Source organism: Thalassospira lucentensis MCCC 1A00383 = DSM 14000 (assembly GCF_000421265.1).
Taxonomy (GTDB): Bacteria; Pseudomonadota; Alphaproteobacteria; order Rhodospirillales; family Thalassospiraceae; genus Thalassospira; species Thalassospira lucentensis.
In genome coordinates, this window is record NZ_ATWN01000005.1 from 1 (window position 1) to 115,343 (window position 115,343).

Consider the following 115,343-nt stretch of genomic DNA (forward strand, 5'->3'; position numbering starts at 1 on the left):
ATCGCATCAGGGGACTTGCTGAACTTCTTCTTCCACACATACAGGGAATGTGTGCTGACACCGAGACGAGCAGAAACTTCCGCTACTGAGTAGCCTCGTTCTGTAATCTGACGAACGGCATTAATCTTGAACTCATCGGTAAAATGACTCTTGGGCATCGTAAACTCCTTGCCTCACTTTATAAGTGATGAGGTGTCTACAATTTCAGGGGCTATTCATCACGACGAGCCGAGCCTGTAGCACAAACGGTAATCTTTTCTTTTTTCAGCGTACCATCGGATCAGTCTAGCCCCATTTGCTTCGATTCCGAGAAACCAGCGAGTGAAATCGAGTTCGAGTTGCTGAACAAACTAACATTTATTGAGTGTTTACGCTGATTTTTACAAAACAGATTGAATTTCTGTAATGCTTCGATATCGCTACATTAAGTGGTAAATCGTAGGATAATGCATCGTTATCGATGCATTACGAAGAGAGACAAATTTAGTTGTTAGTTCTCAATCACCGTGATTTGTCGTTATTGGACGATATGGAAATTACAGAGGAGGGGATCGCACCAATATCAGATAATTTCTGCTGAATAGCCTGGTGTTTCTCGTAAAACTTTAGCCAAGCCTTCATTCCACCCACTTCTCCGACGGCATGGATCATAGCCCTATGAGATGACAGCAAAATGTCCACGGTTTGTTCTAGCTCCTGAATTCTTTTTTCTTTTTGCTCAAGTTTGGCAAGCATTTTTGGCTTAGACTGCTTATCGGCTTGTTCCTGGATTTTACGCAAATGAGACTGTCGTTTAATCCATTCGGCCAGTTGTGCGCTTCTCCATTCATCTCGTGTAATTGAGGTAGCTGCAGAGAAGCCACTTACTGACCGCGAGACAGAACGCGCAGTTATCGTTTCATTTGTCTGAAACATCCTATCGAGGACACGAAGAAACTCGCGGTCCCTCTGCGCTGCGGTGCGCGTCCTTCGTTCGGGAAATTTTACGTTTCTCATTATTAGACTTGGCTTCTACTTTTAATAGGCTCCGACAAGTCATCGCCTTCTTCGAACACTTTTTCACCATCCCTAGTCGCAAGGATTTTATCAATACCATCAATCATTTGTTTGGCATGTTTCAATTGATTTTGGGCACCAATACCTTCTGGCCTTTGAGATATCTCATCAATTGCAGTTTGCATGTTTTGCTTGGTCCGTTCCAAGTTCTCTCGGTGTTTAGTGTTATCTGTCGCCACCAAATGGCTGCAGCCATTGAAGCATTGTAGGTGTTTAGGGCAGGGGTCTACGGTGAAACTGTTAACGCAATAACCATAAGGCGTTGCATGAAAGCCGTCCGCTTCAGCACTAAGAAAATCAAAAGCGGCTACGTCTCCGAGCTCTTTTTGGATTTTTCTGAATGTCCCCACAATTGGTCCCGAGACCTTTCCCGACTGAATCATAGCCAATACCGTTTTGGATCTTTCCGGAAGCTCTTGTGCTTCTGGTGGGAGATCAATCGCAGAAAGCTCTTCAGCTAACGTTCGATGGTCATATTCGTAGCTTTGGGCAACACTTTTGCGATTGAATCGCTTTGTAATGATTGCGTCGGAAATTCCAAGCCGGAAGAGTTCAGTGTTTTGGAGGTGGCGAAGCGAATGACTTTTCAAGCCAAGCTGACGATCTTCTTCAGTTTCACCATAACGGGCAAAGATGCCTTTTTTGCCCGGTGCCAGATGAATACTGAGGTCTTCCGACGTAACTCTGCCGACCGAAAAATAGAGGTTCAAATCGCAAATACCGTCATTTCGAGCTTCTGCCAGTGCTCGCTTTGGGTTCAGAAACAGAAACTCGTGCGCCTGAATTGAACGCCCATCAGCCAACCTGATAGGATCCGTATCCGATACCTTGGTTGGCGTAGTCTTCCTTACTAGGGCCTCGATCTCCTTGACCTCTGCCAAATCGCCAGGCCGTAACTTCGGCCATCCTTCTTTTGCTTTCCTAATCCAGTAAAGATAGACAGCGTTTATAAATGCGTCTCCCGAATAAACTTGATTGCAGGCGATTTCTCTCAAGACACTCGAATTGAAGTTCTCTCTGTATTCCTGAACTAGATGTTCTGGAATAGCCGATACGCGAATTTGCGGATTACCTGTCAACCTCGTGTAGAGCTGGTAAGCTGGCAATACCGAGTTAGTATCTAAATCGGGAAATACTCTGCCTGTTGATACCTGGAGCTTTAATCGTTCCCGAAGAGGTTTTGTGACACGCACAACTTCATCGAGCGTCTCTTCCAATATCTTCTCAAACATTGTTGGGATATGTTGAACCGCCTCATGCAACAGCACGCTGTGCTGTTCTCTACCAGTTTACTTTTCGGCAAAATGTCTCAACATCAATGTTCGTGAAATGCCCCCACATTCCCCGGCTGACCGGCTGTCGAAATCGACGTGGTCTATGGTTCTCTTCCAGTCTGCAGGAATAGAGGACACTTCCCCAATACGCAAACCGCACAACAAAAGAACCTTTAATTGAGAAAATCTAATAAAATCGGAGAAAGTTTTTGGTTTCTCCGTAAAGACAATTCTCACTAACTCCCATAATGCACGGCTTTCCGGCAACTTGCGGCCGTTTCTTCTTTCTGACAGTGTCTTTCGAACTTCCGGTCTAGGCTGGTTCGCTCTCAGCTCTTTTCGACTGCTAAAGAGATGATAGAAGGGACCACGATCACAAAGCTGTTGCGCATCAAATATCAATCTGATGTTGCTGATGATTAGTTCTCTCAGTTTTCCAGATTTTTGAACTCGGTCAGCTGTATCGCAGGCAGTCGTGTTTCTCTGAACGCATAACTGCTGTATCGCTGCAGCTTTGATCAGGTCTTGCCAACTTTGGCTCAAAGGGACCTTTCCAGATACATATCCTTCAGTCTGATTAAATACCTTAACCGTATTATCGTCGTACCCTAGATCTCGCAACCAATGCACAGGAGGCGGAGTAGCACCTGCAATTGCAGTAAGGTTCCATGCCTCATGTTTGGGTACCATCCCAGTTTCGCCGCCAGCCAACCCCCACTTGATACCTTTTTGCTCTGCATGATGTTTCCCAAGTGCGACAAATGTTGAGAAAAATTTATTCATGTTCAGAACCTACTTCTTCGCTGGGAATGTCGACAATTATTTGCTTTATCGCTTCCAATGTTGTTTTGAGCTGAACAAAAGCAGGTGACTGATTGTCACCTTGAGATGCGTCAAAAAAGAATCTGACCACTTGCCGAAGATTATCAAATACTGTCGAATGCACAGAGCGCTCGCTAACTGGTAGAAACTTGGGGCAAGTGTAACAAGAGAGAGCAGGGTGCTTTGCACACATTGACTGGCCTATGCCGCAAGCACCAATGCCAGAAATAGGAATCCCGTGGGGAACTCCTCCCACTTGTTGATCAGCAGGCATCCTGAGCAGCTTCTGCTTATCGATGGTCTTGGTTTTAGCAACTTCAGAAATCGCACTGTAAATGGGAGATACAGCAAGAGCTTGGTTAAGTTTCTCAGCTTGAGTTGGCGAGGCTTCAAAATAACAGAGTGAAGTCTTGGTATGAGAGTGGCCAAGAAACTCGGCCACCTCTTCCGCATTAGCTCCGCTGTCTACCAATCGTTGCGCTGCTGTGTGCCTGAGAGGTATTGCGGTACGCCTAACACCAGTGATCGCCTCTGTTGTGTCCCCAATTAGTGTAGTAATCTTCGAGCGTTCCACTGGAAAAAACTTAGTATCTTTGGCTCTTTCCGAATGTTTCCAGACTTTAGAATGCTGCCGCCGAGTTAGGTACTCTACCAAAATAGGCGACCATTCCCTTTTCACTCTTCTCTTAAATCCAAATCTAGCTTCGGGAGTGCGTTTCTTCGCTCGATGGGCTTGAAAATGAGCCGTTTTTATTCCGTCGACACCCTCAAAAATTGTAAATTCAGCTAAGTTTAGCCGGCAAATCTGTACTGGTCGAAGACCATGTTGATAGCTGATACACAGCAAACTCGCTTTTAGTAGTTCTGCATCATCTAGATTATTACTTTTGCGAGCCATTTCATCGAGATAACAAACAATCGCGGTCTCTTCGGTCAGAGTTAAAATTACTTCTCCGCTTTGAACACCGCGGGAACCTTTCGCGTAACGAACAGGGAGAAAGCGAATAAAATCCTGTTTATCTGTGCAAAAATGACCGATAGATAGCTCGCAGAAGAAGTTCAAGAGTAGCTTTATGGTATGTACATTAATTTCTGCAGGACTATCACACCACGAACCATCCCAATGGAGTTTCCATTCCTCAATCGGCATATCTATTGCCTTGAGAAACCAAGTCTCAGATTGACTCTGTTTGATTGTTAAGAGCGCTCCAAAACATCTTGCTGCATATCCTGTGGCATTGCGACCAAGTAACCAGAACATGAAATGTTTCAACAAGTACCGTACGTCCAAATCTTCGAATTTGGAGAAATTTATGTTCACTCTGGTGGTATCAAAATTTAGCTGCCAGACGTCACTTTGATATGGGCTTTCGATTGTTCGCCAGTCTTCGTCGTATTCGTCGACATAGCGAATATGCGACGGAAGTTTGGGGAGTTTTCGAATGTGTTCGCGAACCGAAGTATCCCAATCAAATCCAAAGCTCATTTGGCTAGTCATGAACATGCTTCCGATAATCAGTACGATGTGACCGAAGATAACTGACGGAGCATTGTCACGCGCTCGTCAAACTGTGAGTTCCAAACCGAATTCAACCGATCTTCAAAAAACGCTCTCGCGTAATGGCGAGGCATGTCTGAATTTTTTGACCACCCAAAAAATACTCTTAGGTTTTGCAGGGCAACTTCCATCTCCAACCCATAATCGACAAACTGGCGAAGTCGAAAAACCGCGCACGTATGTCGGCAATCGTGCGGCGTCACTTTTTCTACGCCTTGGCGGGAATACAAATCGCGTTTAGCCGTTTTCGCCAAAGCAGACGAAAACCGGTCAAAAATCACATTTATACTTGGAACTGATAGAGGTTGCTTCCGGTTCGATGCGAACATGAAGCTATGGGGTTGGCGCCCTCTATAATTGTCCAAGTAGAATTGGATGAGCTGGGAGAGCGAACGAGATAGCGGTATTTGGCGATGTGAGAGGTCAGTTTTAATTCCGGGGGTTAAGAATCTTGGATCCTCAATCTCGTATTCATTTTCAGTAACATTAATCCAGTATCTGTGACTGGCAATTGTCTGGTCCCATTCCTGCTTAATCGCATCAACAGGGAGCACGAGTGCTTCTGAGCGACGAATACCCTGATGTAGATACAAAAGGAACAGAGAATAATTGCGCCAACGATGAGATTCAGATCGAAATGGATTTCGCTTAGATAGCGGGTCCGCAATTTCATACAGATCCTCGATGACACTAGCGGGTAGGGCGCGCACAGGTCGCCTGCGAGGGCGTCGTTTTACATTCAGGCTCGCATAAAGGCGTTCAATTCGTTTAATTTTCCGATTGAGGTAGTTAAAGGAAATGTCAGAGTTCTGATTTTGAACTTGATTTCGAATTAAAATCTCGCGGACAAATTCGAAAGCTGTTTTCCAGTTCCGATTATAGTTGGATTTGTTTCCACGACCGGCTTCATTACGAAGCGATATGAAATATGCTTCGAGACAGCTCTCAATTTCCGAGTACTTGCTTTCGAAAAGCAAGCTATCTAGGCAGTCTTCATCCATTAAATCCGCGACAAAGCGATAAAGTCGATCGATCGCTGAAAGCTTGCCTGAGAGGGTGCTTTTCCGCAGTGCGTTTCCATGCAATGCCTCCCACACGGTTGGCCAGTAACGCGGGAGACCGCGCGTATCCGTGACGACGATAGAATTGAAATCGGCAGGTAAGTTTGGAGAACGAATGTGTTGAACTGTCATAACGATTTGTAAATACGACAGAAAGTTTATCGCAACCAATAAAAACGCCATTTAGACGCGCTCAACGCAACACACCTGAAATTAGACTGACGTTCCATAATATATATTATGACAAATAATAATCAGCTGTAGCTTCAGCGCGCCCCAAACCCTACACTAAATGTCATATATCAACTCACACCACCTATCGATTGATACTATTATGTTTTCTCCTGCCTGAAGCGATCAAACGCAACAGCAATGACAATAAATGCCCCAACGAATGTTCCTTGCCAGAATGTACTGATGCCTAACAGAATGAGGCTGTTTCGGATCACTTCAATTAATAGTGCGCCGATCACAGCACCGAATGCTGTGCCGCCGCCGCCAGCCAAATTAGCCCCACCAATCACAGCCGCAGCAATCACGGTCAACTCCATAGCTTGCCCCAGATTGGTCGTGACACCACCAAGCCAGCCCACTTCAAGAACACCTGCAATACCGGCCATCAGGCCAGAAAACATATAGACGCTGACTTTTATCCGCGCGACTGGGATACCGGTCAGAACAGCCGCATTCTCATTGCCCCCAATTGCGAACAAATGCTGCCCCCAGCGCAGCTGACGGAACGCGAAAGCCGTTATAACCGCTAGGATGATCAAAATGATCAGCGGATGTGGCAAACCAAATGTCGCGCCGCCGCCAAGCCACAGCAAAAAGTCATGGTCAGGACCAAATTCATAAATCATCTTGTTGTCCGACAACACCATGGCCAGACTACGCGCGATAGACAGCATACCGAGCGTGACGACAAACGGTGGCATCTTGGCATATGCGATCAGAACGCCATTTATTGCGCCAACAAGCATTGAAACCGAAAGTGCTGCGAGACACCCTACCCAGAACGGCATTCCTGCAGACATTATGACGCTTACAGTCATCGCAGAAATCACCAAGGTCGAGCCAACCGATAAATCAATGCCGCCCGAGGCAATGACCGCTGTCATGCCGAGCGCAATAATCCCGACAAACGCAAAGTTGCGTGTGACATTGAAAAGATTACGTTCCGTGGCAAAGCTGTCTGTGAGAATAGTTAATGCAAGACAGGCAAACACGGCAGCCATAAACACCCAGAAAATCTGCTGGCTTGTAATGCGCGCGATCAATCCGTGATGCTGTGAACGGTTAATGGCATCAGCAAGAGTAGGATCTGACATGCTCATTGTTCCTTTTTCATTTCCACTCATGCTGTTTCAATTGCCCCGGTAATCAGGCCTGTGATTTCTTCTGGCGACGAGTCTGACGCTTTTTTGTCGGCCACAAGTTCCCCACGCCGCAACACAACAACTTTATGAGCAACTTCAAATACATCGGGCATGCGATGGCTTATTAAAACCACTGCGATCCCATGATCACTCAATTGCCGGATCAGATTAAGAACCTCTGCGACCTGACGAACGGAAATCGCCGCTGTCGGCTCGTCCATCAGAACGATCTTTGCGTCACTCAAGAGTGTTCTGGCAATTGCAACCGCCTGACGCTGCCCACCAGACATTCTGTGCACCAAATCACGTGGTCGGGTTTCTGATTTCAAACGCGCAAACAACTCAGCAGACCGTTTACGCATGAATGCATAGTCGACGATTTTTATCGGCCCGATTTTACGGGTCGGTTCGCGCCCCAAAAATACGTTCGAAGCGGCCGTCATATTGTTACAGATTGCAAGATCCTGATAGACGACCTCGACACCAGCTTTTTGAGCATCCAATGGCTTGTGAAATACCGTTCTTTGATCAGAGATAAAAATATCACCAGAACTTGGTGCGAAATTGCCCGCAATGACTTTGACTAATGTGGATTTCCCAGCACCATTATCGCCCATAAGACCGACAACTTCCCCGGGCTCAATCGCCAAAGAAACGTCTCTAAGTGCCTGAATAGCCCCATAGCTTTTGGATATGTTTTTTAATTCCAGAACGTTCATTAACCCCCCTTCTCTGCCGCCGCACCGATTTATCAGGCAATGCACAGAGTACTTCTTATTGTGATTTATGATTTTTGCAGCAAACCCAAAGCGCGTTCAGTATTCTTCCTGTTGCGATAGGCCGCAAATTGCTGATCTGCCAAAACGCCAAGCAGGATAACAGCGCCCATCACTGCGAAGTTCAGTGAAGACGGAATTCCCAACAGGTTGACAAGATTTTGCAGCTCCTGCAGCAGCACGGCGCCAAGAACAATGCCAATCACAGATCCTTCGCCGCCACGAAGCGAACATCCGCCCAATACAGCCGCGGCAATCGCGTACAATTCATAAAAGTTGCCATGAGATGACGGCTGAACAGACTTGGTGAACATTGCGAAATAGATCGCCGCGATAGACGCCAACACCGCACATATTACGTAAGCCGCGATGGTCACAAACCGGGTATTGATCCCTGAGAAACGTGCCGCTTCTTCATTCTTGCCGACTGCGCAAAGATGCCTGCCAAAGACGGTATGGTGCAAAACAACCCACATGATTGCAGCAACGATCAGCATTGCAACAAACGAATGCGGCACACCAAAGCTGCGCCCGATTGTTAGCCATTCCAGTTGCGGGTAGTTCGACCCGAATGGGAAACCAGCAGTAGATTCCGCCGTATATCCCCGTGCTATCCCGCGATAAATCAGCAACCCGCATAGCGTCACGACAAATGGCTGCAGTTTAAACCGGGTTATTAAAACGCCGTGTGCTAAACCAATTGCCACCCCCAAGACAATCATCAGTGCGACGGCCAAGGGCCATGGAACGCCAAATTTACCGACCATATCGACAAACAAGACGCCAAGCAGGGCAATGACCGATCCAACCGAAAGATCAATGCCGCCCGTCATGATAACAAAACCCTGCCCAATGGCGAACAACCCAAACAACCCAATCAGGTTTGCAGTGTTGCCAAGGTTAATTGGCGAGAGAAAAAGTGGGTTTCGCATGTAAACGATGATACCCACAACGATAATCAGAACCGCCAAACCGATGTCTTTTTTTTGCATTTTTCAGGCCTCTTCCAGCACCCTGCCGACGGCAAGATTAAGGACGTTACTTTCGGAAAATTTCAGGCGTGGCAATTCCCCAGTGATCACTCCGTCTTTCATTACGACAATCCTGTCAGACACACCGATCACCTCTTCCATATCACTAGATATCATCATCACTCCTACTCCACGATCAGCCAGAGATCGCATCAAACTGTAAATCTCGGCTTTCGCACCCACATCGATCCCGCGGGTCGGTTCATCAAAAATGATGACCTTCGGATCCATAGAAAGCCACTTTGCCAGAACGACTTTTTGTTGATTTCCGCCTGACATTTCATTGGCAGCGCGGCAAACATCATGTGTCTTGATCGCCAAAGAACTCCGCTGAACCTCGGCGACCTCTATCTGACGTTTTTGCGAAACCAGCCCGTGCGACGTGAAGGCAGGAAGATTGGCCATTGTAATATTCTCGACCGTTGGAAAATCCAGAATCAGGCCGGCACGTTTACGATCTTCCGGAACAAGATAAAGCCCGGCGGTAATCGCATCGGCCGGCGATTTCGTGTTTAGGTGCTCACCATCTATCAACACCTCGCCGCCAAGCTTTTGACCAACACCAAAGATGGCCTCGGCCAGCTCCGTGCGTCCGGCGCCAATCAGTCCGGCGACACCAAGGATTTCTCCTGCCATCAGGTCGAAGCTTGCAGGACGATCAGGTTTGCTTTTGATGCAAAAGTTTCTGACGGATAAAATTGGTTTGGACGACATTTGTGTGGGCGGTGTGTAAAGCGCCTTAAGATCACGTCCAATCATCATGTGGATCATGGCGTCATGGGTAACGTCTTCACGCTCTAGCGTTCCGACATTATGGCCATCGCGCAAAACAACTGCACGGTCGACACATTCCTCAACCTCACTCAGCCGATGGGAAATATAGACAACTGCAATCCCTTCCGCCTTTAGATCCGCGATCACCTTTAACAGCATGTTGGTTTCAGACAGGGTAAGACTTGACGTCGGTTCGTCCATAATGACCAACCGCGCATTCATCGATAAAGCTTTGGCAATCTCAAGCAACTGGCATTCCGCCAGCGACAACGTCGAAACCGGTGTGTCTGAATGAAACTGTGCGCCCACACGATCAAGGAGCGGTTGCGCCAATTCATTCATGCGTTTTCTATCAGTAAGACGCAGTGGCCCACGAACCTTTTCACGCCCCAAAAAGATGTTTGCCGCAACATCCATGTTATCGAAAACATTCAGTTCCTGATGAACGAAAGCGATACCTGCTTGCTGTGATTGTTGAACATCGAACCTGCAATGCTCTTGACCATCTAGTATGATCCGTCCCGAAGTTGGCGCAATCAAACCGCCTAGAATTTTCATGAGGGTTGATTTGCCCGCCCCGTTTTCCCCAAGCAGGCCAACCACTTCACCAGCTTTGATCTGCAAAGACACGTCGTTCAATGCGACGACGCCTGGGTACACCTTAGTGACACCCTCCAGTCTCAGATCAAGCCTCTGCACTGCACTCATTACATTCGGCTCCCCAATGTCTTCGATATCAACAGAAGGTGCGAGTGGGCATGGCGGCAGTCTCATATCCGCACACACCCACTCGCTAGGCAGGGGGAAGAAATTACCCGCCTATTCTTTCCTTAACGATTGCTTCGAATGCATCGACATTGGATTTATCGATCACTTTGGTGGGCACAATAATAAGACCATCATCTGGAACCTGTGACGTATCACCTTCCAGATAATCAGCCATCAGGTGCATGCCCTGATACCCCCACTGATAGGGATCCTGAACAACCGTGCCTGCAAAGCTGCCCTCACGCACAGCCCCAAGGGTTACAGGATCTTCGTCAAACGCAATAACTGTGACCTGCCCCAATTTTCCGGCAGCCTGCAATGCTTCATAAATTTTAGGCGGGTTGTAGGAATAGAACCCGACCATGCAGTTGATGTCCGGGCTGGCCGCAAGTACATCATCGACGTTTGAACGCGCGCGGGCAAAGTCAACATCATCGCCGCGAACGTCAACAAGCTCAATACCTGCCCCCTCAACAGCCTGACGGAATCCTGCAATACGTTCGATGGCGTTATCCGCACCAAGGAATCCGACGAATCCCATACATTTCCCGCCGTCTGGCATAGATTGCACCGCGATTTCACCAGCTTGAACACCAGCAGCGACATTTGATGAACCCAAATAGGAAATACGATCACTTTGCGGTGCATCACTATCTGTGGTGAACAGCGGAACCTGGGCCGCAATGCGGTTAAACGCATCGATCGAGTTCTTTGGGTCTGCCGATGAAATCATGATCGCATCGGTCCCGCCTGCCACCAAATCATCCATCAATGCGTTTTGAAGCGCAGCGGTCCCCTGTGCAGGATAGCGAAACTGCAACTCATACTCTGGCAGTTCAGCCTGTGCAGCTTCAACACCCGCTTCGGCAAGTTTCCAAAAGTCAGATGCAGCATTAACCACAAAAGCCAGTTGTTGTTTTTCTTGTGCGAATGCTCCACCTGCCAAAACCATCGACAAACTGAACGCCGCAACTGTTGATGCAATTTTCATTGTTAGTCCTCCCGATAAATTGCCAGCACATCTGTGTTTATAAATTATCTTCGTGCTGATTAATTAATAATATAATTAATAATATTGGATCAAGCTCTTTTCGTCAAAAAACCGTAAGTTGATATCTCAACTCAGACATTGACCCATTTTTGTTTGGTTTCGCTTGCGAAAATCGCGTCAAGGACGCGCATGGAGGCAATGGAATCCTCAATCCCGTATGACAATGGTGTTTGCGTCAGAATTGCTTGGGCAAATTGTTCAGCCTGCTCGGTGTATTGATCACATGGTGGTATGACCTCACACCCTGCCATGCTGCCGTCGAAACTGTCACCGTGATCAACGATTACGACTGTTTCCTCGCCTGCTGGCGCATTATAGGGAATCATGACCTCAGCACGGGCCTTTGTTCCGAACACATTTAACGTCTGGTACGGACATAATTGCGTCGACACAACGAAGGACAATTGCCGACCTCCCCCAAAGTCCGCAACGACACTCGCAGTGCGATCGGTCTTAAACTGCGGGTCGCGCTCGATCAGCGCGGTTACCCGCAAGGGTTCCGTTTCGAACAGGAAACGGCCAGCGGTAATTGGGTAACAGCCAATATCCATCATCGCACCACCCCCGTTTTCCGGGCGATTACGAATGTTATTCTTATCATCATTAAAGTAACTGAAGACCGCCTGAATGGCGCGCACCTGCCCCAACTCACCGCTTCGGACCATTTCACGAAGACGAAGCCATTGCGGATGGTAGCGAACCATAAAGGCCTCGGTGACCATTACATCTTTTGGGCAACTGCGAAGCCGTTCGGCATCTTGGGCGTTTAGTCCGATAGGTTTTTCACAGAGCACATGCTTGCCGGCTTTCGCTGCGGCTATTGTCCAGTCTACATGCATATCGTTTGGTAGCGGGTTATAGATCGCGTCAATTTCCGGGTCCGCAATCAACGCCTCATACGAGGCATATGTTTTTTGAATCCCAAGATCCCTAGCCGCCTGCGCTGCACGCTCAGCGTTCCGCGATGCAATCCCCAAAACATTCGAAGAAGCCGAATTCTGGATTGCGGGTATCACTTTCTCCAGCCCAATATTGGCTGTCGAAAGAATGCCCCAGTTGATTTTTCTTGTTGCCACGCCTGCTGCCTGCCTTGCCATAAGTTGATAAAAATTGGGCCGGATCTGAAAAACAGACCCGGCCCAGCTCATGATTTCTCGATGTTAGTTGTCCGCGCAGAAACCCGGATCAGACTGATTGCAAACATCAAGCCCGGTGAACAGTGGATCATCGACTGATTTTCCGTTGATCAACTCGATCATGACGTCTGGCGCGCGGTAGCCCATTTCAAACGGACGCTGTCCGACCTGAGCATGGCTACGCCCATCACGGAAAGCCTGCGTCTGCGGAGGAAGCGTATCGCCCGCAATCAAAATCATGTCTTTGGATTTCAGGCGATCCATCACCTGGTCGGTTACTTGCGCATAGGCTTGTGGTGCAAACTGGGCCCAGCCGCCAATCAGAATAAAGGCGTCTAAATCTGGATTTGCGGTAAAGGTATCTGCCATCTGCTGATTGGCCAGATCGACCTGGTCATTTGTAAACACAGGGCAACCCTCGATTTCCGTCCAGCCATTGGTGCTTTCAAGGCGCTCAATGCCTTTGGTGCCGGCAATCGTGTCCCGGAAGCCGGCGGCACGCGCATTAATATTGTCTGCGGCAACATTCCCCAGTTGAAGACACACAGACCCACCAGACGGTTTTAATGTCATGGCTTCTTCGGCCATTTTGACACCCATTAGGTAGTTGTCCGTCCCCAGATAGGTCGCACGCAAATCGCGATCTTTTTCAAGGAAATCAGCATCGATCGTCATCACCGGCACATCCGGATTGATCTGACGGATGCGGTTTGCCATTGCCGGCGCATTTGAAGGTGAGATTGCAATCGCGGCAACACCACGGGTCAGCAGATCGTCGACGATCTGAACTTCACCTGCCTCGTCAGCACTTGATGCAGGCCCGGTGTACAGGCACTCATATTCCGAGTCTTTGTTCTCGGACATCCACTTCTGACACCCCAGATTAATCTGCTCGAAAAAAGGGTTATCCAAGCCTTTAACTACAATGGCCAATGTCTTTTTATCATTGGCATTTGCGGTTCCAACACCTGCCGCGACAATCAGCGCAGATGTGAGAATTAGTAACATCTTATTTTTCACGTTTCGCTCTCCCTAGTTGGTCTGGCCCGGAGTTGATTACCCCGGATACCAGATTGTCCGAGGATCGTTCGGCTTCCTTTCATAAGACCAGGCGCGCTCGATCATCCCCTCGAAATCTACTTGCGGCCGCCAACCAAGCGCCTGACGCGCCTTTGTGTTGTCCAGCCAGTTGCTATGAAACGACGTCGGAATTTCAACAATCTCCATCCCCCGCGTCCGCAAGAGATACCCCGCCACCGATGCGTAATCGACCGGATCGTCCATCGCGATATTAAAAAGCTCCTGCTTTGCACGCGGGTTATCCAATGCTGCCAGCAAGGCGGCGACCAGATCATCAACATGGACAAAGTTGCGTTTAAGCGACGCCCCGGTGCTGTCGCGCATTAACGGAACAAATCCCCCGAGGCCAAGGCGCGCTGCCTTGTCGGCACTCATCAAATCACTCCAGATTGGCCCGCCAAATTGGTCTGGGCCGAATGAGAGCGCGTGCTTGAAATCATCTTTTTCCATGATCCAGGGCGCACGTAAAACAGTGCCGTTCAGACCATACTGGATCTGATATTGCTCGATCATGACTTCCTCAAGCACCTTGGTCAGTGCATAGCACCCTCTGTATGCTTTCCGCGGCGAGTTTTCAGTAATAGGTGCTGGATAGTCCTTGAAAATATGCCCGACACTGCAATCCCCTCCGATCAGGATGAACTGCCTTAGTGTCGGTGACTGGCGGGCTTCCTCAAGCAACAGAAACATTCCCTTGATCGCCACATCAATCACCAGATCGGGGCTTTCTTTCACTGCAGCCATGTGAAGCACGTGGGTCACACCGTCCATTGCCGATGCAACAGCTTGCGGATCTGCAAGCGATCCGGTCACGACCTCCACCCGTTCACCCGCCTCAATTCGACGGTTGTGACACAGTGCCACGACCTCCGCGGATGAAAATTGTGGTTTTTCAAGGAATGATGGCAAGAACGTTTTGCCAACCTTTCCGGTTGTGCCCGTAATCAGAATTTTCATTAATTTTTCTCCCTATTGAATTAATAATATTTATTAATAATAATGAGTCAAGTAACCTTGCGATAAATGACCCGAATAAATTCATGATTCGGACCAATTAATAATTATTACCTTTCTCCCGCCTGGCGGGTTGTCTTGATACGACCGAAAAGGTATTACCATTGGCGCTTTGGTGACCTACCCCGCGCCAAATCGATTAAATTGTCAAATGAACGGCAGAATTTGTCCGTCCGTTTCGGGACGCCTGATGCAACCGCTCAAGAATAGTGCTTGGCCAAAAGACCAGAGGCAGAACAAGTCAATGTCGGAAAAGAAACTCTACGGTGGCAAAAACCGTCCTACGATGATGGATGTGGCGACAATGGCCGGCGTGTCACAGGCGACGGTATCGCTTGTGCTAAACGGTAGCCCGGCCAAATTAACTGAAGCCACCCGACAGCGCGTGATCGATTCTGCCAACGACGTTGGTTACCAGCTTGTTCGTCGAGAAAGCCAAATGGCGCCAAGCAGCAAAGTCCGCTCTACGATTATCTTCATTGTAGATGAAATTAGCACAGACCCCTGGATGGCCCTCGCCTTTGAAGGCGCACACAATAAGGCACTGGAATACGGGATTAATGTCTGTCTGGCCGTTAGCCATGGCAATGCCAACATCGAAGCCAGTATCGTTAATCAGATGGCAGATTCAAATGTCATTGGTTTTCTCTACGGTACGATACTGACCCGACTGGTAGAGTTGCCGGCAGCACTGTCAAAAAAGCCAACCGTTCTCGTTAATTGCTATGATAGCACACGCACACTACCGTCGGTTTTACCAGGCGACCTTGTCGGTGGACGTGCCGCGACAGAACGACTGATCAGTGCAGGATGCAAACGCGTTGCTATCATTAACGGCCAAAAAGGTGTCGACGCATCGCGAGACCGGCTTAAAGGATACAAACAGGCACTTGCGAGCAACGATATGCCATTCCACCCGGAACTCGTTCGTCCGGGCAATTGGGAGCCTTCAACAGGCTATTCAATGACACACGAACTTATGGCATTGGATAATCCGCCGGATGCGATTTTCTGCGCCAATGATTTGATGGCACTTGGGTGTTTTGATGCCTTGCGCGAACTGGGCCTTAGCGTTCCGGAAGATGTCGCTGTGATCGGCTTCGATGACCGGGAAATTGCGCAGCACACCCACCCGTCTCTTACCACGCTGATTTTACCACACTACGAAATGGGCGAAATTGGTGCGGAACTCCTGATTGATAGCGTTGGCGGCTTACTCGCAAACCCCAACCAAATCAAAGTCGAGTGCCTATTGGTAGAGCGCGATTCTGTCGTAAAGTCCTCAGAAACCGCATAAAGCAGGTAAAGTCAGATTCGGAACTCCACAAATTAGGTGTCTGTAATCTGATATGCCTCAAACATACTACGGGTATCTGGCCGAAAAGACAAAGCGACACGAGCTGTGTTTGATCGCAAGATTCCGATCCATACGCTAATGAGCGGTTTTGAAATTGGCGACTGTCAATCCTGAATTTGCGGAACTGTATTGTACCGCGGTCGCCACGCGCGCCATTCTATAATTCTCTGCGACCATTCGGTCAGCTTTTTAGGCAGATGTATCGCTTGCTGCGTCCGCCCGCTCGAACTGAACAGTAAAGACACATCCGTTGTGATCATCAGGTTTCGTCAGCTTCACAGTCGTATGGTGACGCAGCGCGATTTCACGGACGATCGATAATCCAAGCCCACACCCGTCCTCTCCGTTCTCGGCTATACGATAAAACCGTTTGAAAACATCCTTATGGTATTTCGATGGAATTCCCGGACCGTTGTCTTCGACCGTCAAGATTACACTGTTGCGCACCACGTCATCTTCCAGTCGGACTGTGACTGCACTTCCTTCCGGGCAATATGTCAGCGCATTGTGCACAAGGTTCTTTAAAAGCTCCTCAATCAAAGTGGCATTGCCCATGATCATCGTGGGTTCTGTGATGCCTTCATATCCAAGATCAATGCCGCTCTCGATGGCCGTCATGACTTTTGATGCTGTCACTGTTCTGGTGATGTCACACAGATCAATTTTCTCAAACGGTCGACCGGCAAGACCTTCCGGTGCGGCACGGGCCGATGCAAGCAACTGATTGGCCAAATGCGACGTTTGCTGAGTGGACGTTGCAATCGTTTCCATGATCTGGTGCAGTTTTTCTGGATCATCTTCACGAAGGCCCAACTCAGACTGCGTGCGCAATGCGGCAAGTGGCGTGCGCAACTGATGTGCGGCATCCGCTGTAAAGCGCTGCATGGTTGCCAAACTGTTTCCAAGGCGTTGAAAAAGATGATTAATCGCGCCGACGAGATGCCGCACTTCATTGGGAACATCATGCTCAATCGGCCTCAAATCGGTTGGCGATCGACGGTTAAGTGCCTCTTCAAGGCGTGTGAGCGGTTTGAGCCCCTGCCCGATACCAAACCAGACAATAACAGCCGCAATCACAATCAGTGCAATCTGACGCGCAGCCGCACTGGCAAGGATGTCTTCGCTCAGACTTGTTCTGGTGCCCATGGTTTCAGCAACAAGTACCTGAAAACGTGTTGCCTTTCGAACGCTGGCGACATAGCGCGACAACGCGCCAATGCGAACATTTTCGCCGTTATACACCGCATCATAAAACACCGGATTTTCGCGCAGTGGCAATAACGCGTCTGGTACCGGCGGCAAATCTTCGTACCCGGTGATAAATTCACCCTGTATGGTGCCAACTTGATAAAAAACGCGGTCTTCGGCCGAACTTGTCAGCATCTCAAGTGCGACATACGGTACATCAACTTCTATCTTGCCCCCGATCAGGACAACACGGTCGGCAATTGCCAATGCAGAACTTAAAAGTGCACGGTCAAATGCTTGATTTGTCGAGTGAACAGCGTTGCTTCGCACTTCAAGAAGCATTAAAGAACTGATCACCAAAAGCGGGATCAGAAGCCAGATAATCAGCCGTCGCCTGAGTGATCCGTTACGCCATTTCATGTCTTTTTCAACAAATAACCAAGTCCGCGTACCGTTTGAATTTTGACCTCAGCCGCTTCAACGCGTTTGCGTAAACGACTGATATAAAGCTCTACCGCGTTCGCACTGATATCGTCCTCAAACCCGGCCAACTGATCGGCAATCTGTTCCTTGCTCAGAACATGCCCCAGCCGCAACAGCAGAATTTCAAGGATATTAAGCTCGCGGCGTGGAATTTCAATGTCATCGCCGTTGATCATGACACGCCGTGCCACCGTATCAAATACCAACTGACCACATCTGATCTGGGTGTTGTGCGTGCCGGCATTCCGCCGCATCAGTGCCCGTACGCGGGCCTCAAGCTCGACCAGTTCAAACGGCTTTGCAAGATAATCATCCGCGCCAAGATCGAGCCCCTTGACCCGATCTTCGATATCTCCACGCGCGGTCAGGATCAAAACCGCACTTTCGGCACCGCGATGACGCAATCGGCGCAGAATTTCAAGCCCGTCAAGCTTTGGCAAATTAAGATCAAGCACGACCAACCCGTATTCCTGAGTGCGCAGGATATCATCGGCTTCTTCACCATCTGCGATCACATCAACAGCATAGCCAGATTGCCGAAGCGATCTGGCTATGCCGTCCGCCAGTGCGGCATGATCTTCGACGACGAGGACTCTCATTGTTTGTCGTACTCTTCCCTGATAAACCGATAATCGGGTTCCGCAGATTTGGTGCATTATACCAAGTCGGTAGTTCTGGCCGATGAAATCGATAATCGACGCCCGATTAGGATAGTACACTATGACCTTGGGACGTTCCTGTATTCGTTTATGTGTCATTGCCGTCGCGATGCAAGCATCTTCTGCGTTTGCCGAGGTGTTTCAGTTCCCTGCCCTGCACGCAAACCAGCCCGCCGACCCAGAACAAGCCCTTCTGACCAATTATAATCAGGTGGCCGTTGTATACGGCTCTGCCGACATTGGCGCTTTTAGCCCCGCCATCGAAGCATTTCAGCAGAACAACCCGCAGGTTGGCATTGAATATCATCAGCTTCAGACACTTGAAATGTATGACATGACGATCAAGGAACGCATCAGTGGTGCCGCCAATGCCGATCTGATCATTAGTTCCTCCATGGATTTGCAGATGAAGCTGGCAAATGACGGGTACGCAATCGCCCACCAAAGTGCGCAAACGGATGCCCTGCCCAATTGGGCGCGTTGGCGCAACGAAGCATTCGCCGTGACGCAGGAACCCGCCGTAATTGCCTATAATCGGGAATTTTTCCGCGAAAATGAACTGGAACCACCACGCACACGCGAAGCATTCCTTGAACTGCTGCGTGCCAATGATGATTTACTCAGCGAAAAAGTAACAACCTACGATATCGAGCGCAGCGGCGTTGGCTTTCTCTTTCTTGCCCGTGATGAACGATTTTTCCCCGGTATATGGGACTTCATCCGGCAACTGGGTCAATCCAAGGTAAAGCTGTATTCAAACACCTCACCCATGCTGGAAAAAATCGCCGACGGTCAGGTTGTCCTTGGCTATAACCTTCTAGGATCCTATGCGGAAACCTTTAGCCACAGAACACCCAACCTTGGCGTCATCCTTCCCGATGATTTCATTGTCGTTTATTCGCGTATTGCCATCATCCCGCGCGGGGCGCGCAACCCGAACCTTGGCGCACGTTTCCTTGATTACATGCTCTCAATCGAAGGACAAACCGTTCTGCAGGACGCAGGTAATTTTAACCCGGTGCGCGCCGATGTTCCGCAAAGTCCATTTTCCTCATTGATCTTTGACCGCTACGGAGAACGTGTACGCTCCTTTCCGGTTGGTCCCGGCTTGCTGGTCTATCTTGATCAGGCAAAACGTCAGCGGTTTATTCGTCGATGGCAGGATGCACTTTTAAACCGGCGTTAAAACACATCCCCCCATACGTTTGAAAACGATTAACCTTCCTGCTTTTCCATCGGTACGGGACGCTGTTCGTGCCCGGTATAATTCCAGATCATACGACGCGGGATTGGGCCTTTGTTGCGGCCACCTTGCTGGGTTTGCTCCCATGCATGGGCAAGAATGCCCACCGACCGTGACAGGCAAAACAATCCGCGTGCCAGGGGCGCATCAAATCCCAACTCGGCATAAATAACCGCCGTCGCACCATCTATGTTCATCGGGATTTTTTTGCCTTTACGCACCTCAAGCTTCTTTTCGATTTCACGGGCAATCATGCCAAAATGCCCCTCAACAATACCGTCTTTGGCCGCATCCTCCACCAGCCCCAACAAACGCGGCGCACGCGGGTCGGTCGGATGGAAACGATGCCCAAATCCGGGGATATGTTTACCATGTTCGGAAATCTGGTGATCAAGCCCGTCCGAAACCGCCTGCGCGACGGATACGCCATCATCAATACGTCGTGCAATATCGCGATATAAGGCAACCGCTTGCTCGCCCGCACCACCATGAACGTCGCCCAGCACATTTACGGCACTTGCCATTGCATTGTTAAGTCCAACGCCACAGGTTGCCGCCATGCGGGCAATAGCAATGCTTGGAGCTTGTGGGCCGTGATCAACAGCAGCCACCAATGCTGCCTCAAGCAGTTTTGCCTGCTTGGGATTGGGCAAATCACCCCGGGTCATCAACCAGATCATTGCCGGAAAGCTGACATTTCCGATCAAATCTTCGATGGCATACCCTGAATAGCGAATTTCGCCGGGCTTCATATCGATGATCGAGCTTTGCCACCAGTCCGATACTTCGTGTTCAACATCACCTGCTGTTTTCTCGCTCATAATACGCCCTCCGCTATCAGCGTTTTGATTTCGTCAACCGACAATCCAAGCCCGGCCAAAATGGTTTCATTGTCCTGTCCCAAAACGGGCGGCGGCGCATCGACACTTGGGGCTTCGCCATTAAGCTTCATGCCCGTACGCAGGACGCGAATGTCACGTTCAACACCCGGCACGCTCGCGAAATCGGCGATCATTCCGCGGTCGGCGATTTGTGGTAATGAAAGTGCCTGTGGCACGGTTAGAACCGCCCCGGCTGGCACCCCAACCGCATTAAATGCCAGCACCCAGTCATCGGTACGACCTGTTTGAAGTACCCTCTCAAACAACCCGGCCAATTCTTTGCGATTTGAAAGACGATCAGAGCGGGTCAGAAAGCGTGGGTCGGCTTTAAGCGCGTCTAGTTCAAGCACATCACACACGGCTTCAAACTGTTCCTGCTTATTCGCCGCAATGTTGATTTGACCATCTGCAGTACGAAACGCTCCGGACGGTGATGACGTAAAGTTATCATTGCCGTTTGCGGTCGGTTGCTGCCCGGCAATAAGGAAGTTCGAAACCACCCAACCCATGGTCGCAACGACCGATTCCAGCATCGAAATATCGATAAAGCTACCCTTGCCCTCATTATTGCCAAGCGCCCTGCCCGCAAGTGCTGAACTGATCGCACAAGCTGCCGTGAGACCACCAATGGTATCGGCAACCGGATACCCGACCCGATAGGTTTCCTTATCTTCTTCACCCGTTATGGTCATGATACCAGAAAGGCCCTGCACGATTTGATCGTAAGCTGGCAGCTTTTTCATCGGACCACTTTGCCCGAACCCGGATATCGCACAATAGATCAAAGCGGGGTTCACCTTGGACAACACGTCATAATCAAGCTCAAGCCGATCCATCACGCCGGGTCGAAAATTCTCAACTAAAACGTCGGCCTGCTTGACCAGTTTTTTAAGGATATCCTTGCCGCGTGGGTCTTTCAGATTAAGTGTGATCGATTTCTTCCCGGCATTCTGGGCGAGGAACGAAACCCCCATCAGTTTTTCATTCAAACCGGCATCCGCACCCAGTTGCCGGGCCAAATCACCGCGCCCAGGAGCTTCGACCTTAATCACTGTTGCGCCAAGATGTGCCAGTTGATGACAACAAAACGGTCCGGCAAGCACATTGGTCAGGTCCAAAACCGTGACACCATGAAGCGGTTTGGTATTTTGCATGCTGTTTCCCAATATTCTGTCTAGTAGAATTATGTTCTATTATATAGAATTTACTGTCCTCGCAAAACGGTTCAATCAGTCAGCGATCAGGCTGCCGCCTCTTGGAATTTGGAAAGACCATGTCAGAACAGAATGTTAGCGCCGTTGAACGCGCACTTATGATCCTTGATGTTTTTACCGATCAGGATGCGGATCTGTCGCTTAAGGACCTCGCTGAACGCACCGGAATGTACAAAAGCACTATCTCAAGACTGGCCGGAACATTAGAGTCGAATGGTTTTCTAATGATTTCGGGGCGTGGGCGATATCGATTGGGCCCGGCCTTATGGCGATTGGGGTCCATTTATCGGCGATCATTTAGGATGGATGACGTTGTCCGCCCACATCTAAGCGCACTTGTTGATCAAAGCGGTGAAACAGCCTCTTTCTATGTCCCGGAAGGGTCAAACCGCCTGTGCCTGTTTCGCGAAAATTCACCCCGCAGCCTGCGCCATCATCTTGAAGAAGGTGCCATCCTGCCCTGTGAACGTGGGGCTGCCGGACATGTTGTTCGTGCGTGGGGCAACGGCGTTGATGATCGGGCGCTAGAAGTCCTTGAACACGGTTTTGCGCAAAGCCAGGGTGAACGCGACCCAGATATTTCGGCCATCGCTGTTCCGGTTCTTGACCGACACAAACAAATGTTGGGTGTTTTGTCATTGTCGGGTCCGGGCAGCCGGTTTACAGCAGAAAAACGTCAGAGCGTATTGTCTTTATTGAAATCCCATGCCCTTGAATGTGGCCGCTCTCTTTCGGCGTAAGGCCCACTTTCCCGCCATATTCGGCACCGTCTATGCCACAGCTTCATAAAACATATGCCTTTTTTTCACCTGATTGTTGGCAATGACAGGTTGGTGACAGGTTTGACTGTTAACGTCCTGCCACTGCCGATCAGGGGGTAAAACCGCCCAAGGATCAAAAACAAGAATATCGGCAAGGGAGGACTTACTTTCAATTCGACAGTCAGGTTGCGTTTGCACACCTGAAAGGTCGTGATCGTTCTCCGTTGCTGAAGTTCTGTCCTTAATGATCGGCGCGCCACCGTTTTGGTGGCTTGGGAAAATGCTTTAGTGTCTGGAGGAGACCCTGATGAACAAGCTGACGATGTTCTCGCGTCGCGGATTTATGGTTGCAGCAACTGCTGTGGCTGTTTCGACGGCTGCTTTTGCTGTTACGACTGCCAAAGCTGCAGAAATGGATGAAGTTCACTTCATCATTCCGGGCGGCGCAGGCGGCGGCTGGGACGGCACCGCACGTGGTACAGGCGAAGCCCTGACAAAATCCGGTCTGGTTGGCACCGCATCTTATGAAAACATGTCTGGCGGCGGCGGCGGTAAAGCCATTGCTTACATGATCGAAGCTGCTGACCGCCTTGATAACACCTTGATGGTCAACTCCACTCCGATCATCGTGCGTTCGCTGACCGGGGTCTTCCCACAATCGTTCCGCGACCTGACCCCGATTGCTGCTGTTGTTGCTGAATATGCGGCCTTTGCCGTACCGGCAGACAGCAAGTTCGAATCTTTCACCGACGTTGTTGCATCTGTCAAATCTGACCCGTCATCGGTCAAATTTGGTGGTGGCTCGGTCCGTGGTGGCATGGATCACATTGTTGCAGCCTACGCTGTGCAGCAGGGCGGCGGTGATGCCAAACAGGTAAAATACATTCCGTATGATGCGGGTGGCAAAGCAATTGCTGGTCTTCTGTCGGGCGAAACCGACGTTCTGTCGACCGGTCTTGGTGAACTTCTTGAACTCGCCAAAGCAGGCCAGATTCGTATTCTTGCGGTAACTTCGAACGAACGTATCGAAGCAGCTCCGGAAGTTCCGGCTCTCGGCGAACTCGGCATTGATGCAGAATTCGTAAACTGGCGCGGTTACTTCGGCTCACCTTCCCTGTCGGCTGACAAAGCAGATGCGTATGCAGCACTTCTCAAAGACGTGCAGGCAACCCCGGAATGGGACACCGTGCGCAAACGTAACGGCTGGGAAAAAATCTATAAAGGTCGTGCAGAGTTTTCCACCTTTATGGAAAACCAGGAAAAGGTCGTTGGCGACCTGATGCGCGATCTTGGCTTCCTGAAATAAGCCATTAGAAAACCGACAAAAAGACTTCCGAAGGAAACCACGCCATGTCCATCAATCGTGACAAATTCGGCGCACTGCTTTTTCTATGCCTTGCGCTGATCTACGGGTTTTATGTCGATGATATCCCGTTGCTGTTTGGCGACGAAGATGCGCCGTTTAATGCTCAGACCCTTCCTAATGCGCTTGCGTGGATATTAGGTGTGGTTTCCTTCATCCAACTGGTCATACCGGCCAATCAAGAGGCCGGTAACCTTTCTGCCGCCTTCCGCGGTTTGAAATGGGGCCGTGTTGTTCAGCTTGCTGTGCTGATGGTCTTTTATGGCTTTACCATTCGCTATCTCGGCTTCCTGATCTCGACCACGATCTTTTTGGTCGGGGGCTTTGCCGTTCTTGGTGAACGCCGGATCAAGGTTTTGCTGGGTGCATCCATCCCTGTTGTTTTCATTTTCTGGTACCTGCTGACCCAACTGATGGGCATCTATCTGGCACCGGGTGACATCTTCGAAATGCTGGGTTAGGGCGAAAGAAATGCTTGAAGGAATTTTCTCCGGTCTTTCGACCGCAGTCATGCCGATCAACCTTCTGATGGTTGCTGTCGGCTGTTTCGCCGGGACCTTTATCGGCATGTTGCCGGGGCTCGGTCCGATCACCGCAATTGCGCTGATGATCCCGATCACCTACGGCTTTGATCCCTCAACCGGCCTGATCCTGATGGCCGGTGTCTATTACGGTGCCATCTTTGGCGGTTCTACATCGTCAATCCTGATTAATGCGCCGGGCGTAGCAGGCACCGTTGCGACGGCCTTTGACGGTTACCCGATGGCCCAAAAAGGTCAGGCTGGCAAGGCACTGGCAATTGCCGCCTACTCGTCATTTTCCGGTGGCACGATTGCCGCGATCTTTTTGTTGGTTGCAGCCCCTGTCCTTGCTTCTGTTTCGCTATCGTTCCAGTCGGGTGATTATTTCGCCCTGATGGTATTGGGCCTGACGGCAGTATCGGCCTTTGCCGGTAAAGGTCAGGTTCTCAAGGCGATTACCATGACGCTGTTTGGCATCATGCTGTCGACCATCGGCACTGATCCTGCCGCTGGTGTTGCGCGCTTTACCTTTGGCAACATGGACCTTATTGACGGCATCAGCTTCCTGTTGCTTGCCATGTCGACCTTTGCACTCTCCGAAGCCCTTCTGTCGATCCTACGTCCGACCAAGGATACACGCACCGACGAAGAACGGGCGTTGAAAAACCTTGGCTCGATGAAGCTGTCCAAAGAAGAAGTCAAAACCATGATCCCGGTAATCGGTCGATCCTCGGTGCTTGGCTTCTTTACCGGCGTTCTGCCAGGTGCCGGTGCGACCATTGCATCCTTCCTTGCCTATGGTATGGAGCGCAACATTGCATCTGCCAAGGAAAAGCTTCAGTTCGGCAAGGGGTCCATTCGTGGCCTTGCCGCCCCTGAAACCGCCAACAATGCCGCTTGTTCTGGCTCTTTCGTCCCACTTTTGACCCTTGGTATTCCGGGGTCTGGTACGACGGCCGTCATGATGGGCGCTCTGATTTCTTATGGTGTCCAACCAGGCCCGCGTCTGTTTGTTGAGCAGCCGGAAGTTTTCTGGTCGGTTATTATTTCGATGTATATCGGCAACATTGTTCTTCTGGTGTTGAACCTGCCGCTGATCCCTTATATCTCGCGCCTTTTGGCTCTGCCGCAGCAATTGTTGGTCCCGTTCGTGCTGTTCTTCTCGCTGATCGGTGTTTATCTGGTGACCTTTAACGCCTTTGATATTCACATGATGGTCATTGCCGCAGCAATCGCCATTGGGCTGCGCCTTTTGAATTATCCGATGGCGCCGATGCTGCTGGGCTTCATTCTGGGCAGCATGATGGAAGAAAACCTGCGCCGTGCATTGATGATCAGTGATGGCTCGCTGGCCTTCCTTTGGGAACGTCCGATCACGCTTGTGATCCTCCTGCTCAGTGCCCTGTTCCTGTCAGCACCTTTGGTCGGCAACCTGCGCCAATGGGTAAAAAACCGCAAAGCGGTGCCAAACGACGGTGAATTCTAAGACCTGAAAAGCTTCCGACGCGAAGGAATTGGATGAATGCGCTTTCTTGATAATTTGGCGATTGGGCCAAAAACACTTTTGGTCCCGGTCTTTCTGATGGTTGTGATCGTTGCGATGGGGATTGCAACGGTCGCCACACTTGAAAGCGAGAAAAACACTCTCACCAGCCTTCGCGTCGAAGCCTATGAGCGGCGGTCTGACGCACTCACACTCAGCAACGCACTGAACGAGGTGCATGGATCGCTGTTTCGTATCCTAACATGGGATTCCAACGGCATTAATGCTGCAACTGTTCCTGAGTTGCGCGAACAGGTCAGCCATATTTCAGAAGACCTTGCCCCGCTCGCACAACGGCTTGCGGTTGTTGGTGGCGACGAGTTCACCAGCAACTATGAGAAATACATCGAACAGGTTGACCAGTTCCTGGTTGAAAGCGAAATGAACATCTACGGCGCACTCGAAGTCATTGCGCAGGCCGATGAAACATTCCGCGCCCTTCAGGTTCCGCTTACTCAAATTCTGGTGCAGACCCACGAACTGGCCCAAACATCCTTTGCCAATGCATCGTCACAGGCAGAAGCCTTGCAACGGGTATTCGTGATTGTTGCCATCCTTGTTGTGTTTATTGCCGGGGTGGTTTCTGTGTTCGTCTCCCGGCGCATTTCACGCCCCATGACCGATCTTTCACATCTGATCGAACAAATCGCCAATGGCGATCTGGACATTGATGTTCGTGGCGTTCAACGCCGTGATGAAATCGGCACGGTTGCGCGGTCTGTAACTGTTTTGCGCGATCAATCCAAAGAAGCCGAAAGCCTGCGCAAAGAACGCGAACGCGTCCGAACGATCGAAGGCGAACGCCAGCAGGATCTGATCCGCGCTACCGATCATTTCCAGCGCACCGTTCAAGATGCCCTTTCCGGGTTTGACCGTGAATTTGGCTCACTGAACGGATCGGCAAGTGAAATGGAGCAGATCGCAACGTCGGCAAGCGCACGTTCTGCTGATGCCAATCAGCATTCCGAACAAGTTCTCCATCATATCGAAGCCGTATCGCAAACCACGGCAAGCCTGTCCGAAGCCATTGCCGAGATCGGCCATCAGGCACAGAATTCGGCCGAAGTCGCTGGCAAGGCCCGCTCGGAAAGTGAACAGTCCCGCGCCCTGTTTGAACAGCTGACCAACGCGACACAACGCATTGGCGATATTGTCGGTCTGATCGAAGACATCGCAAGCCAGACCAACCTACTGGCCCTGAATGCCACCATCGAAGCGGCACGTGCTGGGGACGCTGGCAAGGGCTTCGCCGTCGTTGCCGGTGAGGTTAAAAACCTTGCATCGCAAACAGCACGCGCGACCGAAGATATTTCCAATCAGGTCGATGAGATCCGTGGCCTGACAGACAATGTCGTCGGCGCACTGCAAAGTGTTGCAAATGTGATTGGTGAGGTTGATCAATCGGCCGCGGCGATTGCCGCAGCTGTGGAAGAACAACAGGCATCGACGGCTGGTATTTCCGATAGCATTCATGATGCCAATGGCGGGATGCGCACTGTGGCTGAGGCCGTTGGTGCTCTTGATACCGAAACCGCCCGCGTTCACAACGGTTCGGAAAATGTCACGCGCGCAACCAACACACTTAATACCGAAGCATCGCGACTGCGCGATGCGATTGATGGGTTCCTCGAACAGATCAACAAGAACAAGGCCAGCGCATAATGAGCAGATCACCCGAAGATCCAGCCACGTCCAGTTGGATCAACCGTATTTCGGGTGTAATGACACCGCGCTTTTTCAAAAGACTCTCTATTGCCCTTGGTATTGGCCTTGTTGGTGGATTGATCGCACATAGCCTAAACATGCCGCTCGCGTGGATGATGGGACCGATGCTTGCAACTTTTGTGGCAAGCTTGATGCGCGTTCAGATGGGCATTCCGATGGAGTTTCGTTCGGTCATTCTGGGGGTGATCGGCATTTTTCTTGGCGCGTCCTTTACCCCTGAAACCCTTGATCAGGCGGCCCGCTGGCCAATCAGCATGATTGCGGTGCTGATTTACGTGCCCGTCGTGACGGTTCTTGTGACGTGGTTCTATACCAAAATCGCCCGACTTGCCCCCGCAACAGCCCTGTTCTCAGCAACACCGGGAGGTCTGACGCCTATGGTCGTCCTTGGCGCTGCTGCGGGCGGAAATGAACAGGAAATCGCATTAACGCAAGGCTTGCGCGTTCTGTTGTTGGTCATGTCTGCCCCCTTGATCGTTTTAATGATTACGGGTGTCGTTGCCAGCGGTCATGGCGATGGTGATGCGGTCTATATGACACTGTCAGAAGGTCTTTTGACAGGTGGTGCGGCCCTTCTCACTGTATTGCTGTTTCGCAAGATTCGCGTCCCAGCTGCCTATATGACAGGTGCAATGCTTGCCAGCATGGTTCTGCACGTCACCGGGGTCGTTGAAGGTAATTTGCCTGATTGGCTTTTGGCCGGAAGCCTTTTGATCCTTGGTTCCGCCATCGGCAGCCGTTTTGCAGGCGTCAAATTATCATTTTTGGCGCGATTGGCCGGTTATTCGATCTTTGCCACGCTGGTAATTTTGGCCTTTACCGGCGGCGTTGCCTGGATGGTGTCGCAGTGGCTTGATCTTGATTTCATTGCTGTGTTGCTGGCGTTTGCGCCGGGGGGCGTTGCTGAGATGTCGCTGATCGCACTGGCACTGAATGTCGAGCCAAGCTTCGTTGCCTTCCACCACATCGTGCGTATATTTGAAATCGTCTTACTTGCGCCGATCATGGCAAAGTGGTTCCAGCGCCATATGCAGCGCAAGAACGCGCAGAATAACACCCCTGCCCGGTAAGCGTTCTGCACCGAAGGAATTTTTCCGCCTTTAAGTACTAAGATTTCCGGGAATCAAAAAAGACGGGATGACGCCTAACCGTCAGTTTTTATCGACAATTACATCATGATCAAGCAGTGGCGCGACATCGATGTCGCTTGCATCCATCATGCCGGACACACGTTGCAAGGCAGCGATCAGGAACGTCTGTTCCCATTCTTCAAGATCATTGAAGTTATCTGAAAATCTGTCATGCAGTGCCATGGGAGCCCGATCAAGGATGGAACGTCCTTGATCCGTTAAGCGGACAAACACTTTGCGCTTATCCGTGTCACCACGCGCACGCAAGACAAGCTCCATCGCCTGAAGCTTATCAACCAATGAGGTTGTTGATGCCTGCGCCAGATTCACCTTTGCGGCAATCTGGCCAACCGTCATCTCGCCGTATTCTTCCAGTGATTGCAAAACCAGAAGCTGCGATGTCTTCAACCCGGTGATTTTACCAAGTTTTTTAGCGTGAATATCGCTCGCGCGTAGAATGCGGCGAATGGAGATCAACGCTTCATGCAATTTGTCCATTTGAATTTCCGGGCGTCAATTGTTGTCCTGCTACAAAAGATGTTTTAGCCCCAGAACCGCGAAACCGCAACGGTTTAAGACGATCTTCCATCGATATACGATATTTTATTTCATCGATTTTCGGTATTTCATGACGAAAATATGTCCGCGACATCGAACCATCAATATCGAAGACCGATTAATTTATGTTTTCTTTTATATCAATATCTTACTTGGTTTCACGTTATTTTCATCGAGAAAGGGTTGATCAATTTGTATCGCTATTCTATACATCTCTCGCGACATGAATGATCGCATATCGAAATAACAGAGCAGGCAGACCGATGAAAATTGCCAACAATCAAGGCAACACCGGCCGCAAAGCCAACCTGATTATCCGAAAACCGAAGGCCACCGACGGCGCAACGGTCAATGCGTTGATCGCCGATTGTAAGCCTTTGGATGAAAATTCGATGTATTGCAACTTGCTGCAGTGCTCGCACTTTGGCGACACATGCGCGATTGCGGAACTCGATGGCGAAGCTGTGGGCTTTGTTTCCGGTTACATCGTCCCAAGTACGCCTGAACAGCTCTTTATCTGGCAGGTTGCCGTTTCCCCGAAGGCCCGTGGCCTTCGTCTGGCGAAACGTTTGATCCTTGATATTCTGGATCGCCCGGCATGCTACAATGTGTCGCAACTGAACACGACGATCACGTCAACCAATGCACCGTCTCAGGGTGTGTTCCGTTCAGTCGCACGCGAGCTCGGCGCCGACGTCAAACGCAAAGTTCAGTTTGAACGCGAAACGCATTTTGACGGCGCGGCTGCCAGTGAAATCCTGTGGCAGATTGGCCCGTTTGAACGTGAAGACGTCGAACGCGTCGCGGCCTGATCCTCAACAACCATTTTCACCGCTTTCATGCCTCAAAACGGCAAAGACCGTTATTGGGAACATCCGGTTCGCCGGGGCGTTTGACATGACAAGTGGACTTGACTTTTCCCAATCTGAAAGAGGGAACCATGACTGTATTTGATCGCCTTGAATCGGAAGTTCAGAGCTATGCACGCTCCTTCCCCGTTACGTTTGAAAAAGCCGAAGGCGCCTGGCTCACCGATGAGAACGGCAACCGTTATCTTGATTTCCTTGCCGGTGCCGGCAGCCTGAACTATGGCCATAACCATCCTGTTCTGCAGGAAAAGCTGATTGATTACATCAAATCAAACGGCATTACCCATGGTCTGGACATGCACACCAAGGCCAAGGAAGCTTTCCTGACCGCGCTTGAAGACAAAATCCTCAAGCCGCGCGACATGGAATACAAGGTTCAGTTTACCGGTCCAACGGGCACCAATGCTGTTGAAGCCGCATTGAAACTTGCTCGCCGCGTCAAAGGCCGCGAAACGGTGATCTCATTCACCAACGGCTTCCATGGCTGCACCTTGGGCGCGCTTGCCATCACCGGTAACGAGCATCATCGCGGGGCTGCTGGTGTATCGCTTGATAACGCCGTTGCCGTTCCGTTTGACGGCTACATGGGCGACAGTGTTGATACCGTCGACTATCTTGATCGTGTTCTGTCCGACAACTCAAGCGGCGTGTCACTTCCTGCTGCTGTGATTGTCGAGGCAGTGCAGGGTGAAGGCGGCTTGAACGCGGCTGACTTTGGTTGGTTGAAAAAGCTCGAACAGACCTGTCGTAAGCACGACATTCTGCTGATCGTTGATGACATTCAGGCAGGCTGCGGCCGTACTGGCACGTTCTTTAGCTTTGAACCCGCTGGTATCAAGCCTGACATGATTACGCTTTCAAAGTCGCTGTCAGCTTATGGCCTGCCGTTTGCGGTTGTTCTGATGAAGCCGGAATTTGACGTCTGGCATCCGGGCGAGCACAACGGCACCTTCCGTGGAAACAACCATGCGTTTGTCACCGCTACAGCAGCCCTTGATCACTTCTGGTCAGATGATAAGTTTGCATCCGAAGTGTCTGACAAGGCTGAATTCCTTGGCAAGCGCCTCGAAGAAATTGCCGAACGCTATGGCGACGGAAAAATCTATCGCAAAGGGCGCGGCCTGATGCAGGGTATTTGCTTTGAAAGTGGTGAACTCGCATCGAAGGTTACCAAAGAATGCTTCAAGCATAACCTGATCATTGAAACCAGTGGCCCGGAAGATGAAGTTGTCAAATGCCTTGTGCCTTTGATCATCTCCAAGCAGGATTTGGGTCACGGCCTTGACATCCTTGAGCTGGCAACCGCCAAAGCCATGGGCAAGGACGTTGTTGCGGCCAAAGCCGCTGCTGAATAATAAGGTTGGGCGATGCCATTGGGTGTCGCCCTTCCCTACCACCTAGACAGCCCCACACCTTAAATAATTCAAAGAGTTAAAAATGATTGTTCGCACCCTGAAAGAATGTGAAGCATCCGGTCGCCGTGTGGTTTCTGACAACTGGGAAAGCACGCGTATGTCGCTTGCTGAAGATGGTATGGGCTTCTCTTTCCATATCACCACCATCTATGCCGGTACCGAAACCGAAATTTGCTATGCCAATCATTTCGAGACCGTCTATTGCATCTCAGGCAACGGCGAAGTCGAAACCATTGCTGATGGTAAAAAATACAAAATTGAGCCAGGAACGGTTTACATCCTTGATAAGCACGACCGCCATTATCTGCGCGGCGGCACAGAGGATATGGTTGTCGCATGCGCGTTCAACCCGCCGCTCAATGGCCGCGAAGTCCATGACGAGAACGGGGTTTACCCGCTCGATGGCGACGCACTTGCCAGCTAAGTTTTGGTTTGGGGCGGGGGATAAAACCGCCCCAGACTTTAAGAAATAATAGTTTTCAAGGATACGCCCCCAAAGGAGGCAACATGCTTTCAGCCCAGAAAAAAACGGACGCTGGGCATAGCGTTCACAAGATCGGTGGTACGTCGATGACCCAGGTTGAAGCGGTCATGGACAACATTCTGGTCGGCAATCGCAGCGAAGAAGAACTGTATAATCGGGTCTTTGTCGTTTCAGCTTATGGCGGGTTCACCGACCTTCTGCTGGAAAACAAGAAAACCGGTGAAGCAGGCGTCTATCAGCTTTATGCCGGATCGGAAACCGATTGGGCCTGGGGCGATGCTCTGACCAAAGTTTCCGAGAAAATGTGCGCCATCAACGAAGAAATCTTTGGTGATGCACCCGAACTGAAACTGGCCAATGCCTTTGTTCAGGAACGCGTTGAAGGTACACGCAGCTGCTTGATGGACCTCCATCGCCTGTGCAGCTTTGGGCATTTCAAACTTGAAAAGCACCTGTTGACCGTTCGTGAGATGCTGTCTGCCATTGGTGAGTCCCATAGCGCGCACAACACCATGTTGCTGCTGCGCGCCAAGGGCGTGAATGCTGTGTTCGCCGACCTTTCGGGGTGGCGTGAGCCAGAAGCATCAACCCTTGATGGTCGCATTTCAAAAGTCTTCGACGACATTGACCTTGGCAGTCAGCTTGCAATTGCAACCGGCTATGCCCAGTGCAGCGAAGGCCTGATGAGCATCTATGGCCGCGGCTATAGTGAAGTCACCTTCTCGCGCATTGCATGCCTGACACAGGCGCGCGAAGCGATCATTCACAAGGAATTCCACCTGTCGAGTGCAGATCCGCGCATCGTCGGCGAAGATGCCGTGCGCCCGATTGGCCGCACGAGCTATGACGTGGCTGATCAGCTGTCAAACATGGGGATGGAAGCCATCCACCCGCGTGCAGCCAAGGGCTTGCGTCAGAACGACATTCCGCTGCGTATCGCCAATACCTTTGAACCGGAACATCCCGGTACGGTCATTGACGATCATTGGGATCCGGAAAACAGCCGGGTTGAGATTGTCACTGGCGTTCCGACCGCGTTCGAGATTGAGGTCTTCAATCAGGATATGGTGGGTATTCCGGGCAGCGAGGAATCAATCCTTAGCGTGCTTAAACGTTATAAGGTTCCGACCGTTACCAAGAACCTGAACGCCAATACAATTACGCATTATGTATCAGCACCGCTGAAACAGATTCGTCGTTGTGTTGACGAGATCGAGGAAAAGCACCCTGAAGCAACCGTTCAGACCCGTAAGGTCGCGATTGTTTCGGTGATTGGCGCCAATATTGATCAGCCTGGCCTGTTTGCACGTGCTGTGACAGTCCTTGATGAGGCAGGCGTCGAACTGGTTGCCTCGCACTTCCCGAGCCGTCGCGTCGATCTGCAGTTTGTTGTGGCAGAAGGCGATTTCAACAAGGCAATCGTTGCCCTGCATCGCGGTCTTGTTGAAGGTAAAAAAGAAGAAGGCGCATCAGACAAAAAGACCAAGAATGATAGCGCTAACAAACAGGACAAGCTTAAGGCTGCATAAGCCTTAAGGCATCCTAACATCACATCAGAACCCGCAGTGCTTGCAAAAGCCTGCGGGTTTTGTTTTGCGCCAACCCCATACTTGTCATTGTCAGAGATGGTGCGTCGCGATAGGACTTATCCCTCTATTCTAGTCTAACGCCCGTTTCTCAGGAAAGCCCGGATGAGCACCCATAACAGCAAAGCGATTAACGACCTTCTTGATATTATGGCCAAGCTGCGCGACCCGCATGGCGGGTGCCCTTGGGATCTGGAACAGGATTTTTCGACCATCGCTCCCTACACCATCGAAGAAGCCTATGAAGTTGCCGACGCCATTGCCGATGGTGACATGAACGAACTTCGCGATGAGTTGGGGGATTTGCTGCTGCAGGTGGTTTTCCATGCGCAAATGGCACAGGAAGAAGGCCATTTCACCTTCGAAGATGTCGCCAACAGCATCAATACGAAAATGATCAGCCGCCATCCCCATGTGTTTGGCGATGGGGACGCCACCACAACCGATGGCGTCAACCAGACATGGGAAAAAATCAAGGCCGCCGAACGGGCGCAAAAGGCCGAAACCAAGGGGCACGACCGTCACAGCGCGCTTGACGGTGTTGCCAGCGCCCTCCCCGCACTCATGCGGGCTGAAAAGCTGACCAAACGTGCTGCACGTGTTGGCTTTGACTGGCCAAGTGCGGATGAAGTGTTTGACAAGCTTCATGAAGAAATTGACGAGCTTAAAGCCGAAATGACCGAAAACCCCGATCAGGACCGTATCGAGGATGAACTGGGCGACATGTTATTTGTCATGGCAAACCTTGGTCGTAAGCTTGGCGTTGATCCCGAAGTCGCCCTGCGGCACGCGAACCATAAATTCACCCGTCGCTTCCACTTCATCGAAGACGAACTGGCAAAAGAGAACCGCACCGCGTCACAATCGGACTTGCAAGAAATGGACGCGCTTTGGAACAAGGCTAAGAAGGTTGAACGGGGTCAGGCATAAGTGCACCGGCACGGCGCCTGACCCTTCATATAGTATGTGCGTCAACCTTCAAGCGGCATATAAATTTCGGTCAAAAGCTCGGTTGGTGCCGTTTCACGCGGGTTATTCAAATATTCCTCGAACACTGGGCCTTCGCGTACTTCTTCATCAGACTGGGGCAACCATTTGCCAAATAACCATAAATAAGCTGATTTCATATCAGCATATGGCCCCTTATACCGCAGGCATGCGTATCTTCCGGCCCCCACCACTGTGCGTTTAATCGGTGCCTCAACCGTAATTGATTCCGTCTGATCAAGTAGCGCACCCGCCTTTGAGAACAGATCGTTTTCGGCAAAGGCATCAGGGTCGGTGTGATACACGCCAATAAGTCTGACATTTGGTTCAATCAGGTCACGCACCGCAAGCCACCCAAACAGGCGATCAAATGCCTCCCCAATTTGCATGAATGATCCGTGGTGATCGATGGTCAAAAGCGACATTTCAGGCACATCGCGTATTTCGACAGTCCATGGACCACAGACGGTTTCACCCTGTTCTTCAAGGGCATAATGGAATTGGCGATGGCTGCCCTCTTTGCGGTAGCGCGCCGGTGGCATCCCATAGCTGTCAGAGAATATTCGGGTAAAAGATTGCAGATTGGGGTAGCCACATCGTTTGGCGATCTCATCAATCTGAATTGCACTGTTTGCCAGCATCCCGGCCGCGCTATGAAGGCGAACGCGCTTTACCGTCGCGGCGACGGTTTCACCAAACACACCGTGATAAATGCGATGCCAATGCGTTGGCGACATACAGGCAATTTCGGCCAGTCGATTTAAATCAAGTTCGTCAGAAATATGGTCATGGATGTGGGCCTGCACGCGGGCAAGGCGGTCTTGGTAGGAGCGTTGGGCATGTAATTTGTTCATCGTTCTCTCATGCAATTTGTTGTGCACTTTGAAAACGCTAACACACGTCGATTTGACAAATCTTGCGATCTTGCGTCAAGCCGTGGCTCGGATCGACTTACGAAAACAGCGGCAGAAGAATTTCATTCATCTCGGACCAAAGGTCTTCGGAACTGGCACACAAAAGACCGGGGGCCTCTGTATTGGCGTTATATTCATTACTACGGTCTGCGGTAATATAGCGGGCATACCCACCAGCTTCGCGCACCAAAAGCGTGCCCGGCGCGTGGTCCCAAGGCTTTAGAGTCCGATAGGCGCAAAAATCGAAATCACCACGTGCCAATTCTTCATACTCAGCCCCGCAGCATGAATAATGCGCAACAGTGTCAAAGAAATCCATATGGCCGTAATGTCTTACAAGACGGTCACGCGCATAGGAAATCAGAAACCCTTTGGAATCGCTGGCTTTTGTGATGTGGGATCGCACCGAAACAGGGCTACCCTGATAGCACGTCCCAGCACCCTTTTCGGCCACGGTTGCAGTTCCCTCAATCGGGTCAACAATCCATGCCGCAACTGTTTCACCCGCAACATACAAACCAACCATGCAGCGAAACGGTTGACGATTGTGGGCAAAGTTTTTGGTGCCATCGACCGGATCAATGATCCAGACGGGATCAGATGCGGCAAATGCACGGTCCTGTAATTTCGGATCGGCATGTGCGGCCTCTTCACCCAAGGCGATACTGCCCGGTAACAGGTCGGTTAACCGGGCAGTTAAAACGCGTTCGGCTTCTGTATCGGCGATGGTCACCAGATCAAGCGCGTGGGTTTTGGCCTCGATATCTTCATCGGCCAGTTGCCCAAAGCGCGGGGCAATTTCAGCAGCCGATACTTCCCGGATGATACCGGTAACTTTTTCAATATCGACTTTCACCACAACGCAACTTCTCCTTCTGGCGTTTAACGACGATCAGACAACGTGTATTTCAAAACCAGATTTAGCACACCAGTCTTCAAAACGCCCCACCCGCGTAGAATCTATCCGCACCTGAATGGCAATGCCGTCATCGCCTTCTGTGCGATGAAGAACTTCACCATGCTCATAAAGACGTGCAAGCGATTTGCCATCCGAATACGGCACGCACAGTTCAAACACCGGCATATGTTCCGTAAGCCGGTCTTCAACCAAGCCCAGAAGCGCATCGCAATTCGTGCCCTTGATGGCCGAAATGGCAATCGTGTTGTCGTGGCGCGCCGCAGACTCGTTCACCGCCTGCAGGTCATCACCTTTAAGCTGGTCAATTTTGTTAAGCGCTTCAACAAGTTCTTCGCCGTCAATTGCCTTTTGCAGCCCAAGTTCCTTAAGAACTTCAAGCACATCAAGCCTTTGCTCTTCTGTTTCTGCCGAAGCCACATCACGGACATGGACAATCAAATCCGCTTCAAGCACTTCTTCAAGTGTTGCACGGAATGCTGCCACCAGATCGTGCGGCAAATCGGAAACAAATCCGACAGTGTCAGACAGAATGACCTTACGTCCACTTGGCAGGATCAGACCGCGCATGGTCGGATCAAGAGTGGCAAACAGCATGTCCTCGGCAAACACCTCGGACGTGGTCAGCTGATTAAACAGCGTCGATTTTCCGGAGTTGGTATAACCCACCAAAGCCACAATCGGATATGGTACACGGCGACGTGCTTCGCGGTGAAGCTCACGTGTTCGTTTAACTTCCTCAAGCTCACGCCGAAGTTTGGCAAGCTTGTCACCGATCAAACGACGGTCAATCTCGATCTGACGTTCACCTGGGCCGGCAAGGAAGCCGCGACCACCTCGTTGCCGCTCAAGGTGGGTCCAGGTCCGAACCAGTCGTGACCGCTGATAGCTCAGCAAAGCCAGTTGCACCTGCAAGCGTCCCTCACGGGTCCGCGCACGGTCAGCAAAAATCTCAAGGATCAGACCGGTACGGTCAATAACCTTGCACTTCCACTCTTTCTCCAGATTACGCTGCTGGATCGGGGTAAGTTGGCCATTGATCATAACGATGTCGGCTTCTTCTGCCTTGATCTGCAGACCGAGCCGTTCGGTAACGCCCTTCCCGAACAAAGTAGAAGGGCGCACTTTTGCAATGGGCACAATATCTGCGCCCACCACTTCAAAATCCAACGCGCCAGTCAAACTGATTGACTCGGCCAGACGCGACGACGCGTCGCGCCAGGACGCTTTCTGGTCCGCACGTTTTAGTTCCGGGTGGAAAACGAGGACTCGGGGGGCTTCCGGCTCAGTGCCTCCCCCCGACGTCAGAGATTCTTCAGCTATTTTCTTCTTCCGTTGCTGGCTGGCTCGGATCAAACAGTTTGATCGGTGTCGTCGGCATTACCGTCGAGATCGCGTGTTTGTACACGAGCTGGGTGTGAGCATCGCGCCGCAGCAAAACAGAGAAATTGTCAAACCAGGTGATAATCCCCTGCAATTTGACTCCGTTGACCAGAAACACGGTAACCGGCGTTTTGTTTTTACGGCAATAATTCAGGAAAACGTCCTGAACATTTTGTGATTTTTCCGCCATTGGTTAGACCTAGCCTTCTTTTATGAGCGTTTTTTTAGTTTCGGGCGGCCAAGCAAAATGCGGAACTATCGACGTCAAGTTCGTCAAGGTTCCAGCCCCATCTTAATGACCAACCTGAACTATAAGACTTTCGTAAAGGTTTTTACAACCCTTACAAGCGCTTCGCAATCAGCGAAATGCCAATCAGGTTCGAGATTCGCGGAATTCTGCGCATCACTGTGTCCGGTAATTTCATCCCCGATCAGGATTGCAGTTGCCCCGACGTTGCGCGCGCATTGAATATCGACAACACTATCGCCTACAAACCAGAGATTCTCATATTGCGGCGCCGAAGAGTCGCCCATTGCCATATGCACCGGATCGGCAGCAGGTTTATCATTAGCCGCATCTGTCGCCCCGACAATTTGACCAAAAAACGCGGTCCAGCCAAGATGTTCAACCTCTTTGCGCAAGAAATCGCCGTTCTTGTTGCTGACGACACCGATGTAGGTCCCGTTTTCACGCAGCGCACACAAAAGATCATAGGCACCGGTCAAAGGTGTCAGCGTTTCAAGGTGAATGCTGCGAAAATGCGCGTAGAAACTATCCTTGGCCGCTTCCCAGCGATCTTCGCCAAACAAAACAGGGAAACTGTCACGAAGTGATCGGGCAACCCGTTGCTTGGTTTCATCAAGCGACCATTTGGGTTTGTCGAACTCTTCAAATGTCATGTTCAGGGCTGCCTGAATGGTGCCCCAACTATCAACAAGGGTGTTGTCCCAGTCAAACAGGACGGCATTTGGTCGATGGGGCAATTGGTCAGACATAACGAAATCCGGTGGCTTGGGTGGATATGATTTGTATGAGGATTATAGAAATCCCGACGCAGATCAGAAGTATTCGAGACGCACAGCAAACATTTTCTCGACCTTTTTGATCTGCTCAGACCCGGCAAAGACAACAATGCGATCATTTGCTTCGATCACGGTATTGGCACGCGGCATGACAACTTCGCCATTTCGCAAGATTGCGCCAAACACCACACTGGCTGGCATGGCAATATCCTTAATCGCCTTACCGACAATCGGTGCTGTTTCAAGTGCCTCAGCCTCAAGCACCTCACCAAAGCCTTCTGACAGGCTATGAACCGCACGGATACGCCCACGGCGGACATGATGCAGAATCGTCGACACCGTCGTCATGCGCGGGCTGATGACAACATCAACACCCAGTTCAGACACCAGCGAGTTATAGGTGCTTTTATTAATCAGCGTAAGGGCACGCGGGCAGCCATACCGCTTTGCGAGCAAAGATGCCAGAATGTTGGTTTCGTCATCGTTGGTAAGCGCAACCACGGCCTCGGCATTGCCGACATTTGCTTCTTCAAGCAATTCTGGATCAAGCACGTCACCGTGCAAAACCACGCTTTTCTTTGGCAACTTCTGTGCAACATAACGCGCGCGCTCGGCATCAGCCTCGACAAGGCGTGTGGTCACGCCTGGGAAGTTCTTGTTGATTTCTTCGGCCAGGAACAGCGCGATGTTCCCCCCACCAAAGATTACAATACGGCGTGCTTCGGGGTCTTCGTGCCCGAAAGCGGACATTGCCCGATCCACCTGATCGCTTGACACCGCAAGATACACAAGATCTCCGGCCAGCATCTGATCATCGCCCTTGGGATAGACCGGCTTGTCATTGCGGATCATGCCAAGGATCGAAATATTCAAATCCGGGAACAACTGATGAAGCTGACGCAGTGGCGTATTGATCACCGGGCAATCTTCGCTACACCGCAGGCCAAGGATTTTGACCTTGTCATCGGCAAACGGGATCATATCGAACGCACCGGGCGCCTGTAAACGGCGTGCAACAGCACGGGCCACTTCCATCTCCGGGGAAATCACCACATCAATTGGCAACTTTTCACGGCCAAACAAACTGGCCCATTCCGGCTGCAAATAGGTCTGGCTTCGAATACGGGCGATCTTGGTCGGTACGTTGAACAATGAATGCGCGACCTGACAGGCTGTCATGTTGACTTCGTCAGCAAAGGTCACCGCAATCAGCATGTCGGCTTCTTCTGCGCCTGCCTGCTGGAGAATATCGGGGTGAGAGCCAAACCCGATAATGCCTTTGACCTCTAGCGTGTCCGAAATTTTCCGCACCAGCTCTTCGGACTGGTCGATCACGGTTACATCATTGTTTTCTGCAGACAGATATTTGGCAATGTGGAAACCCACCTGCCCGGCCCCGCAAATGATGACCTTCATCGTGTATTCTCCCGTTCACAGCAGCCTGCGATGTCGCGACTGGTAATCAGAGTGGTCTGAAGACTGGTATCAGCAGACTGAAAATCAGCCGCCAACACCCAGACTTTTAAGCTTGCGATGCAGCGCGGAACGCTCCATCCCGACAAAGGCCGCTGTTTTGGAAATGTTGCCCGCAAACCGGTCGATCTGTGTCTGCAGATATTCTTTTTCAAACATCTCGCGTGCTTCGCGCAGCGGCAATGCCATGATTTCACTGGTTTTGTCAAAGCTTAGCGATGTTGGCATGTCCGAAAACAGCTCAGACGGCAGCATCTTGCCCGTGATGATATCGGTTGTATTGTCGTCCGGTGCCATGATCATCAAACGTTCAATGACGTTACGAAGCTGGCGAACATTCCCCGGCCAGTCATAGGCGTGAAGGGTGGCCATGGCTTCTGGCGACAGTTTACGTTGCGGAAGGCCAGTGGCCTCTGCATAGCGCACCAGAAACCGTTCGGCGAGTTCGGGGATATCGTCGCGACGTTGCTGAAGTGATGGCACCTCAAGTGGAACCACGTTCAAGCGATAATAAAGATCCTGACGGAATGTTTGCTCGGCAATCCGGGCTTCAAGATCACGCGCGGTTGTCGCAATCACACGAACATCGACACTTACCGGAAGTGCACCACCGACGCGTTCAAACGTTTGATCCTGCAAAACACGGACAATTTTTCCTTGCGTTTCCAAGGGCATATCGGCCACTTCATCAAGCAAGAGTGTCCCGCCATGCGCCAGTTCAAGAACCCCGGTGCGCGCGTCACGATCTGATGATGCCTCGGCACCAAACAGGGATTCTTCCATCGTTTCAGGCGAGATATTTGCGCAGTTCAATACAACAAACGGGGCTTCTGACCGTGCAGATTTCTTATGGATAAGCCGCGCAATGACTTCCTTGCCCGACCCTGCTGGTCCGCTGATCAGGACACGACTGCCCGTTCTGGCAACACGTTCGGCCGCCTGACGCAAATTATTAACCGCAGAAGACTTGCCAATCAGTTCGTTATCACCGCCGGCCTTAAGAGTGAGTTCACGATTTTCACGACGCAGGCGCGCATCATCAATGGCGCGTTCGACAACCAGCAACAGACGATCCGTATTAAACGGCTTCTCAATGAAGTCATATGCTCCGCTACGCGATGCTTCGAGTGCGGTTTCAATGTTGCCGTGGCCTGAAATCATCACAACAGGCACTTCGCTGTGTTCACGTTTGATCAGCTTAAGCGTCTCAATACCATCGTGGTCGCTTTGATCCATCCAGATATCGAGCACAACCAGACTGGGGCGGCGCGCAGAAACCTGCGACAGCGCTTCCTGACTCGAACCCGCTTGTCGTGTGGTATAGCCCTCGTCTTCCAAAATACCGGAAATAAGTGCCCGGATATCTTGTTCATCATCGACAATCAGAATGTCGTGCGCCATATCGTGACCAAATCAATTTTCTGTTTTCATTGTAAGGCAGGCAATTGGATCAACTGCCTTAGGAGTGTGCGTCGTCCGCTGGATCGTCCGTTGCAAGATCAACAACCAGCGGGAAGGAAAGCGTAACCGTTGCCCCCGCTTCAACACCGTCAGACAGTATCAGTTCTCCACCATGATCTTCCATGATTTTCTTGACGATCGCCAATCCAAGTCCTGTTCCCTTGGCACGGGTCGTTACATACGGTTCGGTTAGACGTTCACGATGTTCAACCGGAAGCCCACGGCCATTATCGGAAACCGCAACAAACACACGTTTTGTTTCATCTGATTGCGTGATTGATACTTCGATCCGCCCCGGTGGCAGATCACCGGCATCGCCATCGCGACCATCAATTGCCTCAGCCGCGTTCTTCAGCGTATTTGTCAGGCATTGGTTCACCTGTCGTGAATCACATGAGATTTTCAGATCGCTAAACGCATTCGAATCAAAGTCATACGTAATCTTTGTATGCGCCTGTTTTTGAAGGAAAATAGCACTCTTAACAAGATCGGTTATTTTCTCTGAACGCATTTTGGGCGTTGGCATCCGAGCGAAACTGGAAAACTCGTCAACCATACGACCGATATCAGACACCTGACGAATGATCGTGTCGGTACAGGTTTGGAACACTTCCTTGTCGTCGCCGATCTGCTTGAGGTAACGCCGCTTAAGCCTTTCAGCCGAAAGCTGGATCGGGGTAAGCGGGTTTTTGATCTCATGGGCGATACGGCGTGCAACATCGGCCCAGGCAGCCATCCGCTGGGCAGTTTGCAACTCAGTGACATCATCGAATGTGACGACGTAACCGAAAACAGCACCATCGTCCGCCCATTCTGCGGTAACACGTGCCAGAAGAGTCAAATTGACGCCATTTCGGCGAATTTCGATCTGGCGCGGCTTGCTGCGATCCCCATCACGGGTCAGATCGCCAAACAACGGCTCAAACTCGGGGATAACAGTGCTTAGCTTCTGACCGAGATAATCTTCGAGGTCCACGCCCAGCAAATCGGATGCACTGCGGTTCGGCAGCTCGATATTGCTTTCAGGGTCTAGGCCAATCACACCCGCAGTCACCCCGCCAAGGATCGCTTCGGTAAAGCGTCGTCGTTCATCATTTAGCCGGTTTGCAGCGACCAACTCATTGCGTTGCGTATCAAGCTGTGCGGTCATTCGGTTAAAGGCACGCGACAACGCTTCCAGTTCGTCACCCTGCCCGTCCAGCGGTACACGGTACGTCAGATCACCATCGCGCACGCGCTCAGCAGCAATGATCAACTGGGACACCGGCTGCACCAATCGCGTCGCAACCATAAGACCAAGGGTCACTGCAGCCAGCAACAACACAACCGAAATCAACACAAAGATCATCACAAAGGTGATGACAATCCCTGATCGTTCACCTTCGAGACTTTCATAGGCATCAACAGCGCGACGTGCCTTGTCAATGCGGTCCAGAACGTTGGGATCAACAAACCGGCCGACCAGCAAATATGCATCAACGAAACTTGGGATTTTTGCCAACGCCCGGATCCGGTTATCAGACGACCCGATCATCAGGACTACATCCTTGATCCGTGCGTCGTCAAAAACTTCCGGCGGGATATTCTTTAGTTCAAAATCATTCGAAAAACTGTAATCCGACTGGGCAATAATCTGCCCGGAACCATCAATCATCAAGACTTCCGGCAACCCACGCGCCAGCGCCTGATCTGTTAGAATGTCGGAAATTCGATCCGCATTGGTCGAGAAATTCACGCCAAACCGTTGAAGATCGTTGGTCGTCGCCAGGACGTCTGCACGGATCAATTCCTGATGCTCTTTAAGGTACGCATCAGCAATCACCATGCTTTCTTCGACCGCCGTTCTGATCCGATCACTGAACCAGCCCTGAATCCCGAAATGCAGGAACAGGGCTGAAAAGACAGCCACCACAATCGCCGGCGTCACCGCCACCAACGAAAACATCAAAACCATACGGGTGTGAAGCTTTGCGCCCGCGACACCACGCCGACGTTCGACCCAAATCTGCACCAGTTTCCGGGCCACCAGTGTTGCTAGCAGCAACACCAACACCAAATCGGCATTCAACAGCAACAGGATCAGGCGCGGGTCCGGCTGGAATGGCGCCGTCCCCGTCATCGCAAGGTAGGTTGCCGTTACCGATATGAGTGCCGCTGCGACCAAGCCAAACGCAAACCTGCGCGATTGGCCCAACCGCCCCAGAAACCGTACAAAGCCCGACCGTAAAAACCGGTTGGAGATTGAACGGTCGGTATTATTCATTTCGTGCCTCTGACGACTTCTAGCCCAAGATCACGAATTTTCTTACGCAGGGTATTTCGGTTCAACCCAAGCACTTCTGCCGCCTTGACCTGATTTCCCCGGGTCGCTTCAAGAGTGATATTCAAAAGCGGACGTTCCATTTCGCGCAAGATGCGATCGTACAACCCGGCAGACGGCAAGTCTTCATCATGGGCGTCAAAGTACTCACGCACATGACGTTCGATCGATTCCGACAGCGACTGTGGTTCGGTACTTGGTGCTGCATCATTGAGGCTGTTCTCGGAAAACTCGGTCTCGATCACATCAACGCCGATCACGTCGTGCGAATAAAGAGCGGTAAGACGGCGAACCATATTTTCAAGTTCGCGAATGTTACCCGGCCAGCGATGCGCCTTAAGCCGTGCCATCGCGTCTGATGACAGGGTTTTACGCGGTAGTCCCTCTTCGCTGGCTTGCATCAGGAAATGATTAACCAGTTCCGGGATGTCTTCCAGACGTTCGCGCAACGACGGCAAACGGATAGGTACAACGTTCAGGCGATAGAACAAATCTTCGCGGAAGGTCCCTTCGCGGATCAATTTGCGCAAATCACGGTGGGTTGCCGCAACAATGCGCACATTAACCCGGATCGGTGTGCGACCACCCACACGGGTATATTCACCTTCCTGCAAAACGCGCAAAAGTCGGGTCTGGGCTTCAAGCGGCATGTCACCGATTTCATCAAGGAACAGTGTTCCACCCTCGGCCTGTTCAAACCGACCAACCTTGCGTTCGTTGGCACCGGTAAAGGCGCCCTTTTCGTGCCCAAACAACTCGCTTTCGATCAATTCGCGCGGAATTGCCGCCATGTTAATCGCAACAAACGGTCCATGACGGCGTCCGCCGTATTCATGCAGGGCACGTGCAACAAGTTCTTTACCCGTCCCGCTTTCGCCAGTCACCATCACAGTTAGGTCGGTATTCATCAAGCGCGCCAGCGCACGATAAATTTCCTGCATTGCAGCCGAACGGCCGATCAACGGCAGTCGGTCATCGCCTTCTTCATCTGTGGCGGCACGTTTTTCGTCTTGCTGCGGCGTTTCGAGTGCCCGATCAACAATACTTATCAACTCATTGAGATCAAATGGTTTTGGAAGGTATTCAAACGCACCACGCTGGGCGGCTTTAACCGCAGTCATAAGCGTGTTTTGTGCGCTCATAACAATCACGCGCAGATCCGGGCGCAGCTTGCGAATACGCGGAACCATATCCAGCCCGTTTTCGTCAGGCATCATCACATCCGTGATCACCAGATCGCCATCCCCGTCGGCAATCCAGTCCCAAAGTGTGCGGCCATGTCCTGTACTGCGGACTTCGTGCCCCTGACGGGACAACGCCTGTGTCAGTACGGTACGGATCGCACGATCATCATCGGCTACAAGAATTCTTGCCGGGCGCGTGGTCATACGGTTTCACCCCTGTTCTTCATTGTTTCCCCCTCGTCGACATCTTCGGCCAGCGCGCGGTTATATATCGGCAGCATGATCTGGAATTCAGCGCCGCCCCCCGGCACATCCTTGACCTCAATCACGCCACCATGGTCATTAATAATTTTCGCCACCAGTGCAAGGCCAAGTCCCGTACCAGTTGGTTTTGTTGTCACAAATGGGTCAAACAGGCTTTCGCGCATATCTGGCGAAATACCTGGACCATTGTCGCGGACCGACACGACAAGCGGCAAATGCACCCGCGCATCCGCACCCGCAACCGCAAGACGGACACCGTGTTGATAGCGCGTAGAAATGATGATCGTACCATCGTCGGCATCGACCGCCTCACCAGCATTTTTCAAAAGATTGAGAAACACCTGAATAAGCTGATCGCGGTTGCCGAACACCGGCGGCAAGGATGGATCATATACCTCTTCGAAGACCAGATGTTTGCCAAAACCATTTTCAGCCAGGCGACGCACGTGCTCAAGAACCGTATGAATATTCACAGCCCCACGTTCGAGCGGCTTGTCAGAGAAAATCTCCATCCGATCGACAAGATCGACGATCCGGTCGGCTTCATCGCAAATCAGACGTGTCAAAACCCGGTCATCCTCATTGCTTGTCTGTTCAAGCAGTTGTGCTGCACCACGAATACCCGAAAGCGGGTTTTTGATTTCATGGGCAAGGATGGCGGCCATGGCACTGACAGAGCGGGCAGAATTTCGGCTCAGCAGCTGATTGTCAATTTTTTGCGCGATAGAGCGTGGTTCAAATGTCAGAACAGCACAGTCACTTTCATCTGGCATCGAACCGACGGTGAGATTGACTGTGTGTTTACCGATTTTCGGACTTTCGATCATCAGGTTGTGGTCTGCAACCAAAGTTGCGCCATCAATTGCCTGCCTGATCAAAGAAAAAACCGGGCTATCACCGGGGATATAGTCCGTCAGATTGGTGCGGCACAGCACACTTGCACTGGTGTTAAACAGTTGTTCCGTCGCCTGGTTGACAAAGCGGATATTGCCATCCCGATTGGCAACGACGACGGCACTCGCAATGGCGTTCAGTACGCCAGTCGGGTCAACCCCGTTGCCTTTTCCAAATCCCAGTCTCATTCAATTCTTCCCCAACGATTTTCATCGTCATTTTATTGTTATAATACGATCAGGCTGCTTGCCGATCGAGTTTGATTTCGTTTTCCGCCAGCGGCTCGTAAAAAGCGCGAATTTGATCTTTCACCTTATCTGGATCATCCAAGATATTGACAACGCGCCGAAATTCCGTCGCGTTGCGCAGGCTATTGCAATACCAAGCCAGATGTTTGCGCGCGATACGGACACCCTGACGACCATGATGGGCAATCATCGCGTCATAGTGACGCAGGATGGTTTCAAGCTGGACTGCCAGTGATGGTGCCGCCAGTTTCTCGCCGGTTTTCAAATAATGTGAAACTTGTTCAAGGAACCAAGGCCGCCCCTGCGCACCGCGCCCAATCATGACACCATCCGCACCGGAACGTTTCAAAAGTTCAGCAGCGTCTTCTTCGCTGTTAACGTCCCCATTGCCGATCACGGGAATGGAAACCGCATCCTTGACCAGCGAGATAGCATCCCAATCCGCGTCACCTTTGTAAAACTGGCACCGAGTACGACCATGAATGGTTAGCATCGCAATGCCGAGGTCTTCGGCAATTTTGGCAAGAGCCGGTGCATTCCGGCAATCATCGTCCCAGCCCAACCGCATTTTAAGCGTCACTGGAACAGACACCGCATCCACGGTGGCCTTGATGATATCAGCTGCAAGGCATTCATCGCGCATCAAGGCCGAACCCGCGTATCCCTTGGTCACTTTCTTTGCCGGGCAGCCCATGTTGATATCAATGATCATTGCACCGCGTGCCTCATTCATCTTGGCGGCTTGCGCCATTTCTTCGGGCTCTGTCCCGGCCAGTTGAACGGAAAGCGGGCTTTCGGCTGCACAATCTCCATGCATCTTGCGCACTTCCTTATCGTGGCGCTGAATGCGAATCATGGCGTCTGACGCAATCATTTCAGACACAACAAGGTGACCGCCAAATTGGCGGACCTGCTGTCGAAATGGAAGGTCAGTCACACCTGACATGGGTGCCAGAATGACATTCTCTGGCACGTGTACAGAACCAATCTGCAATGACATGAAGGAATTCCGATTGCCTAAAACTTGGGCAGATTAATAAAACTGGCCCCCGGTTGCAACAACTCTAAGCGTATCATCTGAAATAACGTTGTGCGAAAGCACGTAAACGATCAGGAATATACTGAAAACAGGGGATGTTTTAGGGAGTGTCGACTTAAGGCGAAGACATATCGCACCGCACACTGATCAGCAATTACGCACTGATCAGCCGACGATATAACCAGTAACAAACCGAACGCCCGGAAATGCCAGCGTCAGCAGCAACCATGCCCCAAGAACAAAGCGCACAGCCATTCGACCGCGCAAGGTAGACTTTTCATGAATAAAGATAAGCGTGCATATCGTGGCAAAACCCAGAAGGGTCAAAAGCATTTTATGGTCAATCGACCAAATGGGGCTGCCTTCGACATAACGAAGCGCAAAGCCCGATACAATGCCAATCACCAACACCCATGCCGACCATTTCAAAAAGCCAACCAACATGTATTCACTATCGCGAAGCGGTGGCAAGCGACGGCTCCATCGTGTCGGCTTTCGATGTTTGAGAGCATGTTCCTGCACAACATAGGCCATTGCCGCAATCGCTGCCAAGGTCACAAGGGCATAGGTCACAAGCGAACTACCGATATGCGCCCACAGCCAGCCAGAATATAAAGCCGGACCGTGAACGGTTGCCGGCTCATGTCGATACAACAACACACTGAAAACAGCCGCCAACACCGCAAACAGCAACAAATACCCGCCGATATAGCCCGCCAGTCGCCAAACCTGTTGCGGCCCCTTGCAAATCACCAATCCGCCGAATATCACAATAACTGTAAGCTCGGACCAGTGCAGGGCTGCGGCAAATCCGCGTGACTGCACTTCTTCACCGGTCACGCCAAGCAAAACCATTGTCCCGATCGCGGCCAGAAAAATCGATCCATACAGCCATATGTCGCGACGCGGCTCCTGACGCAAAATCTGCGCGGTCAGCGGTAACAACGCCAAGATATGAATGTATGCAGCCAGCATAGGAAGGTCCGTTGATCCGTTTGTCTTGATCGAAAGATCTCGATAGGCAAAATGCCGACTTGGCAAATTCTCCGCATAAAGATAGCCTGCGGCGCAATTCAGACAAGCGACGGCATAATATTTATGACCCAAAAAATCGGGGTTGTCATCGTTGCTGCGGGCAGCGGTAGCAGATTTGGTGACCCATTACCAAAACAATATCACCAACTTGGCGGCAAAAGCCTGCTGGCTCATTGCGTTGATTGCTTTGTCGGTCATACATCCGCAGACCTTATTCAAATCGTCTATAATCCAATCCATCAGGATTGGTACGAGGATGCGATGTCCGAAGTTGCCTGCAAGGCCGATATCCCAATGCCGGTTAACGGTGGCCAAACCCGCCAGCAATCCGTTTTAAATGGTTTGCGGGCACTGGCGGGAAAATCGCCTGATGTTGTTTTGATCCATGATGCCGCCCGGCCGGGAATTTCCGATGCGGTTATTTCGCGCGTTCTTCATGCCCTTGAAACCCATGCCGGGGCCATACCCACCCTGCCCGTCGCGGACACGATCAAGCAAACAGATGAAAACAATATCATTTTGCGCACCATTTCGCGCGATAGCCTTCATCGCGCCCAAACCCCGCAAGGGTTTATCTTCAAGACCATTTTGGATGCCCATTCGCAGTTCGAGGGTCAAGAACAGACCGACGACGCGTCCCTTCTAGAACAACTTGGTCTGGACGTAGTCTGCGTCGAAGGTGCAGCAGAGAATGACAAGATCACCCAGCGCGATGATTTTGGCCGGGCACAAAACTGGATCAGCCCCACTAAGATGAACAAAATGAAAGATACGGCAATGCCACAGGAAGAATACCGTGCGGGAACCGGCTTTGACGTACATCGGTTTGCACCGGGCGACCATTGTATCCTGTGTGGCATTAAAGTGCCGCATACGGCCCGCCTTGAGGGGCATTCCGATGCCGATGTCGGACTGCATACCTTAACCGATGCAATCCTTGGTGCGATTGGAGCAGGTGATATTGGCCAGCATTTCCCTCCCAGCGATATGAAATGGAAAGGTGCGGCATCTGATATCTTTCTTAAGCATGCCGCAGACCTTGTCCGTCAACGCGGCGGCAGGATTGTGAATGTCGATCTGACGTTGATTTGCGAACGGCCTAAAATCGGACCACATACAAGCGCGATGCGCCAGAAAGTCGCAGAAATACTTGCGATTGATATCGACCGGGTCAATGTCAAAGCCACCACCACCGAAAAACTTGGCTTTACCGGTCGCGAAGAAGGCATCGCAGCACAGGCTGCAGCCAGTATCGCACTCCCGATCACATAATCATCCGGATCCGCACCCAGCACCTTTCGCTGAAAAACGAAGGGCCAGGATTTATATCCTGCCCCTTTGTCTATTTTTATGCCCGGTCGATCAGGAAGCCGCTGGGCCGCCCTCTTCTTCTGGTAACTGATACTTCATCAGCACCGGCACTTGCGCCATGCCAAACACCATGGTGAGCGGCATGATGCCCCAAACCTTGAACGCAACCCATGTGTCGGTTGAAAAGTTGCGCCAGACCACTTCGTTGATCACCGCAAGAACAACGAAAAAGATCGCCCAGCGCCACGTCAGAATACGCCAACCTTCATCGGTTGCCTTGAACGCACTTTCCAAAACCAGCTTGAGAAAAAGCTTTCCGGCCATCAGGCCGCCAAACAGGATTGCCGCAAACAACAGGTTCACAATCGTCGGTTTGATTTTGATAAACAGATCGTCATCAAGATAAAGGGTCAATCCACCAAACACGATAACGAAAGCACCACCAATAAGCGGCATAATCGGGATGGTGCGCGCGATGATGTAAGATACGCTCAGGGCGACAACCGTAGCGGCAACGAACACAGCCGTTGCCGTCATCAGATTGGTTGTCGCATTGGCGGCAAAGAATAAAATCAAAGGCCCCATTTCAAGGGACATTTTGGTAAGCTGGTTCATTAAAACACGTCACCTAATGGATTAAATTTGCGCCATCCTAGGGGGCAAATCGCTGCGATGCAATCACATCAACCGTGATCTTGATCCCATCTGCTTTTGCAACCAGTTGACATAGTCGTGGTTCCCCCGGCCAAGCGGTATTTCAAGAATACAAGGCACCTCATACGGGTGATTGTCTTCGATCCATTTTGCCAGAGCAGATGCGGTTGATTTTGCAGTCTTAAGGATCACAATAAGTTCGCTTTCCTCTTCGACATCCCCATCCCATTCGTAAATAGCCGTCATTTGGGGCAACACGTTTGCGCATGCGGCCAATTTTTCACCAATGGCACCGCCCGCAATCACACGCGCCATGTCCATATTCGGAACGGTGACATACAAAAATGACATTTCGCTTGGCTGAAAGTGATCTGCTGTCATTGCGATTGCTCCAAAGTTGATTATCCGCCACACTGATGGCATCCAATGTTGAATATATCACTGATACCATAACGGTGCAGGGAGTACCGATGACGGGTAAAAAACATTCGAAACCAACCGATGTTCAGCTTGAATGGCTACGTCGGGGCCTGAGCCAGCCGGGCGGAAAACTGCCACTGTTTGACAAAAATGGCAAACAGATCAGCGACAAGACAGTCCAAAGCTGCATTGATCATGGCTGGGCGGCACCTTGGTTCGACAACCCGATCAAGCCCGATTGGCTGATCTGCAAACTGACCGACGAAGGTCGCCGTGTTTCTACGACTAATGCATAGGCGTGGCCCTTTGGCATAGGGCATAGGGCATAGGGCATTTTAGAATGCGCAGGACGGTCTGCTTGCTGGCAAGTCGTTGCGCAAAACCTGTGATCTGACGATCCTGCTCACGTGCGACGAAGCATATAAACTGATCCGTATGACAGGTCACCGGGTATCAAGGACATCTCCTTGTCACCAACGAAGGTGAAGTGTCATGCGATCCATCCTCACAATAGTATCTGTCTGTGTTGCACTAACGCTCGGACGAATACCTGCCAATGCGCAATCATCCCCAGAAGACCCATGGGAAATATTGGCCGAACCGGGCGTTCATGCCTTGATGCGCCATGCAATTGCGCCGGGAACCGGTGATCCCGCCCAATTTAAATTGGGCGATTGCAGCACCCAGCGTAATCTTGATGACACCGGAAAAAGTCAGGCACGCACTACAGGGACACTTATCCGCGCGCAGGGCATTGCGATTGATATCGTGCTGAGCAGTCAGTGGTGTCGGTGCCTTGAAACCGCAGCACTGCTTGATCTGGGGGCCGTTCAGGAAGAACCAGCACTTAATTCGTTTTTCTCAGACCGTGGCATGCAAAACAGCCAAACCAATCAGACGATTGAACGCCTTGGCAGTCTTCCGACCGGCATGAAGGCCTTAATGGTTACCCATCAGGTGAATATCACAGCTCTGACCGGGATTTACCCACAGTCTGGCGAAATCATTCTGATCCGTGTCACGGATAATGGTGACATAACAACTGTCGGCCGCCTGATGCCTGACGCATCACAAGGCACCTGATGTGGGATTTATCTGTAAGGGGAAATAAATTGGTCGGAGCGAGAGGATTCGAACCTCCGACCCCCTGCACCCCATGCAGGTGCGCTACCAGGCTGCGCCACGCTCCGACCGTATGTTTGCGCTCTTTAGCGCGGCTCGATAAATAGCCGCGCGGCGCCAAAGACGCAAATGGTTTTTATGGATTTTTTTTGATGTCTTGCAAGCTGGCATGAAGGATGTCCTGCAGTTCCTGTAATTCACCAAGAACGCCCTCAACCGCAGCTTTATTCAAGCCGGTATTGCTTGAAGCACTGGATGCAAAACCAGCAACAGCACCCTGATCAACATCACTGGCATTTACCGTGATTTCACCGGGAAGTTTGCCCTTGTTCTGATCAAGCAGCTTCTGGACACCTTTGATGGTGAAACCCTGATCATGCAACAGCGTACGAATACTGGCGAGGAACTCGATATCCTCCGGACGATAGTAGCGACGCCCGCCAGCCCGTTTCATTGGCTGGATTTGAGGAAACTTGGATTCCCAAAACCGCAGCACATGCTGTTGAAGACCAAGTTCTTTTGCTGCCTCGCTAATTGTGCGAAAGGCAGAATCAGACTTTGCTGTCCGGCGGGATGGTCCCGCCGCAGCCCCCAAGTTCGTTTTCATGACTTCTTTTCTTAAGTGTTAATGCGGGCTTTCAGCACCTGCGACGGTCGGAACACAAGAACCTTCCGCGGCAAGATGGGCACTTCGTCACCCGTTTTAGGATTCCGTCCGATACGCTGGCCTTTTTGACGTACAGAGAAGCTTCCAAACGAGGAAATCTTTACCACTTCGTCTTTGATCAGCGCGGTCGAAATTTCATCAAGAACAGTTTCAAGTAGCTGGGCGGACTCGTTCCGCGACAGACCTACTTCCTGGTAAACGGCTTCAGCGAGATCCGCACGGGTAATCGTTGTTTCCGACATAACAGGCCGCCTCCTTATTTCGGGACTATATACACAAGGCTATATCTGGTGGCGAAATCAGTCAATATCAACAGGATACACTGCTTTATGGCGGAATGTTGTGATTTTTAAGAAAATGATGTTCTTTTCTGCCCAACAGCAAAGATAACTGCCGTCATTTTACCAGCGAACGAGCGACGCACCCCAGGTAAAACCACCACCCATCGCCTCAAGAATAACGATATCGCCGCGTTTAATGCGTCCATCATGCACGGCTTCTGCCAATGCCAAAGGAATTGACGCAGCCGATGTATTGGCGTGACGATCAACAGTCACCACAACCTTGTCTGGCGAAATTCCGAATTTCTTGGCCGTACTGTCAAGGATGCGACGGTTCGCCTGATGGGGAACCAGCCAGTCAATGTCAGCGGCCTCAAGCCCGGTATCAGCAAGAACTTCACGAATCACACCGGCCAGATTGGTTACGGCATGACGGAAGACTTCTTTGCCTTCCATCCGCAGATGTCCGACGGTCTGGGTCGCAGATGGGCCACCGTCAACATAAAGAAGTTCATACTTACTGCCGTCTGAATGCAAACGGCTGGCGTGGATGCCCTGATCTTCGAGCGTTCCGGTACCTTCAAATCCCTGAACGACAACAGCCCCTGCCCCGTCACCAAACAACACACAGGTCCGGCGGTCTTCCCAGTCAAGGATACGCGAGAATGTTTCAGCACCAATCACAAGGGCTGTTTTGGCCTGACCATTGCGGATATACATATCAGCCGTCGTCAAACTATAGATGAAGCCAGAACATACCGCCTGAACGTCAAAGGCAAAGCCGGTCACACCAAGACGGTGCTGAACCTTAGTCGCGGTCGCCGGGAATGTATTATCAGGTGTGGCGGTCGCAACAATAATCAGATCAATATCAGCAGCCGTAACACCGGCATGTTCCATCGCCTTTTTAGCCGCCTCAACCGCCAGGACACTGGTGGTCTGGTCGTCGGCTGCAATGTGACGTTGACGAATACCTGTGCGCGCAACAATCCATTCATCGGATGTATCGACGCGCTTTGCCAACTCGTCATTGGTTACGACATTTGCAGGAAGGTAGGAGCCGCAACCAATAATGCGAGAACGAACTGTCATGATGTGAAGACCGCCAGTTTTCTAATATTTTGTTGAATTTATCAGTCGGCCTGACCGGCAGAAACAGCAATTTCTTCTACTGTTTTACCCGACATAGCCTGTTCAAAGGCAGCAAGTTCATTTTTGATGCTGTCATTGAGATTATTCACAATCAGATCATGGCAAACGCCAATCGCATTTGAGAACCCAAGAGCATCCGTGCCGCCATGGCTTTTAACAGCGATACCATTAAGGCCAAGCAACATCGCACCGTTGTAGCGGCGCGGATCCATACGGTCGCGAAAACGCTGAAGCGAACGACGCGCAAGAAGATAGCCAAGTTTGGCAAAAAATGAACTTTTGAAGGTTTCACGCAGGAAATGCACAAGAAGTCGTGCTGTGCCTTCTGCGGTTTTAAGGGCAACGTTGCCGGTAAAACCATCGGTGACGATCACATCGACTGTACCTTTTGCAAGATCATCGCCCTCGACAAAACCAGCAAAGCGGATCGGCAAATCAATTTCGCGCAGGATCACCGCAGCCTTCTTAACCGATTCGTTGCCTTTAAGCTCTTCGATGCCAACGTTAAGCAAGCCAACCGACGGTTTTTCAAGGCCAAACAGAATGCGGGTAAATACTTCCCCCATCAGGGCGAACTGCACCAGATTGTTTTCATCACATTCAATGTTGGCACCAAGATCAAGCATGACGGTTTCGCCACGCTGGGTTGGCATATATGTCGCAATGGCGGGACGATCGATACCGCGCACGGTTTTCAAAACGAATTTTGCCATCGCCATCAACGCACCGGTATTCCCGGCCGATATGACACCCTGTGCGCTACCGTCTTTGACCGCATTGATCGCCAGACGCATGCTGGAGTCACGGCGTTGACGCAGCGCGACAGAAGGCTTGTCGTCCATCGTGACTTCTTGCGAAGCGTGGCGAACCTCGCTCACCGCTTTCAATGCTGGGTATTTGGCAAGCAGCGGCGTAAGTCGCGCTTCATCGCCAAACATCAAAAACTTGAGATGGGGGAGCCTCTTAAGTGCGATCTCCGCACCAGCTACGACCATCTCTGGCGCGTGGTCTCCTCCCATCGCGTCAAGTGATATGCAAACCTGTTCAGGCAACGTCTTCTCTTATGGTTGTTCTAAAACATCTGAACCGGATTTCCGGCAGGTGGTCCTTTGGACCGTCACCTGTCATCTATTGGCCGGAACGCCCGTAATTACCGGAATTCTCGACCAGATACAAGGTAAAGCACACGAACCGAACCAACCTTACCAGTGTAACCGACCCGCACTGTATTCCATAAAAGTGAAATGCCGGTAAAGACCGGCATTTCACCTGACACATCGCGTCAAATTTTCAAGCCGAAACCGGCTTACTTCTTCTTTTCAAGCTGCTCTTTGAGACCAGCAAGCTTGGCAAACGGGTTCGGGCGTTCTTCATCAGCTTCTTCTTCGATCAAAGCAGCCTCAGGAAGTTCTGCGCCATCTTTGCGCGGATACGGGTTCATTGCGACGGCCAAAAATTGCGAAACGACCTCACCCACATCAATTTTGCCATCAACAAGCGGTTCTGGCTGATCAAGAAGCGCCATCAGTTCATCTTCCGACAGGTCTTCAAGGTCATCAGGGTTTGACGGCATGTCTTCTTCTGACACGTGCGGTGAGAACAGTACTTTCACCTCGTCTTCAACCATTTCAGGCACAGGTTCAAGTGTCGTCACACAGCTCTGTACGATCTGCGCATGCATTGGGCCGCGCACCGTTACTTCGCCATTTGATGCCGCAATGATTGTCAGTTCAGCTGTCAGGCTGTCAATCGAGACCAATTCAAACCGCTTGGCCAAGGCCGCACGTTCCTGTGCGCTGGCTTCAAGGATGATTTTCTCTTTTTTACTGACCTGTTCTTCGGTGTTGACGATGCGGGAAAATTCCGGGGTATATTTTTTAGACATGGGTGGACTCTTTTTTCAATTAGTTTGCGGTTACGGCAGGCACCGGCACAGCCGGGAAACGCACATCGCCGTTTTGTATTTCTGAGACTGGCTGCTTTTCAAGCATGCTCAGTGCGTCATGCACATAGCCAACCAATGCCATCAGTTGTTCGTCACGGACTTCGGTATCGGCATAAAGATTGCGGCTCAAGGCAGCGGCAAGTTCGGCAGCACCGCTTTGCACACCTTCTTCATATGCAACGATCCGACCGTGGTAGGATTCCGACATTTTACGGATGCGCTTTAAAATTCCAACGTCGCCAATGCCCATTTCACGCATGTTTTGATCAAGATCAGCAAACATCACGTCAAATACCTTCTGCGCCAGATCTTTGTCACCATTTTCGGTTTTCAAGCGGCGAAACAGGATGAAGGCATGGACCAGAATAAGGTCAAATCTGCCCTCCAGCGTGTCGGCAACGCCCAGCTTTGAATAGAATACAGGCTGGCGCGCCTGGGTGACCATTGCGGTGTAAAGATCGAACGCAGCCGACTGGTTGCGGTCTTTTTTCTTAAGCCATCCAAACAACAGTAACACTCCTTCGTTGACATTCCTGTCGTGGCACGCAGAATGCCGTAAATCTTCAGGGGCGCATCTGCCCCAAACATTGCCCGGCAATATCATGCGCATCGCGCAGAAACTCAAGGCAATTCCGGTTTGGTTTCAATAAGAGGGTCGCTCTGGTGAGCTTCATGCACAATAAAACTACACGCATTCCCCTGATGATGCTGGCAGGACTGGCCGTCCTGTATGTATCGGCTTGCAGTCCCCGGGTCGCGTCGCGCGGTAACGCGCCGGAACCAGAAATGCTTGAACAGATCACAATCGGAGAATCGACCAAGGGCGATGTCACCGATATTTTGGGCTCCCCATCCACCGTCGCCGCGTTTGACGAAAATGTATGGCTTTATATTTCGCGCAGGACGGAAACCGTCGCTTTTTTTGCCCCCGAAACCGTTGAGCAAAAAGTTGTCCTGATCAGTTTTGACAAGGCGAACCGTGTCGATATCCTCAGCGAATATGATCTTGAAGATGGTAAACCGGTTATTCCATCAGATCGCGTCACGCCGACCGAAGGTCGTGAAATGACCATTCTGCAACAGCTGTTTGGCAACCTTGGTCGATTCAGCGAAGGCAAATAACACGGCATCCTGATCACACCTTCAGGCTTTATCGAAAATGGTCGAACCCGCCCGGTGCGAGTTCGGCCATTTTGCCATCTGGCCCGATCAGTTCGACTTGCCCAACCTTGTCGGTAACCGTGCCGATAACCGTCACGTGATCACCCAATGCGGCCACGTCATCTGGCGCGCCCGCGATCAGCAATTCATAGTCGTCGCCGCCAGCCAAAACGTTTTGCCATCGGTGTTCATCATGCTCAACGGCTTGCAACGCGGCATTTGACAGCGGGATTTTCATTCGATCAATCGTCATGCCAACGCTTGATGCAGCACAAATCTTGCGACAATCCCCCGCCAACCCATCCGATATATCCATCGCAGCAAACCGTTTTCCCAATGCAACGCAGGATTTCGCGATATCAATGCGTGGACGAGGCAACCAATAGCGGTCTTTTAAGTGATCGCGCGCCACGTCATCAAGGTCATTACAGTCACCCGCCAGGACGGCCAAACCAATCGCCGCGTCACCCAACGTGCCGGTAACGGCCAAAAGGTCGCCGGGCCGCGCCTGATCGCGTCGCAGAGCCATGCCCGTCGCGACATATCCGAATGCTGTCAGACTGAAAAATGTTGGACCGGGCGTTCCGACCGTATCGCCGCCCATCAACGCAACCGAATAGGCCGCACAATCTTTGCCAAACCCTTTGGCGAAGCGTTCTATCCAGTCTTCGGACACATCCGGGCCATATCCTGCCGTCAAAACCACGCCAAGCGGGGTCGCGCCCATTGCAGCCAGATCAGAAAGGTTCACACGCAGAACCTTCTTGGCGATCAACTCAGGGGCATCAAGATTGCGGAAATGGACGTCGGAAACCAACGCGTCGGTGGTGACGACAACTTCACAGCCGGTTGGCGGTGTAAAGACCGCGGCATCATCTTTAAGCGACAATGCCGCAGGGTCACGCAGTGCAATAGGCGCAAAATGGCGCGCGATCAGATCAAATTCCCCTGACCGCGCTGCCATATCAGTTTTTCCCGGCTTCACCGGGACGCAGCGTTTTGCCAATGCGATCAAGGACCGCATTGACAAGTTTTGGTTCATTCTCATCAAAGAATGAATGGGCTGCATCGACATATTCGGTGATAACAACACGCATCGGAACGTCTTCACGCGCCATAAGTTCATAGGTACCGGCACGCATGATGCTGCGCAGAACCGTCTCTAAACGTTTGGTTGTCCAGCCTTTTTCAAGCGCGCCATCGATCAACGCATCGATATCAACCATGCGGGCCGCGACCCCTTGAACCAGATCGGCAAAGAAGCCGCGATCCGGATCAATCAAATCATCATTGGTGATATCAAGATCACGTCCACCTTCGCCATCAAGACGAAAATCGGAATATTCCCGAACGATGTCACCGGCCGAAAGCTGCGACAATTCGGCCTGGTAAAGTGCCTGAATGGCGGAAAAACGCGCTGCGCTGCGCCGCTGTGCGGCAGATGCCTTTGGTTTATCAGTCATTACTTGTGATGGATTCCAAAATGGTTTTGAACTTCGATCATCCGCAGAACAGCTTTGGCAGCCTCGCCACCCTTGTTCTTCTGATCGGCCTTACAGCGTGCAATTGCCTGTGCCTCATCCTCAACGGTCAGGATACCGTTCCCGATCGCCAGTCGAAGATCGAGGCAAAGCTGCATCAAAGCACGGTTGGCTTCTTCGCAGATGTGATCGTAATGGGTCGTTTCGCCGCGGATAACACATCCAAGAGCCAAATACCCGTCATAACGCGGACCGGTTGCAAGCTCTTGCATTGATTGTACCGCATAACGGATGGCAATTGGCACTTCGAACGCGCCTGATACCGAAATACGGTCCCACGTTGCGCCACCAGCTTCCAAAGTAGATGCAGCCCCCTTCACGAGGTCTTCAACGATATGCGTGTAATACGGCGCATCCACAATCAAAATGTGGGGGGCGTTTTTCATGGTTTTATTCCTCCGAGACGACAAGCGGACGCTGATCAACCAGATTTAGACCGAAGCCGTCAAGTCCTACAATGTGGCGCTTGGTATTTGAAAGCAGAATCATGTCGCGAATACCCAGATCATGCAAGATTTGTGCGCCAACGCCGTAATCGCGCAAATCTGTTTCACCTGTCGCCTGCGCCAGTTCCTGACGCAGGGCTTCGCCGTCTCCGCCATTCATCTCAATCAGTTTTGCAACAGAAGAAGACAGGCTGTTGGGCCGCGGTTCACGGATCAGAACAACGACGCCACGTCCTTCATCGCCTATCTGGCGCATGGCGGCCGCCAAATGACCATGATGGCCCGACTGGGTATCGCCCAATACATCATCAAGAACATTCAGCGCATGCACACGGGTCAGAACCGGCGCGTCGTCACTGATGTCCCCTTTCACAAGGGCAATATGCTCCGCATAGGTAACGTTATTAACGTAGAGATGAAGATCGAACTCGCCACCATTCGAACTTTTGATTTTCGTCGTTGCTTTGCGCTGCACGACTTTTTCATGCTTGCGGCGATAACGGATCAAATCGGCAATCTGGGCAATTTTAAGGTCATGTTTCTTGGCAAATTCAACAAGTTCCGGCAGGCGTGCCATTTCACCGGAATCACTCATGATTTCGCAAATTACGCCTGACGCATTCAATCCGGCAAGACGCGCAATATCTACCGATGCCTCGGTATGGCCAGCCCGCACAAGAACCCCGCCTGCCCGCGCACGCAGTGGAAACACATGGCCTGGTGTCACGATATCATGCCGTCCCGCGTTCGGATCAATGGCAACCGCCACCGTGCGCGCACGGTCCGGGGCAGAAATTCCGGTGGTCACACCTGTTTTTGCCTCAATCGACACGGTAAAAGCCGTTTCGTGGCGGGTGCCGTTATGGGCACTCATCATAGTCAGACCCAATTCGTCGCACCGTTGGTTCTCAAGGGTCAAACAGATCAATCCGCGCCCGTGGGTCGCCATGAAGTTGATGGCATCCGGGGTTGCCATCTGGGCGGGAATGACAAGGTCGCCTTCGTTTTCGCGGTCTTCATCATCGACCAGAATAAACATCCGACCATTGCGGGCTTCTTCGATGACGTCTTCGATCGGCGAAAGATAATTGTTTGGCATCTGTGATCAATCCTTGCCCAGCATGCGCGCAACGTAGCGTGCAAGCATGTCGATTTCGAAATTGATCCGGTCACCCGGCAGCTTCGAACCCAACGTGGTGTGTATCTGTGTGTGAGGTATCAGATTGATACCGAAAGTGTTTCCGTCAACCTCATTGACCGTCAAAGATACACCTTCAAGGGTCACTGACCCCTTTGACGCAATATATTTGGCAAAGGTTTCTGGCACTTCAAAGGTCAGGCGCAAAGAATCACCTTCAGGAACACGTTTGGTCAGTGTCGCGACACCGTCCACATGGCCCGACACGATATGCCCGCCCAGTTCGTCACCAACACGTGTCGCTTGTTCAAGATTAACTTTCGATCCCGTCGACAGATCACCAAGCGTTGTCCGGTCAAGACTTTCGGCAGATGCTTCGATCGCAAACCAGTTGTCGCCGGTTTCAATCACGGTCATGCACGCGCCATTGCACGCAATTGATGCTCCCAAAACGATCTTGGACGTATCAAATGATGTGGTGAATTCAAAACGGGTATCGCCCGTTTTTTCAATTGCGCGAACGTTTGCAATATCGGTGATAATGCCAGTAAACATGCACTTAATCCGTTTTATTGTCGTAGGTTGTCACGATATCTTCACCTATTTCGCGAACCGAAACACGTTCGAACCGTGGCATATCTGAAAGCTGTTTGACACCCAGTGCCGCGACCATTGCCTTGCCATCATCGCCCATCATCAACGGGGCCGTAAAGTGAACGACCCGATCAACACAATCCGCTTTGATCAGCCCGGCCGCCAGGTTCCCGCCACTTTCGACCAGAACACGCGTTAGTCCCAGATCAGCCAACTTTCGCATGACGTCATGTAGGTTCAAATGATCGTCAACGCATCCCGCAGCGATCACTTTTACCGAAGTTTTTTCAAATTTTTCCGATAGTTCGGCAAAGTGATCGTCTGATACGACAAGCCAGGTAGGAACCTCATTCGCGGTTTGAACAAGTTTCGCTGATGCTGGCACACCCCCTGTCCGATCAAGAATGACGCGCACAGGCGATTGATGCTCCCGCCCGGCAATACGACATGTCAGGGTCGGGTCATCGGCAACAACGGTGCTGGCACCAACAAGGATTGCATCATGATTGGCCCGCAGAAGATGCCCCTGCGCGCGTGCCACTGTCCCTGTGATCCACTGACTTTCACCGTGTGCGGTCGCCGAACGTGCATCAAGGGTCGATGCCAGTTTCAGCGTCACGAAAGGACGATGACGCTCAACCCGCGACAGAAACCCTTCGTTCAGACGACGTGCTTCTTCGCCCAGAAGGCCAACATCAACATTTATCCCTGCATCCCGCAGCATTTGGTGGCCGCGTCCCGATACACGGGCATCGGGGTCCTCAAGCGCACTGACAACACGGGAAACACCCGCATCAATCAAACCTGATGCGCATGGTGGGGATTTGCCAAAATGACTACAGGGCTCAAGAGTGACATAGGCCGTCGCCCCCTTTGCAAGGCTGCCTGCGATATCAAGGGCAACACGTTCAGCGTGCGGACGACCACCGGGTCGGGTATGACCACGCCCGACAACCACACCGTCAGGAGAAACCAGAACGCACCCAACAGCCGGGTTTGGCCAGACATTTCCCAAACCGCGTTTAGACAGGCTTAACGCGACCCGCATGAAATGCCGGTCGTCTTCTGTAAACGCGGGGGCTGTCATTACTCTGCGTCCGCCTCTTCTTCCCCGTCCTGCATGTTTTCCACGAATTGTTCGAAATCACGGGCTTCGCGGAAGTTTTTATACACTGAAGCGTAGCGCACATACGCCACCTGATCGAGTGCGTTTAACGCCTCCATCACCATTTCACCGATGGTATCGGTGGTAATGTCACTTTCACCGCTGCTTTCGAGGCGTCGTTGAATGCCATTTAAGGCCTTTTCAACACGCTCGTCCTCGATCGGGCGTTTACGACAGGCCAGAAAGATCGACCGCGCCAGTTTATCGCGGTCGAACAATTCGCGTTGCCCGTCGGTTTTAACAACCATCAGTTCACGCAGTTGAACACGTTCAAATGTCGTAAAACGTGATCCGCATGCAGGACAGAACCGGCGACGGCGAATAGCGTGATGCTCTTCGGTCGGACGGGAATCCTTGACCTGTGTGTCAGTATGTCCGCAAAACGGGCAACGCATTTTCTTTACTCGCTCTTGACGCGATCAGGAATAGATCGGGAAGCGTTTGCAAAGGTCTTCGACCTTCGCACGCGCAGCGGCTTCAACCTCGGAATTGCCTTCCGGGCTATCGACCATTGCGTCAAGAACATCACCGATCAGCTCACCGATCTGTTTGAATTCCTCAACACCAAACCCGCGCGTCGTACCGGCTGGTGTACCCAGACGGATCCCCGACGTAATGGTTGGTTTTTCGGTATCAAACGGAATGCCGTTTTTGTTGCACGTGATGCCCGCACGCTCAAGTGCGACTTCTGCTGTGTTGCCCTTCAGGCCCTTGGGACGAAGATCAACCAGCATCAGATGAGTATCCGTGCCACCGGTCACGATATCAAAACCGCGTTTCACCAGAACTTCTGCCAGTGCTTTGGCATTGTCGATGATCTGCTGCGTATAATCTTTGAATTCCGGACGCAGTGCTTCGCCAAAGGCAACCGCTTTTGCTGCAATCACGTGCATCAACGGACCACCCTGCAAGCCAGGGAACACAGCCGAGTTGATCTTTTTGCCGATATCAAGATTGTTCGACAGGATCATGCCGCCACGCGGACCACGAAGGGTTTTATGCGTGGTGGTGGTTACAACGTCAGCATAAGGAAGCGGGCTCGGATGCGCGCCACCGGCAACCAGACCGGCAAAGTGCGCCATATCAACCATCAAAAGTGCACCGACCTTATCGGCGATTTCACGGAACCGTTTGAAATCAATCTGGCGCGGAATGGCAGAACCACCTGCAATGATCAAGGCAGGCTTGTGTTCAACAGCCAGTGCTTCGACCTGATCGTAATCAAGGGTCAAATCGTCTTCACGTACACCGTACTGGATGGCATTGAACCATTTCCCTGACAGGGCCGGACGTGCGCCATGGGTCAGATGGCCACCAGCATCAAGCGACATCCCCAGAATGGTATCGCCCGGCTTGCACAGTGCCAGCATAACCGCACCGTTCGCCTGCGCACCGGAATGCGGCTGAACGTTGACAAATTCACAGCCAAACAGTTCTTTGGCGCGGTCAATCGCAAGCTGCTCGGCAACATCAACAAATTCGCACCCGCCGTAATAACGACGCGAAGGATAACCTTCGGCATATTTGTTCGTCAGAACCGTTCCCTGAGCTTCGATCACGGCTTTGGAAACAATGTTTTCCGAAGCAATCATCTCAATCTGGTTTTGCTGACGATCCTGTTCATCGGTGACGGATTTGAACAATGCCGGATCGGCGTCGGACAAGCTGGTCGTGAAAAAGCCTTTGAACGACATGCTGGGGCCTCTCTCAATGCAATATGACGGGTTGGTGCAAACCGAAGCGAACCAACCCGGTCTGGTTGATGCCAGATGGCGGTGTAATTGGTAGGATTAAGACATCTTCGCAACACGAAGCGCGTGACGACCGCCTTCAAACTCGGTCGAAATAAACGCATCCACGCAATCAAGTGCTTTCGCATCACCCACGATGCGCGCGCCGAGACACAACACATTCGCGTTGTTATGCTGACGGCAAAGCTCGGCCGAAAGGCGATCATGCGCCAAGGCAGCACGCACTTCCGGGAAACGGTTGGCGGCAATGCTCATGCCTATCCCAGAGCCACATACAAGAATGCCCGCTTCGGATTGACCATCAATAATCGATTTGGCAACGGCTTGTGCATAGTCCGGATAATCAACAGATTCGGAGCCGTTCGTTCCAAAATCGAAAACTTCAATGCCGCGATCCTTAAGAGCACTGATAATTGCGGTTTTAAGTTCGACGCCACCATGATCGGCAGCAATGGCAATGGTCTTTACAGTCATCGGCGCGCCCTTGAACGAAGTCAGTGATTAAATTTGAGCGCCTTGTAGCATATAGGACGCAAACTGCCAACGCGCAGGACACCCTGATCTGCAAGTTTTACGAAGACCAGATATGCGTTCCAACAACAGAAATCGTTGCGCCAGTCATGTTGTGAAGCTTCACACACGCTATAATATTATTATTGCCCCCACATACGCGCAAATGATCATAGCGTGATGAAATTAAAGAAACACCATTAAGCACACCCAGCACGATTATTCACAGACCAAAATATTAGTTTTTCGGACATGACCGCCTTTTAATGACAACAGACAATTGGGTGTCACTGATGCAATCGAATGTACTTTGATTAAATCATTTTATTATTAAATCCTCTTGCTCTTTTCTGTTGTTTGACTATATCGGGTAACTAGTGCATTAATTTTTATGTAATTTTCAAACTAAAGGAAACTGTCACTCATGGCTGACGCCGATAATAGCGTGCTTGATCGCGACGAACTCTTGCAGATGACCGTCGATATTGTTTCTGCATATGTGAGTAACAACGCACTTGCCGCGGCACAAATCCCTGAACTGATTTCGACCGTCTTTGGCTCGCTCGACGAAATCCGCGCCGACGAGAACGAGCCAGAGCAAGAACCGCTTAAACCGGCTGTTCCGATCCGCAAGTCGGTTGGTGATGATTACATCATCTGCCTTGAAGACGGCAAAAAGCTGAAAATGCTGAAACGCCATCTGCGCACGACCTACAACCTGACGCCGGAAGAATACCGTGCGAAATGGGGTCTACCATCTGATTACCCGATGGTTGCGCCGAACTATGCAAAACAACGTTCGCAGTTTGCCAAGAAAATCGGTCTTGGTCGCAAGGCGAAGTAATACGCCCTGCCCGATCACCAAACGACTAAAACAAAAACGCCGTTCTGTTTGTTCAGAACGGCGTTTTTGTTTGAATCACCCATAAAAAAGCCCGGCATAACGCCGGGCTTTTCCCAAATCAGATGATTTGATTATTTTGCGTAATCGTACGAACCGTTTTCCCATTCGTAGAAAACATAACCCGGAGCAGCAACATCACCTTTGGCATCGAACGAGATCGAACCAAGAACGGTGTCGAATGCATCGCCGCTATGCAGAGCTTCGATAACAGCTTCGGAGTCAGTGGTACCGGCTTTGGTTGCAGCCTGTGCCCAAGCCTGGATCGCACCATAGGTGTAAAGGGTATAACCTTCAGGCTTGTAGTTCTGAGCTTCGAAGTATTTTACGAGTTCAGCGTTGCGCGGATCTTTTTCAAGAGCCGGACCTGCGGTGAAGAGCGTGCCTTTACCGGCATCACCCGTGATTGACCAATACTCAAGCGAGTTCAGTGCATCACCGGAGATTGCAAGGGTATCAAGACCCTGGCTGCGCATCTGACGAACAATCAGGCCCAGCTCGGTGTGGTAACCACCGTAATACAGGACGTCGACGCCTTCAGATTTCAGCTTGGTCACCAGTGCCGAGTAATCTTTTTCACCCGGGGTAATGGCTTCATACATCACTTCTTCAACGCCAGCAGCGTTCATGTTTTTCTTGGTTTCGTCAGCCAGGCCTTTGGAATAAGCCTGTTTGTCGTGAACGATGGCAATTTTCTTGTCGCCATAGTTTTCAGCCAAGTATTTACCAGCAACTTCACCCTGCTGGTCATCACGACCGCAAACACGGAATACGTTGTCCATGTCACGCTCGGTGAGCTGCGGGTTGGTCGAAGCCGGAGAAATCTGAACGATGCCTTCTTCGAAGTACACTTCAGAAGCCGGGATCGAAGAACCCGAGCAGAAGTGACCAGCAACAAGTGCAACATTTTTGCTGACGAGCTGGTTGGCAACAGCAACAGCCTGTTTCGGATCGCATGCGTCATCGCCGATTTCGAGAACGACTTTTTCGCCGTTAACGCCACCAGCAGCATTGAGGTCCGCCACAGCTTTCTCGGCGCCCTTGGTCATCTGTTCGCCAAAGGCGGCATAAGGGCCGGTCATCGGACCAACGGTCGCGATAACGATGTCTGCTTTTGCCACACCCATCGAAAGTACAAGTGCAGAAGCAGTTGCCAGAAGGCCGAGCTTGGTTTTCGACATTAGAGAAGTCTCCCTGTTCCAAAGGTTGGTTCCATCACCATGACAGAACCGTCTTTCTGGACACAAAACCGGCTCGTTTTATCTTCCGATTACCGGTTTCATCTCCGTGTACTTTAACACCCATAAATTGGTGTGCAATAGTACAAAGCAATGCGCTGCCAACAATTTAGCAACGCGATGGTGGCAACACCCTGCCACCATCGGATGATCAGACGTCCGCCCCTTCACGTGCGCGGAACCCAAACGGTCCGACACGTTCATAAAGCCACGGATATTGCGACAGCATCTTGTTGACCTTTGTCACGCGGAAGGCTGCCGACATGATCGCAAAAATGATCACCGTGTCAAAAATGTAGCCCGAAAGCGAAAGTAACTCACCCTCAAACAACGCATAGGTCAGAAACCGGTCAGTCAGCCCCAGCAGCAATGAATATGCATAGAGCTGATGGACAGAACGCCACGTATTGGCAATCGCCTGCCCGGTCATGAACGCACAGAACCCCATCAGGATGACGGTCATTCCGATCGTGACACCAGTACTGGTACCTGTAATCGCTTCCATATCCGCCCTCCTAGTGGCCACCCTCGAGATAAGCTGCGCGGACTTCCGGATTGGCCAGAAGTTCGGCACCTGTTCCCGAAAGGGTAATGTTGCCGTTCACCATCACATAACCGCGATGGGCAAGCTTGAGCGCATGGAACGCGTTCTGCTCGACCAAGAAAACCGTAACTTTCTTCTCGCGGTTGATCTTTTTGATGGTTTCAAAGATCTGCTTGACGACCAGCGGCGCAATGCCAAGCGACGGTTCATCAAGCAGCAACAGACGCGGACGGCCCATAAGCGCACGGCCAATCGCCAGCATTTGCTGCTCACCACCGGACATCGTCCCGGCACGCTGGTTGATACGTTCCTTCAGACGCGGGAACAAATCGAACACCATTTCAAGATCGTCTTCGAAATACTTCGGATCCTGAGTGTTGGCACCCATCTGCAGGTTTTCATGCACAGACATGCGCGGGAAAATACGACGACCTTCGGGCGACTGCTGAATACCAAGATGGCAAATCTCATGCGTTGGCATGCGACTGATATCCTGACCTTCGAACAAAATGCGTCCTTTGGTGGCCTGCGGTGACCCGCAACACGTCATCAGCAAAGTCGTCTTACCAGCACCATTGGCACCGATCAGTGTAACGATCTCACCTTCGTTGACTTCCATATCGACGCCCCGGAGGGCTTCGATATTGCCATAGAAGGTATGTACACCTTCAATTTTCAGCATGGACATATCGATCTACTCCCTCACTGCGCTTTCGGATCAAGATGAAGGTCGGCAGCGACTTCCGGCGGCAATTCATCGTCTTCATCCTCACCGAGGTAAGCACGAATAACAGCCGGATCATTCTTGACCGCATCGGGATCGCCATCGGCGATCTTTTTACCGTAATCAAGCACGATCACATGATCGGAAATCTTCATGACGACGCTCATGTCATGTTCAATCAGCAAAAGACCAATCCCCTGATCATCACGGATGCTCTGCAACAGAACATTAAGTTCCGAAGACTCACGGGGGTTAAGACCCGCTGCCGGTTCATCAAGACACAGCAGTGAAGGGTTCACACACATCGCACGTGCAATCTCAAGGCGACGCTGCGACCCATACGGCAGGTTGCCCGCGTTCCAGTCGGCCTGATCATACAGACCAACCTTGTTCAGCCAGAATTTGGCGGTTTCAAGCGCCTCTTTCTCCGCCTTGGCATAGCGACCAAGATTGAACAAACCCGCCAGCGAAAAGGCCGATGCATCCATCAAGGCATTATGCTGCGCCACGATCAGGTTTTCCAAAACAGTCATGCCGGTAAACAGGCGGATGTTCTGGAAAGTACGTGCCACACCATTGTTACGTGGGATACGAAAGCCTTCACTACGCTCCAAAAGACGCGGCCCATCATTGGCATAAAGCGTCAGACGACCTTCAGTCGGAACGTAGAAACCGGTAAGACAGTTAAATACCGTGGTCTTCCCTGCCCCGTTCGGGCCGATGATTGCCGTGATCTCACCCTTTCGCGCGGTGAAAGAAAGATCATCAATGGCGACCAGACCGCCAAAGCGCATGGTCAGGTGTTCGACTTCAAGTTGGACGTTGTTGTCGGTCATTTGGCTTCTCCGGCAACTTTTTCTTTCTTGCTCATATTCAAAAGGATGGTCGGATCACGGAAAGACAAAAGTCCACGTGGGCGCCACAACATGATGGCAACCATACCAGCCCCGAAGATCAGCATGCGATACTCGGCAAGCTCACGGAACATTTCCGGGAAGCCAATCATCACGACCGCGGCAAGCACCACACCAATCTGACTGCCCATACCGCCCATCACAACGATGGCCAGGATCACAGCAGATTCAAGGAAGGTGAAGCTTTCCGGGCTGATGAAGCCCTGACGGGTTGCAAAGAACGCGCCGGCAAAACCACCAAACATCGCGCCGATTGCAAATGCAGACAGCTTGGTATTGGTTGGATTGATGCCAAGAGAACGACAGGCGATTTCGTCTTCACGCAACGCTTCCCACGCCCGCCCGATCGGCAATTTACGCAAGCGCATGGTTACAAAGTTCGTAACCAACGCCAGAATAAGGATCAGGTAGTACAGGAAGATCAGGCGATGCATGGATGAGTATTCAATACCCATCAAATCACCAAACCCGATGGAGCCTTCGGGAACACGGCGCGAAAATTCCGCCAGTCCAAAGAAACTCGGACGCTCAATGGACGAAATGCCATCCGGCCCACCGGTCAAATCATACCAGTTGATCAGGATAACACGGATGATTTCACCAAAGCCTAAGGTCACAATCGCCAGATAATCACCGCGAAGCCTTAGAACCGGGAAGCCTAGAATAATGCCAAAGCTTGCGGCAAAGATACCGGCAAGCGGCAGGCACAGCCAGAAGCTCAGATCGAAGTTCTGCGACAGCAATGCATAGGAATATGCACCCACTGCGTAGAAGGCCACATAGCCAAGATCAAGAAGACCGGCCAGCCCCACCACGATGTTCAACCCCCAACCGAGCATGATGTAAATCATAACAAGGGTTGCAAGATCGATCGCAGAACGGTTTTCACCAAAGATCAATGGGAAGATGAAGAAGAAGATGATCCCGATTAAACCGATTTTTTTGGTATTGGACCGATAGGCAACCTGAATTTTCGATGAAATTTTCGTGCTTTCATCAACGACGACAGCACTCTTTTCCTTCATCGAGAAGTACGCGATGGCAAAAACAATCGCGAGGAAACAAACCGTCACAACAATGCTTGTGAAGCTGCCAACCGCCATATCGAGAACCACAGGTGATGCCCAACGGTCGTCCATGTCGCGGAAACGCACAAACATTTCGAAAACGCAAACCGCAGCCAGCGTAATCATGAGGGCCTGAACCAGCCGTGAGATACCTTCACGACGAATGATCAGGGCAAGGCGGCCAATAACCGTCGATCCAATTGCGATCAGGACAAGGTCCCACCGCACAGCCAGTTCAAGTCCGGTCGGACGGTCAACGGTCTCGACCCCAAGGATCATGACCGACATCAGCAGCGCGATCACGGCAAAGAACGCGAGTTCCTTGACGATCTCTGAGCCGCTGGTACGAGATGAAGCAAATGCAGAAGACATCAGACTTTCTCCACCTCAGGCTTACCAAGCAGACCCCAAGGGCGGAAGATCAGCACGAGAACGAGAATACCGAACGTTGCAACGTCCTTGTATTCAATCGTGAGATACCCCGACCAGAATGCCTCGATCAGACCAATCAAAAGCCCGCCGAGCATCGCACCTGGAAGTGAACCGATACCGCCCAGAACAGCGGCGGTGAAGGCTTTAACGCCAGCAAGGAAGCCGATGTAGAAATCAATCACACCATAATACAGTGTCACCATCATCCCTGCGACCGATGCCAGGGCAGCCCCCATAACAAAGGTGGTCGAAATTGTGCGGTCGACATTGACGCCCAGAAGGCCCGCCATTGTGCGATCCTGTTCACAAGCGCGCTGCGCACGACCCAGTGATGTTTTGGCAATCAGTGTGGAGAACACGACCATCAGCACAAAGGTCAGAACAATAATGATGATCTGCATATAGCTCAGCTGAACATCGAAGTTCGCACTTTTCATCATGGTGATGCCGCCTTCAATAAGCGGCTGCATCGGCTTAACGCGTGCACCTTGCGAAATCTGAACGAAGTTCTGCAGGAAAATGGACATGCCGATGGCAGAAATCAGCGCTGCAAGCCGGAATGATCCGCGCAGCGGCCGGTATGCGACCCGTTCAACGCCCCAACCATAGATCGAGGTCAGAACCATTGAAACGAACAGCATCAAAAGAAGTGTGAGCGGTAAAATACCGCTAATCCCTGCTGCCTGACAGATCAGGAAGGTGATCAGGGAATGAAACGCACCGATCATATAGATCTCGCCGTGCGCGAAGTTGATCATACCGATGATGCCATACACCATGGTGTAACCGATGGCGATCAGACCATAGATGGCTCCCAGCGTCAGACCGTTGATCAATTGTTGTAGGAAATAAGCCCAATCCATTGCACAACCTTAGATTTGGCACAGACAAACAAGGTCTTCGCCTGATCAACAGAAGGCATCAAGTCATAGATATATGTATTGATTGGATGAGACATAGTCTCCCCCTTGCCCCCTTGCAAACCCCGCAAAGCCTCCGTCTTATTGTTATCGGGTAGGACCCCGTTTAGCTCCCGGAGACGGCCATTCTTTTTGTGGCTCTTCCGTCCGGGAACGCGATTAGAGCGCAAACCTTAGACACATGTGTTCAAAGGCTGCAAGCGGCTTTCGGAATTTAGCAGAAATCACCAAATCCGGATTTGGAATTGGAATAAAACACTGACCGACACCGCCACCCGCTCTTTATATTGTATACATTATCCCTTGTTGAGAACGTATTCAAGCTTTCGTGCAGCAACCCGCTTCAACTGTTCCGGATTCCGGCTGACCGGCCCTGCCACAGTCACTTCTGTTCCCGTCTGTCCGTCAATCGCTGTGCACCGCAAATAGGTTCCGACCTGACGCAGTTCGAAATAAATCTCTCGGGTCGTGGTTGGGCGCGTGCTCATGTCGAACGTAAAACCTTACTCGGGATAAAATGCCGTCCTATTTTGCGCGCATTTTCAGACAACGCAATAGTTATAACGAAAACGAACCGGACCCGTCGTAACAACTCGTCAAGATGATGCGTTACTTCTCACCATCAAGCATTTTGACAATCGCCGAGAAATCCATACCGCCATTTCCGCCATTGGAATAAAGCGCATAAAGGCTTTCGGCCAACGCCCCCATCGGGGTGGTCGCCCCCGATGCCGCCGATGCTTGCTGGGCCAGCTTCAAATCTTTAAGCATCATGTCCACCGCAAAGCCCGGTTGATAGTCCCGGTTTGCTGGTGACGTTGGTACCGGCCCCGGCACTGGGCAATAGCTGGTCAAGGCCCAGCACTGACCTGACGCCTTTGATGAAACATCAAACAGCTTCTGCGCATCAAGACCAAGACGCTTGGCCAACATAAATGCCTCGGACACAGCAATCATATTCACGCCAAGAACCATGTTATTACAGATCTTGGCTGCCTGCCCGGCCCCACTGTCACCCGCGTGGATGATATTGCTGCCCATCGCATCAAGGATTGGCTCGGCACTGGCGAAATCAGCTTCGCTACCACCAACCATGAACGTCAACGTCCCAGCAGCCGCCCCGGCCGTACCGCCAGATATCGGTGCATCAACAGCGCCAAACCCCTTGGCCTTTGCCAAGTCTGCGGCCTTGCGCGCGGCATCCACTTCAATCGTCGAGCTATCAATCAGGATCGTTCCGGGTGCCGCATTGGCAACCACGCCATCCGGTCCATCATAAACCGACAAAACATGTTTTCCCGCCGGAAGAACCGTGACAACAAAGTTCACATTGCTAACAGCCTGGGCAACTGTATCTGCCTTGGTGGCACCGGCTTCAACTGCCTTGGCCACCGCATCTGCAGACAGATCAAATACCTTCAGCGCATGACCGGCCTTAAGCAGGTTTTCCGCCATTGGCCCGCCCATATTACCTAAGCCGATAAAACCGATATTCGCCATTTGAAGTCTCCTCTGACGTCCCGTTTGCGGGACTTTGTTTTCATCACATTCGCCACAGATCGCTGTGACTTAAAGGTTCAGTTCCCGATCCGTTGGCAACGGTGCGAAATATTCGGCCACTTCACGCGGATCAACCTGCCCAACATCACCATGCTGCCATTTCGGCGCATAATCCTTGTCAATAATCACGGCACGCACCCCTTCAAACAAATCGGGCTTGCGGACCATACGCTGTGACAGGCGAAATTCCATATTCAGCACTTCGCCTAGCGTCATATCCTGCCCTTGGCGGATTTGATCGAAACTGACGCACAGTGCTGTTGGCGACTTGCCACTTAATGTCTTAAGACAATCTGTGTTGAACGCCGTGTCCTCACGCCCCAACGCATCAAAAATTGCCGCAACACTGTCAGCAGAAAATGTCTGATCAATCGTATCACGCTGCGCAACAAGGCTGGCAGCGCCCATGTCGGCATGAAAACCGGTCAGAATCTCTGTGACTGCGGCAAAAGCATCCGAACCGTAATCGGCCTGCACCAACGCAGCTTTCACTGCCGCGACCTGATCGGCATGAACACCGTGGGTCGCAAGACCTGCATAAAGACAGTCCGCCGCCTTAAGGCGCGCCCCGGTCAAACCAAGGTACATCCCGATTTCTCCGGGGCATCGCGACAGGAAATACCCACCACCAACATCCGGGAAAAAGCCAATGCCGGTTTCAGGCATTGCAAACATGGTGCGTTCCGTCACAACGCGGAACCGACCGTGAATGGAAACACCGACACCGCCCCCCATCGTGATGCCATCCATCATCGCGACATAGGGTTTTGGGTAATTGGCGATGGCATGGTTCAAATGATATTCACGGCGATAGAACGCATCGAGCATATCTTCATCATCGACAGCGCGCGCATCATAAAGACCGCGAATATCGCCACCAGCACAAAATGCCTTCTCGCCTGCACCCTCGACAACAACAACCTTGACCGCAGGATCATTTTCCCACGATTTCAGTTGGGCAGCCATCATGTCCACCATATCGAGATCAAGCGCATTCAGCGCGCGCGGACGGTTCAACAGGATATGACCAACCGGTCCGTCTTTTTTGAACAAGACGGGGGCTTCAGACAGCTGGCTCTGATCGTTGTTTTTTTCGCTGGTCATTTCTCAATCCTTTAGGGCGGCACGCGATATGATCAGGCGCATGATTTCGTTCGTGCCTTCCAGAATTTGATGCACCCGCAAATCGCGCAGCAACCGTTCAATCGGATATTCGCGAATATAGCCGTATCCGCCATGCAGTTGCAGGGCCTCGTTACAGACCTGAAATCCGATATCGGTCGCAAACCGTTTGGCCATGGCGCAAAACTGTGTCGCGTCATCGGCCTTAAGGTCGAGTTTCCAGGCGGCTTTATGCAGCATCAAGCGGGCGGCTTCGAGTTCGGTTACCATATCGGCGAACTTGAACTGCAACGCCTGAAACTGATCAAGGCTACGGCCAAATTGCTTTCTGACTTTCATATGGTCACGCGCATGGTCCATCGCGGCACGCGCCCCACCGATTGAGCAGGCAGCAATGTTAAGGCGCCCGCCATCCAGCCCCTTCATGGCAAACTTAAATCCCTCGCCTTCGGCACCAAGGCGGTTTTCGGCTGGAACCTTGCAATTGCTAAAAATAACAGCCGAAGTCGGCTGACTGTTCCAGCCCATCTTTTCTTCAAGCTTCCCAAAGGACAGGCCCACGGCGTCCTTTGGGACAATAAAGGTCGAAATCCCGCCCGGACCATCATCCCCGGTACGCGCCATGACAACATAGATATCGCTACGCGATCCACCGGAAATAAACGCCTTTTCACCATTTAGGATATAATGATCGCCGTCGCGTACCGCACTGGTCCGAAGGGCACCCGCATCAGACCCGGCACCGGGTTCGGTCAGGCAATAGCTTGCAAAATGCTCCATGGTGACAAGCTTTGGCAAGAACCGGGCACGTTGTGCATCCGTCCCAAAGCTGTCAATCATCCAGCAGGCCATATTGTGAATGGAAATATAGGCCGCAGTCGACGGACATGCCGCTGCCAGTTCCTCAAAAATCACAACCGCGTCATGTCGCCCAAGGCCCGACCCGCCATATTCATCACGGGTATAAATCGCGGCAAAGCCAAGCTCAGCCGCCTTGCGTAGGGTTTCTTCGGGGAAGATATGTTTTGCGTCCCACTCACCCGCATTTGGCGCCATTTCGTTCTGGGCAAAATCGCGGGCAGCATCAGCAAAAGCCTGCTGATCGTCTGTCAGGTTGAATTCCATTGGATCGCCGCCTCTGATGTTCTTCTATTTTCCCTTTACGTAAACGTGAAACGGCCTGTTTGTCAATTCATTCGGTATAACAGTACCGAATTATCACAATACATCACAGCCTCACCAACGACGTGCAAAACATTTGTCGAAATCACCAAATGTTTCTTGCTGACGCCCTATCGGTGCGCGTACCTTTTGCCTCAGAGAAAAATCATAAATCAGGGAAAACGACATCATGACGTCCATGAAACCGGAAACCATTGTCCTCCATGCTGGATACCGCGCCGAACCGACAACCGGTTCTGTTGCCGTACCGCTTTATCAAACCACCAGTTATCAGTTCCGTGACACACAACACGCAGCTGACCTTTTTGCGCTCAAAGAGTTGGGCAATATCTATACCCGCCTGATGAACCCGACCAATGATGTGCTTGAACAACGCGTTGCCGCCCTTGACGGTGGTGTCGCAGCCGTGGCACTGGCGTCCGGTCAGGCTGCATCAACCTTTTCGATTTTGAATATTGCCCAGGCTGGCGACAATATTGTCAGTTCCACCGACCTTTATGGCGGCACATGGAACCTGTTTGCCAATACCTTTAAACAGATGGGGATCGAGGTCCGCTTTGCCGATCCGTCCGACCCTGAAAGCTTCCGCCGTCTAACCGATGACAAGACACGTGCCTATTACGCCGAAACCCTGCCTAATCCGAAATTGCACGTTTTCCCGATCCGTGATGTCGCCAATATCGGCGATGAGCTCGGCATTCCGTTGATCGTCGATAATACTGCGGCGCCTGTGATCTGTAAGCCGATTGAGCATGGTGCGAGTATTGTGATGTATTCAACAACCAAATTCATTGCTGGCCATGGCACATCGGTTGGCGGGATCGTGGTTGATTCCGGTAAATTTGACTGGGAAAAACATGCAACCCGTTTCCCGCTTCTGAACGAACCCGACCCCAGTTATCACGGGGCTGTCTGGACGCAGGCCGTCAAACCGATTGGCCCGGTTGCCTATGCTATCAAACTGCGCTGCACCGTGCTGCGTGACATTGGAGCCGCCGCCTCTCCATTCAATTCGTTCCAGACCATTCAGGGCATGGAAACCTTGGCCCTTCGCATGGAACGCCATTGCGAAAACGCCAATAAGGTTGCCGACTTCCTGTCCAAGCACCCCAAGGTCACAAAAATCATTCACCCCAGCCAGCAAGATGGCGAAAGCCGCAAACGTGCGGACACTTATCTTAAGGGCGGTTACGGATCCTTGATGGGCTTTGAACTTTCGGGCGGCAAGGAAGCCGGTGAAAAGTTTATCAATGCGCTGGAACTTTTTTATCATGTTGCAAACATCGGTGACACACGCTCACTCGCCATTCATCCGGCGACAACGACTCACAGTCAGCTTTCAGAAGAAGACCGTCTTTCATCGGGTGTGACCGATGGCTACGTTCGCCTTTCCATTGGGATCGAGCATATTGACGATATCCTTGCTGATCTGACACAGGCGCTTGCTAAAGCCTGACAATCTGCGCGGTTACGATAAAGCAATCGCCTCAGACCAAGACCGGCCATGACATTTCATGGCCGGTTTTTTGTTGACCCCGTTGCCCAAACGCCGTAAATGCGCATTGTCGGCAAAACATGCAAAACGCGCAACTTACACAACAGGCAAACGATCATGTCCGTCACCACCCGGCAACAGGAAATACAAACTTTGGTCCGTGCCCATGGCACCGTCCATATCCATGATCTGGCCGCTTTGTTTCACGCATCTCTTGATACGATCCGACGTGATTTGCGCCAACTTGAAGACGAAGGACACTTGCGCCGAATTCATGGTGGAGCGATCCTCCCCAATACTGCCACAGCAACCTATGACGAACGCGCGAAGGAACTTCAGCCCGAACGCGCGGCCATCGCCAAAAAAACCGCAAACGACCTTATCCCCGATCACGGTGTTTTCTTTTTTGACAGCGGCACGACCATCTGCGAAGTCGCCCGGCATCTAAGACCATCGTTCCGCGGTACGATCATTACGGTTAACCCAATGGTTGCGGTTGAACTGGCCAAGCACCCCAACGCCAACATCATCATGATTGGTGGTGTGCTGTTGAAAGACGACATGGTGGTCAGCGGCCCGACAACGGTTGACGAAATTCGCAACTACAATGCCGATATCGCCCTTTTGGGGACCTGCGCACTTCACCCCGAAGCCGGTCTTTCGACCAGCACGGCCGAAGAACGCGCGACCAAGGCCGCCATGATTAACCAGTCTGCTGAAATCATTGCTGTCACAACGGCCGATAAACTCGAAACAAGCCTTCCTTACCGCGTATGTGACATTGACGCGATTTCATACCTTGTGACCGGGCGGAAACTTTCGGCGGGGTACCTCGCCAATTATTCTGATCGCGGCCTTAACGTTATTCAGGCGTAAACGACATGCACGATTACACCAAAGCCCATAACAGGGTCCGCGCCATTTTCTTTTTGCATGGGGCTGCGTTTTCAAGCTGGGTTCCCCACATCCCGCTGGTTCAGGAACGTCTTGATCTTGGTCACAATGATCTTGGCGGCATTTTGCTGGCGGCGGCCATCGGTGTTTTGGCCGTAATGCCAATTGCCGGACGGCTGGCTGACCGTTTCGGCAGTGAACGTGTCGTGCGCTATTCCGGTTTATTCTATTTCATTGCCGTTGGGCTTCCTGCATTCATGCCGTCCTATCTCAGCATCACGATTGCGATGTTTGCCTTGGGCTTTTCTGGCGCGTTTCTGGATGTCGCGATGAATGCCAACGGCTTGAATGTGGAACGCCTTCGGGACCGTAGCATCATGTCGGGTCTTCACGGCTTCTGGAGCCTCGGCGGCTTTGCTGGTGCCGGGATCGCGGCCGCGTGGTTTGCCCTGCCCATCCCGATCGCAGCGCACTTGCCAACCGTGCTGTCTATTTTCCTTGTCGCGCATGTGATCATGCAGGCGGGCCTCGTCCCTGATGCCGCCGTCCATGCTCAAACATCTCAACCTGACATACAGCAACCCAACCCGAGTACCCAAAACCTCAAACGGCGCCCGCTCATTGTGTTTCTGTTGCCATTTGGGGTCTGTGCCTTCATCGGGCAATTTGGCGAAGGCGTGATTACCGACTGGGCAACCGTGTTTATGAACAGCGAACTGTCGTCCGGCCCAACTATGGCGGCGGTTGGATTTGCGATCTATTCATGCGCCATGGCCGCAACGCGATTGTCAGGCGACATGCTGGTGATGAAATTTGGCCGAGCACAGGTTCTTCTGGCCAGTTCATGTTTGGCGTCCCTGGGCACATTCATCATCGCATTGTCTCCACATTTCATTGTGGCCTGGATCGGATGTGCCATCGCGGGGATGGGACTTGCCGTGATATTACCATTGCTGTTGTCTGCTGCATCAAAAGCCACGGGCAAAGGCGGTGGCACAGTCGTTTCAATTATTGCGGCCACGGGGTATTCAGCCATCATGGCCGGACCGCCAGTTATCGGTGCAATTGGCGAAGTATTCGGGCTTGTAAATGCCTTTATCGTCACCGCCAGTTTCCTGTCTCTGATCATTCCTGTTTATCTGCTAACCATGCGTCGGCGTTTGCAAATTGCGGGCAATGGTTGATCCGGCGTGCATTCTGCCGCATAAATTGACCAGCCGGTCCTGCCGGTGACATCGCCCCACAAAGCAGCCCACAAAACAGAGAACAGATCATGGCCAAATCCCATACCTATGGCGCATTCCCCCGCAACCGCCAGCGTCGCAACCGCATGTCCGACTGGTCACGGAAAATGGTCGCGGAAACCCGGCTGACACCCCATGATCTGATTTTGCCGGTGTTTGTTGTGGATGGCACCAATCAACGTATGCCAATTCCATCCATGCCCGGTGTCGAACGTCAATCAATTGATGTTTTGGTTGAAACGGCCAAACATGCGCAAAGCCTTGGCATTCCGGCCCTTGCCCTGTTTCCCTACATTGATGTTAGCCTTAAAACCAAGGACGCACGCGAAGCATACAATCCTGACAATGTTGTCTGTCGCGCGACCAAGGCGATCAAGGACGCCTGCCCTAACCTTGGCGTGATCACCGATGTTGCCCTTGATCCGTTCAATGCCGATGGTCAGGACGGCATTGTGGTCGATGGTCAGATCCTCAATGACGAAACCACCGAGGCACTGGTCCGTCAGGCACTGGTTCAGGCGCAGGCAGGTTGTGATGTTGTCGCCCCCTCTGACATGATGGATGGCCGCATCGGCGCCATTCGCGACGTACTTGAGGGCGAGAACCTTAAAAACGTGCAGATCATGGCCTACGCTGCGAAATATGCGTCATCGTTCTATGGGCCGTTCCGCGATGCCATCGGATCGGCAAGCGCGCTGGGTAAGGCTGACAAAAAAACCTATCAGCTTGATCCCGCCAACACCGACGAAGCCATGCGCGAAGTGGCTTACGACTTGAACGAAGGTGCAGACTCCGTCATCGTCAAACCCGGTTTGCCCTATCTTGATGTGCTTTATCGGGTCCGTCAGGAATTTGGCGTTCCGGTCTTTGCCTATCAGGTGTCGGGGGAATACGCCATGCTGCGTGCGGCCGCGGCAAATGGCTGGCTGGATTATCTTGGCTGCGCAATTGAAACACTGTCGTGTTTCAAACGTGCCGGTGCATCGGGCATTCTGACCTACAGCGCAATCGAAGTTGCCGAAGCGCTTTAATCTGAAAATGTAACTAGCTGACTTAAAAGATTATTGAACGAAACAAAGGGCCTCACCAGAGGCCCTTTGTTGTATGGTCTATGTGGTTGATTTTCGATCAGGCGACTTCGGTTTTGATATTGTCGCCGATGCCAAATCCAATCGCGCGGGCACAGAAATGCGGGCGAAGACCGGCACGGGCAAATACGCCTTCGATATCCTGCCCATCAAGGAAACCACCCTGATGCACCAAAAGGGTCTTAATCCCGACAGAAAGCCCGCCCAGCACATCGGTATGAACCGTATCCCCAACCATCAGCACACGGTCGCGTTTTACATCCGGATGCCGCCGCAGAACTTCTTCGAATACGTGATGATACGGTTTACCAACACATTGCGGCATCACACCGCAGGCGTCCGCCGCCAAATGCGCGAAATAACCTGACTCAACCGACAGGAATTCCCCCATCGGGGCGCAGATATCCGGGTTACCAACCAAAATCGGTCGTGGATTGTCACGCAGGCTTTGCTCGAGCAGGTTCTGCTGGGAGTCAGACCAGCTTTCAGAATCAATAAGAAGGAAACCACCGACCGCATCATATAGTGCGCGGTCTTCGCCAAGCGGCTCAACAGTGTCAGGCAGCACATGGAACGGCCAATCTTTTGGCGCCATTGCCCCCCAATACGTAATGTCGCCATGGCTATTCATCATCGGGGCGACAAATTGCTGGCTGCTGATCAGACTGCTGGCATCAAAATCAAATCCGCGATTACGGTGGCGGGCCAAAATAGCCTCGGCCGAGCTTGACGCGTCATTGGTAACAACAGCAATGCTTTTGCCCATGCCCTGTAAATGCGCAATGGTATCAACTGCACCTGGGATGGCTGTTGGACCGCTGTTAAGCACGCCAAAGGCATCAAAGACGATCAAATCAAACTGATCCGCAATCGACAGAAGGTTTTCAACATATTCTGTCTTTTGGGGCACCGCATCGGCACGCACCTCCGGCAAACGGGGCGCATAATGCAAATAGGCCTCGATTGCCTGCTCAAAATTGAGCCTGGGGCGATTGATGCTCATGTTCGATTCTCCTGATCGTATGGGGTGCGGAACGCATAGCGGGCCCATTCAACCCGATTAAGCGACCTTTTTACATCCCAATTTTTTAATGCAAGGCCATTCGGGACTAAACAACCCTTACGCGTTAAGCAACTTCGTTAGCCATGCGCTGTAAGCATAGCAATAAAACATCGAAAAGCATCGCTCCATGACAGAATTAAAGCCAATTCATTGCAATTCGGTGACTTTTTGCACTTTCCAAGCGACTGCCATGCAAAAAACGCATTGGAATTACACAAATGTTGAGCGTAGATTGCCCTCACGAAATGAATAGGACGTATCGACTGGTGAATGCGCCATCAAGCAGATGATCACTCGATACATTGTAAGCAAACCGACACGTCAAACCAGTTAACTATTCCGCATGCGGAATACCTTCGGTGAGAACATGCCGGTTATCTGAACAGGCGCCGAAAAATCGGCCGGTTTGAAATAGGTGATGAAATGATCGTAACTAAAATTTTTGCTTTCCTCCGCGCTCTTCGCGTTCAGTACCAGACCCAGGTTGCGCTGCGTAAACTTGATCCGCGCGAACTTGCCGACATCGGTCTGAACCGCGACATGATCGACGATGTAGCACACCGCGTTGCTTTCGGTCGTTAATCAACGACTGAAACGTCTGACGAAAAAAACCCCGGCAGTTTTGCCGGGGTTTTTCTTTATCTGCCTGCTGCAATAGACCAAACGAATGACCTACCCCGCAGAGCCTATCAATGTTCTGCCGTCTAATTGGCAAATAGCGCCTTGTGCTCTTCGCGCAGGATATTCTTCTGCACCTTGCCCATCGCATTGCGTGGCAGTTCGCCCACAAAAAATACCCGTTTTGGCACTTTGAAATTGGCCAACTGTGATTTGATGGCACCGATGACATCGTCTTCTGACAATTCATCATTGTTACGTACAATCACCGTAACGACCGCCTCGCCAAAGTCTGGATGCGCAACACCGATGACGGCACTTTCAACAACACCGTCCATCTTGTCGATCAGCGTTTCAATTTCTTTGGGATAGATGTTAAATCCACCCGAAATCACCAGATCCTTTGCCCGACCGACGATATGGACATATCCCTTGGCATCGATCTTGGCGATGTCACCGGTGATAAAGAAGCCATCATCGCGAAATTCCTCGGCCGTTTTTTCGGGCATCTGCCAATAACCAGCAAATACATTCGGACCACGCACTTCAAGCACCCCGACTTCATCTGTTGCCAATATCGTACCGTTATCATCACAAACGCGTACATCCACATCGGGCAAAGCCGGTCCGACTGTATGCACAATGCGTTCACCATCCAGCGGGTTTGACGTCGCCATCCCCATTTCAGTCATGCCATAGCGCTCAAGCAAGGCCTTGCCGGTGCGCTGTTCAAACGCGGTAAAGGTCTCGGGCAGCAACGGGGCGGAACCGGAAATAAACAACCGCATGTTAGCGCTAACATCGGCAGTGAAATCATCCTCGGACAGCAAACGGACGTAGAAGGTCGGAACCCCCATCATGACCGTACTGCGCGGCAAAAGCGCCAGAACCTGATCACGGTCAAACTTCGGCAGGAAAAACATCTTTGAGCCCGACAACATCACGCAGTGACAGGCAATGAACAGGCCATGGGTATGAAAGATCGGCAAGGCGTGCAGCAAAACATCGTCGCCGGTAAAGCCCCACAGCGTTTCGAGTGTTGACGCATTAGACCACAGGTTCATCTGGGTCATCATCGCGCCCTTGGGCTTGCCGGTTGTTCCCGACGTGTAAAGGATTGCGGCAAGGTCATCATCAGCACAGGCAACGGGTGCGAAATCATCGCCCTGCTCTGCTCCGCCTGAGACCAGCGTCCCGTCCGCTTCCGTGCCGAGGGTCAAAACAGATTTAACACCCTGTTCTGCGGCGATTGCGCTGACTTCTGCTTCACGATGCGGCTGACAGACAAAAATCACCGGCGATGCATTGCCCATGAAATACGCCAACTCACCGGCTTGATAAGCAGTATTGAGTGGCAGATAAACAAGACCGGCACGAATACATCCGAGATACAAAAACAGGGCTTCAGGTGATTTATCGACCTGAACCGCGATCCGGTCGCCCTTTTGGGCCCCCAGTGAGATCAAAAGCCCCGCAATGCGGGCTGAATACCTATCCGCATCGCCATAGCTATAAGTCTTGCCATCTGGTGTTTCGATCAAAACCGACGACAAATCAGCCGGGAACCGGTCCCGAATACGTATAAAAAGGCTGTTGGTCACAGTAACGCTTCCCCGATGAATTATCATTGAACCAGCAGCTTTCTGCTGTCGGTCATGTTCGCGGGCAGCATAGTGCAACCAACCATTATCGGTAAACAAGTACTATTTTACCGTAATGGTTGGTTTTATGCCAAATGCGTTAGGCGGAAAGATTACGCAACGTACGGGAACTCGCCGTCAACAAACGGGAAAGCCTCGCCGACGGTGACTTGGACTTCCGGGTGGAACCCATTGAAACTCGTCGCAAGTGCGTTGCTATAGGCCCCAATATGACCAAATTCGATCCAGTCCCCTTCACGAATATCTGCTGGCAAATTGACGGTTGCTGGCAGGACATCCATATTGTCGCAGGTCGGTCCATAGATGGTGAAATCAAGCGTTTCCTCAGGATCAAATTCGCCCTTAAGGCGCATGGGCCGCACAGGATAGCGTAACTGACCGGTGACGGTTTCTGACAGGCTGCCATACACACCATCATTGATGAAAAGCTGATCTTCCTTGCGCAGTTGCACCTGAGTAATCAAGGAAACACCGCTTGAAACAAGGGCTCTGCCCGGTTCGCACATGAAGGTCGTTTCAGGCATATCAAGCCACCGGATGCAGTCCTTGATTTCATCCATGATTTCTTCAAGTGCCGGACCGCGCTGGTTCATATACTGGCCAGGGAACCCGCCGCCCACATCAATATGTTTTACCTTCACGCCCGAGAAATCGACAACTTGGCGGATCAGCTCAATCGCAATGCGATAGCCGTTTGCCGTTGTGCATTGCGACCCAACATGGAAGCAAAGCCCTGCCTCATACCCCAGTGCGTCAACCTGCTTAAGAAGTTCGGCCGCAGCCATTGGGCGGGCACCAAACTTTGCAGATAGATTATAGATTGCACCGGCCGGCGGGGTCGCCAAACGCACATGAATTTTCAGATTGGTGTCGCCGTCGGTTTCTTCGCGGATTTTTTTAAGTTCATCTTCAGTATCAATCACATAGTGATCAATGCCAAAGACCCGGTGCGCACTGCGAATGCCATCGCGGCTTTTAACCGGGTGCATGAAGTAGGACTTCATGCCGGGGAACTGGCGGCGCACCAATGCAATTTCATCTGGCGAGGCCGTATCAAAATGACGCACCCCACCTTCATGCAGATAGCGCATGACTTCGGGATGCGGATTACATTTCACCGCATAAAGAACGTCACCAGGGAACATATCGACAAAGCGCTGCGCTGTTTCTCGAAGGATATTGGGCCTGAGACAATAGACCGGATAGGACGGCTTAAGTTCCTTAACAACATCGAACGTCGTATCGAAATGACGCGGCATGTAAACTCCATCGTTCACGGGTAACTGGCGCCCAGACACGCATTATCGCCGGGCTGGCCATTTATAAACATAAGGGTAGCAGCCCTTTTGGGCGCTGTCATGCCCCAACCGGCGAATTGATCTTGATATTCCAAACGCCCGCCGATAAATTGGTAAACCAATACCAAATAACCAATATCGTGTGATTTACGCTTTTCTGCGCCACAGCACGCCAACATACAGGGAGCCTGAAATGCCCATCGACCCGATCCTTGATCCCAGCAGCCTTGCCCGTGAACTTTCTGGCCGCCACCTGATCAATGGAGAACTCGTTGCATCCCAAAGCGGCAAAAACTTTGATGTCTTGAACCCCGCAACCGGCAAGGTCATTGGTCAGGCGGCAGACGGGGACGCCCAGGACGTGGCAATTGCCGTTGGGGTTGCAAAGAAGGCACAGAAAGACTGGGCGGAGCGCCCTGCCCGAGAACGCGGAAAGCTGGTTGCCGAATGTGGTCGTGTGCTGATGTCGCACACCGAAGAACTGGGTCGTTTGATTGCCCTTGAATCGGGCAAGGCTCTGCGCACCGAAAGCCGGGTTGAAGCGTCTGTTCTTGCCGATATGTTTGTCTTTTTCGGCGGGTTGGCTTCCGAGCTTAAGGGCGAAACCGTCCCGTTTAATCCGAACATGATGACCTTAACCACCCGTGAGCCGGTTGGCGTTGTTGGTGCGATTATTCCTTGGAACGTGCCGCTTCTTTTGATGGCGATCAAAGTCGCGCCGGCACTGGTTGCTGGCAACGCAGTTGTTGTAAAATCGGCCGAAGACACCCCGCTTGCAGCTTTGCGCGTCTGTCAGATCATGCAGGAAATCCTGCCCAAGGGCGTTCTAAACATCCTATCTGGCTTTGGCCCGTCCTGCGGTGGACCACTGGTGGAACATAAGGACGTCAAAAAAGTATCCTTTACCGGCTCTGTCGAAACCGGCCGCACGGTTTACAAAGCTGCGGCTGAAAAACTGATCCCGGTCACCCTTGAGCTCGGCGGTAAATCACCAATGATAGTGATGGACGATGCCGACCTTGATAAGGCAATTGCCGGTGCTGTTGGTGGTATGCGCTTTACCCGTCAGGGGCAAAGCTGCACGGCATCATCTCGTATTCTTGTTCATGAAAAACTTCATGATGAGTTTGTTGAGAGGCTGATTGACAAGGTCAATGCCCTTAAGATGGGGGATCCGCTTGACGAAGAAACCGACATCGGCACCATCATCAACCGCAAGCAGTTCGACAAGGTCCGCAGCTACATTGATATCGGCGAAAAGGAAGGTGCGACCAAGCATGAACTAAGCGCCCTTCCAACCGATAGTGCGCTGGCCGATGGTACGTTTGTGCGCCCGGTGGTCTTCACCAACGTTGATCCGAACGCCCGCGTCGCCCGCGAAGAAATCTTTGGCCCGGTGGCATGCGTGTTCAAGTTCAAAACCTTTGAAGAGGCACTTGAGCTTGCCAACGATAGTGATTTTGGATTGGCGGCAACCGTATGGACAACCGACCTTAAAACCGCTCTGACGGCAACCAAGCGCCTTGAAGCGGGATTTGTTCAGGTCAACCAGAATCTTGTTGTTCAACCCAACCTGTCATATGGCGGGATCAAGCTTTCCGGGCTGGGCAAGGAAGCCTCGCTTGAAAGCATGCTTGAACATTTCACCTACAAGAAAACCATCATTCTGAACATGGAATAACGCCAAACCAACCCTATGCCAGGCGTTTGACCTTGCCGGGTTGCATCTTTTGCAACCCGGTTTTTCTTTTGCGGCCCTTGACCTTAGGCAACTAATCCGCAAAGCTGCGCTCGAACACACGTCCATAAACCTGAAAGAACATGGCAATGTCTTTATACAATGACATCCCCGCATCGCATTCCCGTCCGACGCTTCGTGCCGGTGCGATGGCCATGATTATTGGGATTTCCGACCTGCGAATGTGATCCCTGTCATTCGCGAATGACAGGACCGGTTTAAACCCGTTTATCACCCGTTACATGATAATATTGCCACCACATCAAGCTTGATGGTGGCCGCAGGAGCATGAAAATTATGGCTGTTTCCTATCACGATATCGTCCGTGCAGCCGGACTTTTAGAGGGCATTGTTGCCAAAACACCTTTGGTAAAGTCCTTAACGCTTTCAAATATTTGTCAGGCAGAAGTTTATCTTAAGCTTGAAAACCAACAATACACCGCGTCCTTCAAAGAACGTGGTGCCTATGTCAAACTGGCAAGCCTGACACCGCAAGAACGCGAAAAAGGCGTGATTGCCGTATCGGCGGGCAACCACGCACAGGGTGTGGCCTATAACGCCAAACGACTTGGCATTCCGGCAACCATCGTGATGCCCAAAAATACCCCGTTTACCAAAGTACATCACACGCGATCTCATGGCGCCGAAGTTGTCCTGATCGGTAATGTATTTGCCGAAAGCCTCGAGGCTGCGGGCAAAATTCAGCAAGAGCGTGGACTGACTTTTGTGCATCCGTTTGATGATCCGTATATCATCGCAGGACAAGGCACTGTCGGACTTGAGATTCTCAATGAAAATGCCGACATCGACACCATTGTCGTTCCGATTGGCGGCGGTGGCCTTGCGTCGGGTATTTCAACAGCGATTAAGGCGCGTCGACCCGACATCGAAATCATCGGTGTCGAAACAAAGCTATATCCGTCGATGCTTGAAGGCATGACAGATCAGGAGTTCACTGGCGGTGGCGTGACAATTGCCGAGGGCATTGCAGTTAAGCAACCCGGTGGCCTAACACTTGAAATCTGTAAGGAAAAACTTGATGACGTGGTTCTGGTTGAGGAAAGCTCAATCGAGCGCGCCATCCAGATGTTGATTGAAATCGAAAAAAGCGTTGTCGAAGGTGCCGGGGCGGCACCACTTGCCGCCCTGCTCGACCATCCCGAACGGTTTAAGGGCAAAAAGGTCTGTCTCATCATAAGTGGTGGCAACATAGACACCCGACTTCTGGCACAGGTCCTGATGCGCGGCATGGCCCGTCAGGGTCGCCTTGTGCGTGTTCGCATTGAAATCCCTGATGTCCCGGGTGCATTGGCAACCATCAGCACCCTGATCGGTGAAGAAGAAGCCAACATCATTGAAGTCTATCATCAGCGTCATTTCTATGATGTCCCGGCCAAACAGACCGACGTTGATATGGTTCTTGAGGTCCGCGACACCGTACATGCAGAACAGGTCATTGCACGCCTGATTAACGCTGGGTTTGGCGGAAGACTGCTTGGCAACACATCACTTGATTGATCAATAGCTTTACGTGAAATAAAAAACGGGCCGCAAGCATTTCGCTGCGGCCCGTTTTTTCTAACTTTGATGTTTGGTGCTGTTAGCAATCAAGTCCGCGGTAACGCCCGCCATAATACAAAAGCGGATTCCCGGTTTTACCCAAGTCAATTTCCTGAACTTGCCCGACAATGATGCTGTGATCCCCACCATCATGGATCGCGTGGCGCTTACACGAAAATGTTGCAAGGCTGTCGCTAAGACACGGAACACCGTGACAATCATCGCGATAGGTCACACCATCCCAATCATTCTGACCGGGTGAGGAAAAAAGATCAGACAGAGTTTGCTGTTCCTGACGCAGGATATTGATGCAAAACCGGGTGCATTCGCCTGCAAACATGTCATGTGTCGCCGCCCGGCAATCGACAGAAAACAGGACCAAGGCCGGTTCAAGCGACACGGAGGCAAAACTGTTGATGGTGATACCTGCTTTGGTTCCATCCAGTGCGCGTGTCGTCACAACAGCAACACCTGTTGCGAACTGACCCAGACAGTCACGAAAATCGCGCGGAGAGAATGACATATTGAAGAATGCTCTTACTGACTAAACATATTATCTAACGGCCCTTGCTCAGGGCAAAGGGAAAATGGCGATTAATCTTCGCGCTGTCAAACCTATCTCGCAGCAGATTTAAACGCGATATTAATAACATTAAAAGTTAATAGGACCATATAGATGGGGCTTGCGTCTTATCTGGATGCAAAAACAGCTAGGGGCCAGATAAATGTATCGTGAATTGATCCGGTATCGATATCGGCGTAACGGGGAAAAATAGTGTTTCTGATAATCGGTTATATCATAGTACTCGGCTCGGTGCTGGGCGGTTATTTACCACACGGGTCATTTGACATTCTCGTTCAACCGCTTGAAGTCCTGATTATTTTCGGGGCTGCATTTGGTGCGTTTTTGACAGCCAACCCGCTAGACGTTGTCAAACGGTCGTTCTCGTACACCTTGCGTGCCATGAAGGGCCCCAAGAAGAAGGTCGCCTATGTCGAGCTTCTAACTTGCCTCTACGCAATTTTTCGACTTGCAAAATCTAAGGGCGACCTCGCCCTTGAGAGCCACGTTGAGAACCCCGAAAGTTCCAGCCTTTTTTCCAATTTTCCGATTCTGACGAAGGACCACCACGCGCTGGAATTCATGTGTGACTATCTTCGCCTGCTGACCCTTGGCACAACCAATCCATATGAGCTGGAAGCTGTCATTGATCAGGAACTCGAAACCCATCACGAGGAAGAGCACGCGGTTTCCGATGCCGTTCAGACTGTTGGCGACGGGCTTCCTGCCCTTGGCATTGTGGCGGCTGTTCTGGGCGTGATTGTGACCATGAGTTCCGTGACAGAACCCCCCGAAATTCTTGGTGGTCTGATCGCGGCAGCACTGGTTGGGACATTCCTTGGTATTCTCGGAGCATACGGGTTTGTCGCCCCGACGGCTTCCATCATCAAGAACACCGTTGATACGGATGCAAAATATTACACCTGCATCAAGGCTGCATTGATCGGACACATGCAGGGATATGCGCCCCAGGTTTCGGTTGAATTTGCGCGAAAATCCCTGCCGCACGGCCTAAGACCAAGCTTCAAGGAACTTGATGAAGCCTTGCAAAATGCACCAACAGCTTGATCTTCTTGAATAGTAAAGTTCCGGTTTAGGGAAAAAGACGACGCATGCCTGATATCGTCATAAAGAAAATCAAGAAAGGTGGACACGGCCACCATGGCGGCGCATGGAAGGTTGCTTATGCCGACTTTGTGACGGCAATGATGGCGTTTTTCCTGTTGCTGTGGCTGCTGTCAAGCGCCACCGAAGAACAGCTTCAGGGGGTCTCGAACTATTTCACCCCGGAAACCATTTCGCAAAACGACTCTGGGTCGGGTGGCTTGCTAGGCGGTACCAGTCTTGCCGAAGAAGGTGCGTTGCGGTCTGAATTTGGGTCGCCGACGGTCAGTATGGATATTCCGCCACAACAATCGCCCGATGAACGCGAAGCCATTCGCGTGGCCCAAATGGAGGAACAGGAATTCAATGAAGCTCAGGAAGAACTTCGCAAAGCCATCGAAAGCAGCGAAGAGCTCCAAGGGCTCGAAAAGAATATCCGCATTGAAGACACCGATGAAGGCCTTCGCATCCAGCTGCTTGATGAAGACGGCACTGCGATGTTCCCAAGCGGCAGCCCCTCGATGGCCGAACATACCAAAAAGCTTCTTCAAAAGGTCGCTGAGATTATTGCAAAACTGCCACAAGACGTTGCAATTGAAGGACATACAGACTCGGTTCCGTTTAACCGCTCCGACGGCTATTCAAACTGGGAACTTTCCTCTGAACGCGCACTTGCAACACGCAGAACCCTTGAAGATCTTGGTCTAAACACGGATCGCTTTGCCAAAGTTGCCGGTCTTGCCGATACCGATCCGCTGATGCCCGAAGCCCCTGATAACGAGCGCAACCGACGCATCAGCATTACGTTGCTGCGCGGTACCCGTGAACGCACCGCACTTGAGGGGGGTCCGGAAAATGGTACAGGTGGGGAAACAACGGGCACGTCGGGGGAAAATATTGACCCAAGGACATCACCAGCGCCGGTGCGACGTCCGTCATTCTCCGTCCCGTCACAGCCATAAAACAGCCGCGCAAACCGGGTTTGCGCGGTCCTTTTGTGTCTCAGCCCTTTAAACTGTCATAAACAACACTTAATCTCATATAATAGAGAAGGTTGAATGTGACCGGGACACAGAAAAGCTAAATGACAGTCAATCAGCGCCGACTTACCCAGCATTATTTCATGACGGCCCCAATGCCCTGCCCCTATTTGCCCGGGCGTTTTGAACGCAAGCTGGTGACAGAATTGCGTGGGCCAGAAGCCAATGGTGTTCATGATCTTCTGTCACGTGCCGGGTTCCGCCGCAGTCATTCAATAGCGTATCTTCCCGCCTGCAGCGATTGCAACGCCTGTGTGCCGGTTCGCGTGTCGTGTGCTGACTTCAAACCCGGTCGTTCCTTCCGCCGCATCCAAGCCAAGAACGACGACATTGTTCGCAGCATCGTTCCCGCATCGGCCACACAAGAACAATTTCAGCTTTTTAGCACCTATCAGGATGCACGCCACGGCAATGGTGACATGGCACGAATGGATGCGCGTGATTACCGCGCGATGGTCGAAGACAGCACGATTGACACATCCATCTTTGAATACCGGCGTCCGGATGGCAGCCTGATTGCGGTAGCACTGGTTGACAATTTGTCTGATGGTCTTTCGGCGGTTTATAGCTTTTTTGATCCCAAGGAGCATAAGCGCTGTCTTGGGACCTACATCATTTTGGACTTGATAGCAGAAGCGCAGGCGTTTGAATTTCCTCATATTTATTTGGGGTACTGGATTTCTGATTGTCGTAAAATGTCCTATAAAATGCGTTTCCAGCCGCTCGAAGGCTTCAAAAATGGTCGATGGGAAATCATGTCAGACGACGTAAACCAAACCCGTCCCGACGGCAGTTCCTGACCTTTGTTTTTCCACATTATACTAAAGTCCAATCACACAGCTCGATCCCCGGTTGCCTGCACCCAAAGACGCATATAAGCTGCCTGACAAAGCCAATTAACTGGCTTTTACATATAAATCATGAGCTTGCATCTTTGGGAGGCTGTAACAAATGAAACGTCGCCAATTTCTATCTGGCGCCGCAGTAGCAGGTGCAACTGCTGCCGCTGCATCTACTTTTGCCAAACCGGCACTTGCGCAGGACGTCCGTGAATGGCGTCTGATCACGACCTGGCCGAAAAACTTCCCGGGTCTGGGAACCGGCGCAAACCTTCTTGCTGAATACATCACCAAGGCATCTGAAGGTCGACTGAAAGTCACCGTTTTCGGCGCTGGCGAAATCGTTCCGGCATTCGAAGCCATTGATGCTGTTGGGAATGGCACCGTCGAAATGGGCCATGGCGCGCCTTACTACTGGAAAGGCAAAGTCGACGCGACCCAATATATCGCCGCAATGCCGTTCGGTCTGAACGCACAGGAACAAAATGCATGGTTCCAGTGGGGCGGTGGTCAGGAATTGGCCGATAAGGTCTATGCTGAACTGAACTGTAAGTTCTTCCCGTCGGGCAACACTGGCACCCAGATGGGTGGCTGGTTCAACAAGGAAATGAATACCATTGATGACTATAAAGGTCTGAAAATGCGTATTCCGGGCCTTGGTGGCGAAGTCGTCAAAGCAGCGGGCGCTAACGTTGTGAACCTTCCGGGTGGTGAGATTCCGCCAGCTCTGCAGTCTGGCGCGATTGATGCGACCGAATGGGTTGGTCCATACAACGACTTGGCCTTTGGCCTCTATAAATCGGCGAAATACTACTACTACCCGGGTTGGCACGAGCCAGCGACCGTTCTTGATAACTTCATCAACCTGGATGCATGGAATGCGCTTCCAGATGATCTCAAGGCGATCGTTTCGCAGGCCAACACGGCAGTAAACCAGATGGTCCTGTCGGAATTCACCGCACGTAACAATCAGGCGCTTGATACCCTGCGTAACAAGCACAATGTCGATGTACGTCCGTTCTCTGACGACATTCTGACGGGCCTTGGCAAACTGTCGGGCGAAGTTCTGCGTGATCTGGTTTCATCCAATCCGCTGTCGCAGGAAGTCTTCGAAAGCCTGATTAAATTCCGGACCCAGTCGATCGCATGGTCGAAATTCTCGGAATCGTCCTTCGCACAGGCACGTATCCTGCCGTTCAAATACTAAGTCTCCGCCTTATGGAAACGACAAAGGGCTGGCATTTTGCCAGCCCTTTTTTCATGTGCGCTTCTTACAAACCATTCGATCCGAAAGATGCCCAGAAACGAAGAAGGGCACCCATTTGGGTGCCCTTCTCGCAAGATCGTTTTGGATATTGTTAGTGGCTAGAACAGAACGCTTGGCAGCCACGTCGCAAGCCATGGGAAGGCTGCGACAAGGCACAAGCCCAGCATCTGAATAACCACGAACGGAATAATACCGCGATAGATATCCATCGTCCTGATCGAGGGCGGCGCCACCCCGCGCAGATAAAACAGCGCAAACCCAAATGGCGGAGTTAAGAAGCTGGTCTGAAGGTTGATGGCGATCATGATGCCCAGCCAGACCGGATCAATATCCATCTTAAGCAGGATCGGACCGACAATCGGGACCACAACAAACACGATCTCGATGAAGTCGAGGAAGAATCCCATGAAGAACATCAACAGCATGACCACCAGAATCGCGCTAAACGTGCCACCCGGAAGGTTGTGCAAAAGGTCTTCAACCAGTTGATCGCCACCAAGACCACGGAACACCAATGAGAACACCGACGCGCCGAGCAGGATGACAAACACCATCGCGCTGACCTGAACCGTCTGACGCACAACATGGCGCAGAACTGCCATATCAAGACGACGATAGAACGCTGCCAGAACCATCGCACCGACAGACCCGAAAGCAGCCGATTCCGTTGGTGTGGCAATCCCGGTCAGGATAGATCCCAGAACCGCAACAATCAAAAGAGCCGGCGGCAAAAGTGCACGCAGCACCTCCCCCCAAAGCCCTTCCGGACGTTTGCCTTCGACAAGGGCTGGTGCAGATTCGGGATCAATGATCGACTTGATGATGATCCAGCCGATATACAACGCAACCAGCATGATCCCCGGGATAAAGGCACCTGCAAACAGGTCCATCACCGAAATCGGCTCAGGGGCCCAGTTGCCAATCGAACGCTGTGCTTCGGCATAGGCTCCTTGCAGGATATCACCAAGCAGGACCAGCACGATTGACGGCGGAATGATCTGCCCCAAGGTGCCCGACGCACAAATAATACCGGTCGACAGTTTCGGATCATACCCGGCTTTGTTCATCGCAGGCAGGCTCAGCAAACCCATTGTAACAACCGTCGCACCGACAATACCGGTGGATGCTGCGAGCAACATGCCAACAATCACCACCGAAATACCAAGACCACCCCGCATGGTGCCAAACAGCATTCCCATGGTGGTCAGCAGTTTTTCGGCAATCCGCGCACGTTCCAGCATCACGCCCATAAAGACGAACAGCGGGATCGCAACATAAAGCTCGTTGGTCATCACACCGAAATAGCGTGACGGCAAAGAGCCCAGAAGCGGCATATCAAACGCGCCAAGCGCATTGCCAATCAGTGCGAAAGCAAGACCGGTGCCCGCAAGCGAGAAGGCAACCGGAAAACCAAGAATAAGCACGCCGCACGCAACGGCGAACATTACCAGGCTAAGAACTTCACCTGTCATCAAACGCCCTCGTGCTCTTCTTCGTTGATTTCAAATTCTTTATGACCGGCAAGCACCAGAACGCTACGCGCTGCCAGGGACAACCCTTGCAGCAGCATCAAAACGCAAAACACCAGAATCACAGATTTATAAAGGAACAGCCCCGGAAGACCGCCCGTTTCGTGCGACCCTTCAAGACGGTGCCAGCTGGTCACAACATACGGGTAGCTATACATCAGAATCATGATGATAACCGGCATCAGCAAGAACAGCGATCCAAACAGATCAACCCACGCCTTATAGCGCGCAGATGCCGGACGATAAAACACGTCAACGCGCACATGACCACCATGCAAAAGCGTATATCCCGCGCCGACCATGAACATGATGCCGTAAAGCCACATGTAGCTTTCCTGCATCGAAACCCAGCCGATCGCGAAGCCATATCGTAATGTGGCGACCAAAAAAGTAATCACCACCATCGGGATCACCAGCCAAGCGACCCCACGACCGATCAGGTCATTCAGACCATCAATCGCGCGGACGAAATTTCCCAGAAATCTCACTTTCCACTCCCAAGCCCTTATGTATCGCACAGGAAAATTGCGGGCTTCCTGTTATTCAGGTTGCGAAGTTACATATTAAACATCGAAAGCGCTATATCTTTTGGTGCGTATTTCCGCCATTTCCGGGCATTTTTACTGTCATGGATACTGTTTCAGATGTCTTTGGCCCGTCCGACCATAAAAAAAGCCGGATGGAACGGCCCCATCCGGCTTTTCAATCGTTCTGCGTTCAACAAATCAAAGCTTATTCAAACTTGTTGGACCGAGGGAAACCATTTGGCGGCAGGCGCCCTGCCCCGGCACGTTTGCCGGTCCATTCGGCAAGATCGGTCACAGTCCGGGTACGGCCTTCGTTGCCGCCCATGGCCCAGCTCAGACCGTCTTCAAGCTTGAACATGATCAGGTCCGAAAGACCGCCTTGGCGGTATTTCTGCAAAATCACACCGCGGCCGCGCGTCATTTCAGGCACTTCGGCAATCGGATAGATCAAAAGTTTACGGTTATCACCCAAAACAGCCACATGGTCGTGTTCGACCGGCAGGCATATCTTGGCAACTTCACCCGCGCCAAGATTAAGGATCTGTTTGCCGTTCTTGGTCTGGGCAACAACGTCTTTCTCAGCAACCTGGAAACCACGTCCGGCTGAACTTGCCACAAGCAGATTACGATCATTCTTGTGAACGATCATGGAGACGATGTCATGTTCCTGTGGCAGGTCGATTGACAGACGGATCGGTTCACCATTACCACGACCACCGGGCAGCTTGTCACACGACATGGTGTAACAACGCCCTGCCGTTGACAAAATAATTACTTTGTCGGTCGTAAAGGCCTTAAGCGCAAAGCGGCCTTCATCGCCATCCTTGAATTTAAGGTCGCCAAGGTCGGCAACATGCCCCTTAAGGGCACGGACCCAGCCCATTTTCGAACAAATGATCGTAATCGGTTCGCGTTCAATCAGGGCCTCAAGCGGGACTTCAATTTCCTCTGGTGCATCACCGATCTCGGTACGGCGTTTGCCAAGTGCTGTTTTCTTGCCAAATTTTTCGCGCATCAGTTCGACTTCGTCGCGAATGCGTTCCCAACGCATTGTCTCACTGGCAAGAAGCGCTTCCAGGCCTTCCTTTTCTTCGGTCAGTTTGGCGTGCTCGTTCTTGATTTCCATCTCTTCGAGCTTGCGCAAAGACCGCAGACGCATATTTAGGATCGCATCGGCCTGAACTTCTGTCAGGTCAAACGCCTTCATCAAAGACGCCTTTGGCTCATCCTCAAACCGGATGATGCGGATAACCTCATCAAGGTTCAGATAGGCAACAAGGTAGCCTTCCAACACCTCAAGACGATGATTGATCTTGGCCAGTCGATGATTGGAACGACGGATCAGAACATCCTGACGATGCGCCAGAAACGCGCGAAGAACTTCGCGTAAATTCATCACACGCGGCGTGTTATCGCCATCAAGAACGTTCATGTTCAAGCCAAACCGGATTTCCAGTTCGGTGTTTTTGAACAGCATTTCCATCAGATGTTCTGGTTCAACCGCACGGGTGCGTGGTTCCAGAACAAGACGGATAACATCGGTCGATTCATCGCGAACATCATTAAGAAGCGGCAGCTTCTTGGCAATCATCAAGTCGGCGATGCGTTCAACCAGCTTGGCCTTTTGAACCTGATAGGGAACTTCAGTGATCACAACCTGATAGAGGCCATGGCTGAGTTTTTCGACTTCCCATTTGGCGCGCAGGCGGAAGGATCCACGCCCAGTCGCATAGGCCTCAAGAATATTTTCGCGCGGCTCAACCAGAACACCACCTGTCGGGAAATCGGGCCCCGGCACACAACGCACAAGCTCTGCAATCGAGGTTTCCGGATTGTCGATAAGCTTGATCAGACCTTTACACAGCTCATCAGCATTGTGGGGTGGAATGTTGGTTGCCATACCAACTGCAATGCCCGACGCACCGTTCGCCAAAAGGTTCGGAAACGCGGCGGGCATAACGATCGGCTCTTGTTCTTCACCATCATAGGTCGAACGGAAATCAACCGCGTCCTCGTCCAGACCGTCCATCAAAGCCGCCGCAACGGCGGTCATACGGGCTTCGGTATATCGCATGGCCGCGGCGTTATCACCGTCAATATTGCCAAAGTTACCCTGCCCGTCGACAAGCGGATAACGCACCGCAAAGTCCTGTGCCAGACGCACAAGCGCGTCATAGACCGACTGGTCACCATGCGGATGATACTTACCGATCACGTCACCAACCACACGCGCGCATTTCTTAAACCCGTGTTCCGGGTTCAATTTCAATTGGCGCATGGCGAAAAGAAGACGGCGATGTACTGGTTTCAATCCATCGCGAACATCGGGAAGAGAACGCGACATGATCGTCGACATCGCATAAGCAAGGTAACGTTCGCTCAGCGCGTCGGCAAGGCGGGTTTCCCTGATTTGGCCGGCACCGGCCGGGTCGGAAGTCTTGGTGCTCATGAACGGTTTTTCTTATTTCTTTGCAGAATGGACAGGTGTGACAACACAAACGATTTTGGCGTTAATGTCTCACTGTTCTGGCAACATACTACGCCCGGCGTAGGAGTGGTCAACATGTGCTGTACAAAATGGGTGATTTATTTTTCTTGCACGGGCACAGACCGCCAGACATGACTGACAAGACGGTCGCGTGCCGCGACAGGCTTTAGGGCTTTTGCTTCGAAAATATCGCGGTGAATGAAGAACCCGGTAAGCTTAAGCCCATCGCGTATCTGATCGGAAAGCGGTGCGGCATTGCGTGCGTCCGATCCCTGCCCACCGGCAAGAAAGGCCGGCAATGGCAACAGACGATCACGATAGGTATGACCGGCTTCTTCCGCCACAGCCCTCCCACTTTTGGGCGACACATAAGCAAGCCCCGTGGTCGCATTTGTCGCCGCACAGCAATCAAGTGCAAGACCATAGCCAAGCTCCTCAAGAAGGCCGACTTCCCAACGGATATAGGCCGGCAGCCACTGTTCGGCCTTTAAAGCCGACAGCAATGCGATGGTTCCATGGAATAAATCAGGATGGGATTCACGTTCGGGCAAGGTCGCATCAAGCATGGCACAGGCCGAACTCATCGCCATCAACGGCCCCGCAGACAGCAAAAGATCAGCCGCGTGCGCACCAGTTAACTCACAGCGAAATTGTCCAAGATGTTCCGCCAGCCGTGCCGACCACCCAACCCGCACTTCATTGCCCGGCTCAAGTGTACCGCGCATTGATTTGCTGGTGGCACCTCGCACCATGCCAGCATAGCGGCCATAGTCACGGGTCAGGACGGATAAACGAACGGCATTTTCGCCGAGTTTGCGTGTCGAAAGAACAATGCCGTCATCACGCCAGTCCATGCACGCCCCTTAGAAAAAACCGCTGGGCACTATCAGTCGGGTCACAAGGAAAAAGAAACCAATCAAGCAGGACGCAAGACAGAAAAGCGCCACGCCCAGAACAGCTTTTCTACCCCAGGAACGGTTTTCGACGTCTTCGACAGCCATATCGATTGGATCGGTGGAATGTTTGGTCATTAATTCGGGCCTCCGCCCGTCATCTTCCAGAACAACCCGAGCAAAAAGATGCTCAGCGCTGCCAGCAGCGCAATAAGGTTAAGTGGTCGATGCAAAAAAGAGGTTTCGCGTCGTACGGACGAACGATCAATCCGTTTCCGGAAAGGTTTTCTGGCAATGCGTGCAACAATCATTGCGGCAACAGCGCCAACAACAATCAATACAACGCCCCAAAACGATCCGATTTCCATTATCTATCCCGTGATTGATAGCTCATCCGTACGGCGCGTTTAAGTCAGGCGTTGGGATCCAGGCCCCACATGGCGAACCGATTGGGATCGTCGCCCCAGTTTTCACGCACCTTAACAAACAAGAACAAATGAACACGACGTTCGAAAATCGCCTCAAGTTCCTTGCGCGCATCACTGCCCAGTGCCTTGATCCGTTTGCCACCCTTGCCCAGAATGATGGCCTTTTGGCCTTCACGCTCGACAAAAATAGTTTGCTCAAGCTTAACTGAACCGTCTTTACGCTCTTCCCAAAGCTCGGTTTCCACCGTTGCAGAATACGGCAACTCCTGCTGCAGCTGATAATACAGCTTCTCGCGGGTGATTTCCGCTGCCAGCAGACGAAGCGGCATGTCAGACACATCGTCTTCGGGGAACATCCAAGGGCCATCAGGCATTTTTGCCGAAAGGAAATTAACCAGATCCTGTGTTCCGGCACCCTTTTTGGCTGAAATCATAAACACGTCGGTAAAGACTTCATGCGCAAACAGCTCTTGCGACAGGCGCAAAAGTTTTTCCTTATCCGTAACCTTGTCGACCTTGTTTAAGGCCAATATGGCTTTGCGGTGCTGATCTTTAAGCTGCTTGATGATGGCCTGATCTTCTGCGGTAACACCAGCCCCGGCATCAATAACAAGAACAATCAGATCCGCATCATCCGCACTATTCCACGCAGCTTTGACCATGGCACGGTCAAGGCGGCGTTTGGGGGCGAAAATCCCCGGCGTATCAATGAAAACAATTTGTGCGTCTTCGGTCATGACAATACCGCGCACACGGGTACGGGTTGTCTGCACCTTGGGCGAGACAATCGATACTTTCGTACCGACAAGCTGGTTCAGCAGGGTCGATTTACCTGCGTTTGGCGCACCAACAAGTGCAACAAAGCCGCAGCGCTGCTGATAAGGTAATCTGTCTTCACTCACAGGTGTGGGAACCTCATTCATAGCTCAGTTTATCCAACATCAATTGGGCGGCTATCTGTTCCGCCTCACGTTTTGATTTGCCTTCGGCACTGACACTGTCGCCATCACTGGTGGTCAGTTCGATGGTAAAAACAGGTGCATGAGCCGGGCCTTCGCGGCCAACCATTTCATACTTTGGAAGCGGCTTCCCGCGTCCTTGCAGCCATTCCTGCAACTGGGTTTTCGCATCCTGGGGCGGCTTGTTATCTTCATCAAGAAGCGGCGTCCACAGCTTTTCAATAAAGCTACGCGCCGGTTCCAAGCCACCGTCAAGATAGAGTGCGGCAATCACTGCTTCCATGCAATCAGATAAAATTGCCGGATTGGTATCGGCACCCGCAGCGCGTTCGCCTTTTGCCATCTGGATGTGATCACCCAGATGGATTTGGACTGCAACACGCGCAAGTGTCTCACGCCGCACAAGGGCGACAAAACGCTTGGCCATAGCCCCTTCGCGTTCGCGCCCAAAACGGGTGTATAGCATATCAGCCACGACCAGACCAAGAACACGATCGCCAAGGAACTCAAGGCGTTCGTTGCCCCCACTCAGTGCGTCTTTGCCCTTTGCCGCACTTCGATGCGTTAAGGCGACACGCAGAAGATCCGGGTCAGAAAAACCGTGATCAATTTCTGGGATCAGCGGTGCACCATCGCCCATCAGTTAACCCCTTGGAACAGGCGGTCATAGCGGATGCTGCCCAAATCATAGATCGGCTGCGAACTGTCCTTGGAATAGAACAGGAATTCAGCACGGCCAACAAGGTTCTCAATCGGAACGAAGCGGAAGCGTGACGGGAATGCGCGGCTGTCTGCCGAATTGTCGCGGTTATCACCCATCATGAAGAAATGGTCTTCAGGGACGGTAAATGGCTCGGTGTTGTCACTTGGCCCCTGATCGCCAAACAGCTCAAGGATACGGTGCACTCGACCATTGGGAAGCGTTTCAAGATACTGTGCAACGGCTGCTGAACGCCCGGTCCCATCGGTCAGGATGTAATCTTCGATCCGTTCGCGTTCGACCATCTTGTTGTTGATGTAAAGACGCCCGTTGGTCACCTGAACGGTATCACCCGGAAGGCCGATCACACGTTTGATATAATCCTGCGACGTATCAGACGGCAGTTTGAAAACAACAACGTCACCGCGCTCAGGCTGTGATTCCATCACACGACCCGGTATCAGCGGCAGGCTGAAGGGCAAACTGTGCTTGGAATACCCGAACGAAAACTTTGACACGAACAGGTAATCGCCGACCAGCAAGGTCGGAATCATCGACCCGGACGGAATGTTAAACGGCTCATATGCAAACGTGCGAACCAGAAGCGCGATGAGAACGGCCCAGAAAACGGTTTTCAGAGTATCGAGAATTCCACCCGTTTTCTTTTTATGCACTAGCTTTTCCATTCCGTGTCTTACCAATCACTTTAATCTGTCAATCCGCCGAAATAACCACAACAGCGTTGGCCAATGGATATTCATCCGTCAACGTCACATACACTGATGCAATTTTCCCGTCAGGGGTCAATTCTTCAAGTCGTTTCAAAGCACCGTCTATCAAAACCATGTCGGGTTTACCACTGGGTTGGTGCACAACCCCCATCGTATTGTGATAAACACCCCGGCGAAAGCCTGTTCCCAATGCCTTTGAGCACGCCTCTTTGGCAGCAAAAGACATGGCAAGCGATGATGCAGTCCGATGCGGGCGGCGCTTTGCACGGGCAATTTCAACCTCGGTAAAGACACGTTTCATGAAACGTTCGCCGTGACGCTCAAGAGCCGTCTCTATCCGGCGGATGTCACACAAATCTGTGCCGATCCCGATAATCATTTAGCACCCGTTTCAATGCCACGCGCCTCATCGATAAGACGGCGCATTTTGCCAATCGCAGCTTCCAAACCGACAAAGATCGCCTCGCCGATCAAAAAATGCCCGATGTTAAGTTCCGCAATAGCTGGCATCGCCGCAATCGGTTTGACCGTGTCGTAATTCAGCCCATGCCCGGCATGGATTTCAAGCCCGATCGCAGAACCATAGGCAACTGCCTTGCCGATACGCTGAAGTTCCCGGTTACGATCATCCTCGGTCTGCGCATCACAATAGGCACCGGTATGAATTTCAACAACGGGTGCGCCAAGACTTTTGGCCGCATCAAGCTGTTCTTTCGATGCTTCGATAAACAGCGATACCCGGATACCGGCATCACCAAGCTCAGACACAAACCGTTTAAGATGATTGTGGCCACCAGCGACATCAAGACCGCCTTCGGTCGTGCGTTCTTCACGTTTTTCCGGAACCAGACAAACAGCGTGCGGCTTTGTTTCAAGCGCAATCGCCAGCATCTCATCGGTTGCGGCCATTTCAAAATTCAACGGAATATCAATATGTTCACGAAGTTTTTTCATGTCATCATCAGAAATATGACGACGGTCTTCGCGCAAGTGCGCGGTAATTCCGTCTGCACCGGCGGCCTGCGCAAGGGCCGCCGCACGTGCAGGATCAGGTGCAGCACCCCCACGGGCATTCCGCACAGTCGCAACATGGTCAATATTGACGCCGAGCCGAAGTTTCGAACTCATGAAGTTTCATCCTGCTTTTTGGTGGCACTCTTTGCCGCACTTCCGATCTTTTCCTTCGCACTTTCAAGCATCGGCACCAACCCATGGCGATCCGATTTTTTCATGCGACGCAAAATACGATTATGGCGATAAATCCCCACAGCGCGACGCACCGGGAAGTAAAACAGCATCCAGACCACAAGTGAAGTCGGAACACAGCCAACGATCATCGGCCAGATAATATCGACAATGCCGTGCCACAGATTTCCCAGTGTCGTGTGATCGGCCGGATCCCAATGGCCAAAAATCAATCCCCCGCCAATATAGCTCAGCCCCAAGGTGATAAAATCCCAAAGAACGGTCATATCAAAATGAACCGCCTGTGCGGTTTCATCCACACCGAGTATCCAGTTTCCGCTGGTATAAAGCCATATCCAGATAAACGGGAATGTCCAGGGATTACCGATAATCGTGCCCAGCAGCGATGCAACAAGGTTGCTTCGCAAGACAAAGCTTAGAATCGCAGACAGAACAAAATGAAACCCGATAAACGGCGTAAAGGAAACTGCCGCCCCGATCGCAAAACCCGACGCAATGCTATAGGGGGAACCGGGCAAACGTGCAACACGGTGGGCAAAATATTGCGACGAGCGCCGCCATCCGCCGCGCGGCCAAACCACGTTGCGAAATTTTTCAAAGGAATTTGGTTTGATGCGGCGCCGAAACATGTGGGATCAGTTCTGGGAAAAATCAGGTAAACCAAGACAAAGTCGAGGCATATGGGTAAGTGCTACCTGCGCACTTGGCAAGGCTTTTACGCCGAAACAATCGAAAAGGCGAAGGACGTTACGTTTCCCCATTACCCGCGCGCGCGCTCCACAGTATTGACCACCGGGGTTGCCCGCAAAGCCGCAATGATATTGGTCAGGTGTTTGACATCGACAACATCGACATCAATCAACATCTCAAAGAAATCCGTGGTGCGGTTGGTAAAGCGCAAGTTGGTGATATTGCCATGGTTCTTGGCGATCACACTTGTAATGGAACTAAGTGCGCCCTGCTCGTGCCCGACGGTCAGGCCAAGACGCCCGATAAAGTGTTCAGGGTCACCATCATTGTCCCAGCCAACATCAAGCCAGCGTTCAGGCTGCTCGGTAAAGGTTTCAAGCGTGTCACAGTCAATCGTATGGATCGTAACGCCCTTACCCGTCGTCACAATCCCGACAATGCGATCGCCCGGCAAGGGATGACAACACCCGGCATAATGCACCGCCATGCCCGGAATAAGGCCCTTAAGCGGGATAGCATGCTCGTGCTTGCGGGTGCGCCCTTTTTCAAGCGGTATAATCTTGCGCGCGGTTTCGGTGTCTTTCGATCCCGGGAATACGGCATGAACAACTTCACGCCCGGTATGGTGCCCCGCCCCGACCGAGCTTAGCAACGACTCAACCGTTGGCAGCTTGAAGATTTTCAGAACACCATCAATGGCCTTGTCGGAATAATCGTAGCCTTCCTGACGGAACGCCTTTTGCAGGATCGCTTTGCCAAGGTCCTTGTATTGGTCTTCCTGCTGCTGGCGAATGAACCGGCGAATTCGCGCGCGTGCTTTGCCAGTAACAACAAACCGTTCCCACGTCGGATTAGGCGTTTGCGCCTTTGACGTGACGATCTCGACCTGATCACCGTTATTCAGCACGGTGCGCAGCGGGACCATCGCACCATTGACCTTTGCCCCGACACAAGTGTCGCCGATATGGGTATGGATCATATAGGCGAAATCAACCGGGGTCGCGCGTGCTGGCAATGCAATGACTTCGCCTTTCGGGCTAAAGCAGAACACCTGATCCTGGAACATTGCGAGCTTGGTGTGTTCAAGGAACTCTTCTGGCTCGGACGCATGTTCAAGAATATCTAGCAGATCGCGCAGCCAGCGGTACTGCACACCTTCTTTTTGCGGGCCAGCCTTTTGCGAGCCACCTTCCTGCTTGTACGCCCAGTGTGCCGCAACGCCGTTATCGTTTACTTCGTGCATCTCACGGGTACGTATTTGCACCTCGATACGATGGTTTTCCGGGCCAAGAACGGTTGTGTGAATGGACCGGTAACCGTTCGGTTTTGGGGTGGAGATGTAATCCTTGAACCGCCCGGGTACGACTTTGTAATTGGCATGCAAATAGCCAAGAACCTCGTAACATTGCGGCATGTCTTCCACCAGCACCCGAAACGCCATGATGTCAGAGAGCTCACCAAAGGTGATGTTCTTGCGCTGCATCTTCTGCCAGATCGAATATGGCCGTTTTTCACGCCCATAAATATCAACCTTCAGGCCCTGGCGTACGATAACGTCTTTAAGCTCTGAGACAATGCGATTAACAACATTGTCGTCCTTCTCGCGCAGGAACTCCAACCGGGCAAGGATCGAGTCACGGCCTTCAGGATTGATATGCTGAAACGCCAGATCTTCGAGTTCTTCCTTGATGTCATGCATACCGATGCGTTCAGCAAGCGGGGCATAAATTTCAAGTGTTTCTGCGGCAATGCGCACCCGTTTTTCGGGTTTGTCGATGTAATGCAACGTGCGCATATTGTGAAGGCGGTCCGCCAGCTTGACCAACAGAACCCGAATGTCTTCTGACATGGCAAGCAGCAGCTTGCGGAAGTTCTCGGCCTGCTTTGAATCGGCTGATTTCAACTCGATCTGGGTCAGCTTGGTAACACCATCCACCATCTTGAGGATGTTGGTGCCAAACAGCTTGGTAATTTCTTCTGGCGTGGCATCGGTATCTTCGATGGTGTCATGCAGAAGCGCCGTGATGATCGTATCGCAATCGAGCTTGTAATGGGTCAGAATGCCCGCGACTTCGATCGGATGGGAAAAATACGGATCCCCCGAGGCGCGCTTTTGAGAACCATGTTTCTGGGTCGCATAGACATAGGCCCGATTAAGCATGGTTTCGCACGCATCAGGGTCGTAAGCCTTTACCCGTTCAACAAGTTCATATTGACGCATCATTCAGGGGGCATCTCCGCAAATCACGACTGGGGCACAAACCACGCCCCGTTCATAAGATAGTACGATTTAGACAAAAAAAAGCCACGGAAGATAAACACCGTGGCTTTTCTTTTGAAACGGTCTCACAACAACGTCGCTGTGACCTTATTCTTCTTCGGATGGTGCAACCACACCAACCGACGCATCTTGGACTGCTTCTGCAACCAGTTTCGGTCCGAAATCGTCTTCGGATTCTTCTGGCTCATCAGGTTCAACATGTCGCTGCAGACCCTGAACCAAGCCATTGCGCAGTTCGTCGAAATCAACTTTTTCTTCAGCGATTTCACGAAGCGAAACAACAGGGTTCTTATCGTTGTCACGATCAATGGTCAGTTCAGCGCCAGCCGAAATGTTGCGTGCACGCTGAGCAGCAATCATAACCAGCTCAAAGCGGTTCGGAATCTTGTCTACGCAATCTTCGACGGTAACGCGCGCCATAAATGTCTCCAGAAAAACTTTTGGGGTGTCCAGACCGAGCTTTATAGCGCCGGATCGTTTGTGTTGCAACAGCGAAACCACACTTTAGAACAGGTTTTCACTGCATTTTTCAGCGATCTGCCTGTTGTCTGATCTGCTGATCGGATGGAAGATCGGAAATCAGGTCTTCGACCGACCTGTTCAGAACCGGATGCACCCACCCTGGCGCAACATCGCGCAACGGCAAAAGAACAAACGCCCGTTCGGCCATTCTGGGATGGGGCACCTGAATTCCGCCGTCTTCGGCGATCAACTCACGGCCATAAGCCACCAGATCAAGATCAATCACCCGTGCGGCATTGCGTTCGCGACGCACCCGACCAAATTCAGTTTCAACGTCATGCAGACGTGATAGCAAATCATGGGCAGAAAGGTCCGTCGACAACCGCGCAACACCATTCACATACCAAGGCTGATCGGAAACCGGCACCGGGGCTGTTTCATAAAATGATGACACACAATCCACCAAAACATCGCCATCCTTGGCCAAATGTTCCAGTGCCGCCTTCAATGTTTGCGCTGGCGCACCATATTGATCGGTAGGCAGATTTGCACCGAAAGCGATCAGAATAGCGTTTTCAGACGTATGGTGACTGTTGGACGTCGACGAGGTGCTCACAAAGCAGGCTTTCGGGTCTGTGGGTGTTGGGAAAGACGGCATATCTAAGGGAGTCAGCATATTCTGTCTATGACATTCTGTGACATTTTCACCTTTCCTTGTCCACCTACCCACGGTAAACATTTGGTGTTCCGTTTTTTTTAGGAACAGCATACTTAAATTTGATGTTTGAGGAATTTATATGATGATTTTTTACCCGCAAGAGCGGATCGGGCTCTTTATTGATGGCTCCAACCTCTACGCTGCTGCACGTGCGCTTGGTTTTGACATTGATTACAAACGCCTTTTGGAACTGTTTTCGCAAAAAGGTCAGTTGATCCGTGCATTTTACTACACGGCGCTGATTGAAGATCAGGAATATTCCCCCATTCGCCCGCTTGTCGATTGGCTTGATTACAACGGCTATACCATGGTCACAAAACCGACCAAGGAATTTACCGATGCCACAGGCCGTCGCAAAATCAAAGGCAACATGGATATCGAGTTGGCGATTGACGTCATGGAAATGGCGCAACACCTTGATCATGTTGTTATTTTCTCAGGCGATGGTGATTTCCGCCGTTTGGTCGATGCCATCCAGCGCAAAGGTGTCCGTGTAACGGTTGTCTCCACGGTTAAATCGAACCCGCCGATGGTTGCCGATGAGCTGCGCCGTCAGGCCGACAATTTCATCGAACTGACCGACCTTGAAGGCACTATCGCACGCAAGGTTCAGCAACGTCGTGACGATGATCATCCTGATATTGATGATCACCCCGACCACCCTGAACTTGATGATGAGTTTGATTACACCTGATTGAACGCCGTGCCCGCCCATCCTGATCACGACCGGTTACGGCCCGCACCGTAACCGGCAAACTGTCAGATCTGCCATGCCCGCTTATCAGCAGCCCGACCGAGATTGCCTGCTTTGCCCGCGCCTTGTTGAATTTCGCCGGACAAATCAGGAAAAATTTCCCCACTTCTATAATGGCCCGGTGCGGCCATTTGGCCCGATTGATGCCCGACTTTTGATTGTCGGCCTTGCCCCCGGCCTAAAGGGTGCCAATGCCACAGGCCGCCCGTTTACCGGCGATTATGCCGGCGATCTTCTCTATGACACGCTCAAAAAATTTGGGTTTGCCAAGGGCACCTACGACAAACGTCCTGATGATGGGTTAGAACTGCTTGATTGTCGCATTACCAACGCCGTTAAATGCGTTCCGCCGGAAAATAAACCGACCGGGCCAGAAGCCAACACCTGCCGCCCGTTCCTGATCAGTGAATTTGACGCGATGACCAACCTTTCGGCCATTTTGTGCCTTGGTCAGGTCGCCCATCAGGCGATGATGCGCACCTATGGCTTGAAGCTTTCAGCATTTAAATTCGCCCACCGTGCATCACATCGCATGGAAAATGGCATCACATTGTTTGATAGCTATCACTGTTCGCGCTACAACACCCAGACCTATCGCCTGACGCCAGAGATGTTTGAAAACGTCTTTGTCGACATCCGCGCACATCTGGACGGTTAAATTGCCCGATATACCACCCATGCACGACTTGCTCGACCGACCTGCTCAACGTCTGCCGATTGACGTTCTGCGCGACGTTTTTGGCTATGACAGTTTTCGCGGTCAACAGGCCGAAGTCATTGACCATGTGATTGCCGGCAACGATGCGCTTGTCCTGATGCCGACTGGCGGCGGTAAGTCGCTTTGCTATCAGGTTCCAGCCCTCTGTCGACCGGGGACGGCGATTGTTGTCTCGCCCCTGATTGCCTTGATGAAGGATCAGGTCGACGCGCTAAGCCAGCTTGGTGTGAAGGCCGCCTTTATCAATTCGACACTGGCCCCCGATGCCGCGCGCGAGATCGAGGCACGTGCGATTGATGGCGACATCGATCTACTTTATGTCGCACCGGAACGCTTTGCATCTGATCGGTTTTTGAACCTTTTGGACCGCATTAGCATTTCACTATTCGCGATTGACGAGGCCCACTGCGTATCGCAATGGGGCCACGATTTCCGCCCCGAGTATCGTCGCCTTGATCTGTTGCCTACGCGCTTTGCCCATGTGCCGCGCATTGCCCTTACCGCAACGGCAGACACACCAACGCGCAAAGACATCGCAGAAAACCTTCATCTGACAGATGCACAGTGCTTTCTGACCGGCTTTGACCGCCCCAATATCACGTACCGGATTGAAACCAAGGGCAACGCCAAACAGCGGTTATTGTCATTCTTAAACCGTGAACACGTCGAAGATGCCGGGATTGTCTACTGCCTGTCGCGTCGCAAAACCGAAGACATCGCCCAATGGCTGACCGATAATGGTCGCCCGGCCCTTCCCTATCATGCTGGTTTGACACAGGACGTGCGCCAACGCCATCAGGACCGCTTCCTGCGCGAAGATGGAATGATCATTTGCGCCACTGTGGCCTTTGGCATGGGGATCGACAAACCCAACGTCCGGTTTGTCGCCCACCTCAATCTGCCCAAAAGCATGGAAGCCTATTATCAGGAAACCGGCCGTGCGGGTCGTGATGGGTTGCCCGCCAATGCGTGGATGAATTACGACCTGTCTGACATCGTATCAATCCGCAGCATGGTTGCCGGGTCCGAAGCCCCCGAAGCGCAAAAGCGCATTGAATCGCGCAAACTCGACGCGCTTGTTGGCCTTGCCGAAACCACCAAATGCCGTCGGCAAGTCATCTTGTCGTATTTTGGCGAAGATCGCCATGAGCCATGCGGTAATTGCGACACCTGTCTTGAGCCGGTGGAAACATGGGACGCGACCGAGGCATCACGTAAGGCCTTGTCGGCGGTTTACCGCACCGGACAGCGGTTTGGACCGGCCCATGTGATCGAGGTTTTGATCGGACGCAAAACTGAAAAAATCCGCCAAAACGGTCACGATAATATTTCGGTATATGCGATTGGCAAAGACATCGCCCAGCCGCAATGGCGATCTGTTTTTCGTCAACTGCTGGCGATGGGGTATCTGCAAGTCGATGTCGAAGGCCATGGCGGCGTTTACCTGACCGAAGACTCACGACCGGTTTTACGCGGCGAAAAAGTCGTTGAAATGCGTAAAGACCCGGGCGAAAGCAAACGCGCAACAACGCGGCGCCTGCGCGATTTCGATACCGAATTTGAAAATGAAGAAGACCGCGATCTTTGGGAACGGCTGCGCACCATGCGCCGTGAGCTCGCCACCGGCCAGAATGTCCCGCCGTATGTGATCTTTAGTGACCGGACACTTTGGGAAATGGTACGTTTCAAACCCCGCACCCTTGAAGACATGATGTCCATCAATGGCGTTGGCGTGAAAAAGCTCGACCAATATGGCTTGGCATTTTTGGATGTTATGGATGGGCGGCGTTAATCACAGCCGCCCATCTATCTGAAGTTAAGTAAGGCCACTCGGAAAATGAGCTACTGATCTGCAAGTCCGGCCTTGATCGCCGTGATGATCTCGTCATCAGCGGGTTTGACGCGCGTTTCAAAGCTGGTGATTAGCGCCCCGTCCCGACCAATCAGATATTTATGGAAGTTCCACTGCGGCGCATTATCCGCACCAAGTGTTTGTTCCGCCCACTTAAAAAATGGGTGGGCGTCTGGTCCCTTAACCCCGGTTTTGGACGTCAGCGGGAAATCGATATCAAAATTGACTTCGCAAAAATCCTGAATTGCTGCGTCGTCACCATATTCCTGCCCCCCAAAATCACCTGACGGCACGCCCAGAACGACCAAACCATCGTCCCTGTAATCGTCCCACAGCTTTTGCAGCCCCTCATATTGCGGCGTGTAACCGCACATGGATGCGGTATTGACCAATAAGATGACCTTATCACGATAATCTGACAGATTAATTTCACCACCATCAATGGCAGGAAATGAAAAGTCATACGCAGTGTGCGCATCACCCGATGCCATACTTCCTCTCCCGGAAAAAATGACTGCTACAAAAAGAAGTGAAAACAATACAACGAATTGAAATGACTTGCTACTTGGGTAATCGCGTCTAGCCATATCGTTCCTCCGTCCAGGGATCGGCGTTATTGTGATATCCGCGTTCTTCCCAGAATCCCGGTTTGTCGTGCTTGGCGAAATTGATCTCGCGCACCCATTTCGTACTTTTCCAAAAATACAGTTTCGGAATAACCACGCGAACCGGGCCACCGTGCTCCTCGGTCAAGGGCTCACCTTCCCAATGGTGGGCGATGAGCACATCGTCATCAAGGAACTGATCAATTCGGACATTGGTCGTATAGCCGTCATGGGCGGTGAACAAAACATGCGTCGCATCTTTGGTCGGCTTGACGATATCAGCCAGTGCCAACGCCGACACACCATGCCAGTGATTGTCATATCGCGACCAACTGGTGACACAATGAATATCATTCTTTGCCTGAACATTTGGCAGATCAAGAAGCGCTTGAAAATCAAGGATGAGCGGGTTTTCCACCTCCCCCGTAATTGACAGTTCAAAAGCATCTGGACTGATATGCGGCGTAATACCAAGATCAAGAACCGGCCAATCCTTGACCAAACGTTGGCCCGGCGGCAAACGGTTCTCGTGCTTTTCATCCGCCGTACCGGTCAAAAGACGCCCGTCTTCGGCCCATTTGCGTTTGGCCGCAATCAGCTTGTCCTTGATTTTGCCACTGAAACTTTGCGTCACAGAACTCTCCCTTACTACAAGCCGATACGAAAAATGGCGCCGACATGTTCACCATGACGTCGCCATTTAATCACTAAATCTTGGGGCGCGTGCAATTCACATGCGCGCGATGTTACCCGCTAAGGGTCAATATCAGCTAAAATCGCGCAGAATACGCGCTTTATCGCGCTGCCAGTCACGCGCTTTAACCGCTTCTCGCTTATCGGCTTTTTTCTTGCCTTCCGCGATGGCGACTTCAAGTTTGGCAATGCCGCGTTCCGTAAAATACAGCTTCACGGGAACAAGGGTAAAACCCTTTTTGTTCAGTGCGTCGTGCATCTTTGTGATTTCACGCTTACGCAGCAGCAACTTGCGCGGACGGCGTTCTTCGTGCCCGAACGGCATTTTGCTTTGATATTCAGGAATATAGCAGTTCACCAGCCAAACTTCGCCATTTTTGGCCTCGGCATAGGATTCCTGAATATTGCCTTTGCCATCGCGCAGCGATTTGACCTCGGTTCCACGCAAAACGATCCCGGCTTCAAAAGTTTCCGTCAGGAAAAAATCAAAGCGGGCGCGCCTGTTTTGCGCGACGATATTCGTGTTATCGGTCTCTTTCTTGGGTGCCATAAATCAGCTTTAATCGCCTAGTGGCCGAGAATACCAGCGCCCTTAAGCGCGGCTTCGACCTTGCGTTTGGTTTCATCGGCAATCTCGACCATCGGCAGACGCATATGGCGTCCGCACAGGCCGAGAAGTTCTGCCGCGTATTTTACAGGTCCGGGGCTAGATTCACAGAACATCGCCTTGTGAACCGGCATCAGTCGATAATTCAACTCCTGAACCTTCGAAAGGTTCCCTGCCGCCCATGCACTATGAAGGTCAGCGCAGAGTTTCGGGGCAATATTTGATGTCACCGAAATGCAACCATGTCCGCCCTGTGCAAGGAAGGGAACAATTGTCCCGTCTTCGCCCGAAAGCTGACAGAAATCAGCCCCTGCGGCCAAACGGGTCAGTGCAGGACGCTCAAGATCGCTGGTCGCATCTTTAACACCGACAATGCGCGGCAGTTTCGCAAGCGACGCCATGGTGTCAACCGACATATCAACGGTCGAACGGCCCGGAATGTTGTAAATCACAATCGGGATGTCGGTCGCATCGTGAATTGCCTTGAAATGCGCATACAGACCCGCCTGGGTCGGTTTGTTGTAATAAGGTGTCACAACAAGGGCTGCATCCGCACCGGCATTCTGGGCATGACGTGTCAGCGAAATGGCTTCTGCGGTCGCGTTTGAACCTGTACCGGCGATAACCGGGCCGCGCCCCTTGGCAACTTCAAGTGCCAGTTCAACCACGCGATGGTGTTCGGCATGACTAAGGGTCGGCGATTCACCGGTGGTTCCGACAGGCACAACACCTGTCGTGCCCTGTTTAAGCTGCCAATCCACAAAATCCTGGAACGCCTTTTCATCGATCGCACCATCACGGTCAAACGGTGTAATCAAAGCGGTAATAGAACCCTTAAACATAGAGATCTCCAAATCTTGGATGGATTGAAAGCGGACGCGAAAATAGCGGCTGTTGGTCATTCCCGCAAGCACTGTATACATTAATAAGTCGGTTCTGCGATTGCGGTTGCAATTTCCGACGAGGACTGTTTGGCTTTTGTCAAATTCACTGCCATAATGCGCAGGTCTAAAGCGCAAAAGCTGCCGAAAGGCACAAGGGGACAATTACATGGCGCAAGCGTCTTTCCGCAAGATTTCGGTCTGCGCATTGGCACTGGGCTTCTCAATGCTGATGCCAACAGGCAATCAGGCAAAGGCCGAGGCATACGAAGACAATCTTCTTCAAACGCAACCGCCCTCGCCGGCCTATTCCGCAGTCAGCCGGGCCAGACTGAATGCATTTCTTGATGCTCTTGAAAACGGGCGTACAGAAACGTTTGAGCAATTGCTCCCGAATTTTGAGGATCCGTTGCTGCAAAAGGCCGCAGAATGGATGTGGCTTGTTGCCCCGAATTCGGGGCGCAGCTTTGAAGAAATCACCACTTTTATCGACGCCCATCCAAAATGGCCCAGTCAGTCATTGCTGCGCCAGCGTGCCGAAGAAGTCATGACCGATGCGGTGCCTGACGCCGAAATTCTCGCATGGTTCAAACGATCTGCACCGGTAACCGCCGATGGCGCAACCCGCCAGATCAAGGCCCTTTTGAACGCCGGACAGGTATCTGCTGCAACCGCCTTGATCCGCACAAGTTGGATCAACGAAAATTTCGGCAGTGGACAGGAACGCCGTTTCCTTGACCGGAACAGCAAATACATCGATCAGGATACCCATCAACAGCGCCTTGACCGCCTGTTGTGGGAAGGCCGACTTGGCCCGGCATCGCGCACGATGGAATATGTCAGTGACGACTATCGCCTACTGGCAAAGGCCCGTGCGGCATTGCGTTCAATGAGTGGCGGTGTGGATGCGGCAATCAACCGCGTCCCGGAAAAATACCGCAATGATCCGGGATTGATATACGAACGTGTTCGCTGGCGTCGCATCAAGGACCGTGATCAGGAAGCCCGTGATCTGCTGCTGTCACAGGCAAATGATCTGGCCTACATCTCGATCCGCCCACAATACTGGTGGCTTGAAAAGGCCATTTTGGCGCGTCGCGCCCTGCAAAAGGGCCATATCACCGATGCCTATCGTTTGGTCGCCAACCATGGTCAAACCGATGCAGGGGATATTGCAGAAGCCGAATGGTATGCCGGGTGGATTGCACTTGAATTCCTTGGCGATGCGGATATCGCCCTCACGCACTTCCAGAATCTTTATGATGTTGTGCAGTACCCGATCAGCCTGTCTCGCGGTGCCTATTGGGCCGGTCGTGCCAGTGAAAAAATTGGCGACAAGGACCGTGCACACCATTGGTATAAACTTGCTGCGGAACATGCCCATACATTCTATGGTCAACTGGCAATCGATGCACTTGGCGCCAAACCAAGCTATTCAGTGATCCAGCCAGTTCCGACAGCAGAACAACGTGCCGATTTTGAAAATCAGGAACTGACACAGGTTGTTCGCAAACTTGGCGATCTTGGCCTTGGCAACATCATCCGCCCCTTCATCATGGCACTGGTTTATGAACATGATGAACCGGAATATCTTGCCATGGCGACCGATCTTGCACGTGAATATGGCCGGGCCGACCTTGGCATTATTGCTGCCAAACGAAGCATTCGTTCTGGCAGCGGCTATCTTGATGCCGCCTATCCGGTCCATGAACAGGTTCCGTTGGGACGCAATCCAGATCCTGGCCTTGTACATGCGATCATGCGCCAGGAAAGCCTGTTTAACCCGAATGCAGTGTCGTCTGCCGGTGCACGCGGTTTGATGCAATTAATGCCCGCAACGGCAAAGCGCATGGCACAGTCGCTGGACCTTGAATATGAAACCGAACGTCTGACCGAAGACCCGTCGTTCAACATTGCTGTTGGACGTGCCTATCTTGCACGGTTACTCGATCGTTGGGGTGGCGAAGAAGTCCTGACAATTGCCAGTTACAATGCCGGACCAACCCGAGTGCGCCAATGGGTCAACGAATATGGTGATCCACGCGATCCCGATGTTGATGTGGTCGACTGGATTGAAATGATTCCCTATAGCGAAACCCGAAATTACGTGCAGCGCGTGATGGAAGGAACCTATGTCTATCGCAGGCGCTTTGCCCGCGACGAAATCGCGATGGGGCAAGACAACGCCAAGACCGACGAATAAACCCACCGTTGCGCACAGTCGGAAAACACACCGGCTTGCGCAATGGTTACCATCGCACCAAATTTGATCCATCCTGCTTGTCAGAAGAAGGTCGAAAATATGTCCGATAAAGAACTTTCATCCTGCCGCGCATTTGTATTCGATGCTTACGGTACACTTTTTGACGTCGGCTCCGCCGTTGCCAAGTTTCGCGACACCGTCGGCGACGAGGCAGAGCGACTTTCCGCAGTCTGGCGGCAAAAGCAACTTGAATACACCTGGCTGCGCAGCCTGATGGGTGATTTCACCGACTTCTGGACCGTTACTGGCGATGCCCTTGATTTCGCCATGGAAGAGACCGGCAAAAAAGACCCGGTTTTACGCGCCAAGCTGATGGAAACCTATCTGTCACTTGATACATTCCCGGAAGTTGTCGAAACGCTTAAAGCCCTTAAATCGCAGGGCCACAAACTGGCTATCCTGTCGAACGGGGCCAAGCATATGCTGATTTCAGCGGCAAAATCATCGAGCATACTCACCTTGTTCGATCACATTATCTGTGTCGATGATCTCAAAACTTATAAGCCGCACCCAGATGTCTATCAATT

General features: G+C 51.7%; 114 protein-coding genes and 1 tRNA gene (1 of these 115 running past the window's edge). 34 read left to right on the forward strand and 81 right to left on the reverse strand.

From position 1 onward, the window contains the following. The 14 genes from K355_RS0111115 to K355_RS0111175 form a co-directional block, all read right to left on the reverse strand. Positions 1-158, reverse strand: a 158-nt coding sequence (locus tag K355_RS0111115; RefSeq protein ID WP_022732218.1) for a transposase, incomplete at its 3' end; no start/stop codon positions are given. A 343-nt stretch (positions 159-501) separates the two neighbouring features. Then, positions 502-996 carry a hypothetical protein gene (locus K355_RS23865; protein ID WP_022732219.1) on the reverse strand — a complete coding sequence of 165 codons (495 nt, stop codon included), beginning with the start codon at positions 994-996 and terminating at the stop codon, positions 502-504. 2 nt (positions 997-998) lie between these two features. Further along, positions 999-2,324, reverse strand: a complete 1,326-nt coding sequence (locus tag K355_RS25115) for a hypothetical protein (RefSeq protein WP_147250388.1) — start codon at positions 2,322-2,324, stop codon at positions 999-1,001. Between the two features lie 21 nt (positions 2,325-2,345). Then, positions 2,346-3,113 carry a hypothetical protein gene (locus K355_RS25120; protein ID WP_051145984.1) on the reverse strand — a complete coding sequence of 256 codons (768 nt, stop codon included), beginning with the start codon at positions 3,111-3,113 and terminating at the stop codon, positions 2,346-2,348. Next, positions 3,106-4,650 (reverse strand): tyrosine-type recombinase/integrase, encoded by a 1,545-nt coding sequence (locus K355_RS0111130; protein WP_022732220.1) that lies wholly within the window; start codon positions 4,648-4,650, stop codon positions 3,106-3,108. The genes K355_RS25120 and K355_RS0111130 overlap by 8 nt, the downstream gene beginning before the upstream one ends. Positions 4,651-4,667: 17 nt before the next feature. Beyond that, positions 4,668-5,954, reverse strand: coding sequence for a site-specific integrase (locus K355_RS0111135; RefSeq protein WP_022732221.1), 1,287 nt, complete (start codon positions 5,952-5,954; stop codon positions 4,668-4,670). A gap of 149 nt (positions 5,955-6,103) precedes the next feature. Next, positions 6,104-7,099 (reverse strand): ABC transporter permease, encoded by a 996-nt coding sequence (locus K355_RS0111140; protein ID WP_206186362.1) that lies wholly within the window; start codon positions 7,097-7,099, stop codon positions 6,104-6,106. Between the two features lie 26 nt (positions 7,100-7,125). Further along, the gene (locus tag K355_RS0111145) at positions 7,126-7,866 is read right to left on the reverse strand and encodes an ATP-binding cassette domain-containing protein (protein ID WP_022732223.1); all 741 of its coding nucleotides are present in this window, start codon (positions 7,864-7,866) and stop codon (positions 7,126-7,128) included. Positions 7,867-7,931: 65 nt separating this feature from the next. Further along, entirely contained in the window at positions 7,932-8,915 is a 984-nt protein-coding gene (locus tag K355_RS0111150) for an ABC transporter permease (RefSeq protein ID WP_022732224.1), read from the reverse strand. A gap of 3 nt (positions 8,916-8,918) precedes the next feature. Then, a complete protein-coding gene (locus K355_RS0111155) occupies positions 8,919-10,514 on the reverse strand; it encodes a sugar ABC transporter ATP-binding protein (protein WP_245562941.1) in 1,596 nt (531 codons plus the stop codon). 25 nt (positions 10,515-10,539) lie between these two features. Further along, positions 10,540-11,487, reverse strand: coding sequence for a sugar-binding protein (locus K355_RS0111160; RefSeq protein WP_022732226.1), 948 nt, complete (start codon positions 11,485-11,487; stop codon positions 10,540-10,542). Positions 11,488-11,618: 131 nt separating this feature from the next. Next, a complete protein-coding gene (locus K355_RS0111165; protein ID WP_022732227.1) occupies positions 11,619-12,695 on the reverse strand; it encodes a Gfo/Idh/MocA family protein in 1,077 nt (358 codons plus the stop codon). Between the two features lie 12 nt (positions 12,696-12,707). Then, positions 12,708-13,703, reverse strand: coding sequence for a substrate-binding domain-containing protein (locus tag K355_RS0111170; RefSeq protein WP_022732228.1), 996 nt, complete (start codon positions 13,701-13,703; stop codon positions 12,708-12,710). A gap of 36 nt (positions 13,704-13,739) precedes the next feature. Beyond that, positions 13,740-14,720 (reverse strand): NAD-dependent epimerase/dehydratase family protein, encoded by a 981-nt coding sequence (locus tag K355_RS0111175; RefSeq protein ID WP_022732229.1) that lies wholly within the window; start codon positions 14,718-14,720, stop codon positions 13,740-13,742. A 247-nt stretch (positions 14,721-14,967) separates the two neighbouring features. Here K355_RS0111175 and K355_RS0111180 point away from each other — a divergent pair, with 247 nt between their 5' ends. Beyond that, entirely contained in the window at positions 14,968-16,074 is a 1,107-nt protein-coding gene (locus K355_RS0111180; protein ID WP_211219029.1) for a LacI family DNA-binding transcriptional regulator, read from the forward strand. Positions 16,075-16,323: 249 nt separating this feature from the next. Here K355_RS0111180 and K355_RS0111185 read toward each other — a convergent pair whose 3' ends face one another. Together K355_RS0111185 and K355_RS0111190 are read right to left on the reverse strand one after the other, a co-directional pair. Then, positions 16,324-17,742, reverse strand: coding sequence for a sensor histidine kinase (locus tag K355_RS0111185; RefSeq protein ID WP_022732231.1), 1,419 nt, complete (start codon positions 17,740-17,742; stop codon positions 16,324-16,326). Then, the gene (locus K355_RS0111190) at positions 17,739-18,404 is read right to left on the reverse strand and encodes a response regulator transcription factor (RefSeq protein ID WP_022732232.1); all 666 of its coding nucleotides are present in this window, start codon (positions 18,402-18,404) and stop codon (positions 17,739-17,741) included. Before K355_RS0111190 ends, K355_RS0111185 begins: the two co-directional genes overlap by 4 nt. A gap of 121 nt (positions 18,405-18,525) precedes the next feature. Between K355_RS0111190 and K355_RS0111195 the strand changes: the two genes are divergently transcribed. Next, positions 18,526-19,650: an ABC transporter substrate-binding protein gene (locus K355_RS0111195; protein ID WP_022732233.1), complete on the forward strand. Its 1,125-nt coding sequence runs from the start codon at positions 18,526-18,528 to the stop codon at positions 19,648-19,650. Positions 19,651-19,679: 29 nt separating this feature from the next. Here K355_RS0111195 and K355_RS0111200 read toward each other — a convergent pair whose 3' ends face one another. Then, positions 19,680-20,528 (reverse strand): citryl-CoA lyase, encoded by an 849-nt coding sequence (locus K355_RS0111200; RefSeq protein ID WP_022732234.1) that lies wholly within the window; start codon positions 20,526-20,528, stop codon positions 19,680-19,682. After that, positions 20,525-21,742: a CaiB/BaiF CoA transferase family protein gene (locus tag K355_RS0111205; protein WP_022732235.1), complete on the reverse strand. Its 1,218-nt coding sequence runs from the start codon at positions 21,740-21,742 to the stop codon at positions 20,525-20,527. The genes K355_RS0111200 and K355_RS0111205 overlap by 4 nt, the downstream gene beginning before the upstream one ends. Before the next feature lie 119 nt (positions 21,743-21,861). Here K355_RS0111205 and K355_RS0111210 point away from each other — a divergent pair, with 119 nt between their 5' ends. The 6 genes from K355_RS0111210 (at position 21,862) to K355_RS0111235 (ending at position 28,785) form a co-directional block, all read left to right on the forward strand. Beyond that, positions 21,862-22,542 carry an IclR family transcriptional regulator gene (locus K355_RS0111210; RefSeq protein ID WP_022732236.1) on the forward strand — a complete coding sequence of 227 codons (681 nt, stop codon included), beginning with the start codon at positions 21,862-21,864 and terminating at the stop codon, positions 22,540-22,542. 328 nt (positions 22,543-22,870) lie between these two features. Continuing rightward, positions 22,871-23,869, forward strand: coding sequence for a tripartite tricarboxylate transporter substrate binding protein (locus K355_RS0111215; protein WP_022732237.1), 999 nt, complete (start codon positions 22,871-22,873; stop codon positions 23,867-23,869). Between the two features lie 44 nt (positions 23,870-23,913). Continuing rightward, a complete protein-coding gene (locus K355_RS0111220; RefSeq protein WP_022732238.1) occupies positions 23,914-24,387 on the forward strand; it encodes a tripartite tricarboxylate transporter TctB family protein in 474 nt (157 codons plus the stop codon). A gap of 10 nt (positions 24,388-24,397) precedes the next feature. Then, entirely contained in the window at positions 24,398-25,933 is a 1,536-nt protein-coding gene (locus K355_RS0111225) for a tripartite tricarboxylate transporter permease (protein WP_022732239.1), read from the forward strand. Between the two features lie 36 nt (positions 25,934-25,969). Further along, entirely contained in the window at positions 25,970-27,652 is a 1,683-nt protein-coding gene (locus K355_RS0111230) for a methyl-accepting chemotaxis protein (protein ID WP_022732240.1), read from the forward strand. Further along, positions 27,652-28,785, forward strand: a complete 1,134-nt coding sequence (locus K355_RS0111235; RefSeq protein WP_022732241.1) for an AbrB family transcriptional regulator — start codon at positions 27,652-27,654, stop codon at positions 28,783-28,785. Before K355_RS0111230 ends, K355_RS0111235 begins: the two co-directional genes overlap by 1 nt. Before the next feature lie 81 nt (positions 28,786-28,866). Here K355_RS0111235 and K355_RS0111240 read toward each other — a convergent pair whose 3' ends face one another. After that, positions 28,867-29,343, reverse strand: coding sequence for a MarR family winged helix-turn-helix transcriptional regulator (locus tag K355_RS0111240; protein WP_022732242.1), 477 nt, complete (start codon positions 29,341-29,343; stop codon positions 28,867-28,869). 323 nt (positions 29,344-29,666) lie between these two features. On the opposite strand from K355_RS0111240, the gene ectA reads away from it, so the two are divergent. From ectA to mazG, 5 genes are all read left to right on the forward strand, one after another. Beyond that, on the forward strand, positions 29,667-30,215 hold the full coding sequence (gene ectA / locus K355_RS0111245) for a diaminobutyrate acetyltransferase (RefSeq protein WP_022732243.1): 549 nt from the start codon (positions 29,667-29,669) through the stop codon (positions 30,213-30,215). 128 nt (positions 30,216-30,343) lie between these two features. Continuing rightward, a complete protein-coding gene (gene ectB / locus K355_RS0111250) occupies positions 30,344-31,627 on the forward strand; it encodes a diaminobutyrate--2-oxoglutarate transaminase (RefSeq protein WP_022732244.1) in 1,284 nt (427 codons plus the stop codon). An 82-nt stretch (positions 31,628-31,709) separates the two neighbouring features. Continuing rightward, entirely contained in the window at positions 31,710-32,111 is a 402-nt protein-coding gene (locus K355_RS0111255) for an ectoine synthase (protein ID WP_022732245.1), read from the forward strand. A gap of 83 nt (positions 32,112-32,194) precedes the next feature. After that, positions 32,195-33,700 carry an aspartate kinase gene (locus tag K355_RS0111260; protein ID WP_022732246.1) on the forward strand — a complete coding sequence of 502 codons (1,506 nt, stop codon included), beginning with the start codon at positions 32,195-32,197 and terminating at the stop codon, positions 33,698-33,700. Positions 33,701-33,862: 162 nt separating this feature from the next. Beyond that, the gene (gene mazG / locus K355_RS0111265; protein ID WP_022732247.1) at positions 33,863-34,687 is read left to right on the forward strand and encodes a nucleoside triphosphate pyrophosphohydrolase; all 825 of its coding nucleotides are present in this window, start codon (positions 33,863-33,865) and stop codon (positions 34,685-34,687) included. Positions 34,688-34,728: 41 nt separating this feature from the next. On the opposite strand, the gene K355_RS0111270 is transcribed toward mazG, so the two are convergent. From K355_RS0111270 to K355_RS0111325, 12 genes are all read right to left on the reverse strand, one after another. Continuing rightward, positions 34,729-35,598 (reverse strand): AraC family transcriptional regulator, encoded by an 870-nt coding sequence (locus K355_RS0111270; protein WP_022732248.1) that lies wholly within the window; start codon positions 35,596-35,598, stop codon positions 34,729-34,731. Between the two features lie 97 nt (positions 35,599-35,695). Continuing rightward, positions 35,696-36,517: an inositol monophosphatase family protein gene (locus K355_RS0111275; protein ID WP_022732249.1), complete on the reverse strand. Its 822-nt coding sequence runs from the start codon at positions 36,515-36,517 to the stop codon at positions 35,696-35,698. A gap of 33 nt (positions 36,518-36,550) precedes the next feature. Then, positions 36,551-37,882: a GTPase HflX gene (hflX, locus tag K355_RS0111280; RefSeq protein WP_051145989.1), complete on the reverse strand. Its 1,332-nt coding sequence runs from the start codon at positions 37,880-37,882 to the stop codon at positions 36,551-36,553. A gap of 7 nt (positions 37,883-37,889) precedes the next feature. Further along, on the reverse strand, positions 37,890-38,147 hold the full coding sequence (gene hfq / locus K355_RS0111285; RefSeq protein WP_008891082.1) for an RNA chaperone Hfq: 258 nt from the start codon (positions 38,145-38,147) through the stop codon (positions 37,890-37,892). Between the two features lie 119 nt (positions 38,148-38,266). After that, positions 38,267-38,953 (reverse strand): HAD family hydrolase, encoded by a 687-nt coding sequence (locus K355_RS0111290; protein WP_022732251.1) that lies wholly within the window; start codon positions 38,951-38,953, stop codon positions 38,267-38,269. 63 nt (positions 38,954-39,016) lie between these two features. Beyond that, positions 39,017-40,396, reverse strand: a complete 1,380-nt coding sequence (gene trkA / locus K355_RS0111295) for a Trk system potassium transporter TrkA (RefSeq protein WP_022732252.1) — start codon at positions 40,394-40,396, stop codon at positions 39,017-39,019. Between the two features lie 84 nt (positions 40,397-40,480). Beyond that, the gene (gene ntrX, locus K355_RS0111300) at positions 40,481-41,854 is read right to left on the reverse strand and encodes a nitrogen assimilation response regulator NtrX (RefSeq protein ID WP_022732253.1); all 1,374 of its coding nucleotides are present in this window, start codon (positions 41,852-41,854) and stop codon (positions 40,481-40,483) included. 58 nt (positions 41,855-41,912) lie between these two features. Then, positions 41,913-44,177, reverse strand: a complete 2,265-nt coding sequence (locus tag K355_RS23875; protein WP_022732254.1) for a sensor histidine kinase NtrY-like — start codon at positions 44,175-44,177, stop codon at positions 41,913-41,915. Next, a complete protein-coding gene (gene ntrC, locus K355_RS0111310) occupies positions 44,174-45,622 on the reverse strand; it encodes a nitrogen regulation protein NR(I) (RefSeq protein ID WP_022732255.1) in 1,449 nt (482 codons plus the stop codon). Before ntrC ends, K355_RS23875 begins: the two co-directional genes overlap by 4 nt. Beyond that, the gene (locus K355_RS0111315; RefSeq protein ID WP_022732256.1) at positions 45,619-46,764 is read right to left on the reverse strand and encodes a two-component system sensor histidine kinase NtrB; all 1,146 of its coding nucleotides are present in this window, start codon (positions 46,762-46,764) and stop codon (positions 45,619-45,621) included. The genes ntrC and K355_RS0111315 overlap by 4 nt, the downstream gene beginning before the upstream one ends. A 49-nt stretch (positions 46,765-46,813) precedes the next feature. Next, complete coding sequence (gene dusB, locus K355_RS0111320) at positions 46,814-47,824, reverse strand: tRNA dihydrouridine synthase DusB (protein ID WP_022732257.1); 1,011 nt, start codon at positions 47,822-47,824, stop codon at positions 46,814-46,816. 204 nt (positions 47,825-48,028) lie between these two features. Then, positions 48,029-48,838 (reverse strand): cytochrome C assembly family protein, encoded by an 810-nt coding sequence (locus K355_RS0111325; protein ID WP_022732258.1) that lies wholly within the window; start codon positions 48,836-48,838, stop codon positions 48,029-48,031. A 123-nt stretch (positions 48,839-48,961) separates the two neighbouring features. On the opposite strand from K355_RS0111325, the gene K355_RS0111330 reads away from it, so the two are divergent. Next, positions 48,962-50,170: a bifunctional 2-C-methyl-D-erythritol 4-phosphate cytidylyltransferase/2-C-methyl-D-erythritol 2,4-cyclodiphosphate synthase gene (locus K355_RS0111330; RefSeq protein WP_022732259.1), complete on the forward strand. Its 1,209-nt coding sequence runs from the start codon at positions 48,962-48,964 to the stop codon at positions 50,168-50,170. Between the two features lie 90 nt (positions 50,171-50,260). Here K355_RS0111330 and K355_RS0111335 read toward each other — a convergent pair whose 3' ends face one another. Together K355_RS0111335 and cutA are read right to left on the reverse strand one after the other, a co-directional pair. After that, on the reverse strand, positions 50,261-50,824 hold the full coding sequence (locus tag K355_RS0111335; protein WP_022732260.1) for a septation protein A: 564 nt from the start codon (positions 50,822-50,824) through the stop codon (positions 50,261-50,263). A gap of 63 nt (positions 50,825-50,887) precedes the next feature. Next, a complete protein-coding gene (gene cutA, locus K355_RS0111340; RefSeq protein WP_022732261.1) occupies positions 50,888-51,244 on the reverse strand; it encodes a divalent-cation tolerance protein CutA in 357 nt (118 codons plus the stop codon). A gap of 89 nt (positions 51,245-51,333) precedes the next feature. On the opposite strand from cutA, the gene K355_RS0111345 reads away from it, so the two are divergent. Both K355_RS0111345 and K355_RS0111350 read left to right on the forward strand, forming a co-directional pair. Further along, the gene (locus K355_RS0111345; protein WP_022732262.1) at positions 51,334-51,579 is read left to right on the forward strand and encodes a hypothetical protein; all 246 of its coding nucleotides are present in this window, start codon (positions 51,334-51,336) and stop codon (positions 51,577-51,579) included. A gap of 196 nt (positions 51,580-51,775) precedes the next feature. After that, positions 51,776-52,366, forward strand: a complete 591-nt coding sequence (locus K355_RS0111350) for a histidine phosphatase family protein (protein ID WP_028791540.1) — start codon at positions 51,776-51,778, stop codon at positions 52,364-52,366. A gap of 30 nt (positions 52,367-52,396) precedes the next feature. On the opposite strand, the gene K355_RS0111355 is transcribed toward K355_RS0111350, so the two are convergent. The 7 genes from K355_RS0111355 to K355_RS0111385 form a co-directional block, all read right to left on the reverse strand. Beyond that, positions 52,397-52,473 (reverse strand) — tRNA-Pro (locus tag K355_RS0111355). A 68-nt stretch (positions 52,474-52,541) separates the two neighbouring features. Next, positions 52,542-53,012 carry a MerR family transcriptional regulator gene (locus K355_RS0111360; RefSeq protein ID WP_022732264.1) on the reverse strand — a complete coding sequence of 157 codons (471 nt, stop codon included), beginning with the start codon at positions 53,010-53,012 and terminating at the stop codon, positions 52,542-52,544. An 11-nt stretch (positions 53,013-53,023) separates the two neighbouring features. Then, complete coding sequence (locus tag K355_RS0111365; protein WP_022732265.1) at positions 53,024-53,314, reverse strand: integration host factor subunit alpha; 291 nt, start codon at positions 53,312-53,314, stop codon at positions 53,024-53,026. A 159-nt stretch (positions 53,315-53,473) separates the two neighbouring features. After that, positions 53,474-54,445: a beta-ketoacyl-ACP synthase III gene (locus K355_RS0111370; protein WP_022732266.1), complete on the reverse strand. Its 972-nt coding sequence runs from the start codon at positions 54,443-54,445 to the stop codon at positions 53,474-53,476. 41 nt (positions 54,446-54,486) lie between these two features. Next, positions 54,487-55,557, reverse strand: coding sequence for a phosphate acyltransferase PlsX (gene plsX / locus K355_RS0111375; RefSeq protein ID WP_051145985.1), 1,071 nt, complete (start codon positions 55,555-55,557; stop codon positions 54,487-54,489). Between the two features lie 254 nt (positions 55,558-55,811). Next, positions 55,812-56,390, reverse strand: coding sequence for a YceD family protein (locus K355_RS0111380; RefSeq protein WP_022732268.1), 579 nt, complete (start codon positions 56,388-56,390; stop codon positions 55,812-55,814). A gap of 19 nt (positions 56,391-56,409) precedes the next feature. Continuing rightward, a complete protein-coding gene (locus K355_RS0111385; protein WP_033368834.1) occupies positions 56,410-56,958 on the reverse strand; it encodes a ubiquinol-cytochrome C chaperone family protein in 549 nt (182 codons plus the stop codon). A gap of 164 nt (positions 56,959-57,122) precedes the next feature. Between K355_RS0111385 and K355_RS0111390 the strand changes: the two genes are divergently transcribed. After that, positions 57,123-57,572, forward strand: coding sequence for an outer membrane protein assembly factor BamE (locus K355_RS0111390; RefSeq protein ID WP_022732269.1), 450 nt, complete (start codon positions 57,123-57,125; stop codon positions 57,570-57,572). Positions 57,573-57,600: 28 nt separating this feature from the next. Here K355_RS0111390 and thiL read toward each other — a convergent pair whose 3' ends face one another. The 9 genes from thiL to rpiB form a co-directional block, all read right to left on the reverse strand. After that, positions 57,601-58,575 carry a thiamine-phosphate kinase gene (thiL, locus tag K355_RS0111395; protein ID WP_022732270.1) on the reverse strand — a complete coding sequence of 325 codons (975 nt, stop codon included), beginning with the start codon at positions 58,573-58,575 and terminating at the stop codon, positions 57,601-57,603. 1 nt (position 58,576) lies between these two features. After that, entirely contained in the window at positions 58,577-59,074 is a 498-nt protein-coding gene (nusB, locus tag K355_RS0111400; RefSeq protein WP_022732271.1) for a transcription antitermination factor NusB, read from the reverse strand. Beyond that, positions 59,074-59,538 carry a 6,7-dimethyl-8-ribityllumazine synthase gene (ribH, locus tag K355_RS0111405; RefSeq protein WP_022732272.1) on the reverse strand — a complete coding sequence of 155 codons (465 nt, stop codon included), beginning with the start codon at positions 59,536-59,538 and terminating at the stop codon, positions 59,074-59,076. Before ribH ends, nusB begins: the two co-directional genes overlap by 1 nt. A gap of 4 nt (positions 59,539-59,542) precedes the next feature. Continuing rightward, positions 59,543-60,697 carry a 3,4-dihydroxy-2-butanone-4-phosphate synthase gene (ribB, locus tag K355_RS0111410; RefSeq protein WP_022732273.1) on the reverse strand — a complete coding sequence of 385 codons (1,155 nt, stop codon included), beginning with the start codon at positions 60,695-60,697 and terminating at the stop codon, positions 59,543-59,545. Between the two features lie 6 nt (positions 60,698-60,703). Continuing rightward, entirely contained in the window at positions 60,704-61,291 is a 588-nt protein-coding gene (locus K355_RS0111415) for a riboflavin synthase (protein WP_022732274.1), read from the reverse strand. A 4-nt stretch (positions 61,292-61,295) separates the two neighbouring features. Next, a complete protein-coding gene (gene ribD, locus K355_RS0111420) occupies positions 61,296-62,417 on the reverse strand; it encodes a bifunctional diaminohydroxyphosphoribosylaminopyrimidine deaminase/5-amino-6-(5-phosphoribosylamino)uracil reductase RibD (RefSeq protein ID WP_022732275.1) in 1,122 nt (373 codons plus the stop codon). After that, on the reverse strand, positions 62,417-62,890 hold the full coding sequence (gene nrdR, locus K355_RS0111425) for a transcriptional regulator NrdR (protein WP_022732276.1): 474 nt from the start codon (positions 62,888-62,890) through the stop codon (positions 62,417-62,419). Before nrdR ends, ribD begins: the two co-directional genes overlap by 1 nt. A 24-nt stretch (positions 62,891-62,914) precedes the next feature. Continuing rightward, positions 62,915-64,189, reverse strand: coding sequence for a serine hydroxymethyltransferase (glyA, locus tag K355_RS0111430; protein ID WP_022732277.1), 1,275 nt, complete (start codon positions 64,187-64,189; stop codon positions 62,915-62,917). A 96-nt stretch (positions 64,190-64,285) separates the two neighbouring features. Further along, positions 64,286-64,720: a ribose 5-phosphate isomerase B gene (gene rpiB / locus K355_RS0111435; RefSeq protein WP_022732278.1), complete on the reverse strand. Its 435-nt coding sequence runs from the start codon at positions 64,718-64,720 to the stop codon at positions 64,286-64,288. Positions 64,721-65,180: 460 nt separating this feature from the next. On the opposite strand from rpiB, the gene K355_RS0111440 reads away from it, so the two are divergent. Continuing rightward, positions 65,181-65,600: a Ros/MucR family transcriptional regulator gene (locus K355_RS0111440; protein ID WP_022732279.1), complete on the forward strand. Its 420-nt coding sequence runs from the start codon at positions 65,181-65,183 to the stop codon at positions 65,598-65,600. Positions 65,601-65,731: 131 nt separating this feature from the next. Here K355_RS0111440 and K355_RS0111450 read toward each other — a convergent pair whose 3' ends face one another. The 10 genes from K355_RS0111450 to K355_RS0111490 all read right to left on the reverse strand — a co-directional run bounded on the left by K355_RS0111450 (position 65,732) and on the right by K355_RS0111490 (position 75,303). Next, complete coding sequence (locus K355_RS0111450) at positions 65,732-66,838, reverse strand: branched-chain amino acid ABC transporter substrate-binding protein (RefSeq protein WP_022732280.1); 1,107 nt, start codon at positions 66,836-66,838, stop codon at positions 65,732-65,734. A gap of 208 nt (positions 66,839-67,046) precedes the next feature. Continuing rightward, positions 67,047-67,400, reverse strand: coding sequence for a DUF6867 family protein (locus K355_RS0111455; RefSeq protein ID WP_022732281.1), 354 nt, complete (start codon positions 67,398-67,400; stop codon positions 67,047-67,049). 10 nt (positions 67,401-67,410) lie between these two features. Then, entirely contained in the window at positions 67,411-68,121 is a 711-nt protein-coding gene (locus K355_RS0111460) for an ABC transporter ATP-binding protein (protein ID WP_028791542.1), read from the reverse strand. A 20-nt stretch (positions 68,122-68,141) separates the two neighbouring features. After that, positions 68,142-68,999 (reverse strand): ABC transporter ATP-binding protein, encoded by an 858-nt coding sequence (locus tag K355_RS0111465; protein ID WP_022732283.1) that lies wholly within the window; start codon positions 68,997-68,999, stop codon positions 68,142-68,144. Next, a complete protein-coding gene (gene livM, locus K355_RS0111470; RefSeq protein ID WP_022732284.1) occupies positions 68,996-70,516 on the reverse strand; it encodes a high-affinity branched-chain amino acid ABC transporter permease LivM in 1,521 nt (506 codons plus the stop codon). Before livM ends, K355_RS0111465 begins: the two co-directional genes overlap by 4 nt. Continuing rightward, entirely contained in the window at positions 70,516-71,439 is a 924-nt protein-coding gene (locus K355_RS0111475) for an ABC transporter permease subunit (RefSeq protein ID WP_022732285.1), read from the reverse strand. Before K355_RS0111475 ends, livM begins: the two co-directional genes overlap by 1 nt. 353 nt (positions 71,440-71,792) lie before the next feature. Next, positions 71,793-71,984 (reverse strand): DUF6898 family protein, encoded by a 192-nt coding sequence (locus K355_RS25365; RefSeq protein WP_081649506.1) that lies wholly within the window; start codon positions 71,982-71,984, stop codon positions 71,793-71,795. 121 nt (positions 71,985-72,105) lie between these two features. After that, positions 72,106-72,996, reverse strand: coding sequence for a 3-hydroxyisobutyrate dehydrogenase (gene mmsB / locus K355_RS0111480; RefSeq protein ID WP_022732286.1), 891 nt, complete (start codon positions 72,994-72,996; stop codon positions 72,106-72,108). 69 nt (positions 72,997-73,065) lie between these two features. Continuing rightward, positions 73,066-74,160 carry an enoyl-CoA hydratase/isomerase family protein gene (locus tag K355_RS0111485; RefSeq protein ID WP_022732287.1) on the reverse strand — a complete coding sequence of 365 codons (1,095 nt, stop codon included), beginning with the start codon at positions 74,158-74,160 and terminating at the stop codon, positions 73,066-73,068. 3 nt (positions 74,161-74,163) lie between these two features. Continuing rightward, the gene (locus K355_RS0111490; protein ID WP_022732288.1) at positions 74,164-75,303 is read right to left on the reverse strand and encodes an acyl-CoA dehydrogenase family protein; all 1,140 of its coding nucleotides are present in this window, start codon (positions 75,301-75,303) and stop codon (positions 74,164-74,166) included. Positions 75,304-75,529: 226 nt separating this feature from the next. Between K355_RS0111490 and K355_RS0111495 the strand changes: the two genes are divergently transcribed. The 4 genes from K355_RS0111495 (at position 75,530) to hemB (ending at position 80,024) form a co-directional block, all read left to right on the forward strand. Continuing rightward, positions 75,530-76,816 carry an O-acetylhomoserine aminocarboxypropyltransferase/cysteine synthase family protein gene (locus K355_RS0111495; protein WP_022732289.1) on the forward strand — a complete coding sequence of 429 codons (1,287 nt, stop codon included), beginning with the start codon at positions 75,530-75,532 and terminating at the stop codon, positions 76,814-76,816. A 156-nt stretch (positions 76,817-76,972) separates the two neighbouring features. Then, positions 76,973-77,731, forward strand: a complete 759-nt coding sequence (locus K355_RS0111500; protein ID WP_033368835.1) for a DeoR/GlpR family DNA-binding transcription regulator — start codon at positions 76,973-76,975, stop codon at positions 77,729-77,731. A gap of 5 nt (positions 77,732-77,736) precedes the next feature. After that, positions 77,737-78,933, forward strand: a complete 1,197-nt coding sequence (locus K355_RS0111505; RefSeq protein WP_022732291.1) for an MFS transporter — start codon at positions 77,737-77,739, stop codon at positions 78,931-78,933. Between the two features lie 89 nt (positions 78,934-79,022). Beyond that, a complete protein-coding gene (gene hemB, locus K355_RS0111510) occupies positions 79,023-80,024 on the forward strand; it encodes a porphobilinogen synthase (RefSeq protein WP_022732292.1) in 1,002 nt (333 codons plus the stop codon). Between the two features lie 97 nt (positions 80,025-80,121). Here hemB and K355_RS0111515 read toward each other — a convergent pair whose 3' ends face one another. Further along, positions 80,122-81,084: an HAD-IIA family hydrolase gene (locus tag K355_RS0111515; RefSeq protein WP_022732293.1), complete on the reverse strand. Its 963-nt coding sequence runs from the start codon at positions 81,082-81,084 to the stop codon at positions 80,122-80,124. Between the two features lie 483 nt (positions 81,085-81,567). Between K355_RS0111515 and K355_RS25370 the strand changes: the two genes are divergently transcribed. Beyond that, positions 81,568-81,726: a DUF1127 domain-containing protein gene (locus K355_RS25370; protein WP_081649507.1), complete on the forward strand. Its 159-nt coding sequence runs from the start codon at positions 81,568-81,570 to the stop codon at positions 81,724-81,726. A 122-nt stretch (positions 81,727-81,848) separates the two neighbouring features. Here the strand turns inward: K355_RS25370 and K355_RS0111525 are convergent, their stop codons facing one another. Together K355_RS0111525 and K355_RS0111530 are read right to left on the reverse strand one after the other, a co-directional pair. After that, positions 81,849-83,363, reverse strand: coding sequence for a malonate--CoA ligase (locus K355_RS0111525; protein WP_022732295.1), 1,515 nt, complete (start codon positions 83,361-83,363; stop codon positions 81,849-81,851). 152 nt (positions 83,364-83,515) lie between these two features. Continuing rightward, positions 83,516-84,682 carry a type III PLP-dependent enzyme gene (locus K355_RS0111530; protein WP_022732296.1) on the reverse strand — a complete coding sequence of 389 codons (1,167 nt, stop codon included), beginning with the start codon at positions 84,680-84,682 and terminating at the stop codon, positions 83,516-83,518. Positions 84,683-84,914: 232 nt separating this feature from the next. On the opposite strand from K355_RS0111530, the gene K355_RS0111540 reads away from it, so the two are divergent. Both K355_RS0111540 and K355_RS0111550 read left to right on the forward strand, forming a co-directional pair. After that, positions 84,915-86,402 (forward strand): aldehyde dehydrogenase family protein, encoded by a 1,488-nt coding sequence (locus tag K355_RS0111540; RefSeq protein ID WP_022732298.1) that lies wholly within the window; start codon positions 84,915-84,917, stop codon positions 86,400-86,402. 354 nt (positions 86,403-86,756) lie between these two features. Beyond that, positions 86,757-87,977 (forward strand): threonine ammonia-lyase, encoded by a 1,221-nt coding sequence (locus tag K355_RS0111550; protein ID WP_022732300.1) that lies wholly within the window; start codon positions 86,757-86,759, stop codon positions 87,975-87,977. An 82-nt stretch (positions 87,978-88,059) separates the two neighbouring features. Here the strand turns inward: K355_RS0111550 and K355_RS0111555 are convergent, their stop codons facing one another. Next, positions 88,060-88,542 carry a flavin reductase family protein gene (locus K355_RS0111555; protein WP_022732301.1) on the reverse strand — a complete coding sequence of 161 codons (483 nt, stop codon included), beginning with the start codon at positions 88,540-88,542 and terminating at the stop codon, positions 88,060-88,062. A 252-nt stretch (positions 88,543-88,794) separates the two neighbouring features. Here K355_RS0111555 and motA point away from each other — a divergent pair, with 252 nt between their 5' ends. The 4 genes from motA (at position 88,795) to K355_RS0111575 (ending at position 92,771) form a co-directional block, all read left to right on the forward strand. Further along, positions 88,795-89,649 (forward strand): flagellar motor stator protein MotA, encoded by an 855-nt coding sequence (motA, locus tag K355_RS0111560; protein WP_022732302.1) that lies wholly within the window; start codon positions 88,795-88,797, stop codon positions 89,647-89,649. Between the two features lie 44 nt (positions 89,650-89,693). Beyond that, positions 89,694-90,647, forward strand: coding sequence for a flagellar motor protein MotB (locus K355_RS0111565; protein ID WP_022732303.1), 954 nt, complete (start codon positions 89,694-89,696; stop codon positions 90,645-90,647). A gap of 122 nt (positions 90,648-90,769) precedes the next feature. Then, entirely contained in the window at positions 90,770-91,525 is a 756-nt protein-coding gene (locus tag K355_RS0111570) for an arginyltransferase (RefSeq protein WP_022732304.1), read from the forward strand. A gap of 151 nt (positions 91,526-91,676) precedes the next feature. After that, on the forward strand, positions 91,677-92,771 hold the full coding sequence (locus K355_RS0111575) for a TRAP transporter substrate-binding protein (protein WP_022732305.1): 1,095 nt from the start codon (positions 91,677-91,679) through the stop codon (positions 92,769-92,771). A gap of 158 nt (positions 92,772-92,929) precedes the next feature. On the opposite strand, the gene K355_RS0111580 is transcribed toward K355_RS0111575, so the two are convergent. From K355_RS0111580 to folK, 14 genes are all read right to left on the reverse strand, one after another. Further along, the gene (locus K355_RS0111580) at positions 92,930-94,303 is read right to left on the reverse strand and encodes a TRAP transporter large permease (protein WP_022732306.1); all 1,374 of its coding nucleotides are present in this window, start codon (positions 94,301-94,303) and stop codon (positions 92,930-92,932) included. Continuing rightward, entirely contained in the window at positions 94,303-94,848 is a 546-nt protein-coding gene (locus K355_RS0111585) for a TRAP transporter small permease subunit (RefSeq protein ID WP_022732307.1), read from the reverse strand. The genes K355_RS0111580 and K355_RS0111585 overlap by 1 nt, the downstream gene beginning before the upstream one ends. Before the next feature lie 244 nt (positions 94,849-95,092). After that, entirely contained in the window at positions 95,093-97,336 is a 2,244-nt protein-coding gene (gene parC / locus K355_RS0111590) for a DNA topoisomerase IV subunit A (protein WP_022732308.1), read from the reverse strand. Positions 97,337-97,473: 137 nt separating this feature from the next. Further along, positions 97,474-98,229 (reverse strand): DNA repair protein RecO, encoded by a 756-nt coding sequence (gene recO, locus K355_RS0111595; protein ID WP_022732309.1) that lies wholly within the window; start codon positions 98,227-98,229, stop codon positions 97,474-97,476. A 9-nt stretch (positions 98,230-98,238) separates the two neighbouring features. Beyond that, positions 98,239-98,406 carry a hypothetical protein gene (locus K355_RS25555; protein WP_022732310.1) on the reverse strand — a complete coding sequence of 56 codons (168 nt, stop codon included), beginning with the start codon at positions 98,404-98,406 and terminating at the stop codon, positions 98,239-98,241. A gap of 274 nt (positions 98,407-98,680) precedes the next feature. Then, the gene (gene era / locus K355_RS0111610; protein ID WP_022732312.1) at positions 98,681-99,619 is read right to left on the reverse strand and encodes a GTPase Era; all 939 of its coding nucleotides are present in this window, start codon (positions 99,617-99,619) and stop codon (positions 98,681-98,683) included. Next, positions 99,612-100,295: a ribonuclease III gene (gene rnc, locus K355_RS0111615; RefSeq protein ID WP_022732313.1), complete on the reverse strand. Its 684-nt coding sequence runs from the start codon at positions 100,293-100,295 to the stop codon at positions 99,612-99,614. The genes era and rnc overlap by 8 nt, the downstream gene beginning before the upstream one ends. Continuing rightward, positions 100,295-101,041 carry a signal peptidase I gene (gene lepB / locus K355_RS0111620; protein ID WP_022732314.1) on the reverse strand — a complete coding sequence of 249 codons (747 nt, stop codon included), beginning with the start codon at positions 101,039-101,041 and terminating at the stop codon, positions 100,295-100,297. Before lepB ends, rnc begins: the two co-directional genes overlap by 1 nt. 28 nt (positions 101,042-101,069) lie before the next feature. Next, positions 101,070-101,465, reverse strand: coding sequence for a holo-ACP synthase (gene acpS, locus K355_RS0111625; RefSeq protein ID WP_022732315.1), 396 nt, complete (start codon positions 101,463-101,465; stop codon positions 101,070-101,072). Further along, a complete protein-coding gene (locus K355_RS0111630; RefSeq protein ID WP_022732316.1) occupies positions 101,462-102,214 on the reverse strand; it encodes a pyridoxine 5'-phosphate synthase in 753 nt (250 codons plus the stop codon). Before K355_RS0111630 ends, acpS begins: the two co-directional genes overlap by 4 nt. Then, the gene (locus K355_RS0111635; protein ID WP_022732317.1) at positions 102,211-102,921 is read right to left on the reverse strand and encodes a DUF2062 domain-containing protein; all 711 of its coding nucleotides are present in this window, start codon (positions 102,919-102,921) and stop codon (positions 102,211-102,213) included. The genes K355_RS0111630 and K355_RS0111635 overlap by 4 nt, the downstream gene beginning before the upstream one ends. Positions 102,922-103,052: 131 nt before the next feature. Then, the gene (locus K355_RS0111640) at positions 103,053-105,206 is read right to left on the reverse strand and encodes a RelA/SpoT family protein (RefSeq protein WP_022732318.1); all 2,154 of its coding nucleotides are present in this window, start codon (positions 105,204-105,206) and stop codon (positions 103,053-103,055) included. Between the two features lie 144 nt (positions 105,207-105,350). Beyond that, a complete protein-coding gene (gene rpoZ, locus K355_RS0111645) occupies positions 105,351-105,683 on the reverse strand; it encodes a DNA-directed RNA polymerase subunit omega (protein ID WP_022732319.1) in 333 nt (110 codons plus the stop codon). Between the two features lie 109 nt (positions 105,684-105,792). Then, on the reverse strand, positions 105,793-106,341 hold the full coding sequence (folK, locus tag K355_RS0111650; protein WP_245562943.1) for a 2-amino-4-hydroxy-6-hydroxymethyldihydropteridine diphosphokinase: 549 nt from the start codon (positions 106,339-106,341) through the stop codon (positions 105,793-105,795). 184 nt (positions 106,342-106,525) lie between these two features. Between folK and K355_RS0111655 the strand changes: the two genes are divergently transcribed. The 3 genes from K355_RS0111655 to recQ all read left to right on the forward strand — a co-directional run bounded on the left by K355_RS0111655 (position 106,526) and on the right by recQ (position 109,707). Beyond that, complete coding sequence (locus K355_RS0111655; protein WP_028791546.1) at positions 106,526-107,137, forward strand: LabA-like NYN domain-containing protein; 612 nt, start codon at positions 106,526-106,528, stop codon at positions 107,135-107,137. A gap of 76 nt (positions 107,138-107,213) precedes the next feature. Then, entirely contained in the window at positions 107,214-107,855 is a 642-nt protein-coding gene (locus K355_RS0111660; RefSeq protein ID WP_022732322.1) for a uracil-DNA glycosylase, read from the forward strand. Between the two features lie 19 nt (positions 107,856-107,874). Then, positions 107,875-109,707, forward strand: coding sequence for a DNA helicase RecQ (gene recQ, locus K355_RS0111665; protein ID WP_022732323.1), 1,833 nt, complete (start codon positions 107,875-107,877; stop codon positions 109,705-109,707). A gap of 50 nt (positions 109,708-109,757) precedes the next feature. Here the strand turns inward: recQ and K355_RS0111670 are convergent, their stop codons facing one another. From K355_RS0111670 to dapA, 4 genes are all read right to left on the reverse strand, one after another. Further along, the gene (locus tag K355_RS0111670) at positions 109,758-110,258 is read right to left on the reverse strand and encodes a glutathione peroxidase (RefSeq protein ID WP_022732324.1); all 501 of its coding nucleotides are present in this window, start codon (positions 110,256-110,258) and stop codon (positions 109,758-109,760) included. An 88-nt stretch (positions 110,259-110,346) separates the two neighbouring features. Next, positions 110,347-111,006, reverse strand: a complete 660-nt coding sequence (locus tag K355_RS0111675; RefSeq protein WP_022732325.1) for a sulfite oxidase-like oxidoreductase — start codon at positions 111,004-111,006, stop codon at positions 110,347-110,349. A gap of 132 nt (positions 111,007-111,138) precedes the next feature. Further along, entirely contained in the window at positions 111,139-111,615 is a 477-nt protein-coding gene (smpB, locus tag K355_RS0111680) for an SsrA-binding protein SmpB (protein WP_022732326.1), read from the reverse strand. A 17-nt stretch (positions 111,616-111,632) separates the two neighbouring features. After that, entirely contained in the window at positions 111,633-112,514 is an 882-nt protein-coding gene (gene dapA / locus K355_RS0111685) for a 4-hydroxy-tetrahydrodipicolinate synthase (RefSeq protein ID WP_028791549.1), read from the reverse strand. A 208-nt stretch (positions 112,515-112,722) separates the two neighbouring features. Between dapA and K355_RS0111690 the strand changes: the two genes are divergently transcribed. Together K355_RS0111690 and K355_RS0111695 are read left to right on the forward strand one after the other, a co-directional pair. Next, the gene (locus K355_RS0111690; protein ID WP_022732328.1) at positions 112,723-114,756 is read left to right on the forward strand and encodes a lytic transglycosylase domain-containing protein; all 2,034 of its coding nucleotides are present in this window, start codon (positions 112,723-112,725) and stop codon (positions 114,754-114,756) included. Positions 114,757-114,855: 99 nt separating this feature from the next. Beyond that, positions 114,856-115,343, forward strand: partial view of a haloacid dehalogenase type II gene (locus tag K355_RS0111695; protein WP_028791550.1) — the 5' portion only. Its footprint extends 211 nt past the window's final position; 488 of the gene's 699 nt are visible here — the first part of the coding sequence; it begins with the start codon at positions 114,856-114,858; its stop codon lies off the right edge, out of view.

Coding starts and splice junctions, on each gene's coding strand:
- K355_RS0111210 (WP_022732236.1), top strand. CDS start 21,862: ATGTCAGAACAGAATGTTAGCGCCGTTGAACGCGCACTTATGATCCTT.
- K355_RS0111130 (WP_022732220.1), bottom strand. CDS start 4,650: ATGACTAGCCAAATGAGCTTTGGATTTGATTGGGATACTTCGGTTCGC.
- lepB (WP_022732314.1), bottom strand. CDS start 101,041: ATGGAAAAGCTAGTGCATAAAAAGAAAACGGGTGGAATTCTCGATACT.
- K355_RS0111455 (WP_022732281.1), bottom strand. CDS start 67,400: ATGGAAGCGATTACAGGTACCAGTACTGGTGTCACGATCGGAATGACC.
- K355_RS0111670 (WP_022732324.1), bottom strand. CDS start 110,258: ATGGCATCGGGTGATGCGCACACTGCGTATGACTTTTCATTTCCTGCC.
- nrdR (WP_022732276.1), bottom strand. CDS start 62,890: ATGCGTTGCCCGTTTTGCGGACATACTGACACACAGGTCAAGGATTCC.
- K355_RS0111315 (WP_022732256.1), bottom strand. CDS start 46,764: ATGAGACTGGGATTTGGAAAAGGCAACGGGGTTGACCCGACTGGCGTA.
- K355_RS0111570 (WP_022732304.1), top strand. CDS start 90,770: ATGACAGTCAATCAGCGCCGACTTACCCAGCATTATTTCATGACGGCC.
- K355_RS0111500 (WP_033368835.1), top strand. CDS start 76,973: ATGTCCGTCACCACCCGGCAACAGGAAATACAAACTTTGGTCCGTGCC.
- K355_RS25370 (WP_081649507.1), top strand. CDS start 81,568: ATGATCGTAACTAAAATTTTTGCTTTCCTCCGCGCTCTTCGCGTTCAG.
- K355_RS0111460 (WP_028791542.1), bottom strand. CDS start 68,121: ATGCTGAAAATTGAAGGTGTACATACCTTCTATGGCAATATCGAAGCC.
- rpiB (WP_022732278.1), bottom strand. CDS start 64,720: ATGACTGTAAAGACCATTGCCATTGCTGCCGATCATGGTGGCGTCGAA.
- K355_RS0111230 (WP_022732240.1), top strand. CDS start 25,970: ATGCGCTTTCTTGATAATTTGGCGATTGGGCCAAAAACACTTTTGGTC.
- K355_RS0111635 (WP_022732317.1), bottom strand. CDS start 102,921: ATGTTTCGGCGCCGCATCAAACCAAATTCCTTTGAAAAATTTCGCAAC.
- K355_RS0111660 (WP_022732322.1), top strand. CDS start 107,214: ATGCCCGCTTATCAGCAGCCCGACCGAGATTGCCTGCTTTGCCCGCGC.
- ectB (WP_022732244.1), top strand. CDS start 30,344: ATGACTGTATTTGATCGCCTTGAATCGGAAGTTCAGAGCTATGCACGC.
- K355_RS0111255 (WP_022732245.1), top strand. CDS start 31,710: ATGATTGTTCGCACCCTGAAAGAATGTGAAGCATCCGGTCGCCGTGTG.
- rnc (WP_022732313.1), bottom strand. CDS start 100,295: ATGGGCGATGGTGCACCGCTGATCCCAGAAATTGATCACGGTTTTTCT.
- nusB (WP_022732271.1), bottom strand. CDS start 59,074: ATGACTGATAAACCAAAGGCATCTGCCGCACAGCGGCGCAGCGCAGCG.
- K355_RS25120 (WP_051145984.1), bottom strand. CDS start 3,113: ATGAATAAATTTTTCTCAACATTTGTCGCACTTGGGAAACATCATGCA.
- K355_RS23865 (WP_022732219.1), bottom strand. CDS start 996: ATGAGAAACGTAAAATTTCCCGAACGAAGGACGCGCACCGCAGCGCAG.
- K355_RS0111160 (WP_022732226.1), bottom strand. CDS start 11,487: ATGAAAATTGCATCAACAGTTGCGGCGTTCAGTTTGTCGATGGTTTTG.
- era (WP_022732312.1), bottom strand. CDS start 99,619: ATGAATGAGGTTCCCACACCTGTGAGTGAAGACAGATTACCTTATCAG.
- K355_RS0111200 (WP_022732234.1), bottom strand. CDS start 20,528: ATGAGCGAGAAAACAGCAGGTGATGTTGAACACGAAGTATCGGACTGG.
- K355_RS0111495 (WP_022732289.1), top strand. CDS start 75,530: ATGACGTCCATGAAACCGGAAACCATTGTCCTCCATGCTGGATACCGC.
- K355_RS0111195 (WP_022732233.1), top strand. CDS start 18,526: ATGACCTTGGGACGTTCCTGTATTCGTTTATGTGTCATTGCCGTCGCG.
- trkA (WP_022732252.1), bottom strand. CDS start 40,396: ATGAAGGTCATCATTTGCGGGGCCGGGCAGGTGGGTTTCCACATTGCC.
- recQ (WP_022732323.1), top strand. CDS start 107,875: ATGCACGACTTGCTCGACCGACCTGCTCAACGTCTGCCGATTGACGTT.
- rpoZ (WP_022732319.1), bottom strand. CDS start 105,683: ATGGCGCGCGTTACCGTCGAAGATTGCGTAGACAAGATTCCGAACCGC.
- K355_RS0111205 (WP_022732235.1), bottom strand. CDS start 21,742: ATGCAAAATACCAAACCGCTTCATGGTGTCACGGTTTTGGACCTGACC.
- ntrC (WP_022732255.1), bottom strand. CDS start 45,622: ATGACCACGCGCCCGGCAAGAATTCTTGTAGCCGATGATGATCGTGCG.
- K355_RS0111505 (WP_022732291.1), top strand. CDS start 77,737: ATGCACGATTACACCAAAGCCCATAACAGGGTCCGCGCCATTTTCTTT.
- smpB (WP_022732326.1), bottom strand. CDS start 111,615: ATGGCACCCAAGAAAGAGACCGATAACACGAATATCGTCGCGCAAAAC.
- K355_RS0111325 (WP_022732258.1), bottom strand. CDS start 48,838: ATGCTGGCTGCATACATTCATATCTTGGCGTTGTTACCGCTGACCGCG.
- K355_RS0111575 (WP_022732305.1), top strand. CDS start 91,677: ATGAAACGTCGCCAATTTCTATCTGGCGCCGCAGTAGCAGGTGCAACT.
- K355_RS0111485 (WP_022732287.1), bottom strand. CDS start 74,160: ATGACCAGCGAAAAAAACAACGATCAGAGCCAGCTGTCTGAAGCCCCC.
- K355_RS0111370 (WP_022732266.1), bottom strand. CDS start 54,445: ATGACAGTTCGTTCTCGCATTATTGGTTGCGGCTCCTACCTTCCTGCA.
- K355_RS0111365 (WP_022732265.1), bottom strand. CDS start 53,314: ATGTCGGAAACAACGATTACCCGTGCGGATCTCGCTGAAGCCGTTTAC.
- K355_RS0111185 (WP_022732231.1), bottom strand. CDS start 17,742: ATGAAATGGCGTAACGGATCACTCAGGCGACGGCTGATTATCTGGCTT.
- K355_RS0111640 (WP_022732318.1), bottom strand. CDS start 105,206: ATGATGCGTCAATATGAACTTGTTGAACGGGTAAAGGCTTACGACCCT.
- K355_RS0111350 (WP_028791540.1), top strand. CDS start 51,776: ATGCGATCCATCCTCACAATAGTATCTGTCTGTGTTGCACTAACGCTC.
- ribB (WP_022732273.1), bottom strand. CDS start 60,697: ATGCCAAACAATTATCTTTCGCCGATCGAAGACGTCATCGAAGAAGCC.
- ntrX (WP_022732253.1), bottom strand. CDS start 41,854: ATGGCGCACGACATTCTGATTGTCGATGATGAACAAGATATCCGGGCA.
- K355_RS25365 (WP_081649506.1), bottom strand. CDS start 71,984: ATGAGCACGCGCCCAACCACGACCCGAGAGATTTATTTCGAACTGCGT.
- K355_RS0111390 (WP_022732269.1), top strand. CDS start 57,123: ATGCACAATAAAACTACACGCATTCCCCTGATGATGCTGGCAGGACTG.
- K355_RS0111580 (WP_022732306.1), bottom strand. CDS start 94,303: ATGACAGGTGAAGTTCTTAGCCTGGTAATGTTCGCCGTTGCGTGCGGC.
- K355_RS0111260 (WP_022732246.1), top strand. CDS start 32,195: ATGCTTTCAGCCCAGAAAAAAACGGACGCTGGGCATAGCGTTCACAAG.
- ribH (WP_022732272.1), bottom strand. CDS start 59,538: ATGAAAAACGCCCCCCACATTTTGATTGTGGATGCGCCGTATTACACG.
- dapA (WP_028791549.1), bottom strand. CDS start 112,514: ATGTTTAAGGGTTCTATTACCGCTTTGATTACACCGTTTGACCGTGAT.
- cutA (WP_022732261.1), bottom strand. CDS start 51,244: ATGACAGCAGATCACTTTCAGCCAAGCGAAATGTCATTTTTGTATGTC.
- K355_RS0111150 (WP_022732224.1), bottom strand. CDS start 8,915: ATGCAAAAAAAAGACATCGGTTTGGCGGTTCTGATTATCGTTGTGGGT.
- recO (WP_022732309.1), bottom strand. CDS start 98,229: ATGGACTGGCGTGATGACGGCATTGTTCTTTCGACACGCAAACTCGGC.
- K355_RS0111450 (WP_022732280.1), bottom strand. CDS start 66,838: ATGTCGAAAACCAAGCTCGGCCTTCTGGCAACTGCTTCTGCACTTGTA.
- K355_RS0111270 (WP_022732248.1), bottom strand. CDS start 35,598: ATGAACAAATTACATGCCCAACGCTCCTACCAAGACCGCCTTGCCCGC.
- K355_RS0111190 (WP_022732232.1), bottom strand. CDS start 18,404: ATGAGAGTCCTCGTCGTCGAAGATCATGCCGCACTGGCGGACGGCATA.
- acpS (WP_022732315.1), bottom strand. CDS start 101,465: ATGATTATCGGGATCGGCACAGATTTGTGTGACATCCGCCGGATAGAG.
- K355_RS0111220 (WP_022732238.1), top strand. CDS start 23,914: ATGTCCATCAATCGTGACAAATTCGGCGCACTGCTTTTTCTATGCCTT.
- K355_RS0111530 (WP_022732296.1), bottom strand. CDS start 84,682: ATGCCGCGTCATTTCGATACGACGTTCGATGTTGTTAAGGAACTTAAG.
- K355_RS0111225 (WP_022732239.1), top strand. CDS start 24,398: ATGCTTGAAGGAATTTTCTCCGGTCTTTCGACCGCAGTCATGCCGATC.
- livM (WP_022732284.1), bottom strand. CDS start 70,516: ATGTCTTCTGCATTTGCTTCATCTCGTACCAGCGGCTCAGAGATCGTC.
- K355_RS0111140 (WP_206186362.1), bottom strand. CDS start 7,099: ATGTCAGATCCTACTCTTGCTGATGCCATTAACCGTTCACAGCATCAC.
- glyA (WP_022732277.1), bottom strand. CDS start 64,189: ATGTCGTTCAAAGGCTTTTTCACGACCAGCTTGTCCGACGCCGATCCG.
- K355_RS0111175 (WP_022732229.1), bottom strand. CDS start 14,720: ATGAAAATTCTGATTACGGGCACAACCGGAAAGGTTGGCAAAACGTTC.
- hemB (WP_022732292.1), top strand. CDS start 79,023: ATGGCCAAATCCCATACCTATGGCGCATTCCCCCGCAACCGCCAGCGT.
- K355_RS0111165 (WP_022732227.1), bottom strand. CDS start 12,695: ATGAGCTGGGCCGGGTCTGTTTTTCAGATCCGGCCCAATTTTTATCAA.
- hfq (WP_008891082.1), bottom strand. CDS start 38,147: ATGGCGGAAAAATCACAAAATGTTCAGGACGTTTTCCTGAATTATTGC.
- thiL (WP_022732270.1), bottom strand. CDS start 58,575: ATGGCAGCGCGGTCAGGGGAATTTGATCTGATCGCGCGCCATTTTGCG.
- mazG (WP_022732247.1), top strand. CDS start 33,863: ATGAGCACCCATAACAGCAAAGCGATTAACGACCTTCTTGATATTATG.
- dusB (WP_022732257.1), bottom strand. CDS start 47,824: ATGTCATTGCAGATTGGTTCTGTACACGTGCCAGAGAATGTCATTCTG.
- K355_RS0111415 (WP_022732274.1), bottom strand. CDS start 61,291: ATGTTTACTGGCATTATCACCGATATTGCAAACGTTCGCGCAATTGAA.
- K355_RS0111335 (WP_022732260.1), bottom strand. CDS start 50,824: ATGAACCAGCTTACCAAAATGTCCCTTGAAATGGGGCCTTTGATTTTA.
- K355_RS0111690 (WP_022732328.1), top strand. CDS start 112,723: ATGGCGCAAGCGTCTTTCCGCAAGATTTCGGTCTGCGCATTGGCACTG.
- K355_RS0111440 (WP_022732279.1), top strand. CDS start 65,181: ATGGCTGACGCCGATAATAGCGTGCTTGATCGCGACGAACTCTTGCAG.
- ribD (WP_022732275.1), bottom strand. CDS start 62,417: ATGACAGCCCCCGCGTTTACAGAAGACGACCGGCATTTCATGCGGGTC.
- K355_RS0111475 (WP_022732285.1), bottom strand. CDS start 71,439: ATGGATTGGGCTTATTTCCTACAACAATTGATCAACGGTCTGACGCTG.
- K355_RS0111235 (WP_022732241.1), top strand. CDS start 27,652: ATGAGCAGATCACCCGAAGATCCAGCCACGTCCAGTTGGATCAACCGT.
- K355_RS0111550 (WP_022732300.1), top strand. CDS start 86,757: ATGGCTGTTTCCTATCACGATATCGTCCGTGCAGCCGGACTTTTAGAG.
- parC (WP_022732308.1), bottom strand. CDS start 97,336: ATGAGCACCAAGACTTCCGACCCGGCCGGTGCCGGCCAAATCAGGGAA.
- K355_RS0111655 (WP_028791546.1), top strand. CDS start 106,526: ATGATTTTTTACCCGCAAGAGCGGATCGGGCTCTTTATTGATGGCTCC.
- K355_RS0111515 (WP_022732293.1), bottom strand. CDS start 81,084: ATGAGCATCAATCGCCCCAGGCTCAATTTTGAGCAGGCAATCGAGGCC.
- K355_RS0111240 (WP_022732242.1), bottom strand. CDS start 29,343: ATGGACAAATTGCATGAAGCGTTGATCTCCATTCGCCGCATTCTACGC.
- K355_RS0111180 (WP_211219029.1), top strand. CDS start 14,968: ATGCAACCGCTCAAGAATAGTGCTTGGCCAAAAGACCAGAGGCAGAAC.
- K355_RS0111465 (WP_022732283.1), bottom strand. CDS start 68,999: ATGACCGACAACAACGTCCAACTTGAAGTCGAACACCTGACCATGCGC.
- K355_RS25555 (WP_022732310.1), bottom strand. CDS start 98,406: ATGACCAAACATTCCACCGATCCAATCGATATGGCTGTCGAAGACGTC.
- K355_RS0111555 (WP_022732301.1), bottom strand. CDS start 88,542: ATGTCATTCTCTCCGCGCGATTTTCGTGACTGTCTGGGTCAGTTCGCA.
- K355_RS0111630 (WP_022732316.1), bottom strand. CDS start 102,214: ATGAGTTCGAAACTTCGGCTCGGCGTCAATATTGACCATGTTGCGACT.
- K355_RS0111330 (WP_022732259.1), top strand. CDS start 48,962: ATGACCCAAAAAATCGGGGTTGTCATCGTTGCTGCGGGCAGCGGTAGC.
- K355_RS0111380 (WP_022732268.1), bottom strand. CDS start 56,390: ATGTCTAAAAAATATACCCCGGAATTTTCCCGCATCGTCAACACCGAA.
- ectA (WP_022732243.1), top strand. CDS start 29,667: ATGAAAATTGCCAACAATCAAGGCAACACCGGCCGCAAAGCCAACCTG.
- K355_RS0111360 (WP_022732264.1), bottom strand. CDS start 53,012: ATGAAAACGAACTTGGGGGCTGCGGCGGGACCATCCCGCCGGACAGCA.
- K355_RS0111135 (WP_022732221.1), bottom strand. CDS start 5,954: ATGGCGTTTTTATTGGTTGCGATAAACTTTCTGTCGTATTTACAAATC.
- mmsB (WP_022732286.1), bottom strand. CDS start 72,996: ATGGCGAATATCGGTTTTATCGGCTTAGGTAATATGGGCGGGCCAATG.
- K355_RS0111215 (WP_022732237.1), top strand. CDS start 22,871: ATGAACAAGCTGACGATGTTCTCGCGTCGCGGATTTATGGTTGCAGCA.
- K355_RS0111565 (WP_022732303.1), top strand. CDS start 89,694: ATGCCTGATATCGTCATAAAGAAAATCAAGAAAGGTGGACACGGCCAC.
- K355_RS0111345 (WP_022732262.1), top strand. CDS start 51,334: ATGACGGGTAAAAAACATTCGAAACCAACCGATGTTCAGCTTGAATGG.
- K355_RS0111145 (WP_022732223.1), bottom strand. CDS start 7,866: ATGAACGTTCTGGAATTAAAAAACATATCCAAAAGCTATGGGGCTATT.
- K355_RS0111290 (WP_022732251.1), bottom strand. CDS start 38,953: ATGTCTGACCAATTGCCCCATCGACCAAATGCCGTCCTGTTTGACTGG.
- K355_RS0111490 (WP_022732288.1), bottom strand. CDS start 75,303: ATGGAATTCAACCTGACAGACGATCAGCAGGCTTTTGCTGATGCTGCC.
- K355_RS23875 (WP_022732254.1), bottom strand. CDS start 44,177: ATGAATAATACCGACCGTTCAATCTCCAACCGGTTTTTACGGTCGGGC.
- K355_RS0111540 (WP_022732298.1), top strand. CDS start 84,915: ATGCCCATCGACCCGATCCTTGATCCCAGCAGCCTTGCCCGTGAACTT.